This window comes from Streptomyces sp. NPDC048521 (assembly GCF_043199855.1).
In the GTDB taxonomy this organism is placed as follows: domain Bacteria; phylum Actinomycetota; class Actinomycetes; order Streptomycetales; family Streptomycetaceae; genus Streptomyces.
The window spans coordinates 1-115,343 of record NZ_JBICWR010000011.1; the positions used below are offsets into that span (position 1 = coordinate 1).

The 115,343-nt window shown below is 70.7% G+C and carries 85 protein-coding genes and 7 pseudogenes (1 of these 92 running past the window's edge); 49 read left to right on the forward strand and 43 right to left on the reverse strand.

Translation table 11 applies throughout. From position 1 onward, the window contains the following. Window positions 1–444 precede the first annotated feature (444 nt). Both ACGFRF_RS24495 and ACGFRF_RS24500 read left to right on the forward strand, forming a co-directional pair. Window positions 445–1,071, forward strand: a complete 627-nt coding sequence (locus ACGFRF_RS24495) for a hypothetical protein (RefSeq protein WP_393743266.1) — start codon at window positions 445–447, stop codon at window positions 1,069–1,071. Window positions 1,072–1,108: 37 nt separating this feature from the next. After that, complete coding sequence (locus ACGFRF_RS24500) at window positions 1,109–3,772, forward strand: Helicase associated domain protein (RefSeq protein ID WP_393743268.1); 2,664 nt, start codon at window positions 1,109–1,111, stop codon at window positions 3,770–3,772. Between the two features lie 87 nt (window positions 3,773–3,859). On the opposite strand, the gene ACGFRF_RS24505 is transcribed toward ACGFRF_RS24500, so the two are convergent. The 3 genes from ACGFRF_RS24505 to ACGFRF_RS24515 form a co-directional block, all read right to left on the reverse strand. Continuing rightward, window positions 3,860–4,924 (reverse strand): hypothetical protein, encoded by a 1,065-nt coding sequence (locus ACGFRF_RS24505; protein WP_393743270.1) that lies wholly within the window; start codon window positions 4,922–4,924, stop codon window positions 3,860–3,862. 431 nt (window positions 4,925–5,355) lie between these two features. Then, window positions 5,356–5,658, reverse strand: a complete 303-nt coding sequence (locus ACGFRF_RS24510) for a helix-turn-helix domain-containing protein (protein ID WP_393743272.1) — start codon at window positions 5,656–5,658, stop codon at window positions 5,356–5,358. 84 nt (window positions 5,659–5,742) lie between these two features. Beyond that, the gene (locus ACGFRF_RS24515; RefSeq protein ID WP_393743694.1) at window positions 5,743–6,009 is read right to left on the reverse strand and encodes a tyrosine-type recombinase/integrase; all 267 of its coding nucleotides are present in this window, start codon (window positions 6,007–6,009) and stop codon (window positions 5,743–5,745) included. Between ACGFRF_RS24515 and ACGFRF_RS24520 the strand changes: the two genes are divergently transcribed. Then, the gene (locus tag ACGFRF_RS24520) at window positions 5,963–6,256 is read left to right on the forward strand and encodes a hypothetical protein (RefSeq protein WP_393743274.1); all 294 of its coding nucleotides are present in this window, start codon (window positions 5,963–5,965) and stop codon (window positions 6,254–6,256) included. The two genes, ACGFRF_RS24515 and ACGFRF_RS24520, sit on opposite strands and share 47 nt — an antisense overlap. A 455-nt stretch (window positions 6,257–6,711) precedes the next feature. After that, a complete protein-coding gene (locus ACGFRF_RS24525) occupies window positions 6,712–6,942 on the forward strand; it encodes a hypothetical protein (protein WP_393743276.1) in 231 nt (76 codons plus the stop codon). A 51-nt stretch (window positions 6,943–6,993) separates the two neighbouring features. Here the strand turns inward: ACGFRF_RS24525 and ACGFRF_RS24530 are convergent, their stop codons facing one another. Next, a complete protein-coding gene (locus ACGFRF_RS24530; RefSeq protein WP_393743278.1) occupies window positions 6,994–7,650 on the reverse strand; it encodes a hypothetical protein in 657 nt (218 codons plus the stop codon). A 527-nt stretch (window positions 7,651–8,177) separates the two neighbouring features. Here ACGFRF_RS24530 and ACGFRF_RS24535 point away from each other — a divergent pair. Then, complete coding sequence (locus ACGFRF_RS24535) at window positions 8,178–8,627, forward strand: hypothetical protein (RefSeq protein ID WP_393743280.1); 450 nt, start codon at window positions 8,178–8,180, stop codon at window positions 8,625–8,627. A gap of 136 nt (window positions 8,628–8,763) precedes the next feature. Here the strand turns inward: ACGFRF_RS24535 and ACGFRF_RS24540 are convergent. Next, window positions 8,764–9,606, reverse strand: a pseudogene (locus tag ACGFRF_RS24540) (IS5 family transposase); the annotation flags it as partial. A gap of 270 nt (window positions 9,607–9,876) precedes the next feature. On the opposite strand from ACGFRF_RS24540, the gene ACGFRF_RS24545 reads away from it, so the two are divergent. Continuing rightward, on the forward strand, window positions 9,877–11,322 hold the full coding sequence (locus tag ACGFRF_RS24545; protein WP_393743282.1) for an NF041680 family putative transposase: 1,446 nt from the start codon (window positions 9,877–9,879) through the stop codon (window positions 11,320–11,322). A 14-nt stretch (window positions 11,323–11,336) separates the two neighbouring features. Here the strand turns inward: ACGFRF_RS24545 and ACGFRF_RS24550 are convergent. From ACGFRF_RS24550 to ACGFRF_RS24565, 4 genes and pseudogenes are all read right to left on the reverse strand, one after another. Next, window positions 11,337–12,134 (reverse strand): annotated as a pseudogene (locus ACGFRF_RS24550) (IS701 family transposase); the annotation flags it as partial. 270 nt (window positions 12,135–12,404) lie between these two features. Continuing rightward, window positions 12,405–12,914 carry an Imm1 family immunity protein gene (locus ACGFRF_RS24555; protein WP_393743696.1) on the reverse strand — a complete coding sequence of 170 codons (510 nt, stop codon included), beginning with the start codon at window positions 12,912–12,914 and terminating at the stop codon, window positions 12,405–12,407. 1 nt (window position 12,915) lies between these two features. After that, the gene (locus ACGFRF_RS24560) at window positions 12,916–19,446 is read right to left on the reverse strand and encodes a DddA-like double-stranded DNA deaminase toxin (protein ID WP_393743284.1); all 6,531 of its coding nucleotides are present in this window, start codon (window positions 19,444–19,446) and stop codon (window positions 12,916–12,918) included. Between the two features lie 163 nt (window positions 19,447–19,609). Then, window positions 19,610–23,195: pseudogene (locus tag ACGFRF_RS24565) on the reverse strand (LamG-like jellyroll fold domain-containing protein). Window positions 23,196–24,015: 820 nt separating this feature from the next. On the opposite strand from ACGFRF_RS24565, the pseudogene ACGFRF_RS24570 reads away from it, so the two are divergent. Next, window positions 24,016–24,178 (forward strand): annotated as a pseudogene (locus ACGFRF_RS24570) (IS701 family transposase); the annotation flags it as partial. 219 nt (window positions 24,179–24,397) lie between these two features. Continuing rightward, window positions 24,398–24,448, forward strand: a pseudogene (locus tag ACGFRF_RS24575) (hypothetical protein); the annotation flags it as partial. Window positions 24,449–24,495: 47 nt separating this feature from the next. Here ACGFRF_RS24575 and ACGFRF_RS24580 read toward each other — a convergent pair. Continuing rightward, window positions 24,496–24,969: pseudogene (locus ACGFRF_RS24580) on the reverse strand (IS110 family transposase); the annotation flags it as partial. Between the two features lie 161 nt (window positions 24,970–25,130). Between ACGFRF_RS24580 and ACGFRF_RS24585 the strand changes: the two are divergent. Next, complete coding sequence (locus ACGFRF_RS24585) at window positions 25,131–25,724, forward strand: IS5 family transposase (RefSeq protein WP_393743697.1); 594 nt, start codon at window positions 25,131–25,133, stop codon at window positions 25,722–25,724. Between the two features lie 25 nt (window positions 25,725–25,749). Here ACGFRF_RS24585 and ACGFRF_RS24590 read toward each other — a convergent pair whose 3' ends face one another. Then, complete coding sequence (locus ACGFRF_RS24590; protein WP_393743286.1) at window positions 25,750–26,802, reverse strand: aldo/keto reductase; 1,053 nt, start codon at window positions 26,800–26,802, stop codon at window positions 25,750–25,752. Between the two features lie 104 nt (window positions 26,803–26,906). On the opposite strand from ACGFRF_RS24590, the gene ACGFRF_RS24595 reads away from it, so the two are divergent. After that, window positions 26,907–27,536 (forward strand): TetR/AcrR family transcriptional regulator C-terminal ligand-binding domain-containing protein, encoded by a 630-nt coding sequence (locus tag ACGFRF_RS24595; RefSeq protein WP_393743288.1) that lies wholly within the window; start codon window positions 26,907–26,909, stop codon window positions 27,534–27,536. Window positions 27,537–27,930: 394 nt separating this feature from the next. Beyond that, window positions 27,931–28,651, forward strand: a pseudogene (locus tag ACGFRF_RS24600) (IS6 family transposase). Here ACGFRF_RS24600 and ACGFRF_RS24605 read toward each other — a convergent pair. Both ACGFRF_RS24605 and ACGFRF_RS24610 read right to left on the reverse strand, forming a co-directional pair. Further along, on the reverse strand, window positions 28,617–28,892 hold the full coding sequence (locus ACGFRF_RS24605; protein WP_393743699.1) for an undecaprenyl diphosphate synthase family protein: 276 nt from the start codon (window positions 28,890–28,892) through the stop codon (window positions 28,617–28,619). The pseudogene ACGFRF_RS24600 and the gene ACGFRF_RS24605 overlap by 35 nt on opposite strands. Further along, the gene (locus tag ACGFRF_RS24610) at window positions 28,882–30,093 is read right to left on the reverse strand and encodes an MFS transporter (protein ID WP_393743290.1); all 1,212 of its coding nucleotides are present in this window, start codon (window positions 30,091–30,093) and stop codon (window positions 28,882–28,884) included. Before ACGFRF_RS24610 ends, ACGFRF_RS24605 begins: the two co-directional genes overlap by 11 nt. A 649-nt stretch (window positions 30,094–30,742) precedes the next feature. On the opposite strand from ACGFRF_RS24610, the gene ACGFRF_RS24615 reads away from it, so the two are divergent. From ACGFRF_RS24615 to ACGFRF_RS24625, 3 genes are all read left to right on the forward strand, one after another. Then, window positions 30,743–31,414, forward strand: a complete 672-nt coding sequence (locus tag ACGFRF_RS24615) for a class I SAM-dependent DNA methyltransferase (RefSeq protein ID WP_393743292.1) — start codon at window positions 30,743–30,745, stop codon at window positions 31,412–31,414. Window positions 31,415–31,595: 181 nt separating this feature from the next. After that, the gene (locus ACGFRF_RS24620) at window positions 31,596–32,276 is read left to right on the forward strand and encodes an MATE family efflux transporter (RefSeq protein ID WP_393743294.1); all 681 of its coding nucleotides are present in this window, start codon (window positions 31,596–31,598) and stop codon (window positions 32,274–32,276) included. 357 nt (window positions 32,277–32,633) lie between these two features. Then, the gene (locus ACGFRF_RS24625) at window positions 32,634–33,377 is read left to right on the forward strand and encodes a TetR/AcrR family transcriptional regulator (RefSeq protein ID WP_393743296.1); all 744 of its coding nucleotides are present in this window, start codon (window positions 32,634–32,636) and stop codon (window positions 33,375–33,377) included. Window positions 33,378–33,473: 96 nt separating this feature from the next. Here ACGFRF_RS24625 and ACGFRF_RS24630 read toward each other — a convergent pair whose 3' ends face one another. The 3 genes from ACGFRF_RS24630 to ACGFRF_RS24640 form a co-directional block, all read right to left on the reverse strand. Then, entirely contained in the window at window positions 33,474–34,259 is a 786-nt protein-coding gene (locus ACGFRF_RS24630; protein WP_393743298.1) for an ABC transporter permease, read from the reverse strand. Beyond that, window positions 34,256–35,254 carry an ATP-binding cassette domain-containing protein gene (locus tag ACGFRF_RS24635; RefSeq protein ID WP_393743300.1) on the reverse strand — a complete coding sequence of 333 codons (999 nt, stop codon included), beginning with the start codon at window positions 35,252–35,254 and terminating at the stop codon, window positions 34,256–34,258. Before ACGFRF_RS24635 ends, ACGFRF_RS24630 begins: the two co-directional genes overlap by 4 nt. A 445-nt stretch (window positions 35,255–35,699) precedes the next feature. Next, window positions 35,700–36,551 carry a helix-turn-helix domain-containing protein gene (locus tag ACGFRF_RS24640; protein ID WP_393743302.1) on the reverse strand — a complete coding sequence of 284 codons (852 nt, stop codon included), beginning with the start codon at window positions 36,549–36,551 and terminating at the stop codon, window positions 35,700–35,702. A gap of 95 nt (window positions 36,552–36,646) precedes the next feature. Here ACGFRF_RS24640 and ACGFRF_RS24645 point away from each other — a divergent pair, with 95 nt between their 5' ends. Both ACGFRF_RS24645 and ACGFRF_RS24650 read left to right on the forward strand, forming a co-directional pair. Further along, window positions 36,647–38,083, forward strand: coding sequence for an amidase (locus ACGFRF_RS24645; RefSeq protein WP_393743304.1), 1,437 nt, complete (start codon window positions 36,647–36,649; stop codon window positions 38,081–38,083). Between the two features lie 642 nt (window positions 38,084–38,725). Then, window positions 38,726–42,898: a carboxypeptidase regulatory-like domain-containing protein gene (locus ACGFRF_RS24650; RefSeq protein WP_393743306.1), complete on the forward strand. Its 4,173-nt coding sequence runs from the start codon at window positions 38,726–38,728 to the stop codon at window positions 42,896–42,898. Between the two features lie 193 nt (window positions 42,899–43,091). On the opposite strand, the gene ACGFRF_RS24655 is transcribed toward ACGFRF_RS24650, so the two are convergent. Continuing rightward, window positions 43,092–44,183 carry a helix-turn-helix domain-containing protein gene (locus tag ACGFRF_RS24655; protein ID WP_393743308.1) on the reverse strand — a complete coding sequence of 364 codons (1,092 nt, stop codon included), beginning with the start codon at window positions 44,181–44,183 and terminating at the stop codon, window positions 43,092–43,094. Window positions 44,184–44,701: 518 nt separating this feature from the next. Between ACGFRF_RS24655 and ACGFRF_RS24660 the strand changes: the two genes are divergently transcribed. Both ACGFRF_RS24660 and ACGFRF_RS24665 read left to right on the forward strand, forming a co-directional pair. Continuing rightward, on the forward strand, window positions 44,702–46,045 hold the full coding sequence (locus ACGFRF_RS24660; protein ID WP_393743310.1) for a peptidase S8: 1,344 nt from the start codon (window positions 44,702–44,704) through the stop codon (window positions 46,043–46,045). Window positions 46,046–46,107: 62 nt separating this feature from the next. Next, window positions 46,108–46,611, forward strand: coding sequence for a hypothetical protein (locus ACGFRF_RS24665; RefSeq protein WP_393743312.1), 504 nt, complete (start codon window positions 46,108–46,110; stop codon window positions 46,609–46,611). Between the two features lie 366 nt (window positions 46,612–46,977). Here the strand turns inward: ACGFRF_RS24665 and ACGFRF_RS24670 are convergent, their stop codons facing one another. Next, complete coding sequence (locus ACGFRF_RS24670; RefSeq protein ID WP_393743313.1) at window positions 46,978–47,265, reverse strand: WhiB family transcriptional regulator; 288 nt, start codon at window positions 47,263–47,265, stop codon at window positions 46,978–46,980. A gap of 436 nt (window positions 47,266–47,701) precedes the next feature. Between ACGFRF_RS24670 and ACGFRF_RS24675 the strand changes: the two genes are divergently transcribed. Beyond that, window positions 47,702–49,855, forward strand: coding sequence for a hypothetical protein (locus ACGFRF_RS24675; RefSeq protein ID WP_393743314.1), 2,154 nt, complete (start codon window positions 47,702–47,704; stop codon window positions 49,853–49,855). Between the two features lie 106 nt (window positions 49,856–49,961). On the opposite strand, the gene ACGFRF_RS24680 is transcribed toward ACGFRF_RS24675, so the two are convergent. From ACGFRF_RS24680 to ACGFRF_RS24695, 4 genes are all read right to left on the reverse strand, one after another. Beyond that, window positions 49,962–51,890: an N-acetylmuramoyl-L-alanine amidase gene (locus ACGFRF_RS24680; RefSeq protein ID WP_393743315.1), complete on the reverse strand. Its 1,929-nt coding sequence runs from the start codon at window positions 51,888–51,890 to the stop codon at window positions 49,962–49,964. A gap of 209 nt (window positions 51,891–52,099) precedes the next feature. Then, window positions 52,100–53,095: an ABC transporter permease gene (locus tag ACGFRF_RS24685; RefSeq protein ID WP_393743316.1), complete on the reverse strand. Its 996-nt coding sequence runs from the start codon at window positions 53,093–53,095 to the stop codon at window positions 52,100–52,102. Next, the gene (locus ACGFRF_RS24690; RefSeq protein ID WP_393743317.1) at window positions 53,092–54,015 is read right to left on the reverse strand and encodes an ABC transporter ATP-binding protein; all 924 of its coding nucleotides are present in this window, start codon (window positions 54,013–54,015) and stop codon (window positions 53,092–53,094) included. The genes ACGFRF_RS24685 and ACGFRF_RS24690 overlap by 4 nt, the downstream gene beginning before the upstream one ends. Beyond that, on the reverse strand, window positions 54,012–54,227 hold the full coding sequence (locus ACGFRF_RS24695) for a hypothetical protein (protein ID WP_393743318.1): 216 nt from the start codon (window positions 54,225–54,227) through the stop codon (window positions 54,012–54,014). The genes ACGFRF_RS24690 and ACGFRF_RS24695 overlap by 4 nt, the downstream gene beginning before the upstream one ends. Window positions 54,228–54,733: 506 nt before the next feature. On the opposite strand from ACGFRF_RS24695, the gene ACGFRF_RS24700 reads away from it, so the two are divergent. Then, on the forward strand, window positions 54,734–55,903 hold the full coding sequence (locus ACGFRF_RS24700; protein WP_393743319.1) for a sensor histidine kinase: 1,170 nt from the start codon (window positions 54,734–54,736) through the stop codon (window positions 55,901–55,903). Next, window positions 55,891–56,568: a response regulator gene (locus tag ACGFRF_RS24705; RefSeq protein ID WP_393743320.1), complete on the forward strand. Its 678-nt coding sequence runs from the start codon at window positions 55,891–55,893 to the stop codon at window positions 56,566–56,568. The genes ACGFRF_RS24700 and ACGFRF_RS24705 overlap by 13 nt, the downstream gene beginning before the upstream one ends. 402 nt (window positions 56,569–56,970) lie before the next feature. On the opposite strand, the gene ACGFRF_RS24710 is transcribed toward ACGFRF_RS24705, so the two are convergent. Further along, window positions 56,971–57,486, reverse strand: coding sequence for a TSUP family transporter (locus ACGFRF_RS24710; RefSeq protein ID WP_393743321.1), 516 nt, complete (start codon window positions 57,484–57,486; stop codon window positions 56,971–56,973). Window positions 57,487–57,881: 395 nt separating this feature from the next. Between ACGFRF_RS24710 and ACGFRF_RS24715 the strand changes: the two genes are divergently transcribed. The 4 genes from ACGFRF_RS24715 to ACGFRF_RS24730 all read left to right on the forward strand — a co-directional run bounded on the left by ACGFRF_RS24715 (window position 57,882) and on the right by ACGFRF_RS24730 (window position 62,042). Then, window positions 57,882–58,781 carry a hypothetical protein gene (locus ACGFRF_RS24715; protein ID WP_393743323.1) on the forward strand — a complete coding sequence of 300 codons (900 nt, stop codon included), beginning with the start codon at window positions 57,882–57,884 and terminating at the stop codon, window positions 58,779–58,781. Further along, window positions 58,733–59,077: an ArsR family transcriptional regulator gene (locus ACGFRF_RS24720; RefSeq protein ID WP_393743701.1), complete on the forward strand. Its 345-nt coding sequence runs from the start codon at window positions 58,733–58,735 to the stop codon at window positions 59,075–59,077. Before ACGFRF_RS24715 ends, ACGFRF_RS24720 begins: the two co-directional genes overlap by 49 nt. 841 nt (window positions 59,078–59,918) lie before the next feature. After that, the gene (locus ACGFRF_RS24725) at window positions 59,919–61,148 is read left to right on the forward strand and encodes an epoxide hydrolase family protein (protein ID WP_393743325.1); all 1,230 of its coding nucleotides are present in this window, start codon (window positions 59,919–59,921) and stop codon (window positions 61,146–61,148) included. A 450-nt stretch (window positions 61,149–61,598) separates the two neighbouring features. Beyond that, a complete protein-coding gene (locus tag ACGFRF_RS24730; RefSeq protein WP_393743327.1) occupies window positions 61,599–62,042 on the forward strand; it encodes a nuclear transport factor 2 family protein in 444 nt (147 codons plus the stop codon). A 103-nt stretch (window positions 62,043–62,145) separates the two neighbouring features. Here the strand turns inward: ACGFRF_RS24730 and ACGFRF_RS24735 are convergent, their stop codons facing one another. Further along, window positions 62,146–62,838 carry an SsgA family sporulation/cell division regulator gene (locus ACGFRF_RS24735; RefSeq protein WP_393743329.1) on the reverse strand — a complete coding sequence of 231 codons (693 nt, stop codon included), beginning with the start codon at window positions 62,836–62,838 and terminating at the stop codon, window positions 62,146–62,148. 213 nt (window positions 62,839–63,051) lie between these two features. Here ACGFRF_RS24735 and ACGFRF_RS24740 point away from each other — a divergent pair, with 213 nt between their 5' ends. The 3 genes from ACGFRF_RS24740 (at window position 63,052) to ACGFRF_RS24750 (ending at window position 65,610) form a co-directional block, all read left to right on the forward strand. Then, window positions 63,052–63,510 carry a nuclear transport factor 2 family protein gene (locus ACGFRF_RS24740; RefSeq protein ID WP_393743331.1) on the forward strand — a complete coding sequence of 153 codons (459 nt, stop codon included), beginning with the start codon at window positions 63,052–63,054 and terminating at the stop codon, window positions 63,508–63,510. Between the two features lie 54 nt (window positions 63,511–63,564). Beyond that, window positions 63,565–64,797 carry an epoxide hydrolase family protein gene (locus tag ACGFRF_RS24745; RefSeq protein ID WP_393743333.1) on the forward strand — a complete coding sequence of 411 codons (1,233 nt, stop codon included), beginning with the start codon at window positions 63,565–63,567 and terminating at the stop codon, window positions 64,795–64,797. 210 nt (window positions 64,798–65,007) lie between these two features. Next, window positions 65,008–65,610, forward strand: a complete 603-nt coding sequence (locus ACGFRF_RS24750; RefSeq protein ID WP_393743335.1) for a TetR/AcrR family transcriptional regulator — start codon at window positions 65,008–65,010, stop codon at window positions 65,608–65,610. A 478-nt stretch (window positions 65,611–66,088) separates the two neighbouring features. Here the strand turns inward: ACGFRF_RS24750 and ACGFRF_RS24755 are convergent, their stop codons facing one another. Continuing rightward, window positions 66,089–66,724, reverse strand: coding sequence for a TetR/AcrR family transcriptional regulator (locus ACGFRF_RS24755; protein ID WP_393743337.1), 636 nt, complete (start codon window positions 66,722–66,724; stop codon window positions 66,089–66,091). Window positions 66,725–66,975: 251 nt separating this feature from the next. Next, a complete protein-coding gene (locus ACGFRF_RS24760; protein WP_393743339.1) occupies window positions 66,976–67,911 on the reverse strand; it encodes an SDR family NAD(P)-dependent oxidoreductase in 936 nt (311 codons plus the stop codon). Window positions 67,912–68,327: 416 nt separating this feature from the next. Between ACGFRF_RS24760 and ACGFRF_RS24765 the strand changes: the two genes are divergently transcribed. The 7 genes from ACGFRF_RS24765 to ilvC all read left to right on the forward strand — a co-directional run bounded on the left by ACGFRF_RS24765 (window position 68,328) and on the right by ilvC (window position 77,913). Then, on the forward strand, window positions 68,328–71,081 hold the full coding sequence (locus ACGFRF_RS24765; protein ID WP_393743703.1) for an AAA family ATPase: 2,754 nt from the start codon (window positions 68,328–68,330) through the stop codon (window positions 71,079–71,081). Window positions 71,082–71,555: 474 nt separating this feature from the next. After that, the gene (locus tag ACGFRF_RS24770) at window positions 71,556–72,623 is read left to right on the forward strand and encodes an alpha/beta fold hydrolase (protein ID WP_393743341.1); all 1,068 of its coding nucleotides are present in this window, start codon (window positions 71,556–71,558) and stop codon (window positions 72,621–72,623) included. A gap of 95 nt (window positions 72,624–72,718) precedes the next feature. Further along, window positions 72,719–73,477, forward strand: coding sequence for a creatininase family protein (locus ACGFRF_RS24775; RefSeq protein ID WP_393743343.1), 759 nt, complete (start codon window positions 72,719–72,721; stop codon window positions 73,475–73,477). Window positions 73,478–73,907: 430 nt separating this feature from the next. Next, window positions 73,908–74,768, forward strand: coding sequence for an alpha/beta fold hydrolase (locus ACGFRF_RS24780; protein WP_393743345.1), 861 nt, complete (start codon window positions 73,908–73,910; stop codon window positions 74,766–74,768). Between the two features lie 181 nt (window positions 74,769–74,949). After that, a complete protein-coding gene (locus ACGFRF_RS24785; RefSeq protein ID WP_393743347.1) occupies window positions 74,950–75,828 on the forward strand; it encodes a helix-turn-helix domain-containing protein in 879 nt (292 codons plus the stop codon). A 72-nt stretch (window positions 75,829–75,900) separates the two neighbouring features. Further along, window positions 75,901–76,758 (forward strand): alpha/beta fold hydrolase, encoded by an 858-nt coding sequence (locus tag ACGFRF_RS24790; RefSeq protein WP_393743349.1) that lies wholly within the window; start codon window positions 75,901–75,903, stop codon window positions 76,756–76,758. Window positions 76,759–76,914: 156 nt separating this feature from the next. Continuing rightward, window positions 76,915–77,913: a ketol-acid reductoisomerase gene (ilvC, locus tag ACGFRF_RS24795; RefSeq protein ID WP_393743351.1), complete on the forward strand. Its 999-nt coding sequence runs from the start codon at window positions 76,915–76,917 to the stop codon at window positions 77,911–77,913. Window positions 77,914–77,939: 26 nt separating this feature from the next. Here ilvC and ACGFRF_RS24800 read toward each other — a convergent pair whose 3' ends face one another. Further along, the gene (locus tag ACGFRF_RS24800; protein ID WP_393743353.1) at window positions 77,940–78,248 is read right to left on the reverse strand and encodes a hypothetical protein; all 309 of its coding nucleotides are present in this window, start codon (window positions 78,246–78,248) and stop codon (window positions 77,940–77,942) included. A 367-nt stretch (window positions 78,249–78,615) separates the two neighbouring features. Continuing rightward, window positions 78,616–78,999 carry a hypothetical protein gene (locus tag ACGFRF_RS24805; RefSeq protein ID WP_393743354.1) on the reverse strand — a complete coding sequence of 128 codons (384 nt, stop codon included), beginning with the start codon at window positions 78,997–78,999 and terminating at the stop codon, window positions 78,616–78,618. 286 nt (window positions 79,000–79,285) lie between these two features. Between ACGFRF_RS24805 and ACGFRF_RS24810 the strand changes: the two genes are divergently transcribed. Both ACGFRF_RS24810 and ACGFRF_RS24815 read left to right on the forward strand, forming a co-directional pair. After that, on the forward strand, window positions 79,286–79,876 hold the full coding sequence (locus ACGFRF_RS24810) for a TetR/AcrR family transcriptional regulator (protein ID WP_393743356.1): 591 nt from the start codon (window positions 79,286–79,288) through the stop codon (window positions 79,874–79,876). Continuing rightward, window positions 79,873–80,586 carry a hypothetical protein gene (locus ACGFRF_RS24815; protein ID WP_393743357.1) on the forward strand — a complete coding sequence of 238 codons (714 nt, stop codon included), beginning with the start codon at window positions 79,873–79,875 and terminating at the stop codon, window positions 80,584–80,586. The genes ACGFRF_RS24810 and ACGFRF_RS24815 overlap by 4 nt, the downstream gene beginning before the upstream one ends. 52 nt (window positions 80,587–80,638) lie before the next feature. On the opposite strand, the gene ACGFRF_RS24820 is transcribed toward ACGFRF_RS24815, so the two are convergent. From ACGFRF_RS24820 to ACGFRF_RS24830, 3 genes are all read right to left on the reverse strand, one after another. After that, window positions 80,639–81,532 carry a Bax inhibitor-1/YccA family protein gene (locus ACGFRF_RS24820; protein ID WP_393743359.1) on the reverse strand — a complete coding sequence of 298 codons (894 nt, stop codon included), beginning with the start codon at window positions 81,530–81,532 and terminating at the stop codon, window positions 80,639–80,641. 172 nt (window positions 81,533–81,704) lie between these two features. Next, window positions 81,705–82,349, reverse strand: coding sequence for a peptide deformylase (locus ACGFRF_RS24825; RefSeq protein ID WP_393743361.1), 645 nt, complete (start codon window positions 82,347–82,349; stop codon window positions 81,705–81,707). 53 nt (window positions 82,350–82,402) lie between these two features. After that, a complete protein-coding gene (locus tag ACGFRF_RS24830) occupies window positions 82,403–83,203 on the reverse strand; it encodes a GNAT family N-acetyltransferase (RefSeq protein ID WP_393743363.1) in 801 nt (266 codons plus the stop codon). A gap of 309 nt (window positions 83,204–83,512) precedes the next feature. On the opposite strand from ACGFRF_RS24830, the gene ACGFRF_RS24835 reads away from it, so the two are divergent. After that, a complete protein-coding gene (locus tag ACGFRF_RS24835; protein ID WP_393743365.1) occupies window positions 83,513–84,463 on the forward strand; it encodes a 2-dehydropantoate 2-reductase in 951 nt (316 codons plus the stop codon). Window positions 84,464–84,601: 138 nt separating this feature from the next. On the opposite strand, the gene ACGFRF_RS24840 is transcribed toward ACGFRF_RS24835, so the two are convergent. Next, the gene (locus ACGFRF_RS24840) at window positions 84,602–85,996 is read right to left on the reverse strand and encodes an FAD-binding protein (RefSeq protein WP_393743367.1); all 1,395 of its coding nucleotides are present in this window, start codon (window positions 85,994–85,996) and stop codon (window positions 84,602–84,604) included. 400 nt (window positions 85,997–86,396) lie between these two features. Here ACGFRF_RS24840 and ACGFRF_RS24845 point away from each other — a divergent pair, with 400 nt between their 5' ends. The 3 genes from ACGFRF_RS24845 (at window position 86,397) to ACGFRF_RS24855 (ending at window position 91,710) form a co-directional block, all read left to right on the forward strand. Continuing rightward, window positions 86,397–87,911 carry a GMC family oxidoreductase gene (locus ACGFRF_RS24845; protein WP_393743369.1) on the forward strand — a complete coding sequence of 505 codons (1,515 nt, stop codon included), beginning with the start codon at window positions 86,397–86,399 and terminating at the stop codon, window positions 87,909–87,911. Window positions 87,912–88,267: 356 nt separating this feature from the next. Then, window positions 88,268–91,060, forward strand: a complete 2,793-nt coding sequence (locus ACGFRF_RS24850) for an AAA family ATPase (protein WP_393743371.1) — start codon at window positions 88,268–88,270, stop codon at window positions 91,058–91,060. Between the two features lie 161 nt (window positions 91,061–91,221). Continuing rightward, window positions 91,222–91,710, forward strand: coding sequence for an SRPBCC family protein (locus ACGFRF_RS24855; protein WP_393743373.1), 489 nt, complete (start codon window positions 91,222–91,224; stop codon window positions 91,708–91,710). Between the two features lie 218 nt (window positions 91,711–91,928). Here the strand turns inward: ACGFRF_RS24855 and ACGFRF_RS24860 are convergent, their stop codons facing one another. Then, window positions 91,929–93,482, reverse strand: a complete 1,554-nt coding sequence (locus ACGFRF_RS24860; RefSeq protein WP_393743375.1) for an MDR family MFS transporter — start codon at window positions 93,480–93,482, stop codon at window positions 91,929–91,931. A gap of 234 nt (window positions 93,483–93,716) precedes the next feature. Between ACGFRF_RS24860 and ACGFRF_RS24865 the strand changes: the two genes are divergently transcribed. Both ACGFRF_RS24865 and ACGFRF_RS24870 read left to right on the forward strand, forming a co-directional pair. Continuing rightward, window positions 93,717–94,205, forward strand: a complete 489-nt coding sequence (locus tag ACGFRF_RS24865; protein WP_393743705.1) for a TetR/AcrR family transcriptional regulator — start codon at window positions 93,717–93,719, stop codon at window positions 94,203–94,205. A 561-nt stretch (window positions 94,206–94,766) separates the two neighbouring features. After that, window positions 94,767–98,432 carry a S8 family serine peptidase gene (locus ACGFRF_RS24870; RefSeq protein WP_393743377.1) on the forward strand — a complete coding sequence of 1,222 codons (3,666 nt, stop codon included), beginning with the start codon at window positions 94,767–94,769 and terminating at the stop codon, window positions 98,430–98,432. Between the two features lie 272 nt (window positions 98,433–98,704). Here the strand turns inward: ACGFRF_RS24870 and ACGFRF_RS24875 are convergent, their stop codons facing one another. The 7 genes from ACGFRF_RS24875 to ACGFRF_RS24905 form a co-directional block, all read right to left on the reverse strand. Then, a complete protein-coding gene (locus tag ACGFRF_RS24875; RefSeq protein ID WP_393743379.1) occupies window positions 98,705–99,622 on the reverse strand; it encodes a TIGR03619 family F420-dependent LLM class oxidoreductase in 918 nt (305 codons plus the stop codon). 10 nt (window positions 99,623–99,632) lie between these two features. After that, entirely contained in the window at window positions 99,633–100,283 is a 651-nt protein-coding gene (locus tag ACGFRF_RS24880; RefSeq protein ID WP_393743381.1) for an HAD-IA family hydrolase, read from the reverse strand. Between the two features lie 356 nt (window positions 100,284–100,639). After that, window positions 100,640–101,476, reverse strand: a complete 837-nt coding sequence (locus tag ACGFRF_RS24885; protein WP_393743383.1) for a prephenate dehydratase — start codon at window positions 101,474–101,476, stop codon at window positions 100,640–100,642. Further along, window positions 101,473–102,411: a hypothetical protein gene (locus tag ACGFRF_RS24890; RefSeq protein ID WP_393743385.1), complete on the reverse strand. Its 939-nt coding sequence runs from the start codon at window positions 102,409–102,411 to the stop codon at window positions 101,473–101,475. The genes ACGFRF_RS24885 and ACGFRF_RS24890 overlap by 4 nt, the downstream gene beginning before the upstream one ends. Window positions 102,412–102,415: 4 nt before the next feature. After that, window positions 102,416–103,387, reverse strand: coding sequence for a 2-hydroxyacid dehydrogenase (locus ACGFRF_RS24895; protein WP_393743387.1), 972 nt, complete (start codon window positions 103,385–103,387; stop codon window positions 102,416–102,418). Between the two features lie 379 nt (window positions 103,388–103,766). Continuing rightward, entirely contained in the window at window positions 103,767–104,282 is a 516-nt protein-coding gene (locus ACGFRF_RS24900) for a flavin reductase family protein (RefSeq protein ID WP_393743389.1), read from the reverse strand. A gap of 84 nt (window positions 104,283–104,366) precedes the next feature. Further along, on the reverse strand, window positions 104,367–105,569 hold the full coding sequence (locus tag ACGFRF_RS24905) for an acyl-CoA dehydrogenase family protein (RefSeq protein ID WP_393743391.1): 1,203 nt from the start codon (window positions 105,567–105,569) through the stop codon (window positions 104,367–104,369). A 122-nt stretch (window positions 105,570–105,691) separates the two neighbouring features. Here ACGFRF_RS24905 and ACGFRF_RS24910 point away from each other — a divergent pair, with 122 nt between their 5' ends. After that, window positions 105,692–106,273 (forward strand): TetR/AcrR family transcriptional regulator, encoded by a 582-nt coding sequence (locus ACGFRF_RS24910; protein ID WP_393743393.1) that lies wholly within the window; start codon window positions 105,692–105,694, stop codon window positions 106,271–106,273. A gap of 13 nt (window positions 106,274–106,286) precedes the next feature. Here ACGFRF_RS24910 and ACGFRF_RS24915 read toward each other — a convergent pair whose 3' ends face one another. Continuing rightward, entirely contained in the window at window positions 106,287–106,730 is a 444-nt protein-coding gene (locus ACGFRF_RS24915) for a WhiB family transcriptional regulator (RefSeq protein WP_393743395.1), read from the reverse strand. Window positions 106,731–107,232: 502 nt separating this feature from the next. On the opposite strand from ACGFRF_RS24915, the gene ACGFRF_RS24920 reads away from it, so the two are divergent. Continuing rightward, window positions 107,233–109,980 carry a LuxR C-terminal-related transcriptional regulator gene (locus tag ACGFRF_RS24920; protein WP_393743707.1) on the forward strand — a complete coding sequence of 916 codons (2,748 nt, stop codon included), beginning with the start codon at window positions 107,233–107,235 and terminating at the stop codon, window positions 109,978–109,980. A gap of 9 nt (window positions 109,981–109,989) precedes the next feature. Here ACGFRF_RS24920 and ACGFRF_RS24925 read toward each other — a convergent pair whose 3' ends face one another. Beyond that, complete coding sequence (locus tag ACGFRF_RS24925; RefSeq protein ID WP_393743397.1) at window positions 109,990–110,796, reverse strand: alpha/beta hydrolase; 807 nt, start codon at window positions 110,794–110,796, stop codon at window positions 109,990–109,992. Between the two features lie 344 nt (window positions 110,797–111,140). Between ACGFRF_RS24925 and ACGFRF_RS24930 the strand changes: the two genes are divergently transcribed. Next, entirely contained in the window at window positions 111,141–111,611 is a 471-nt protein-coding gene (locus ACGFRF_RS24930; protein ID WP_393743399.1) for an SsgA family sporulation/cell division regulator, read from the forward strand. Window positions 111,612–111,713: 102 nt separating this feature from the next. Here ACGFRF_RS24930 and ACGFRF_RS24935 read toward each other — a convergent pair whose 3' ends face one another. Next, window positions 111,714–112,733, reverse strand: coding sequence for an SAM-dependent methyltransferase (locus ACGFRF_RS24935; RefSeq protein WP_393743401.1), 1,020 nt, complete (start codon window positions 112,731–112,733; stop codon window positions 111,714–111,716). 464 nt (window positions 112,734–113,197) lie between these two features. Between ACGFRF_RS24935 and ACGFRF_RS24940 the strand changes: the two genes are divergently transcribed. The 3 genes from ACGFRF_RS24940 to ACGFRF_RS24950 all read left to right on the forward strand — a co-directional run. Then, complete coding sequence (locus ACGFRF_RS24940) at window positions 113,198–113,884, forward strand: transglycosylase SLT domain-containing protein (protein WP_393743403.1); 687 nt, start codon at window positions 113,198–113,200, stop codon at window positions 113,882–113,884. Between the two features lie 141 nt (window positions 113,885–114,025). Then, window positions 114,026–114,991: an RNA polymerase sigma factor gene (locus ACGFRF_RS24945; protein ID WP_393743405.1), complete on the forward strand. Its 966-nt coding sequence runs from the start codon at window positions 114,026–114,028 to the stop codon at window positions 114,989–114,991. A gap of 122 nt (window positions 114,992–115,113) precedes the next feature. Further along, window positions 115,114–115,343, forward strand: partial view of an alpha/beta fold hydrolase gene (locus tag ACGFRF_RS24950; protein ID WP_393743407.1) — the start only. It continues 691 nt past the right edge of the window; 230 of the gene's 921 nt are visible here — the first part of the coding sequence; the start codon lies at window positions 115,114–115,116; its stop codon lies beyond the right edge, outside the window.

Sequence of the window (115,343 nt, forward strand, 5' to 3'; positions counted from 1 at the left end):
TGGCGCGCCGGCGCGGGGTGTGGGGGGGGGGGGGGCGCCCCCCCCCCCACACCCCCCCTGCTGCGCAGGGGGGGTGACGGTCCGTCCGCTGCGCTCCCGGACCGGCGGGACAGGGTCCCACTATCAGGCTTCCGCTTCACTCCAGCCTAGTCGGCGGGTCCGCTGCGCTCCCCCGCCTGACGGTCCTTCCGGCTGCGCCTCCAGAACCGTTGAGCCCGCTGACGCGGGCCGGACTGGCTACAAGGGGTGGGGGTCGCTCGTTCGTGTGGGTTCCAGTGTAGTGGGTGCATCAGACTGATGCAGCATGTACCGTTGGCGGAAACGCGGGACACCCCCAATCACCCGGGAACCTCCCCGGAATTCCGAGAGGAACGACCGCAGATGACCGGTCACCACGAATCTATCGGACCAGATCCCGCGCTGAGCAGCGATTCTGTGCGCCGGGTGACGCAGTACCAGACGGCAGGCGTGAACGCCCGGTTGAAGGTGTTCGCGCTCCTGGAGGCGCAGGGCGTGCCCGCGAGCGAGGCGGACGACCTGGTGGCCGCGCTGGAGGCCGGGGCGGTCGCCGGGGCGCAGTGCGAGGTGGTGGAGCTGGGCGGCATGGCGCCGGCCTCTCGGGGCGCGCTGTTCGCGGACGGCTGGGATGAGGGCGTGAGGACCGTGAGCGAGGCCCTGGTGGGCATCGCGGACCGGGAGTGGTCCCGGCGCGGCGGCCGGTCGGCGGGGGCCGCTGAACTGGCCGTACATATGGCGGACGTGAGGCAGCGTGAGCGGGCCGACCTGGTGAGGCTGGAGAGGTTCGTCCGGGAGAGCGTGCTGCCGCGCACTCATCCGCACACCACGGCGCGGCGCCGGGTGCTGGAGGCGCTGGGTGAGGCCGGCGGTCTGTGCACGGCCCGGACGCGGAACGCGGACGGGGACGTCGTGGTCTGCACGCTTGACGCCGGGCACTACGACCCGGACGACAAGCCGCCTTTCAAGGACGGACGGCCCGGCGGCTGGCACAAGGCGGATGCGTCGATCTGGAACGACTTGGGCGCGGCCTGCATTCCGCACGCGGCCCTCTGAAAGACCACAGGAATTGACCGCTCGGGGAGGCATGGAAATGTCAGCGATTCAGCTCAAGGAACACCAGGTCGATCAGCGCTCCGCGTTTCGCAGGTGGGTGGGATTCCCTGCAAGGTCATCTGTGCCCCCGCAGGGTGCCCGGGGCACGATCGTGTCAGCGACCGGATCGGGCAAGACGATCACGGCCGCCGCGTGCGCGCTGGAGTGCTTCCCAGGCGGCCGCATCCTCGTCACGGTGCCGACTCTGGACCTGCTCGTGCAGACCGCCCAGGCGTGGCGGGCCGTGGGCCACCGGGCCCCGATGGTCGCGGTGTGCTCACTGGAGAACGACCCAGTGCTGAACGAGCTGGGGGTGCGCACCACCACCAATCCCATTCAGCTCGCCCTCTGGGCAGGGTCGGGGCCGGTGGTCGTGTTTGCCACGTACGCCTCTCTCGTGGACCGCGAGGACATCGACGCACCGGAGGGCCAGCGGAAGGTTCGCGGGCCGCTGGAGGCGGCTCTGGCGGGCGGAGAGCGGCTCTACGGCCAGCAGATGGCCCCGTTCGACCTCGCCATCGTGGATGAGGCCCACGGAACCGCCGGTGATCTTGGTCGTCCATGGGCCGCGATCCACGACAACAGCCGCATCCCCGCCGACTTCCGGCTCTACCTCACCGCCACACCGCGCATCCTGGCGGCGCCCCAGCCACGCAGGGACGCGGAGGGCCAGGAGGCGGAGATCGCGACCATGGCCGACGACCCCGAGGGCACCTACGGCGCGTGGCTCGCCGAGCTCGGACTGTCGGAGGCGATCGAGCGAAAGATCCTCGCCGGATTCGAGATCGACGTGCTGGAGATCCGCGACCCCTCGCCGGTCCTCGGGGAGTCGGAGGAGGCGCGGCGGGGCCGGCGCCTGGCGCTGCTGCAGACGGCGCTCTTGGAGCACGCCGCCGCGTACAACCTCCGTACGGTCATGACGTTCCACCAGAAGGTTGAGGAGGCCGCCGCGTTCGCGGAGAAGCTGCCCGAGACGGCAGCCGAGCTGTACCTCAACGACGCCACCGACGACGACCTGGCAGCCACAGACAAGCTGCCGAAGTCCTCCATCGACGCGGAGTTCTACGAACTCGAGGCCGGCCGCCACGTCCCGCCGGACCGAGTGTGGTCGGCGTGGCTGTGTGGCGATCACCTCGTGTCCGAGCGGCGCGAGGTGCTCAGGCAGTTCGCCAACGGCATCGACGCGGCCGGGCGGCGGGTGCACCGCGCCTTCCTGGCCAGCTGCCGCGTTCTCGGGGAGGGCGTGGACATCACCGGCGAACGGGGAGTGGAGGCCGTCTGCTTCGCTGACACCCGCGGCTCCCAGGTGGAGATCGTGCAGAACATCGGCCGGGCGCTCCGGCTCAACCGCGACGGCTCCACCAAGGTCGCCAGGATCATCGTGCCCATCTTCCTGGAGCCGAACGAGGACCCCACGGACATGGTCGCCAGCGCCTCGTTCCGCCCTCTTGTGGCGGTTCTCCAGGGCCTGCGTTCGCATGACGAACGTCTGGTCGAACAGCTCGCTTCCCGCGCGCTCACGAGCGGGAAGCGCAAGGTTCACGTCCGGCGTGACGAGGACGGGCAGATTATCGGGGCCGGCGGCGCGGGCGACGGCGAGGACCAGGAGCACGACGACACGCAGGCCGCCGCCGAAGCCGCCCTGCTCCACTTCTCCAGCCCACGCGACGCCGCCACGATCGCGGCGTTCCTGCGCACCCGGGTCTACCGGCCGGAGTCCCTGGTGTGGCTGGAGGGCTACCAGGCCCTGCTCCGGTGGCGGAAGGAGAACGAGATCACCGGCCTCTACGCCGTGCCCTACGACGTCGAGGTGGAAGTCGGAGTCACGAAGGATTTTCCGCTGGGGCGCTGGGTCCACCAGCAGAGGAAGGCGCTGCGGGCAGGTGAACTGGAGGAGCGGCGCAAGACCCTGCTCGACTTGCCGGAAGCCGGGATGGTGTGGGAACCGGGCGAGGAAGCCTGGGAGAACAAGCTCGCCGCGCTCCGGTCCTACCGACGCGCCACCGGGCACCTCGCCCCCCGGCAGGACGCCGTGTGGGGCGAGGGCGAGACCATGGTGCCCATCGGACAGCACATCGCCAACCTCCGCCGCAAAGGCGGCCTCGGCAAGAACCCCGAGGGGGCCACCGCCCGCGCGCAGCAGCTGACGGAGATCGACCCGGACTGGAACTGCCCCTGGCCGCTCAACTGGCAGCGGCACTACCGCGTCCTCGCCGACCTGGTCGACGCCGACGGCGCCCTCCCGGCCATCGAACCCGGCGTGCTGTTCGAGTGCGATGACCTGGGCAAGTGGCTCCAGCGGCAGAAGAATCCGGGCACCTGGGCGCAGCTGTCGACCGAGCAGCAGGAGCGGCTGTCCCAGCTGGGCGTACAGCCGCTTGAGGCGCCGTCTCCCGCCCCGGCGGCCACGCCTACGGCTAAGGGCCCAAGCAAGGCGCAGCAGGCGTTCCAGCGCGGCGTTCAGGCCCTTGCGCAGTACATCGCCCGGGAGGGCCACCACCGCGTCCCCAGGGCCCACGCAGAAGAGATCGCGGTGGAGGGCGAGGCCGCCTCGGTGGTCGTCAAGCTGGGTGTATGGGTATCGAACACAAAATCGAGGCGAGACCGGCTCACGGCGGAGCAGCTGGACGCACTGCGGCAGTTGGGCATCGAGTGGGCGTGACGAAGAGTCCGGGACAGCGGAATCGAGTCTGGCCCGTCACACGGGTCTGGTGAGCTTTGGGTAGGGCCGGTAGTGAGCGACTCCCGCTTAGGACATCCCCAGGGAGACAGTGAGGATCTTGGCGTCGAGTTCGTCGGCGAGAGCAAGCAGACGTGTGGAGCGCAGAACTCGGGGCAGCAGGCCGGCGGGCGCGAGGCTGTCGCGGATATGGGCGGCGCCGGCAGGTCCGTGGTGTGTTCGGGTGAGCCTGGTGACGAGCAGGTGGCGATTGCCCGTACCGAGTCGGCGCCGGTGCTCCTGGCAGCGCTGCAGCGCCTTCCACGTCGCGCTGTCCAGTGGGAGATGCACTGATCTGCCGGGAAAGCGGACGCTGTGGCGGTCGGGGTCGATGTCGGCGTCGGTGAACCGGCGCAGCTCGGTGATGGTTGCTGCGTGGAGGAGAGCGGCGAGGCCGATGAAGGCCTCGTGCGGGTGGATGTCGTGGTTGGTGGCCCACCGTTCGTACAGGGTGCGCTGCCTGGCCGGGGTGAGGGTGGGTCCGTGAAATCCCCTCTGCTGGACGGCGGTGATCGGGTCCGTGGGGTTGTGGAGGATGGCCCTGGAGTAGTGGGCGTGAGCGAAGAACTGACGCATGCCCGCGAGGTGGGAGGCGCGGCGGGCTGGGGCCAGGGCAAGGAAGGACTCCAGGTCTGCGGTGGTGACGCTCGCCCAGGCCCTGTGTCCCTCAAGATGGAGGGCCAGGTCGCGGATGGTGTCCAGACGGATCTCAACGGTCTCCAGCCGGTTCGGGCGCAGCCCGAGCTGCTGGGCTCGCTCGCGCTGGAGCAGCAGGAAATCTGCGAAGGCGGCGGCCTGGGGGCGCAGTGGGCCGGGGACGGCCCCGATGCGGCGGGTGCGGCGGGCTGCTGCGCGCCGGTCGGCGAGGTCCGGTGGCGGGGCGAGGCGGCCGTGGGTGCGGAAGAAATCGGTGAGCGCTCCCACGAGTTCGGGTGCACTGCTGCGGGCGTGCGCGAGCAGCTCTCCGGGGTCGTCGGTCGCGACCGCGGTGATCAAACGTGCGGTGGCGGCGACGATGTCGGCCGCGTAGATGGGGCGGCGGTGATCTGCGAGGTGTGCGGCAAAGTCGCTCCACCAGGGTGGTACGGCAGGCATGCGCTCGGCCCAGCCGACCGCACGGGTGATGACGGTGTGCGGTGAGTGCTCGTAGCAGCATTTGCACAGGCCCTTGGCCCACTGGCCGCTGGCGCCACAGCGTTCACAGTATGCCGGGGGCGGTGCGGTGGCCGGATCGGTGCAGGCCCGGCAGCGCCGGGTCGCCGCGTCAAGGGTGCGCCGGCGCCCGCAGTGCCGGCACGGGCCCCGTGCCCGTCGACCCTCCGAGCGGTGCCGGCAGGCCGCGCACAGGTCCTGGGCGGATCGCCGTGGAGCGCCGCACAGGGCGCAGGTCCGTGAGCACCAGGCGCAGCGGCCGGTGTCGGGGCGCAGCCGTCGCAGGCGGTGGCAGGCCGGGCAGGTGTCCCTGGCCGTCCGGGGCACGGCAGCGGCAAAAGGCGCGGGTGGGTTCGCGGCGGGCTCGGGTGCGGTCACAGCGGTGGCAGTGATCGGTGGCGGGACGCGGGCTGCTGCTGCGGAGGCTGCCGGTCGGGGACCGGGTCGGGGCGCGGCGGAGGCATTGAGGATGCGGTGGATCCGGGCAGGGTCAGCAGGTCGCCGGGGGTGCAGTCGAGGGCGGCGCACAGTGCGGCCAGGGTGGACAGCTTCACCTGGGAAGGCTGTTTGGTGAAGAGGGCGGACACCGATGCCGCGGACAGTTCGAGACCGGCGCGCTCGGCCAGGAGACGGCGCAGTTCGGTGCCGGTCCAGATGCCGCGCTGTGCCGCGGTCATGCGCAGTCTCCACTCCGCCACCGGTGGCGGGGCGGGTGTCTCCACGGCACGCAGAGGAGGTGTTGTCACGAGGTATCCCGGAGGTCAGCCGGCCAGGCCGGTCAGGGCTCGGGACGTGGCGCGGCGCCAGGCATCCTCGACGAAGGTGAGGCAGGGCCGGACGTAGGCCATGGTGGAGGCGATGTGCTCGTGGCCGAGCAGTTGCTGGACGGTGATCAGGTCCATGCCCTGTTCGTAGTGGTGGGTGGCGCAGGCGCGGCGCAGGTCGTGCGGGGTGAACTGGTCACCTTCGATGCGGCCTTCGGTGTCCAGAAGGCGGGCCAGGCGGTCGCGTACGGTTTCCGGCTTCAGCGCCGCGCCGTGGGCGCTGCGCCCGTGGCAGCGGCTGGGCGACTGGGCGGCCGATCAGGTCCGCTTCACCGGGGCGTGGGTCCGGGGCGGTTTCGGCCGCCAGGCCGTCGTCGTCCTGGTCCACGCCGTCACCGCGCCGCGCACCAGCTGGCGCATCATGCGCACCCCCGCCACCGAGACCCGAACGCCGACGCCCGTACGCGATCCGGACTGGGTCGCCAACCGCAACAGAGGAGAGCACGAGTAGACGGAAAGTCGCCGACTCCCCTATAGGCAGTCGACCCACTAGACCCCCCTCGACAGCGCAAGGCCCGGACCAGGCGTCCGGGCCTTCGTCGTGCCCCGGGATCTTTCTCACCGGCCGCTGCTGTCCGGGTCCCAGCTTCCGGCCCTACGGGGTGAAAGAGCCGTGCCCGCCAGGACGAGACGCAAGCACCTGCGCCCTGTCACTGTCCCGCCCGCCATGTCGAACTCACGCCGGAGGCAGTACCGATGACCAGCCGCCAGACACCCGGGGCAACACCCACGCCGATCGCCGCTACGCTGAACACGCCACCCTGGGCCAGGGCTACGACCCCACAGGGACGCTCTCACGCAGAGAGCCGCAGGACCGCCGACCGCGAGGCGCTCACCACCCCCACGCGGACGACACCACCACAGGTGTCCGCTGTCCTCGATTCCTCTGCTCAAGGGAGCAGCATCATGACCCGGGACAACGTTCCCGCGCCCGTACAGCCGCCCGTCCCCGCGCCCGTCCCGCAGCAGCCCGCTGCCGGTGCCGGCCTGACCGCCGCGATAGCTCAGGGCGCCGCCCAGGGGGCCGCCCAGGGGGCCGCCCGGTCCATCACGGCCCGGCTGGTGGACAAGTTCCTCACCAACCCGCCCGACTGGCTCAGAACCCTGTGGCACGCGCTACCGAAGCCCTGGGAGTAGCCGCCCCGGCCGGGCAGGACGGACCTGCCCGGCCATGTCGCCGCTCGCGCGTCAGCCGCGGAAGCGGGAGAGCCAGGTGCCGCCGGCCTTCTGCTCGGGCACGGCCTGGTCGTGCTCCTGGTGCTCAGGCCCGGCCTGCTCGGCTTGGCGTTCGGCCGTGATGGCGCGCTGCTTGCAGTCGTCGCACAGGTGCGGGTGGGTCTCGCGCGGGGCGTCCCACCCGGCGGGCTCGATGGCCTTCCACCGTTCGTCGGTGAACCGGGTGCCGCAGCCGGCGCACACGGGACGGCGGGCCTCCCGCTCGGCCCGGTGCTCTGCGGCGATGCGGCGCAGCTCCTCCTTGTGCTCCCGCTGCCGGGCGGCGTACTCGGCCTGCTTGCGGGCGTCGTGGGCTTCGCGGCGCGGGTTGCCGATCGCCTCGATGAGCGTCTGGTTCTGCGGTCGGCCGAAGCGCCGGAAGACCGCTCCGGCCGGGCCGTGCTCCTGGAGCTGCTTCATGCCGGTGACGACGATGGGCAGCTTGCCGTCGTACATGTGGAAGCCCCCGTCGTACGCGGTGCCCTTCCAGTGCCGCTCGGTCAGCTCGGCCAGCTGCGCGATGACGGTGTTGGGGTTGCGCGGGCCGATCCGGTTGAAGACGAGCAGCAGCGGCGGGTGCGGCTGGTCGCCGTGGCGTCCGTCGGGAACCCACCAACGGGTGCGCCACATCGGCCGCTCTTTGCCGTCGACGTCCTTACCTTGCGCTGGCAGAACCGCATGTACTTGTCGATCTCCACGAACAGCAGCGGCACCCCGTCCTCGGGCGCGGTGATGACGATGTCCGCCTGGGCGCCGCCCTTGCCCGGGTTGGACCAGGTGCCCGTCGCGGGCAGCGCCACCTCGGTCGCGTAGGAGGCGATGGTGCCCAACCCGCCCGGCGCGTCGAAGGCGGCCTGCGCGGCGGCGCGAACGTCGGCCGGCTCCTTGGCGAGCTGGGCGAGGTCCGGCTTCGGGCGCAGCAGGGCGAGCACGGCTTCGTTGACCGTCATCGAGTGGGAGGCCCCGGTGCGGCCCGCGCCGCGGGCCGGGTTGCCCATCTCCCCTACCGGCCGCCCCAGCTCGCGCGCGGCGGCCTTCAGACGCCATCCGCTTTCCGAACGTGATCGTTTGGTTCGGGCTGGGTGGGCATGAACTCCGGCCGGCGGCGGGAGAGATGGGCGTGGTTCGTCCGTTCGTCTCGCTTGTGGAGGTGGCTGGTGCCGTCGGTGCTCGGTCTGCTGGAGGCCCGGGAGAAGAAGGTCCGGGAAGAGGTGGCACGGCTGCGGGAGGAGGCCGAGCGGGTGCAGGCCGCCCTCGGCGAGGCGGAACGGGCACTTCAGCGTCTGGCGGATGCCCGTGTGACGGTGGCCGAGGTACTGGCCGAGCCGCCCGTCTCGGTCACGGAGCCGGTGGTGAGTGCGGTGGCGGGGTCGGTGGTGCCCAGACGGACCGAGGGCATGACAGCGACGGTCCTGCCTCCGGACTACCAGCGGATCATGTCCGTGCTGGAGTCGGATGCGGCCCGGGAGGGTATGCGGTGCCAGCAGCTGGCCGTGGCCCTGGGTCTTCAGGCGGTTCCAGCGAAGGTCGAAGGGCTGCGGTCGAAGGCGAAACGCCTGGTGGAGCGGGGGTGGGCGCTCCAGGTGCGGCCAGGCGGCTGCTCATGAGCATGGTCATGGACCACAGCACCATGGCCTCGTGTATGGCGGGCAGTGTCTCGTAGTCGCGCACCAGGCGGCGCGATCGCATCAGCCAGCTCAGGGTGCGCTCCACCACCCACCTGCGCGGCAGCACCACGGCCTCGTGTATGGCGGGCAGTGTCTCGTAGTCGCGCACCAGGCGGCGCGATCGCATCAGCCAGCTCAGGGTGCGCTCCACCACCCACCGGCGCGGCAGCACCATGAACCCGCTGGTGTCGTCGGTGCGTTTGACGATCTCAAGGGTGAGCTGGAGCTTCTCGGCCGCCCAGTCGACGAGCCGACCCGCATAGCCGCCGTCCGCCCAGACGAGGCGGATGGAGAAGTACATGTTGCGCAGCCGCTCCAGCAAGGGCAGTGCGGCGTCGCGGTCCTGCACGCTCGCCGCACTCACCGCGACGGCCAGGACCAGGCCGAGGCAGTCCACCACCAGGTGCCGCTTGCGGCCGCCCACCCTTTTGCCGCCGTCCCACCCGGACGTCGAGCGCGGGATGTTCGTCGCCGCCCGCAGTGACTGTGAGTCCACGATGGCGGCCGTCGGGTCCGGCGAACGGCCCTCTTTCTGGCGGACCTTGTCGCGCAGCCGGTCGTGGAGCTCGGTGAGCAGGCCCGTCACCTGCCAGCGTCGGGCGAACGCATGCACCCGCCGGTACGGCGGGAAGTCACAGGGCAGGTTGACCCACTTGACGCCGTTGTCGACGACATAGCGGACTGCGTCAAGCATCACGCGGTGGCAATAGCCCTCCGGCCGCCCGCCCCGCCCCTGAAGCCACGCGGGGACCGGCAGCAGCGGCCGGATGACCTGCCATTCGGCCTCCGTAAGGTCGGAGCCGTAACACCGCACGCGGTCCGGCCCATCCGCCGCATTGCCGAACCTGTGCGCGAGACAGTCACACGCAGGAGACGACGCGTTGGACTCCACTGACACAAGCGCGACAGACTGCGACACAGGGCCTCCTGGTGCTGCTCGGTCGGGATCGCAACCCCGAGCTACCAGGAGGCCCTGCCGTTATGCCCCGACCACCGAGAGATCACCCGATCAGGAACCGTGTTCGACTGATCAAGCCTGCCCAGCGGTAAGCGGATGGCTTCTAAGCTTGGCGTTTAACCTTGCGGGTCACTCGTCCTGCTGACCTGCGGTTCTTCACGGGACAGCGGAGACGGCCGTTCTCCACGCTTCGAGATGTCGAGTAACGAAGCGAGAGAACGGCCGCTGCTCATGAGTCTGCCCGTCGGTGTGTCCGGAATCGAGGCGTTGGGTCTGTTGTCCCGCTTTCGGGTCGAGTTCTATGAGTGTCTGTACAAGCGGGCGGACGCGCTCTTCGAGCTCACCGACGCGGTGCTCTGCGCGGACGGGCCGGTGAAGACCCTGGTCGAGCTCTCCTTGGCGGTCGAGCACCGGCGCGGGCACGGTGCGCTGTACGCAGCCCTGGACCGTGGCTGGCTGGAGCCGACACGGTTGCGCCGCGCGCTGGCGGGCCTTCCGCTGCCGAAGGCGGCCGACGGGCGGATCGTGCTCGCCGTGGACGTGTCGCACTGGCTGCGACCCGATGCTCCCACCAGCGGCGACCGGCTCTTCTGTCATGTCTATGGACGCGGCGACCGCAGCTCGGACCAGTTGGTGCCCGGCTGGCCCTACTCCTTCGTCGCGGCCCTGGAGTCCGGCCGCACCTCCTGGGTCGCTCTTCTGGACGCGGTCCGCCTGGGCCCGGCCGACGACGCCACCACCGCCACGGTCGTCCAACTCCACGATGTGGTCCAGCGGTTGACGAGTGCAGGCCACTGGAGACCGGGTGATCCGGATATCCTGATTGTGATGGATTCCGGCTACGACGTCGCCTATCTGACCCACGCTCTCGCCGACCTCCCCGTCGTGCTGGTCGGGCGCCTACGCTCGGACCGGGTCATGCTCCGCGACCCCGGCCCCGCCCGGTCGGGTCCCCGGGGCGGACGTCCCCGCCGGCATGGCGGCGTCCTCACGTTCAAGAAGCCCGACAGCTGGCACGAGCCCAACGTCACGACCGCGACGGACACCACCCACTACGGCACGGCCACCGCCACGGCCTGGGACCGGATGCACCCCCGGCTTACCCACCGCGGCCCCTGGCTGGAGCACGCCAAGGAAGAACTCCCTGTCCGGCACGGCACGTTGATCCACCTGAAGGTCGAACGCCTGCCCGGCGACCGGGACCCGAAACCGGTCTGGCTGTGGTGCTCGGCCACCGCCGCCACCGGCGCGGATGTGGACCGCTGGTGGCAGTCGTTCCTTCGCAGATTCGACCTGGAACACACCTTCCGGCTCATGAAACAAACCCTGGGCTGGACCGCCCCGAAGATCCGCCACCCGGACAGCGCCGACCTGTGGACGTGGCTCATCATCGTCGTCCACACCCAGCTCCGCCTTGCCCGTCCGCTGGCCGAGGACCTCCGTCGCCCCTGGGAGCGGCCCGCCGAGCCCCGCCGTCTCACCCCCGCCCGGGTGCGGCGAGGGTTTCGCAACATCCGCCCGACCACCGCTCGCCCAGCGACGGCACCGAAACCGTCCAAGCCGGGCCCGGGACGCCCTCCCGGCTCGAAGAACAAGCAGCGGGCCACACGTCACGACGTCGGAAAGACGGTCAAACGCGCCGAGACGATCAAGGAACACCAAGGACGACGAGGATAAATCCCAAGCTAAGGTCCGTGACTGGTGGCCAGCGCGGCCACTGAGGAGGGCCTGTGCCGGTAGCGGGGCTGCGGCTTGCGGCCGTTTCCGGACCAGGCAGGTGCGGTGGGCTGCACGTCGTGCGGGTGGACGATCACGTCCGAACGGACCGCCACGACATAGCCGATGCCCCGCTCGTTCAGGCCGTGCCGGAAATCGGCGTTCTGCCCGTAGCCGGCGTCGGCCACCACCACCGGCGGCACCAGACCCCACCCGGCCAGCTCGTCGAGGGTGTCCAGGGCCAGACGCCATTTCTCCCGGTGCCCGACCTCTGCCGGCATCCCGGTCTTCTGCCGCCGTGGGGCATCGCGCGCCCACTCCTCGGGCACGAGCAGCCGCCACTGCAGCGGACAGGAGGCGGTATCGGAGACCGCGTGCACACTCACCGCGACCTGGCAGTTGGCCTGCTTGCCCAACGCCCCGCAGTACTGGCGCGTAACCGCCACCGACATCCGGCCGTCCTTGGGGAACGACACGTCATCGACCGCCCAGGCATCCGGGCCGATCTGCGGCACCATCCGCTGCGCGATCCGCCGCCGCACCGGCAGCGGATCCCAGGTCGACTGGTTCACGAACTGCTGCAGGTTCTGCTCGTTGCCGTCCGGCAGCCGCTCCGCCATCGGCTGGATCAACTTACGCCGCCCGTCCAGCATCAGCCCGCGCAGATAGCAGTCACCCTTCGCCCGCTGGTCCTTGCGCGGCACCGATGCGAACACATCAGCGACGAACAACGCCAGCTTCGCCCGAGCCAGGTTCACTTCACATGCATCCACACCCTGCACATGCCCCCAAACAGGACCGCGAGACAGACCTAACGGAGCCCTACTAGGACCCGGTGAACCACCCGCCGGATCATCGACAACAGGAGGGGGAATTCATGCCGGACCCGAAGGCCAGAGGCCCCATTGCAGAGCCATTGAAGACGGTAATGGGGGTGCACCCAGGGGTGCACCCCCGCCTATCGACCCGTCTGGTGACCGTGGGCACTTCGCTGACCTGCGGACGCACCAAGACCCGCCGCAGCGATGACCAACAGCTGCTGTTCAGCCGTGCTGCTCGATCCGCTCTCCGCGACTACTGCTGCGAACCCAGTGAACGCACCTTGGGCGATCCCCTGTTGCGGTTCCACAGAACTCTTCGACGGCTTTTCTGACTAGCGGGATCGGAATAGTACTCCGGGGGTCATGGAATTCCGGGATTGCGGGGTCCCGAACCACTCTCGGGTCGAAAGCAGGCGGATTTTCATTATCCGACACCCAAGTGTAATCCGAGATCCCGTCTTTAGCTCTCTCGGCTCGTTCAGCGTCAACGTACCAGATAAGTGCCCCATATCCGCTCGTCGGATTGGCCGCGACGTGTAGATAGTTGTCAGGCCACCAGTCAAACGTGTCATTCGTGTGTCGCGAATCGGCGAAGCTGAATATGGCGTCGTCGCCCGCACTGATCCAGTTGACGTCGGTTCTCTCACCTCGCATAGTACTCATGACCCGATCGATCACGGCTGAGATTTCCGGTTGCCCTTCGGCGTACAGATAATCACCCCGAAATGCCACATTAAGGATCAACCTTAGCCACTCCCTTGAAGATTCGCGGTTCGTCCATCCCAGGATAATGCACCGTCATGGTTGAGCCGCGCGGGAGGATCGCCTTGACTGCGATTTGACAACCGTGCGCACCGCCGCATATGTAGTCTTGGTTGATGTAAACATGTGCATCGGTAACACTATTGTCCCGCATCCAGGCGGCGAACTGCGTTTCAACGTGCGGCTCAGACCAGAACGCATCACTTGGACGCCTGAGGGGGCGGATGTTTGGAGATTTGTCGAGAATTTCATGAACCCTCTCTTGCAGAGCCCCAGATCCACTCGTAATGTCTCCACGAAGCACGTTCCCCTTGGGGTCGAATATTCTCCCCGTAGTCCGGCGCGCAGCCGCCAGCTCGGAGGCCGCCCGCGGCAGCCCGGCCTCAAGCCCTCCCCGCACGGGGAACAATTCGAAGGTCCCCGTTGCGGGCTGATCGCACATCGCAGGGCCGGGAGGGCAATTCCCGTATCTCAGCCTTTTCCAGGCTTCTGCGAAATCGCCCGATAGAAGAGCAGCGAGCGGACCCTTGGAAAAGTTGTACCGAAGATTATCCCAGAACGAAGGGATATCGGGTCCACCATTTCCAATGTTGTTTATAACGTCGGCAGGCCCTCGCTGAGCACCGCAGGTATAGATTGGCCAGCACGCGGAGTTTCCACTACTTGTACCCCCTGCACTGCTGGCATGCGATGTGCCAGCGCCTGCGCTGTTGGTATGCGATGTGCCGGTACCACCTAGACGTCCGTCTCCGTATTCTCGTCCGTGCTTCTGCTCCCAATGTTCGAGTGTCTCCGTGCCACCGCACACGCCGTCCTGCATACAGGCGGCCTCGCCCGTGGGGTCGCTGGAAGTGACGGGGGTGTTGTTGGCGTAGGCGTAGCCATTGAGTGACTGGTGCTGGTCGAGGGTCAGGAGGGGGTCGACACTGAGGAACTGGCCAGTATTCGGGTCGTATTCGCGGGCCCCGACGTGGGTGAGGCCGGTTGAATCGTCGGCGGGTTTGCCGAGGAAGGCCTTGTCGTCGGGCCAGGAGGTGGGCTTGGTGCCGCGGGGGGCGCCGAAGGGGGTGGTGTAGCGCTTGGTGATTGCGTAGGTGGTGGAGTCGAGGGCGATGCTGGAGGTGCCGTGGTGGTCGGCGGCCAGGAAGCTGAGCTTGGTTCCTGTGACGCCGGAGGTGGCGGTGCGGACGGCGATGGTCTGGCCGTTCGCCGTGTAGTAGCGGGTGCCCGAGAGGGTCTTGGTGGTGCCCTTGACGGTGAGGTGGAGTTCTGTGCCGGCGCCGAGGTAGAGGATGGTTTCGCCGTCTCCCTTGGCGCGGCGGATCAGTAGCTCGCCGTTGGCGTCGTAGAGGTAACCGGTCTCCTTCGTGCTCTCGGTGAGCTTGGTCAGGTCGCCTTCGGTGTTCCAGGTCAGCGTCTGCTGGGCCGTGGGGCCGGGGCGGGAGGTGGTGTTGCCGCTGTTGTCGTAGGTGTAGGTGCCGGTGCGGGCGCCTGCGATGGTGTCGAGGGTGTGCGGTTTGTTGTCCTTGCTGGTGTCGTTGTAGGTGTAGGTCGTGGACTTGTCGCCGGTGGTGGTGTGCTGGGTTTCGCTCTTGCGCTGGCCGGCGGTGGTGTAGGTGTACGACGTCCAGTAGGGTGCTGCGCCGTCGATGTTGGCGGTCGTCCGGCCGGACGTGGCGCAGTCTGCGGTCTTCGGAGTCCAGGCCTCCGTCATGCGGCGGTTGCCGTCGTAGGCGAAGCACTGATAGTCGGGCTTGGTCGTGCCGCCCTGGGTGGTGGCGTCGAAGATGGAGGTGACGTTGCCGGCGTCGTCCTGGGTGAATTTCAGCTCCTGCGGCATGTAGCCGTGTACGTCGTCGGTGACGTAGGAGCTTATGAGGCGGCGGGTGCCTGCCTCGTATGCGAAGTTGAGGTAGGCCTTCTTGGCGGTGGCCGTGCCGTCCTTGCCGAGGGCGAGCTGATTCAGGTCGCCCTGCGGGGAGAAGGAAGCGGCCTGCAGGTAGCCGGTGGTGCCGCCTGCGTAGATCTGCTGCCCCAGGGCGTTGAATTTGTAGGAGACACCTTCGGAGGGCAGGCCTCCGATAGCCGGGGCGGAGTACTGGCTGACTGAGCCGTCCAGATTGTAACCCGTGGTGAAGGACAGCTTGTTGGCTACATAGCCGTCTTTGACCAGGGGCTCGGTGTCGGACAGGAGCAGGTCGCTGCCGGTGACGTGGTACATCGCGTCGTAGCGGGTGACCTTTTCGGTGTACTCCCTGCCAGTCGTGATGGCGCCGCCGTCGTAGCGGGTGGCGGTGTCCAGCTGGCCCTTCTTCAACTGGTCGAAGCCCCAGGCGGCGAGCTTGTTGGCGTCGGACTTGTCCGCCTGCCACATGCCCGTCTTTCGGCCCAGCACGTCGTACTCGTACAGCAGCTTCTTCGACGCGTCGTCGTTGGGCGTGGTGCTGACGACCTGGTCGAGGTCGTTGTACTCCGTTGCACTCTCGCCCTTGTCCGGGTCTGTCGCGGTGACCTGGCGGCCGAAGAGGTCGTAGGTGTAGGACCACTTCGTCTGGTCGGGGCCGGTGATCGTCTCCTGCTGGCCGGCGGGGGTGTAGGTGTAGTCGGTCGTGGTGAAGTCGGTACCGGTCGGTGTCGGGCCCGCATACTCGCGGCGCTGAGTCATCTGCCCGAGGGCATTGGTCACCACAGCGGTCGCCTGGCCGCCGGCCGGGGCGGTGGTCGCGACGGTGTCACCGGTGTAAGTGGTGTCGGTCGTCCAGCGGGTGACGCCGTGGACCTTCGTCACCGCCCTCGTCAGCCGGCCCGCTCCGTCGTAAGTGGTATCCGTCTGGATCGGAGCCTGGCCGCCGGAGATCTCCTGCGGCGCGGAATTGGGCAGTGAGGATTCGTCCCAGATGTCGGCCTGCTGACTGACCGCGAGACCGCGCGCGTCGTACTCGGTCAGGGAGATGAGCCGGCCGCCCTGGGGGGTCGGTGACTGGACCTGGCGGGAGCGGAGCAGGGAGTCGTAGAACTCATAGCTGGTGTTGTAGCCGGAGCCGTTGCTGCTGAGACTTCCGGTGGAGACCCAGGACATTGCCGAACTGGTGACGTGGTAGTCGTACACGTAGTTCGGGGCCTTGCCCAGGAGTTTGAGTTGGTTGGGCAGCCAGAGTTTGGTGATGCGGCCGAGGCTGTCGTACTCGCTCTCGGTGACGTTGCTGTTCGGGTCGGTGACCTTCAGCGTCGCGCCGGTGGCGAAGTCCAGGTTCGTGGTGGTCGTGTACGTCTTGGCGTCCGCGACTGCCGTCGACGTCAGCGGGCCGCTGTCGGCTGGGGTGTAGGTGGTCGTGGAGACCGCGAGGTCGTTGGTGTCGGTGACGGTCTTGGGGCGTCCGAGGGTGTCGTAGGTGGTCTTGGACACCTTCTGCCAGACGGGGGTGTCGTCGGCGGCGTAGCCCTTGGCGCGTCCTGCCCAGGTGGTGTCGCCCTTGGTCGGCTTCTGGGACGCGGACCAGGTGGTGGCCGCGGTGTCGTCGTAGACCACGGCGGTGTCGGAGATGAGGTCGCCGGCGCGCGTTGCGTCGGTGGGCAGGTCGAGTGCCGAGTCCGCGGTGGCGCAGGTCGCGGCGACGGTCCGGGTGCGGGAGGCGAGGGAGTTGATGCCCGTGTCGTCGTTGCGGGCGTACCAGGTGCGGGTGCATTTCTCGTCGCCTGTGACCGCGTCGTCGCCCTGATCCTCGACGGTTTCCGGCATGCCGTAGTCGTCGTAGGTGGTCTTGACCGTGTGGATCCGGTCGTAGGGGGTGATTTTGCTGGTGATGTTGGTGCGGGTGTGGGTGGCGGCGGTGCGGACGTAGTACGCCTCGGTGTCCGCGTAGGACTTGTGCTGGGTTGCGGTTCTCTTCGACCAGGGGTCGTTGATGGTGCCGCCGACTTCGGTTGTGCCGTTGTAGGTGACGGACTCGCGGGTGAAGCCCGCGTACTGCTCGGCGTCCGTGATGGCGCTGGCCTTGATGCCGGCAACGGTTACGGTCTTGCGCTGGTCAGGGTCCGGGGTTTTGGCGTCGGTGCCGAGTACGCGGTCGCCGTTCATGCCGCGCAGGTAGATGGTGGTCTGTCTGCTCTGGGTTCCGGTGGAGATGCCGGTGAGGTGGGTGACCTGCTGGTAGCCGCGCCAGATGGACCAGGTGCGCTCCTTGGCGGGCGTCATCGGGTCCTCGTCGTAGTGCCATGCACCGCCGCCGGTGTACTGGTAGCTGTGCTGTACGGCTACGGAGCCGCCCTTGGGGTCGGTACTGGAGACAGAGGAGACCGGGTACTTCTGGAACCAGTCGAGCTTCGGGTCCTTCTCGCCGTTGGGCGACCAGTACACCGGGTAGCAGCGCTTGGTGTTCTCGTCGAGCTTGGGCTTGGTGCCGGCTGCGGTGCAGTCGGCTTCCATGTAGGTAACGATGGTCTGCGCGCCGGCCTCGGAGGTGACGGTCTTCAGGCGGGGCTTGTTCAGCGGCAGGATGTTGTCGGCCTGGCCGTCAACGCGGTTGGGCAGCATTATGGGGTCGAACTTGACCGGGTCGAGGGCCAGGTCGGTGCCGCGCTTGCCGGTGTGCTGGATCTCGTCCAGCCACAGGGACTGATCGGTGGAGTCACCGGTGTCACCGGGGTCGAGATAATGGTGCTTGAGCGACCAGACGTCCACCGGCTCGAAAGCGGGTGTGGCAGCAGCGGCGTTCCAGGCGGAGGTGGTGATGGCCGTCAGCCGCTTGCGGGTGAAGAAGGTGGGGCCGACGTTGCCGGTGCACTTGTCGCCGTCCTTGCAGATGGCGTCGAAGGGGACGTCCGGCCAGTTGTCGCGGGTGTCCTCGGTCAGTGAGTCGCATCCGGTGCCCGAGGCGAGGCAGCGTTCGTCGTAGGTGAAGACGACCTTGTCGGAGGCGGCCGGGGAGGCGGAGAAGAGGGCGCCGGCGCGCTGGCCGTAGCGGATCTCCTTCAGGTAGCCGCCGCGGACGTAGTCGGTGCCGGTGTTGTCGTCGCCGAGCTTGTCGTAGTTGTTGTGCTCGGCGGTGTACCAGTAGGAGGAGGCGTTGCCGTGGGTGTCCTCGACGTAGTCGAGGTTCCAGCGCCAGGCCTGGTTCTTGGCGCGTTCGGCGAAGGTGTCACCCGCGGTGTAGCCGGGTTCACCGGAGTCGTCGCCGAAGACGGGGACGGTCCAGACGGAGTTGGTGCGGTCGCCGGTGCCCGCGCCGTCGAGTTTGTTCAGGCCGAAGACGTACTTCGTGCCGTCGCCGGTGACGACCGTCCAGTACTCGCCCTGGCCGTCGAGGCCGGTCGTGCCCTCGTCGTCGTTGTCGGCGCCGGTGGAGTGGGTGACGGTGGAGGCGTCGTCGTCCTTGAGCCGCCACGTGCCCGTCTCGTCGTCCTTGACCAGTTCGGTGGCCTTGCCGTTGAGGACGAGGGAGGCGTTGTCGTACTTCCAGCACAGGTCGTACTTGCCGTCCTGGCCGTCGTCGTCGCAGGAGCCGTACTTGCGCTCGATGTAAGAGGAGGTCAGGTCGAAGCCGGTGCCGACCTGGCTGCCCTGGTTGTTGGAGTTGGCCGTCTGGCCGTCGACGGCACCCGAGTCGTAGGAGATGGCCAGGTCCGGCTGGGGGCCGGCCGCGGCCGGGGGAACCCTGAGGGGGTAGGACCAGGTGAATGAACCGGAGGAGCCGCCAGCCTCCCACGTCGAGGACGCGGACAGGGGCGTCGCCTTGTAGGTGCCCGCGCCGGACGTCGTACCCGCCGCGAGGGCCAGCAGCATCGGCTGCGCATCCGGTGCGAGGCTCACCGGGGCCGAGATGCTGTCCCTTTCACGGTTGTTCACCGCGTCCAAGGGGACGCGCTTGTGGCATTTCGCTGCGGCCGGGTCCTTCAGCGCGCAGTCGGGCAGGCGCGTGAGCTGGAGGCGTCCGGCCCAGTCACCGCCGTAGGCGGAGGCGAAGGCCGAGTAGTCGATGCCGAGCCGGGCCGTGCCGCCGGTGGCGGGACCTGTGAGTTTGAGGACCACTCCCCTGACGCCGAGGGTGGTCGCTGTCTTCTGGTCGAGGACCTCGACGCGGACAGAGCTGGCTGCCTTGCCCTTACCGGGGGCGGTGAGGGTCACCGGCAGGGAGCCGGGCGCGGCCGTGGCGATGCCTTTGTCCGGGAGGGTCAGCGTCGCTTTGCCGGCCTTTGGCCAGGTGACGGTCCGCTGCTGGTCGTGACGGGCCCTGGCGACTGCCGCCTGATCCGCCTGTTGCGCCTTCTTCACCTCGGCGGCCGCCTTCTTGTTCACCTTGGCGGTGAAGGGGCTGACCTTGGTGGCGTGCGGGGGTTTCAGGTGCGGGCGGCCCAATGGGTCGGTGTCCGCGGCGAAAACGACGGGGGTCAGCAGGCCGGGCAGGAGAGCCAGGCCGGTCGTTGCGGCGATGCGCCGGGACCAGCGGTGTCTGGGCCCGGCTCCGCGGCCCGCAGAGGACCGGGGTATGCCGTTGGGATTCATGACGGGTTCTTTCTACGCGGCGCCCGATCAGACAGGGATGGGCGCATGCCGTGGAAAACGGAAGAAGGCAGAGCGAAGAAGGAGAGAAGACGAGGCTGTGGGCAGGGCCGTCACGGGGCTGCCCGCACGTTGCGCGGGCGGCTCCCGTGACGATGCCGGTTTCTCAGCTGTCGGGGGTGTGCAGGACCTGGGATTGGATCTGGTCGTAGGTCATCGCTCCGGTCCAGATCCGCATGTCCTGCAGGCCGCCGGGCAGGTAGTTGCCCGTGGTGCCAGCAGTGGTGCCGCGCCCCAGGCTCAGCTCTCCGCTGCCCTGCTGCGGCGAGCTGAACGTGGTGGTGGTGTCCCCGGAGGCCTGTTCCAGTCCGCCCACGTACAAATGGAGCTTGCCGTAGCGGGTCTCGGTGTTGGCCTCGTCGGACGGGTCCGTCCACTCCCAGGGTTCCTGCGCGTCGAAGACACCGGTGAGCTGCACCCATGTGTCCGTCTCGGCCAAGTCGCTGGCGGGAACTGTCGCGCTCTGCGTGACCTTCCCGGTGGAGTCGACCGCGGTGCGGGTGAACTTCCACTGGTAGGCGTTGTCGGCGAGTTTCACCGCCCAAAGTGCCCAGGAGGAGTCGGTGCCCATCCTTTGGGCGGCTACCTGTGCCCGGTAGCCGACTGGCTTTGCGGTGAGCGCCTCGGTGTTCAGGCGGACCGTCGCGGAGAGCGTGAAGGAGCCGGTTTCGTCGACCACCGGGCCCGTGGAGGAGGCGTACTGGGTCGCGCCGTCCAGGAGGAGGGCGTGCTCATCCTCGTTCAGGGTTGTTCCGCTGGGCGACAGCTTCATCGACGGCACAGGATAGGGCGTACCCTCGGGGATCTCGCTGCCCGTGGCTGAGGTGGCGTCCCACTGCGCCACCAGTTCGTTGGCCGGTACTCCGTCCTGATCGATCCGGGCATCGGCGGCTACTTCCTCCGGCCCGAGTGCCCGCTGCCACACGTTGATCTCATCCAGGCGGCCGCGGAAGAACTGCCCGTAAACGGCGCCGCCGCCCAGGACGCGGCCGAACTGGAGGCCGCCGGAAGAGACCCACGGCTCGTAGGCCGTCGACAGGGAGTTGAGCACCACCGGCTGGCCCTGCGGGCGCCCATTGACGTACAGCTGGATGGTGTCGTTCGTCTTGTCGGTGTCCCGCTGGGTGTCGAAGACGGCGGCCAGGTGCGTCCACACCTTCAACGGCGGGTCGGTGGCGTCGGCGAGCGAGCGCAGGTACACCGCTCCGGTGTCGACGTCGGCTGCGGTGCGGTTGAACACCCATTTCTTGTATGCCGACGAGTAGTACAGCGAGAACGCCGAGTTGTTTGTGCCCGGAGCGGACATCACTACGTGGTTCTGGGAGGCGTCCGTGAGGTACACCCAGGCTGAGATGGTGAAGGAGTCCTTGGTGTTCACGGCCGGGGCGGCGGTGGCCGCGTAGGCCTGCTGCTTGGCCGGGTCGGTGCTGTCCAGCCAGAGCGAGTAGTCCGTGTCACCGCGGCGGGCGAGCGAGGACCAGCCGGCGCCGTCCGTGTAGAGGGTGGCGTCGTGGCGGGTGCCCTCGGCGGCGGTGTCCTTGGCGACGGTGACGCCCGAGCTGGGTGCGGCGTCGTCGAAGTGCCAGGTGCCCGTCGGGCCTTGGGCCGGGGCGACCTTGAAGGTGAACTCGGCAGGTGTGCCCCAGCGATTGTTTACGTCTTTGGCCTCCACCGACAGCACTTGGGTGCCTGCGAGGGGCGGGGTGACGTCGGTGACGGTGACGGTGGAGCCGCTGACGGTCTTGGTCTGCTGGGCCGTGCTGGTCAGCAGCCGCCAGCGGTAGCCCGTGATGTCGGTGTCGGCGGTGTTGGGCTTGAAGGTGAAGCGGCCGGGCTCACCCGGACCGCCGGCGGGGTTGCACAGGTTGGCGGTGCACTCGGTGTACGGGGTGCCCGCCGTGATAGACGGGGCCTTCGGCGCGGTCGAATCGATCTTGAAGTAGCACCAGGAACTGTAGGACGACCACAGGTCGCCGCTCTTGCCGTCATACGACCAGTGCGACTGCGTGCGTGCCTTGTACCGGTACAGGCCCCCCTCGGCCCGGGGGCTCATGCGCAGCTTCTCCAGCGTCCCGTCGGGATGCCAGCCGGTGTCGGGCGCATGCCCGGTCCACACCTGATGCCAGGCCGCGTCGTCACCGCGCTCGACCACGTACTCGGCCTGCAGGGAGCCTTCCTCATCACCCGCGTGTGCTTCGACCAGTGTCTGGACACTGGCCTGCGCCATCGGGTCCACCCGCGTTACCGTCAGCGGGTCGGAGGAGGACTTGTTGCAGTACGCCGTCGTTCCGCTCCCAGGGATGACACCGACACTGGTGGGCACACCGGGCTTGTAGGCGAAAACCACCTGCAGCTCAGCGCTGTCGTCGAACCGCTTCCACGCCCGCGGGTCACTCTCGTCCTTGGCGCGCAGCTCCAGGGTGAGCCGGCTGAACTTGCCGTCCGCGAACGAGCGGACCGTGCTCGTCAGGTTCTCGTCCGTCTCGGCGGGGTTGTCGTTGAACTCGATCCACGAGTCTGGCTGGTCCGGGCTGCACAGATCTCCCCTGCCGGCGGAGACGTAGCGGTCGCCCATCCAGTCCAGCTGCTTGGGGCCGGGCCAGACGGTGCCTTCGGAGATGTTGTCGGTGCGCACCAGGTCCACCCAGTGCGGATCGCAGTTGAACGACCACGTCTCACGGGCCCGCAAGGTGGCGTCCAGGACCTGCTTGCCGGCCAGCTTCGTCGGGGCAAACTCGAAATACATGCGGTGTAGCCGCCGCCGCAGTAGTAGCCGTCCGCGGTGCCGCACTTGCCGACGCCCTTGTCGCCGTCGAACATCCAGAACTTGTCGCCATCAGAAGACAGCTTGGTGCGCTCGGAGACGCCCAGGCCGACCGACGGGTCGATGAAGACGGGGTACACGGTGTCCTCGCCGCGCAGCAGATCAAGGTCGGGATGCACGGCGATGGAGCCGTCATCGACCTTCACCGGCAGCACCGCGGTAGCGTCGCCGTCCCCCGGCTGCGACGGATCGTCATCCACCTCACCGTCCGCAGGGCTGGTGGAGTCGGTGCGCATCAGCTGGGTCTGGGGGCCCGGTGCGCTGTCGCCGGCCGAATCCCACATCTGCCCCGCAGGACCGCGGAAGACAGCGTTGCCATCCTCGTCGATCGCACGCAGGCCGCCCCCGACACCCGGCACCACGGACAGGCCATCCCCCGACGCGGTGAGCCTCACCTGTTCCAGAGCCGGGTTCTGCGCCGCCTGGGCGGTCTTGACGACCAGCACCTCCCGGTAACCCTCAGCGGTCGCCGTCAACTGCAGATCCACACCGTCGAACACGTTCGCATAGGTGGCGGTCGCCCCGTCAGCGTCGGCTCCGGCAGCGCACCGCTCCAGCCCATCGTGACCGATCGTCCGTCCTTGCCCAGACGGATCATGTCCGCCCCCGCACCGCCACCGGAGAACGACAGATCCACCACCGCGCCCTTCGGAGCAACCCGCCCGTCGGTACGCCGCTCCAGCACCGGATCAACCGCGCCCCAGCTGCCGTCTTCCTCCTTCACCCGCTGGGGAGTCGTGGACTGCGTCAGCGTGAAAGAACCGTCCGGGTTCGCCCGCGTCGTGGAGTACTCGCCACGCTCCGACGTCACCTCGACCTGCTCACCCGAGGCCTGCGCCTGGGCAGAGGCCGTCGCCTCATCGACCACCCCGGTCCCCGCAGCGGCGCTCGCCGCGCGCGACGAGGACGCGGAGGCCGGCAGCACGGGCAGCGCCGACAGGACCAGCGAAGCCGCCACTCCCCCCAGCAACAGCCCGCCACGCAATCTTCGTTTCCTCCTCAAAAGCCCCACAGGCCCTCCCCACTTACCCACGTATCCCACCCCCGGCACACGATCCACAAAGATCCGCAAAGTAAATGCACCGCCACGTTGAGCAGTCAACCAACCGTGCCCCAGGGCGCGAAAGGTTGGCCGAATAGCATCTGACCTGCATAGACGGCTATGACGCGGTTAGCCGGGGATCGAATCGGGGCGCACCTCCACAGGTTGATCCAGACCAGCCACAGACCCCCTACACATCGATAAACACCCAAAGAAACACTCCGCCACACCGGCCGCGCCGGTGCCACCGGCGCCCGACCAGAGCATCGAGGCCCCACCCCGCCCAGTCCCATGCCCTGCGCGTCAGCGGAGCCCATCAGGCCCGCTGATCCAGGTTTCACAGCGCACAACTCAAACGTCATCGCCTGTCATCGCCTGTCATCGCCGAGCCTGCGTAGACGGACATGGCCGAAAACATACGGCTGATAGCCCCTCCAGCCTCAGGTCGCGATCCCGCCTCGGCAGCCGCTACCGCAGTCGCGCCACACGCGGCATGTAACACTCACGAGCCATCCACGAGATCCCGGCAAGGCCGACGGCCCACCTGCCGTACCAGTCCGCTGAATAGCGGTCACCGCATGACGCAGACGCTTCTGCCCCTGATGACCGAGGCCGCGACACTGTCCATCGCCGGAACCGAGCTCCGGGCCTGGACCACTTCGAAGGCCGCACCTGGCGCGGCTGGCGCTACCACGTCACCCTCGTGACCGCCGCCCAGGCCTTCCTCACCCTGCGACGGCTCGACCCAAAAGGCCCCGATGCCGGCCTGACCCTCGACCAGCTCCTGGAGGCACTCCAGGACCTGCTGAGGTGCTGGACCGGCACCTGCACCACCTGCGGCCGACCCGTCACCACCAGTAGAACCAGACCCAGAACGAACCTAACGAAGCACTACTAGAGTCCGTCTTCAAAGATCAATGGGTGGCGGTGGCGGATCATGGCGAGGTGAAACGCCGTCATGAACTCACTGATCAGGAGTGGGAGTTCTCGCTCCGCTGATACCGCGGGCTGCGACGGGCCGGCCGCGGGTGCCGGACCGGCAGGTCATCAACGGGATGGTCTACAAGATCCGGACCGGGATCTCCTGGCCTGACCTGCCCGAACGCTACGGCCCCTGGCAGACCACGCGCAGACGGTTCTTGATGCGGGTGACCTCGCCAGCCAGGTCGTCGTCGAAGCCCACGAGCATGTTCAGCTCGGCGACGGTTTCGTCGTCCGGGGCCAGGTCGCGGAGGGTGTGGGGCATGGTGCGGGCGGCATCGGCGATGATCGCCGCATCGCGGGCATCGGTCTTCGACTCGCCCGGGTAGAGGTCGGCGATGCGCCGCATCGTCAGCCCCGGCAGATAGGCAACTCGGCAGCCCGCATCGCGGGCCACTGCCAGTGGGAGAGCACCCATCGAGGCCGGCTGGTCCACCACGACCAGCACGTTGCCGTGCTTGGCCTGCAGCTTCTCGAACAGTTCACGCAGCCGCGATTCACTATTTGGCATCGGCTTGTCGAACACCTTCTTGCCCGCCGGAGTCAGCGCAGTGCCGTGATGTTCGCCCTTGCCGACGTCCAGACCGAGGTAGACGTCGATCTCACCGTCGTGGTTCATACCCCTCCCCAGCAGCCTCTTTCCCGGTCTCGCGCGCGGCATCAGCGTGCCGGCATCCACGTTACGAAGGCCTGCTCATCCATGGTGCGGATGTGAGCGGTCATGCCCCTGATCAGCGGTCTGCCAATGCCTCCCCGCCCGGTGACACCACCTTTTCGATCATGTCGACGAGGGGACCAAGTCATACCGGGCCCGGAGACCGGAGCCCCAATGGCGGGGCCGCGGAAAAGGTAACGGGGATCCACCGGCCGGACGAACCGGACGATCACGCCCTCGGCCGATCCCGAGGAGGACTGACCACCAAACTCCACCTCGCCTGCGACGGTCGCGGGCGGCCTCTCGCGATCCTGGTGACACCTGGCCAACGCCACGACAGCATCTGCGCACGCCCCCTCCTGGAACGCATCCGGGTCCCGCGCATGGGCCCGGGCCGACCACGCTGCAGGCCCGACCAAGTCATCGCGGACAAGGCCTACAGCTCCCGAGGTTTCCGCGCCTACCTGCGCCGACGCGGCATCGCGCAAACGATCCCGGAGAAGACCGACCAGCAGCGACACAGGCACAACCGCGGCCGCCGCGGCGGGCGACCACCGGTGTTCGACCGGCAGATCTACCGCCAGCGCAACATCGTTGAGCGCTGCTTCAACCGGCTCAAGCAATTCCGCGGTATCGCAACCCGATACGAAAAGACCGCCACCTCCTACGAAGCGGCGGTCACGCTCGCGTCATTCCTACTCTGGGCAAGATCCGTTTGAAGACGGACCCTAGTTGACGCCGGTCTCATGCAGCAGGCGGAGACGAGACAACTGGTGGGTTGAGGCGGGCGAAGCCTTCCTGGCGCTGGTAAGGGAAGTACGGGTAGGGCGCTGTCTTGCCGCTCGCCGCATCGAGTTTCGCCATCTGGTCGGGCGTGAGCGTCCAGCCGATGGCACCGAGGTTCTGGCGAAGCTGCTCCTCGTCGCGAGCGCCGATGATGACAGAGGAGACGGTCGGTCGCTGCAGCAGCCAGTTGATGGCGATCTGCGGAATGCTTTTGCCGGTCTCCTGCGCAATCTCGTCGAGGGCGTCGACCACGCGGTAGAGGTGTTCGTCTTCGACCGGCGGTCCGTAGTCCGCGGTGTGGTGCAGTCGGCTGTTGGCTGGTAGCGGCTGGCCGCGGCGGACTTTGCCGGTGAGCCGTCCCCAGCCGAGCGGGCTCCAGACGAGGGCTCCGAGGCCCTGATCGAGCCCGAGGGGCATCAGCTCCCATTCGTAGTCGCGGCCGATGAGGGAGTAGTAGACCTGATGTGCGACATAGCGCGGGTGGCCGTATCTCTCCGCGATCGCGAGGGACTTCATCGCCTGCCAGCCGGAGAAGTTGGAGATGCCGAGATAGCGGACCTTCCCTGCTCGTACGAGATCGTCGAGTGTGGACAGGACTTCCTCGATAGGCGTGCCGGCGTCAAAGGCGTGCAGCTGGAACAGATCGATGTAGTCGGTGCCGAGTCGGCGCAGGGCGTCCTCGCATGCGGTGATCAGACGCGAACGGGAGGAGCCCGCATCGCCTGGGCCGTCACCCATCGGCAGGCTGGTCTTGGTGGACACGATCACCTGGTCCCTGCGGCCTTTGATCGCTTCGCCCAGCACCTCCTCGGAGGCCCCACTGGAATAGACGTCGGCGGTGTCGAACATCGTGATCCCGGCGTCGAGGCAGATGTCCACGAGACGGCGTGCTTCGTGCGCATCGGTGTTGCCCCAGGCGCCAAACAGCGGTCCTTGGCCGCCGAAGGTGCCGGCGCCGAAGCTCAGTGCGGGGACCCTGAGTCCGGATGTGCCCAGCCGCCTGTATTCCATGGCTGTCCTCTCTCGTCGCCCGACCTAACTAATGGGCTTGGAGTTCCGTTAGTGTGGGCCTCAACGTAGCAGGTGTGTGCGATTAACGAAACAGGAGTCCCGTTATGGGGGTTGAGGGTGCGGATCCGGGGACCGTCCGTCCTGGAGGGCGCACGGCGCGGGTGCGGGCGTCGGTGCTGCAAGCGGCTGGGGACGCCTTGGCGGAGCATGGCTTTGCCCACCTGGACCTCGCCGACATCGCGCGCCGTGCCGAGGTGGGCAAGACCACCGTCTACCGCCGCTGGGGAACAGTGACCAGCCTGGTGACCGACCTGCTGATGGACATGGCCGAGCAGTCACTGCCACGGACCGAGACCGGCTCGCTGCTCGGCGACCTCAAGGCCAATGCCCGGCTCGTGCAGCGCACCTTGGCCGACCCGCGGCAGGGGGCTCTGTTCAAGGCAGTGATCGCGGCCGCCACCTGTGAGGCGAAGACGGCCGAGGCCCTGCATCGCTTCTACGACATCCGCATCAAGGAGTGGGCGCCCTGCGTCCAGCAGGCCATCGACCGGGGCGAGGTGCCCGAGGGCACCGATGTCCGCGAGGTGATCCGTGCTGTCTCCGCCCCGCTCTACTACCGCCTGTTGACCACCGGCGACCCCCTCGACGAAGCCGCCGCAGACCAGGCTGCCGAGGCCGCCGCGGCTGCGGCGCGTGCGGGAGCGTACCTGCCGGGCGACGAAGGTCGTGCGTGACCGGCTTCCCGCATCCGTCGCTGAGCGCGGGTCACCGCGCGTGATCTCCGGGGGCATAGCCTTTCCAGGTTCCTCCGGCCTCGGCTGCGAGTTGGGCGGTCGTGTCGTCGTGGTAGCCAAGCATCCGGGCGACTACGGGGGCGGGGGCCTGGAGGACGAGGTGGCGGATCGCCGACGTGCGTCCTCGCTGGGTGGGGAAGCCCAGGTTACGGAGGCGGATTCGAGGGTGTCCGGGGTCATGGGCCGTCCGGCCCGGCGGCGAAGAGCCATCGGGCGCCCGGATTGGTTGCGGTCATGGTGTTCGGCCGCTGGCCCAGGTAGTCCAGCAGGCACTGTCACGTTGGCTGACCGGGTGGGATGATCTTCGGGTTGATCACGCTGGGAAGGATCGTCCGTGGGGAGTGCGTCGCCGTCGTACAAGGGGCATCGCTACCGGGTCGAGGTCATCTCCCACTGCGTGTGGCTGTACTTCCGCTTTCCGCTGTCGCTCCGCGAGGTGGAGGAGCTGATGCTCCAGCGCGGCGTTCATCGTCTCCTACGAAACGGTCCGCCGCTGGTGCGCCAAGTTCGGGCAGGCCTACGCGAACGGACTGCGTCGCCGCCGGCCTCGCCCGGGGGACACATGGCATCTGGACGAGGTCTTCGTCAGGATCAACGGCGAGCTGAAGTACCTGGGGCGGGCCGTCTACGTCGGCGGCAACGTCCTGGACATCCTGGTCCAGAACCGGCGGGACCAGGCCGCCGCCCGACGGTTCTTCCGCCGCCTGATGAAGAAGACGGGTGCGGTGCCGCGCGTCATCGTCACGGACAAGCTCCGCTCCTACGGCGCCGCGCACCGCGAGGTCATGCCCTCTGTGGAGCACCGCGCTCATAAAGGACTGAACAACCGGACCGAGAACAGCCACCAGCCCACCCGGCAGCGCGAACGCGCGATGAAGGGCTTCCGATCGACGGGCGCGGCACAGCGCTTCCTGTCCGCGTTCAGCGGCATTTCCCCGCACTTTCGGCCCCACCGTCACCTCATGAGCACACCCGACCACCGGGCCGAGATGACCATCCGCCTCGCCATCTGGGACCACATCACCGGCCCCAGGAGCCAGCCCACCACAGCCTGAGCACACGCCCGGACCAAGAAGCCACCAGGCCCCGACGCACCGTCAGACACCTAGGCACCCGACAACGTGACAACGCCTCGGTGAGCGTTCGCCACAGGTCACGTCGGTGGTTGTCGGGCCAGTAGCCGGGGGTGAAGTACAGCTTCGCGTAGGCAGCGTGCCAGGGAGGGAAGTTGGAGACTCGCTGCTCGTTGCCGGTGCGCCACAGCAGGTAAGGGTTCAGGTCGTCCTCATCTCCGATGCCTGGCGCGGCGCGCCCGGTTGCGGGTGCCGCGGGTGAAGGCGCAGGCCAGGCCGAGGCATTGCAGGGCGGCGCAGACGTTGATCGTCGTGTGCAGGGCGGTCGGGTCGATGACTGCCATGAGGATGCCGGCGACGGGGTAGGGCATGAGCAGGATCAGCACGGTGACGGACAGCGTGCTGCCGAACACCTCGGCGGGGATGAGGTGGGATCGCAGGGTGCGCAGTACGACGGTCAGCACACTGTCGCCTGCCATGAAGACGGCGATGAGGACGAGGTACGCCAGGTAGGAGTCCGTGTGCGCGATCAGGAAGCACGGCACGATGGTCACGAGAGCGGCGCAGCGGCCCACCCCCGGCAGTCCCCACCGGTCGATCGCGACGCGGCTGGTGGCGACCGCAAGCAGCGAAGCCGCGGCCGCGCAGGACCACACCGCGCCGACCGAGGCGCTGGACCGGCCGAGTTGCTGCACCACGATCACCGGGGTCGCCGCCTCCAGCAGACCGAGCGCCAGGTTGGACAACGCCAGCCCCGTCACCAGCCAGGCGAGTGCCGGCAGCGCACGCAGGGTCGCCCAGCCGGTGTGCCATCCTCCGGCGGCCGGCACCGTCGCTTCCGATACCGGCGCAGCCGGCTGCTGTATGCGCGGAGTGATGGCGGCCGACACCACCGACAAGCCACCGATCGCCGTGAGCATGCCGCCAGAGCCGTTCCACTGCAGGAGGAGGCCGCCTGCCGCGGGGCCGGCCAGGGCGGCTGCCTGATCGATGCCCAGCAGGACGCCCTGGACGCGGTGGGCTGCATCGCCGGCGTCCCTGCTGGCGACGGCGCCGACACTCTCGGCCGCGATGTAGCTGAACTGGGTCAGGCATCCCGCGCACGCCGCCAGGAGCATCACCAGCCCCGGGGCGGTTCTGTCGTCCGCCGCCGCCAAGGCGGGCACGGCGAGGGCGACGACGAGAGCCCGCGCCGTGGCGGCCAGCCGGAAGACCCGTGTGGAACCGAAACGGTCGACGGCCAGGCCGGCCAGAGCGAACGTGCACAGCCGCGGCGTCCACGCCATGACGAAGGCGATCCCGGTCAGCGACGACGAGTTGGTCGTGCCCAGGACCAACAAGGGGATGCCATAGGTAGCCATGGACGAGGCGAAAGCATCCGTGAGGCGCGGCAGATAGACACCGCGGACCCGACCGTAGGTCACGGTGCGGGCATGCCGGGGTCCGGCGGACCGGACTTTCCTGGGTATCAAAGGGACGTGCTGTTTCTGTGAATCGTAGCGGCCGTCATATGAGCGACCCGGGCGAGAAGAGGCGCAAGTGCCCACGAAGCAGGCAGGTCTGAGTGAACTCCGTTCATCCGAGTGCGAGGTCGGCCGAATGTCGGACGGGGGCACGGGGCGGGGCCGCACTCGGACGAGTGGAGCGGGCGCCCGGCGCCGGACAGTCCACGACGGGCGAGCGGACCCGTCATCTACCATCAGCGTGATGACAGCCCCGGATGTTACGCCCGGGTAAACCGAGGTCGCGCGTGCCGAGTCAAGCGCCAGGACGACCACGGCATCCACCGTGCCGGGTGCTCGCCGCTGTCCCCGGTGGTCGGCCTCCGAGCGCGGTGTGTCAGGATGCGCCCGGACCCTCAGGGTCGTCCTCGAGCTGCTGGACGGCGAGGGCGGCGATGACGACCGGGGCGCGGACGCGGTCCAGGCGGGTGCGGGAGCGGCCGGTCACCGGCTCGTCGCCCCGGTGATGGCGACCAGGGCCGCGACCGTTTCCCAGCCGTGGTGCCCGAGAGGGAAGGCGCCTTCTGCCAACTCGAGGCGGCCTACGGATGCTGTTGAGTAACCTGCGGCCGTGGGAAAGGCACTGAACACTGATGGCTGGCTGGACGACACGCGGGCGTCCTACGACACCGTGGCTGACAGTTACGCCGACCTGACGCGTCACCTCTTGGACGAGACGCCCGAGGAGCGCGATGTCCTGGCGTTGTTCGCCGACATGGTGCGTGCCCGGGGTGGGGGCCAAGTTGCCGACGTGGGATGCGGGACGGGGAGGATCACGGCTCACTTGCATCAGCTGGGCGTGGACGCATTCGGGATCGACCTGTCACCCGGGATGATCGAGGTGGCCCGGCGCGATCACCCTGGACTCCGGTTCGATACCGGCTCCATGACGGATCTTGACCTCGCCGACGGCTCGGTCACCGGCCTGATCGCCTGGTATTCGCTGATCCACGTCCCCGACGACGAGATCAGGTCGGTCTTCGCCCACTTCCAGCGCGTGCTTCAGCCCGGCGGACCTCTACTACTCAGCTTCCATGTCGGTGACGAGGCGCAGTTGAAGACCCAGGGCTATGGCGGGCACCCGATGAAGGTCTACGTCCATCGCCGGCAGCACGCCCAACTGATGACGTGGCTCGACGATGCCGGCTTCGTCGTCGAGTCGCACAAGACTCTCACCTCGGCCGAGAGCAAGCTCGGCGGGATCATTCTCGCTCACCGCCGCGCCATCGCCCCAGAGGAGTGAGCCCGTCTCCACGAGCAGCCACCCGACGTCCGATCACCGCCCCGCCCTGGTCCTCACGTTGCTTGTGCGGGCGACGATCCGGTCGAACGCAGTAATGCCCGGGAAGACGGCGGAACTCCTGCGTTCCTGCCGGACGTCCAGCTGCGCGATCTTCTCCTCGGTCGCAGCAAGGCTGACTTACGTGAGCGCACTGCCGAACCATGTGGCACCCGCGCGTCTCGTGGCCGTCGCCACCCAGGAACTCGTGGAGCATCTCGACCCGGTACTCGCGGTGGAAACCATATTGACCTTCGCGGCGGCCAGGATCGGGACGGACAGTGCCGCGGTGCACGGCATCGGCATCTCTTTGGTCAACCTCATCTTCACGGCTACGGTGGCGGTCGGCCAGGCCACCATCCCTCTGATCTCCGACTACGCGACGAAGCACGACAGCGTGCATATCCGGCGCGGCATTCGGGCGGGGACGGGGCTGGCACTGGTCGTCGTAGGGTTGATCGCGGCAGCGGTGATCGCCCTCAGTCCGTGGGTCGTTCCGCTGTTCACCCAGGATGTCGATGTACGGCCACAGATCACCGACCTTCTGCCGCTGGTGCCGGCCGTGGTCGTCACCGACGCGCTGCAGGCAGTCGTCGGCTTCGGCCTCATCGGTCTCAAGCGCACCGTGCCGAGTTTCTTGTCGACCTTCATCTGCTACGGAAGCCTGGCCGCTGTCGCCGCTCCGGTAGCCACAGCCGGAGGGCTTGCCGCTCTGTGGACGGCTCTCGCCCTTGCCAACCTCCTCCAGGCAGTGGGCAAGGCCTACTCCTTCCACCGACACAGCGCATTCACCGAGAACCGCGAACACGCACCGGCCGCCACGTGAGAGAGGCACCGGCCGGTAGTGCGCTCCCTCCTACTGACCTTCGAAGTGTGGAGTCGGTGAAACTGACGATCGGTGATCCCCCGGGTCTTCTGCCTGGACCAACTGTCGCGCCCTCATCCAGGCCGCTCACCAGCGACGCGGCGGTCCCACTCGCCTGCGACTGCGACGTGCAGCCGGTTTCGCAGTGCTGGGTGGGGTTGGCCCGGGTCCGGGCTGGTCCCGTCGGCATGGAGCGGTGTCGGCGGTGCTCCCGGGGTGCCGGGCCGCGGCTGGAGGGGTGCGCGGGCGGTGACCGTGCCGTTGTGGGCGCAGGCTCGGGATGTAATCGGGGACGCTGTACGCGGTTACCATCGGCGCATGAGCGATCCGAATCCGATCATCTGGTTGCGGCGGGAAAGAGGGGCGCGCGGGCCGGCTCCGGCGTACAGCCGTGAGCGCATCGCCGAGGTGGCGATCGCGGTGGCGGACGGTGAGGGCATCGAGGCGGTGACGATGCGGCGCATCGCCAAGGAGCTGGGCACCGGCGCGATGACGCTCTACCGGTATCTGCCGAACAAGGAAGACCTGTACGCCGTGGTGATCGACCAGGCCCTCGGCTTCGAGGGGCAGGAGCCGACCGGGGACGCCCGTGCGGATCTGGCCGCGTTCGCCCGCCGGTACCGGGAGACGTTGCGCCGGCACCCCTGGCTTGCGCACGCCATGGCCGGCAGGCCGATCATGGGCCCCAACATGCTCCGTGCCAACGAGCGCGACCTCGCCCTCGTCGACGGCCGCGGACTGAGCATCGACGACATGGTCCACGTCGTGAACCTGATTCGACACTGGGTCACGGGTGCAAGCCAGGCCGAGACGGCAGAGCGGGAAGCGGCCTTGCGCTCCGGGGAGGATCGCACAGCCTGGCAGGAGCGGATGGGTCCGTACGTGACCGAACTGCTGGCCACCGGCCGCTTCCCGTACCTGGAGCGGTTGGTACGCGAGGCGCGGCACGGCGGCCATGACGAGCAGTTCGAGGCCGGCCTCGCCATCTTGCTGGACGGCGTCATGGCACGTTTCCCGGCCCTGTCCGGACCCCCGGGGAGCGAACCGCCGGAGCGCTCCTGAGAACGGACGCCGCAGTGCCCGCGCCGCGCGCGAACTACGGGAGTCACGGCACCGGTCCGGGCAGGCCGCGTAGATGAACCGCTCCGAGGCGCGGGTTCACAGGCCGGCTCGGGTGAAGCGCCGTACCGAGAGCGGGACGAAGACCACGAGGAGCACCGCGGCCCACAGCAGGGTCGCGGTCAGCGGGTGGGTGAGCGGCCAGGAGCCGTCCGCGGCAGGCACCCCGGGGTTGCCGAACAGCTTCCGGCACGCGGCGACCGCGGCGCTGATCGGGTTCCATTCGCAGATCGCCCGCAGCCAGGCGGGCATGCCGTCCGTCGGCACGAACGCGTTGGACAGCATGCTGAGGGGCAGCGTGAGGGGCGACAGGGAGTCGGCCGTCTGCTCCGACGGCAGCAGCAGCCCGAGATACGTACCGACCCAGGACATGGTGTAGCGGAAGAGGAGCAGGACACCGACCGCGGCCACGGCGCGGCCGAGGCCGTCGTGCACGCGCCAGCCGATGGCCAGCCCGCAGGCCAGCAGGATGACCAGTCCGAACAGTCCCGTGACGGCGTCCGCGCCCGTCTGGCCGAGAGGCACCGCCGTGCGGGAGGTGGGCATCGAGCGCAGCCGGTCGGTCACCCCGCGGCTCTGGTCGGCGGCGACGTCCACCATCGCCGAGGACAGCGCGAACATGCTGGTCATCACGAACAGGCCGGGCATGAGGTACTCGCGGTAGTTGCCGCCGCCCGGTACCTGGATGGCGCTGCCGAAGACGTAGCCGAAGAGGACGACCATGACCGCGGGCATCACCAACATCGCGACGAGGGTGCCGGGCTGATGCCGCAGTTGGAGGAGCTTGCGCTCGACCAGGGTGAGAGTGTCCGCCAGGACGATCACGCTGCCGCCTCCTGCTGCTCGCGCCGCTTGGGCTGTTCGTCGGTCCGCCGCCCCGCGGGCTCCTGCGCGGGGCGGCCGGTGAGAGTGAGGAATACGTCGTCGAGGCTGGGCCTGCGGATTCCGACGTCCTGAATGGCCACCCCCGCCGCGTCGAGTTCGCGTACGACCTGCGGCACCGACGGTGCCTTGCCGTGCACGCCCGTGACGATGCGCAGCTCCTCGGCCCGCGGCTGTCCTCCGGTCATCCGCTCGAGGATGGCGCCGGCCTCCGCGAGGTCGTCCTCGCTGCCCACCTCGACGTCGATGTGACTGCCGATCCGGGCCTTGAGCTGGGCCGGGGAGCCCTCGGCGATCACCTGCCCGCGGTCGATCACGGCCACGGCCGAGGCGAGTTGGTCGGCCTCCTCGAGGTACTGGGTGGTGAGCAGCACGGTCGTGCCGGCCGCGACCAGCTCGCGCACGACGGCCCAGATCTCCAGGCGGCTGCGCGGGTCCAGTCCGGTGGTGGGCTCGTCCAGGAAGAGGACGGACGGCGCGCGCAGCAGGCTGGCGATCAGGTCGATGCGTCGCCGCATGCCGCCGGAGTAGGTGCTGACCTGCCGGTCGGCTGCCTCCGTGAGCTCGAACCGCTCCAGCAGCTCGTCGGCGCGCCGCCGGGCGTCGCGTCGGCCCAGCCGGGCCAGTCGGCCGAAGACCCGCAGGTTCTCGCGGCCCGTCAGCTTCTCGTCCAAGGCCGCGTGCTGCCCGGCGAGCCCGATGGCTTCGCGGACCTTGCCGGGGTGTTCTCCCACGTCGAAGCCGGCGACGGTGGCCCTTCCGGCCGTGGGGCGGGTCAGCGTGCTGAGGATCCGGACGGTGGTGCTCTTGCCCGCGCCGTTCGGACCCAGCAGCCCGTAGACGGTGCCGGGCGGCACGGCCAGGTCCAGGCCGGCCAATGCTTCGAAGTCACCGAAGCGTTTTCGCAGGCCCTGGGCCGACACGATGGGTGAGTCCACGTCTCCTCCACTTCACCAATAAGCGAGTACGTCGTACGCGGTTTTACTGTACGTAAGCGAGTACGGTGTACGCAACTGGTTCAGCGGGGCGTGCGGCTCTCTTCGCCGTTCGACGCTGTCGACGCCAACTGCCCAGGGTGGGACGGCCGTTTCCCGAGCGGTGCGCGTCTGCGCAGGGCGGGCGGCGATCTGGCTCTTCTCAGGCTGCGGACCCGGCTTCGTGCGGCAGCTGCCGATCGGGACTGCATCCGTCGCATGCCCGTCACCTTGGGGGCCCGCAGCACCCGCTACGAGGAACTCCGGGCCGCACGAGCCGCCGACCGCCGACTGAGAGCCCGCACGAGCCGCCGACCGCCGACTGAGCAGCCGAGGGAGAGCATGTCCGGGTCGGCGACGCCGGCTGGTCTTGCCGCGGGCCTGCGGCCCGCCGGGCGCGGAGCGCGGGTCAGGGCTTGGACAGGTACGCGGGGGCGGCCCAGGCGACGTCGTCGACCGCGAGCCACGGCGCGGCCGCGACGGCCCTCGGTGTCGCGCCCGTGAGGGCCATGACCTCCCGATGGAGGTGGGACTGGTCGACGTAGCCGATGTCCGCCGCCACCCGTGCGGCACTGTGCCCCGCGGCCAGGCGATGGGCCGCCCGGTCGAAACGTACGAGCTGCGCGGCACGCTTGGGTGTGAGACCGATCTGGGCCCGGAACCTGGACCACAGACGCTTACGGCTCCAGCCGACCTCGGCCGCCAGCCGCTCGACCCGGACCGCTCCCAGGCTGGCCACTGTCCGGCGCCACACGAAGGCGACCTCGGGCTCGACCGCTCGGCCTGCCTCGTGACGTCGGACCACCGCGGCCTCCGCTATCGCGAACCGGTCCTCCCACGACCGGGCAGCGCGCAGTCGCTCGTGGATGCGGACGGCGTCGCGGCCCAAGAGGTCGTCGAGGGAGACCACCGTGGCGCCCGGCTCCGCAAGGGCGCCGAGCACCGCGTGCGCGACCGGCGGCGACAGCCGCACCTGCAGGCACTCGATGTCCCGGCCCCGCCCTCGAACACCGCCGGACGCGAGCCCGACCACGACGCTACCGCTCTGTCGCCGACCGCTGACGTCGTCGACGACGAGCGATCCGTCGCCGAGGTCGACGGCCACGGTGACGGCGGGATACGGAACCACGCCCAGGTCGACGACGCCGGTCGTACGCGCTCGGAATCCGGCCATGGCGACCCCCGGCAGCCGGCCGGGCCGCGACGGAGTGGCGATGTCCCACACCGACGCGGCGTCGCGGGCCGGTTCGGCAGTACGCATGGCGCCAAGCTACGCGACATTCGTACAAGAAGCGACGTCCCAGGTGCGACGACACTGACGGCTCCGGCCAGACCCCACACCGGAGAGGACCGTCCATGACGCACTCGATCGACCCGTTCACGCCGGCCGTCGAACTCGCCGCGGCCATCCGTCGCAAGGAGGTGAGTCCACTCGAGGTGGCCGACTGCTTCCTCGAACGGATGGATGCGCTCGACCCCCGACTGAACGCCTTCTGCCACCGGGCCGACGACGACGTCCGCAAAGCTGCGGCGGCCGCGTCGGACGCCGTGGCGCGGGCCGCGTCGGCCGAGGACCTTCCGCCGTTCCACGGCGTACCGCTGCCGGTCAAGGATCTGGTGGACGTGGCCGGTTGGCCCACCACTCATGGGTCCGCCGGCGCCGGGAAGGCACCGGCCGACGCGTCGGATCCGATCGTGCGACGGTTCGTGGACGCGGGCTTCGTCCTGCTCGGCAAGACCACCACCTCCGAGTTCGGCAGCCTGCCCTTCACCGAGAGCGACGCCCTGGGCGTCTCCCGCAACCCCTGGGACCCGGACCGTACGCCCGGCGGGTCATCGAGCGGAGCCGGCGCTGCCGTCGCCGCCGGGATGGCACCCATCGCCCACGCCGAGGACGGCGGCGGGTCGATACGCATTCCCGCGTCGTGCAACGGCCTCGTCGGGCTCAAACCCACCCGCGGCCTGATCACCAACGCCGTCGTGGAGGTGGAGGGTCTCGGCACCAGCGGTGTGCTCACCCGCTCGGTGGCGGACACCGCGGCGGCCCTGGACGTGCTGGCGCGTCATGATCCGGCCGCGTGGTGGTCGCCCCCTACGCCGCCCACGTCCTTCACCGGTGCGTTGAAGACGGACATGCCGACCGGGTTGCGGATCGGTGCGCTCATCGACTCCCCGATCGACGGGATACGTGTGCACCCGGCGTGCATCGCGGCCGTCGACGCCGCTCTCCGGACGCTCGAATCGGCCGGCCATCACCTCGTCGACACGCCCCTTCCGCTGCCGCCGACCGACGAGCTGGTCGCGGCGTTCACGACCCTGTGGAACGTCGGCGGCGCTGGAACGACGCTCGCGGAGCCGGACCGTGTCGAGCCGCACAATCGGGCCCTGCGTGAGGCGGCGGCAGCGATCGACTCGTGGGCGTTCACAGAAAAGGTGAGAACGGCCCAGCAGTTGTCGAGGCGCATGGTCGAAGGCTTCCTCGCCGGCTTCGATCTCCTCGTCACGCCGACGATGGCCTGCCTCCCGCCGCTCGTGGGAGCCTGGCGGGCGGGCACCCACGACGATCCCCTCAAAGCACTGGTGAACAGTTACCCGATGGGTGTGTTCACGTCGGTTTTCAACGTGACCGGCCAGCCGGCGGTCTCCCTGCCGCTCCACCACGACGAGAGCACAGGCCTGCCCGTCGGCATCCAGATCGTGGCAGCGCCATGGCGAGAAGACCTCCTGCTCCAGGTGTCGCGCACCCTCGAACTCGCACACCCCTGGACCGGCCGCCGCCCGCCCGTCAGCTGAGTCCGGGCAACCCGCCGCAGACGGACGGGCGGTGAACACAGCCACGGCACCCGCCCCGGTTCGTTCGGTCCACTGCTGGACTGGTCCCTCCGCGTAGGCCGGCCTGAAGGTCAGCGAGGCGCGGAGGGTCCTGCTCGGTCGCCTCCGCGAGCACGGCCGCCACGGGGTCCGGTCGGTCGGGATGGGGACGCGGCCGGTGGGCGGCGAAGGGAGATCCGACGCCCGGCATGCCAGCAGACCCACTCGGCAGCCGGTGCGCGCGAACGTGCAGCTGCACACGCCAGTTCGTCCGGCTGCCCGGAGCCGGCCGAGACCGGCTGTCGGTGCCGTGTGAGAGAACCGGCTCAGGCCCTGACGGCCGTCGTCAGGCACCGGTACCCGGTCATGACGGGGGCGTAAATATGACACGGCGTCAAGACGCCAACGTGGCGCCATTGACCACCCCGCCGGGCCGGGCGATCTTTTGTGGCACTGCGGGACGCACCCTCTCTGACAACGATGTCCGGTCGGTCCCTGCCGCCTGTCACCTGCCTGCATCGGAGCTGCCCTGTGCGCATACCTCCCCTCGCACGACCCGACCGCGGTCGCGCGAGACCCGGCCCTCGCACCGCCCGGCCGCCCGCCACGCGATGGCGCCGTGCCGTGGGCACCGTCGCGGCGGCGCTGCTGACCGCCCTCACCGTCCAACTGCCCTCGCCCGTCGCGGCCGTCGCCGCGTCCGGGGCCGGGAAGCCGGCGACCGAGGCCCTGTGCGGCACCCCGAAGCCGGGGCAGTTCGGCTGCTTCGGCGTCCGCCGTACCGACGTCGCCAAGAGGCGGGCCCAGTCCGACGGTCCGGCGACGCCCGACGGGTACGGCCCCGCCGACCTGCGCTCCGCCTACGACCTGCCCGCGGACGGCGGCGCCGGGACCACCATCGCGATCGTCGACGCGTACGACAACCCCCGCGCCGAACAGGACCTCGCCGTCTACCGCGCGCAGTACGGCCTGCCGGCCTGCACCACCGACAACGGCTGCTTCCGCAAGGTCGACCAGCGCGGCGGCACCGAGTACCCCGCGCCCGACGACGGCTGGGCCGGCGAGATGTCCCTCGATCTCGACATGGTGTCCGCGGTGGCGCCGAAGGCGCACATCCTGCTCGTCGAGGCCGACAGCACCTACACGGACGACCTCGGCAGTGCCGTCAACACCGCGGTCGCGCTGGGCGCCCGCTACGTGTCCAACTCCTACGGCTCCTACTCCGAGGACGAGAGCGCCCAGGCCCTGGACAAGGCCTACTTCGACCACCCTGGCACGGCGGTGGTGTTCAGCTCCGGCGACAACGGCTACGGGGTGAGCTACCCGGCCTCCTCGCCGTACGTGACCTCGGTCGGCGGGACCTCGCTCACCAGGGCTCCGGCAACCGCCCGCGGGTGGTCCGAGAAGGTGTGGAACACCGTCACCACCTCCGCCTCGGGCGAGCAGCACTGGGGTGCCACCGGCTCGGGCTGTTCCCAGGTCGAGCCCCGGCCCGCGTTCCAGCCGGAGACGGGCTGCGCGGGCCGCTCGGTGGCGGACGTCAGCGCGGTCGCCGACCCCGAGACCGGGGTCGCGGTCTACAACAGCTTCTCCGACGCCGGGTGGAACGTCTACGGCGGCACCAGCGCCTCCGCGCCGATCATCGCCGGCGTGTACGCCCTGGCCGGCACCCCCGTCGAGGGCACCCACCCCGCCTCCTACCCGTACCAGACGCCCGGCGCGCTCCACGACGTCACCGAAGGCGACAACGCCAGCTGCCCCGACTCCGGTCTGTGCGGCTTCGGTACGACGCCCCGGTGCGAGCCCGCGGCCAGCTGCGCCGCCGGGCCCGGCTACGACGGCCCGACCGGGCTGGGCACCCCCGACGGCCTGGCCGCGTTCCGGCCGGGCCCGCACGGCACCGTCTCCGGCACGGTCACCGACCGGGCCACCGGCAAGGCGCTCGCGGGAGCCGCCGTACGACTGGGTGCCTACCACGCCTCGACCGGCGGTGACGGCACCTGGTCGCTCGTCGTTCCGACGGGCTCCTACCCGTTGACCGTGAGCGCTTTCGGTTACGCCGACAAGGACTTCGGGCAGGTCGAGGTCGCCGACGGCGCGCAGGTTCGGACCGACGCCGCGCTGACCACCGTTCCCACCCAGACCGTCTCGGGCACGGTCCGTGACGGCGGCGGGCACGGCTGGGGCGTGTACGCCCGGTTGACCGTCGACGGTGTGCCCGGCACCGCCTTCACCGACCCCGCCACCGGCCACTACTCGGTCCGCCTGCCGCGCGGTGCGACGTACACCCTGCGCGCCACCGCCCTCTACCCCGGCTACCGGCCCGCCACCTCGACGGTCGCGCTCGGCACCACCGCCAGGACCGTCGACCTGGACCTGCCGCTGACCGGCACCGGCACGCTGCCGCCCGGCTACACGGTCACCTACCACGGCGGCGGCCTGCAGTCCTTCGACAAGGCCGCGACCCCCGACGGCTGGAACGTGGTCGATCACACCGCCGCCGGCGGCTGGGAGTTCGGCGACTTGCTCAACCGCGGCAACCAGACCGGCGGCGCGGGCCGCTTCGCGGAGGTGGACGACTACGCCCTCGGCTGGGGCCCGGTCGACACCGAACTGATCAGCCCCGCCTACGACTTCACCGCGCAGACCGAACCGAAGCTGGAGTTCGACACCGCACTGCCGGGCACCTTCCGGCTCAACGACCCCACCGCCGACGTGGACGTGAGTACCGACGACGGCCGCACCTGGGCGAACGTCTGGCACATGACGGACGTCGTCAACGGCCCCTCGCACGAGACGGTGGCGCTGACGGCGTACGCGGGCAAGCCGTCCGTGCGGGTCCGCTTCCACTACACCGGCTCGCTGACCGGCTTCTGGCAACTGGACAACGTGGCCCTCGGCACCCGCTCGCTGGACACCGTGCCCGGCGGACTGCTGACCGGTCGGGTGACCGACGCCAACACGCGGGCCGGCGTCCTCGGCGCCACCGTGACCGCCCGCGCCGTACCCGGCGACAGCGGCCGCAGCATCGCCTCGCCCGGCGACCCCGCCGTGGGCGACGGGCTGTACTGGGCCTTCTCCTCCCGCACCGGACGGCAGCAGTTCACCGCGGACCTCGCCGGCTTCGGCTATCCGCCGGTCACCTCGACGGTGAGGGTCAAGGCCGACGCCGTGACCACGGCCGATTTCCGGCTGCGTCCCTCCCGGCTGGAGGCCAGGCCCTCCGCCCTCGGCGTCACCGTGCCCTGGGGCGGCAGGAAGAGCGTCACCGTGAAACTGCGCAACACCGGAGGCGCGCCCGCCACACTCTCCCTCGGGGAACAGAGCGTCGCGGGCGGTACGGCCGCTTCCGCGGCGGGAGCCCCGAGGCTGCGCACCGCGACGAAGGCCGGTCCGCTGGACCTCCCCCGGGCCGCGGTGAAGGCGGCCTCCGGCACTCCCACCGACCAGGCCTGGAAACCGGTCACGGACCTCCCGCAGGGGGCGAGCGGAGCCATCGCGGCCACCCACGACGGCATCCTCTACACCGGCCTCGGCCAGACCCCCGACGGCCAGTTGACCAACTCCCTGCGCTCCTACGACCCGGCCGCGGCCACCTGGAGGAACCTCGCCCCCGCCGTCGCCAAGCGGTACGGAGCGGCGGCCGGATTCATCCGGGGCAAGCTGTACGTGACGGGCGGCAAGGACGCCGCCGGGCGGCCCATCCCCGGCGGCGAGGTCTACGACCCGGCGACCGACTCCTGGTCGGCGATCGCCGACGCGCCCACCGCGTTCGGCAGCCCCGGCGCGGCGGTCGTCGGCGACAAGCTCTACCTGGTCGGCGGCTGCGCGCAGTTCTTCTGCGGCAGCGGCGACGTGCAGGTGTACGACCCGGCGACCGACTCCTGGTCACACGGCCCCGCCTACCCGACGCCGACCTCCTGGACGACGTGCGGCACCGCCGACGGGACGCTGTACTGCGCGGGCGGCGTCCACCAGACCGACGGCGGGCTGCCGCGGGCGACCGCGGTCGGCTACGCCCTGGACGTGGCCAAGGGCCGCTGGACCCCGATCGCCGATCCGCCGGCCGACGTCTGGGGTGCCGCGGGCACCGCTGCGGCGGGGCGGCTGCTCATGGCCGGCGGCGTGCTGGTCTCGTCGGGCGCCGCGACCAACGAGGCCTATTCCTACGACCCCTCCACCGACGCCTGGACCACGTTGCCGAACCTCCCGCAGCCGCTGTACGCGGCGGCCTCAGCGCCGGGCTGGTACGTCGTGGGCGGGCAGAGCCCGGACCGTGTGCCCCAGTCCGCCGCGCAGGTGCTGCCGGGCTGGGACAGGCCGCATGGCGACGTGCCGTGGCTGGACGCGACGGCGAGCGCGCGGACCGTCGCCCCTGGGCGGACGGTGCGGCTGACCGTCACCGCCGACGCCACGGCGATGGGGCCTTCGGACGCCGGGGTGCACCAGGCACGCCTGGTCGTCGACAGCGACGGCCCGTACGGCTCGGTCACCGTGCCCGTCACCCTCACCGTGGTGCCGCCGCACGGCGCGCTCCGGCTCACCGGCACGGTCACCGGAAGCAGGGCGGACCGCGCGGCGGTGCCGCTGGCCGGGGCCACGGTCCGCGTCACGGCCGACGGCGGGGTGCACACCCTGCGCACAGCGGTGGACGGCCACTACGAGGTGTGGCTGCCGGACGCGCACGGTGCCGTCGGCCTCGTGGTGAGCGCCGAGGGCTACCGGCCGCAGCGGCGCACCGTACACCCGGACGGCGCGGGCGAGTTCACGGCCGACGTCAACCTCGCCGAGCGGTAACCCGGGGCTCCGCGGGGCCTACGGCATGGCGGTGGGCCGGGGCTCCGCGGGGTTTACAGCACGGCGGTAAGCCGGGGGCTCCATGGGGTCGGCAGGACGGTAGTCCGGAGGGCTCCGTGGGACCGGTCGCGCGGCGGGATCCTGCGGGCACCCTCACGCGACGGGCGTCGGCCCAGCGCGGGCGCCGGACGGGTCAGGAACCGGCGGAGGCAGCGGCCGTCGTCCCGGAGTCCGGCCCATCTGCCCCGGGGTCAACGGAGGCCACGGCCGTCTCCCCCGACGCCGGCCCGCCGGCCCCGGGATCGTCCGGCGTCCACCAGCCGCGCTGTGCCGCGAGCACGCCCGCCTGGAACCTGCTGGCCGCGCCGAGCCGTCCCAGCAGGGCGTGGACCCGCCGCTGCACCGTACGGTGCCCGAGGCCCAGATGGCGGGCGATGGCCTCGTCGGACAACCCCAGGCCCAGCAGGGACACGATGCGCCGTTCCTCCTCGTTGACGAAGGCGTCCGGCCCGTCCTGGGCGGCACGGCCGGGCACGAAGGGCTGCGCCTGCTGCCACAGGGTCTCGAAGAGCACGCTGAGCGCGTCGAGCAGGGACGAGGGGTGCACCAGGATGCAGGTGTCCAGGACCTGAGGAGTCGACACCAGGGGGATGAGGCCTGCCTGGTCGTCGGCGAGCAGCAGCTTCATCGGCGCCCGTGGCACGACGCGCACCTCCTCTCCGGCGGCGGCATCTCGCTCGATCCGGCCCACCACCCCGGGCAGGCGCAGCGCGTCCCTGCCGTGGATGAAGCGGCTGCGGATCTGGTTCCCGTCGATGTTGACGACGGAGTTGACCCGGCCGCCGTGCCCGGCCTCCGCGTAGGGCGGGGCGTCGATGCCCCGGATCTCCCGTTCGGCCCGCCGGAACAACTGCTCCCCGCAGCGCGCCACGCCCTCCGCACCGGAGATCACCTCGATGAGCGACGTCGACGTCCGCCCGCCTCTGGCCCGCTGATGACGTTCGCCCAGGCGTTGCGCGAGGGCTCGGACGCGCCGAATGTCACGCTCCCGCGCCAGGAGGAGCACTTCCACCGCGTGCTCCGGAGGGAGGGCGGTGTACCGCGCGGGACGGCCGGGGACGCGGGCGATCAGACCGCCGTCCTCCAGCCGGACCAGGATGTTCTCCAGATCGAAGCGTTCCGTACGGGTCCGCTCCGCCAGCTCCGTCACGGTGAGCGGGCGGCTGTCGACGAGAACGAGATAGGCGGCCTCGGCCCGCTCGTCCAGACCCAGGACTTCGAGCACCGCACACCCCCAACCACCGAGCGAGAGCATCGTTTCCCGGCCACCGCCCCAAGGGCCGCTCTCCAGAGGCAGAAGCGTAACGGCTCGGACCTGCACGGCCTGCCCGGCACCGCGGCCGGGTCGTTCGTCCCGCGTTCGGTCACAGCAGCGCCGTAGCCGTGGCCTCCGTCTGCGCGACGTCCTGCCTCCGCCGGCCACCGCTTCCTGCGTACTGCTCACCGTTCCCGGACCCGACCGCGCGAACAGTCCCACGGCGCCCAAATCACCGGCCTGCCCAGCCTCTCTGACTGAGCATCAGAAAAACTGACGGTCATCCGACGAACTTTTCGGCTCGGGCGTGTGATCCAACCGGGTTGATGCATCGCATCACGGTCGCTCCGGTATCCGCGCAGCGGAGGCCGAGGCGGCCGCGGGTAGCGTCCGCGCCCAACACGCGGGACGCAGAAGGGATTCGTGTATCTGTGCATGGGACAAGAGGGAGACGGCCGACCACACGCGCCACGGCCGGCGGGGGCCGGGTGGCCGGCGGACTGACGGTCGTGGCCGCGGTGTGCGCCCTGGTGGTCGGAGTCCTGGCCTCCCCGCACGCCGTGGCCGACTCGCCCACGGGCCGTGAGGTCGCCCGGTCGGCTGCCGTCGCCGACAACGGTGAGCCGGTGGTGCGGTTGCGGCAGGAGGTGAGGTCCGGGTCGTTGCTGGCCGGGCACGGCGTGCGCGCCGTCTGCCCGCGGTGCGCGGCCCAGGTCGTCACCGAGAAGACCGGCAGCACCACCCCGTTGCGCGCGTCCGCGCCCGCGGGCTACGGTCCGGCCGACCTGGCCACGGCGTACCACCTGCCCGCGACGTCGAAGAGCACGGCGACCATCGCGATCATCGACGCGGGTGTGGACCCCACCCTCGCCTCCGATCTGGCCACGTACCGCTCCACTTTCGGTCTGCCTGCGTGCGACACGGCGTCCGGCTGCCTGACGCTGAAGGACTACACCGGCGGCGAACAGCCGGCGCCGCAGAAGAGTGGCGCCGGAGCGGCCCTCGAGGAAGCGCTCGCCCTCGAGACGGCCCTCGACCTCGACGCGGCCTCCGCCGCGTGCCCCACCTGCCACCTGATGGAGATCTCCGTGCCCTGGCAGGACGGCGAGGACGACAACGATGTCTCCACCGGCGACTTCGCCCAGGCGGTGAACACCGCGGTGGCCGGCGGCGCCTCGGCGGTCAGCATCAGTTACGGCTACACCGCGGATGTGACCAACACGAGCGGTGTCGTCCTGAAGGCGCTCACGCACAAGGGCGTCGCGATCACCGCCTCCACCGGGGACGCGGGCTTCAACGGCGGCATCCACCAGTTGTGGCCGTCCAACCTGCCCTCGGTGGTCGCCGTGGGTGGCGTCACCTTGCCCGCCACCGGCCCGGCGACGGCCTGGTGGGGCGCCGGCAGCGGCTGCGAGACCCGCTTCGCCGCGGCCACTGGGCAGCCCGCCTCGGCCACCGCCGCGTGCGGTCACCACCGGGCCGCCGCCGACGTGTCCGCGGACGCCGACCCGGCGACCGGCCTGGCCGTCTACGACACCTACGCGCCGAGCAGCGGCGAGCCCAACGACTGGACGATCGTGGGCGGCACGAGTGCCTCCGCTCCGTACCTCGCGGGCCTGTACGCCCGTGCCGGCCACCTGGCCTCCGTGCAGGGCCCCAACACCCTCTACAAGGCCCCGCCGTCCGACCTCACGGACATCACCAGCGGCAACAACGAGGACTACCGCCAGTGCGCCGAGTACCCCGGGACCGGTGAATCGCTGTGCAACGCAACCGCCGGCTGGGACGGGCTGACCGGAATCGGCATGCCCCACGGCCTCGGCGCGTTCTGATCCGCTTCTTCCCCCGACGACAAGAGAGAGGACCCGTCCCCATGCGGCGAAGGACTCGGGCAATGGCGGTCGTGGCGGCGCTGTCCGCCACGCTCCTGACCGGCTCGGCGATGGCGAGCGCCAGCACGACCAAGGCGTCGCCCCCGCCCTGCACCACCAACAACGTCTCGTTCTACTTCGGTGGTTACTCCTACGGACTCAGCCATCGCAGCTTCGACCTGACGCTGCTCGCACACGACGGCATCACCTGCAGCCTCAGCGACACCCCGCTGATCACTTTCAGCTCTCCACCGGACGAGACCGCGAAGGTCCCCGTGACCGTCAACGGCCGCGGCGGCACGCTCGTGCTGCGCTCCGACTCGCCGCTGCACGCGACCGTCGCCTACTCGATCCCCGACACGCAGGAGGACAAGGTGGAGGTCAACGGCCTCAAGCTCGCCATGCCCGACGGGAGCAGCCGCGCGACGAGTTTCCTCTTCCCCGGCACCACCGACATCTACAAGGGCGGAATTCTTGTCACGTCCTGGGAGACCGGTATCGGCCTGGGCCAGGAAGAGGGGCTCTGAGCGCTGCCTGCGGGCATCTGACGCCGTGCTAGCTGCCCCGGCGGCACAGGGGGCCTGGAGTCGTACGGTTCTGCGCGCCGAGCCGAGCCGTACGACGCTCGGGCGCGGTACCGGCTCATCCCCGCGTTCCGCGTCGACGGCCTTGCGTCGTTCGCCCTCGGCTGCCGCTGACCGCCGCGAGCGACGGCCCGAACGTCTCGCGCGCTTCCCGGGTTTCGGCGATTTCAGTCCCTTGGGCCCCTGGAACGAGCGCTCCGGGTGAGTCCCCGGTGCGGCAGAGCGCCGTCGGCTCGGGACGACGAGGAGCACGTGCTGCCCGTCGTCGCGGGCCGAACGGGCTACCGGGGTCAGGTGCGGATGCGCGGCTCAGGCGTTCGCGAGAGCCGACCGGATCGCGGTGCGGGCGGCGGCGCGGTGGAGCAGTCGGCGGTCGGCCTCGCTCGTCCCTCCCCATATCCCGTGCGTCTCGCGGCTCTCCATCGCCCACCGTCGGCAGGGTTCGACGACGGGACACCGGCGGCAGACGGCCTTGGCCTCCTCGATCTGCAGCAAGGACGGGCCGGTCTCACCGATGGGGAAGAAGAGTTCGGGATCCTCGCCACCGCACGCACTTCTCGCTTGCCAGTCGGCGCCTGCGAGGGGATCGCGGTACATCGGTCCTCCAGGAAGGTTGGTTGAGACACCCGTCAGGGCGAACACCGCGGGCGTGCCGACAGCCAAAGGTATCTGCCGGGTGAGTCCGATGTCCCCCGTTTTAGGCATACATGTTTCATTGCATGGGTGATGGCAGGATATACCGATACATGTGGGCGGTCGCGGTATCGCCGAGGGCGTTGCAGACCCGTGTTCGTGCGTCGCTACTGGGTGAGGGCGACTTCGCCGGTGCAGGGGGACGGTGCGGGCGAAACCGGACCACGTCGCGGGAGCTGGCCCACGTGCTCGAGGATCTTGGCCGCGCTCCGCCTGGCCGGGCGATGGCGCGCAGTTCGTCCGGACCTTCAAGAAACCTCCACGGCCGACCGGCCTCGCCGGCCACTAGGGTGGCGGGGACCCTGCACCCCCATCCTCGGTAGTGACAGGAGCAGGACTGATGACCGGCTACGTGATGGCTGCCACCGATGCCGGCGGCGAGCGGCTCGGGGAACGTACCGTCTCCACGGCGCCCACCCTCGGTGAGGCCGCCGCATACGGCACCAGTTACCGGACGAACTATGTGTCGGTCCGGCATGGCCACGACGACATCACCCTCTACGGGGCGGACGCCACCGGCACCTGGTCGGTCCTCGTCGCCCATGCCCCCGCCGTCGTCGTCGTGGAGACACGCCGCCGGCACGATGCCCTGGGCCGGCCGGAGCCGGCCTGGGACGACGGCCCTCAGGTCGGCTACGAATACGCCACCGCTCCCGACCACGACTGCGTGTGGACCGCCATCGACGTGAACGGCGCACCGTTCGGCGAGCGCGTCGGCTCCACGCTGCCCACGCTCGCCGAGGCCGCCGAACTCGGCGATCTCCACGAGGCGGACTACGTCGTAGCCGGCCGGGACGACGGCGGCGTGGTCACGCTCTACGGGCGGGACGCCGGCGGTTCCTGGTCGGTGATCGCGGCCGATGTGGATGTCGAGACGGCCGAGGAGGTGTGCCTCTGGTTCGACCTCACGCAGCACTACCGGGGCCGGTCGTCGGTCGGCACCGCCCCCAGCGGCCGGGCCGGCCACCCTCTCGACCACGTCTCCACGCCCGAGGGCGGGCGGATGGCCCCACAGCGGGCGGTCTCACTGGTCGTGGAGCGCATCCGCACACGCCAACTGGACTACCCCACGCAGGGGCTGGCGGCGGACCGCTTCGAAGGGGGCTGGAGCGTGTACGCGCCGGTGGAGGTCGACGAAAGCGATCCGATGGCGTTCCTGGACATGCCGGTGGGCCGGTCGGTGTTCCTGGTGAGCGACTTCGGACGGGTCAAGGAGGTGTCGAGTGCGATACCTCCGCGGCAGGCGGAGGAGATGTTCACCGCCGAAGAGGCGTACGTTCGCCGCAGGTCCGCGGAGGAACGGTTCATGGACGGCCTCAGGGACGAGGTGATGCGGCTCGACTCCGCGTCGGAAGGCTCCGCGGGCATCAGCTCGTTCACCATCGACTCCCCCGCCGAGGAAGTCGTCGCGGCCAGGGCGTCCCGGCTGCTCGGCCCGATCGCGCAGCAGTTGGCCCTGCTCGGCCCGCCGGGCTGGGACCGCTTCACGGCGGCCTTCTCCTTCACGGTCTCCGGGGAGGTCGCCCAGGTGCGGTTCTGGTGCGGGAACAGGAGCACCGATGTCCGGGTTCCCGAGCAGACAGCCGTGCTGGTCCGCCGGCAGCGACACCTCGCCGCGGGGATGCCGGCCGGGCCGTGGTGGCGCCTGCTGCTGACCGTCAGCCACAGCGCCGGAACGGACGCACGGATCACCACGGAGTACGACTACGGCGACCGGCCCTTCCCCGACGACCATCTACTGGCCCCCGAACGCTACCGCGATGACCTGGCCGCCTACCCGCGCGCCCACACACCGGCGTGGCTCTCAGCACACATCGCCGGCGAGGCGAGCTCCGGGAACCGCACGGCACCGCGGACCACCGGTGGGACGACGCGGCCGTCCGAGCCCCGGCAGGACCGGACGGTGCGGTCGGCGCAGCCCCGCCCGGTTCCAATCCTGGATACCCAGGTCCGCCGGAAACGTCTCTACGCCGATCCACAGCTGATCAGCTTCGGCAAGCACTCGCTCGCGCTCGATCAGGTGGAGTGGGTCAGTTATACGGCGACCCACACCGCCACCAAGCGCTTCCTGTACCCGACGACCCACGACAGCAGGTGGGACTTCGTGGTGGGCAGGTACCCGTACTACGGCGGGCCCAGGGTCCATGTGCACTTCTACCAGGCGGGCCGCCGAGCCGAGCAGCCTGAGGAGTGGGCCTTTCTGGTCAACCTGGCCAGGCAGTACCTGGAGCCCCGGTTGCTCACCGATCTGGTGGCACGGGTTCGCCGTGGTGAGACCGTCACGGTCGGCGGCAGCGTGCAGGTGAGCCAGGGCGGCATCGAGTGTGCGAAGCCCCGGCTCTCGCTGCCCTGGACGTCGATCAGCGCTCCGCAACTGCACAACGGCTTGATCCACGTGTTTCAGCCGGGCGTCGGGAAGCCGGTGTTGACCGTACCTCTGAGTCACCCCAACGCGATGTTGATCCCGGACCTGTTCGCCGCACTCACGTCATGACGGCCGAGCACGTCATCGACCGTCGTCGGTGGCACGTCGTGGGTATGCGAAGGCCTCCGCACGATGGTGGCCCGTCGGGTCCATCGTGCGGAGGCCTTCGGTGGGGTCAGTCCTCCCAGTGGTGGACCGCGTTGGTCGCGGTGACGTCACCGGCGTAGACGAGTGCCACGCGGTGGTTGTACTGGATGGTGTACATCTTCTTGCCGCCGATGACGACCGCCCCGCTGGAGGGGAAGTAGTCGTCGGTGGCGGCGGGTTCGGTGGTGGCGACGTAGGCCTGGCCCGCCGGGATGGAGTACATGTTCAGCGGTGCCTGCGTGGAGGCGCCCAGACCTGCCGGGTACTCCGTCTTGTCCGGGTAGCTCGATCCGTAGAGCGACACCGCGGTGGCACCCGCGGGCTGGATGATCTTCACCCCGTAACTGATCTTCGTGTTGGCGCCGCCGGGGTTGTAGAACCACACCTTGGAGCCGCTGTACCAGATCGCGGTCCAGTCGCCCTGTACGTCCGCGACGACGAACTGCTGCCCGGACTGGGCCGTGCTGCCCCAGTCGTTGACCCGGTCGGTGCCGGGCGCGGTGCCGTGGATCGCCTGGTCGCCGAAGAGCGGAGCCGTCTCGCTCGGAGCGGTGCGCAGGTAGACGAAGTTCGTCTGCTGCTGCTCCTCGGTGCAGGCGGTCGTCTGCCCGGTCGGGTCGTCGGAGGGACACACCTGCATGGTCTGCCGGTTCTCGGCGAAGGGCGGGGCGATCGTCACGACCGAGCCCGTCTGGGGAACGCCGGACAGACCGCTCAGCGGCGCGCCCAGCAGCCGCATGAAGTGGGCCCAGTCCCAGGCGTAGCCCGGGTCCCAGTGCATGCCGGCGACCAGGGACGAGTTGGGTCCGGCAACGTTGTCATGGCCGATGATGTGCTGCCGGTCCAGGGGGATGTTGAACCGTGCGGCCAGGTACTGCACCAGGGCTGCCGTGGCCTCGTACTGGGCCTCGGTGTACCAGGCCGCGCCGTGCACGGCGTAGCCCTCGTGCTCGATGCCTATCGAGTGCAGGTTGGTGGAGTAGTTGCCCGCGTGGAAGGCGATGTCCTTGGTGGGCACCATCTGGGTGACGGCGCCGTCGGAGGACATCACGTAGTGCGTCGCGGTCGGGTTCGTGGGGTTGGCCAGGCCCTGGACACCGGCGTCGTAGGTGGTCTCCAGGTCGTGGATGACGATGGTGTCGATCCTGATGCCGTTGGCGGGCCGGTTGGAGACCTGGCGGCCGGCGGGGGAGCCGGCGACGAAGGTGCAGCGGACGGCGGGCGGGCATTCGATGTCGGTGGTGGCGGCCGCCTTCAGTTTCAGGGCGCCGATCTGCGAGCGTGCGGGGGCGGCGGTGGGGTCCGCTGCCAGCCGGACGCGCTGGCCGTCCCGCGTCTGGGTGGTGGCGCCGCTGCGGATGGTGTCGAAGACGCGGTCGGCGAAGCTCACCGCGCCCTGCTTCTGCTTCGACTGGCTGTAGCGGGCCACGGCGCCGTACCACTGGGAGGCGTCCGCGGGTGTGGTGCCGACCAGCTTCTTCTCGTACGAGGCGAGCAGCGCGGCACCGCCGCGGATGTTCGCCTCGTCGTCCTCGCGCAGTTCCCGCGTGGACAGTCCGGTCAGCTTCGCCGCCGTCTGGAGGGTGTGCAGGGCGGGATCCGCGGCGAGGGACTTCAGGTCGGCGCGGCCCGCGGCGCCGGCGCCACCGCCGGCCAGCATGCCGGGGGTGACGTCCGTGAGGTGCATGACCCCGTAGCCGCCGTCCGTGCTGACCTGTGTGCCGTGCGAGTCCCAGCGCGACTCCTGATAGGCGAGGGCGAACAGGACGCTGGGCGGGATGTGGTACTCGGCGGCGGCGGACTGGAGCGCCTGCTGCCGGTACGCGGGGATGCTGTTCGAGGGACCGTTCGAGGTATCGGCCAGCGCCGTGACCGGCGACATGAGCAGACCGCTCGCGGTCAGCACAGTCGCGGCGATCGCGACGGGCGTGCCGACCGCCCTCTTTCGCTTGTGCAAGGCAAGAATCCTTAGGAACTGGGAAACATGTGGCGAAACGCGTACCTCAGGACGGTGATACGTGCCGTGGAGGCAGCAGTTCGGTGCGCCGCTGACTATAGGAGGTCCGCGAAGCGGATGAAGTCCCGGGCGGGGGGTGGACGTTGACACCCTAAGCCCCGCGGGGAGGCGGCATCCTGGCCGGGTTCGGAATCCGACCGAGCTGCGCGTCAGGCCAGTTGCCTGCGTACTCGCCAGACGCACAGCGCGGCCAGCACGCCCGCGAGCAGCAGACACAACCCGGTCTCTGCCCACTGGAGCGGCCACAGCTGCGACGCGGGGTGGAACTCGGCCCAGTGGCCGGTGCGCCCATGGCCGGCCATGCAGGCGTTGTAGTCGGAGGCCGAGTAACAGCTCATCACGTCCCCGGCCCGGGCACCGGAGGGCGTGAGCGGGCCGTCGGCCACGACCCAGGCGCTGTCGGGTGCGGGCGGCACGGTGGTGTGCTGGGCGTTCGCCGAGACGGTCGGCAGCAGGTGGCCGCGTATCCGGTCCAGGCCGGCCAGCACGCCCGCGCCGACGGCCAACGTGGCGCCCATCGCCGCCAGGGTGCGCCGCAGCAGCAGCCCGAAGGTCACGCCGAGCAGGAGCATCAGCACGGACTGGCCGACCACCACGGGGCCGATGCCGTTGAACGGGTACCACTCGTACCAGGGGAACTGCCCGCCCATCACTTCGGCGGCCGGATGCCACCACCAGGTCATGGCCAGCGCCACCGTGCCGCTGACGACGACGGTCATCGCGACGGGCACGGCGAGCTTCGCCACGAACCAGCGCACCCGGGTGACCGACTGGGAGCAGACCGTCCGGTAGGTGCCGGACTCCAGTTCCTGCGCGAGCTGCGGGCCGCCGAGGAACAGGCCGAACAGCAGGGGAAGGAACACCATCGCCTGCAAGGGGCGGCGCATCGGGAACTGGTACGCGGAGCCGAAGCTCAGGATCTTCTTGAAGCACTCCGTGGACGACGCCGGCTTGCCGCGGCACGCGGCCAGGTGCTGCTGGTCGACGGCCGCGACGATCTGCTGGTGCTTGACGGCGGTGTATCCCGCGATCAGCAGGGCGACCGCGAGGCCGATCCAGAACGCGGTGCGGTTCTGCCGCCACACCAGCCAGGTGAGTCCGCGCAGCCGAAGGGCGCGCGGGCGCGGGAGCACGGCGGCTGTCACGCGGTCACCTCCGGTACGCGCGCGTCGGCGGCGACGCTCGCGCTCGGCGTGATGAGCGCCGGGGCGTCGGCGGTGCGCAGATGGGCCAGCAACAGGTCCTCCAGTGTCGGGGAGACGATCTCCCAGTCGCCCGGGAGCGGCCCTTGCGGGCGGACGAGGGCTGTCAACCGGCCGCCGCTCGTGGTCCTTTCGAGGACGACGTGTCCGGCGAGTCGCTCCTGCCGGCCCTGGTCGGCGTCGGGCGCGCGCAGCACCCGGTGCGCGTCGCTGATCGCGTCGATCTCGCCGGCCAGCCGTACGGTTCCGTCGTTGACGAGCACGAGGTAGTCGCAGGCGCCTTCCAGTTCGGCGACCATGTGCGAGGACATCACCACGGTCGTGCCGTGCCGGGCGGCGTCGAGCATGAGTATCTCCGTCATCTGGCGCCGGACCAGCGGGTCGAGGTCGGCCATCGGCTCGTCGAGCAGCAGCAGCCGGGGGCGCTTGCCGAGGGCGAGGGCGAAGGCGACGCGGGTGCGCTGGCCGCCGGAGAGGGTGCCGACCTTGGCGGTCAGCGGCACGTCGCCCTCGGCGAGGATGCCCTCGGCGCGTGCCTGGTCCCACGAGGGGTTGAGTTCGCGCCCCATCCGCAGGGTCTCGTCGACGCGGAGGTTCTTGTAGAGGGCCTTGTCCTGGCTGAGGAAGGCGGTGTGCTGTCGGGCGGTGCGGCTTCCCGGGGCCTCGCCGAACAGGCGGATCGTTCCGGTGGTCGGTCGGAGCAGGTCGGCGGCGAGCGAGAGCAGCGTGGTCTTGCCCGCGCCGTTGGGGCCGACCAGCGCGCAGATCCGCCCGGCGGGCAGCCGGAACGAGCAGTCCCGCAGCGCCCAGCCGCGCCGGTACCGGCGTCCCAGGCCCACCGCCTCCAGAGCGTGTGCGGTCATCGGGCGTGCCTCCGGCGGACGACCGCCGGCGCCGCGACGCCGAGCACGAGGAGGGCCGCCTGGCCGAGTTGCGGACCGTACGCACCGAGCCCGAGGCACAGCGAGACGTAGTGGGCATAGGCCCGTTCGGCCAGGGGCAGTCCGCCGACGAGGGCGAGCAGTCCGCCGGTGAGAATCAGCAGGTGGGTTTTGGTGAAGGTCAAGGTCTTCATGCCCCGAAACACTATGGATCCGGGTACGGCGGCACTTCGGCCGAAGGTCGGCGACGCGAGGTTTACGGCCCGACGTAAGTCGGGTCTTCCGGCGTGCCGGGCCTACCGAAGTAGGGGGGCCCGTGAAACGTCGTGCCGGGTCGGCACGGGACCCGGTGGGAAACCGGCTCCGGCGCCCACCGCGCCGGCGCCCGAAGGCAGCGAACGGCGGCCCGGCGACAGCGGATCCGGCGGCGGCACCGGTGGGTGAAGACCACGCAGGCCGTTGTGTTTCCCGACAGTCACTCGGGACGTGGCGGGATTGTCGCGCGTCGCGTGTTCCTCCGAACGGCGAGATATCGCCAGAATTTCCGCATCTTGAGAATGGTGACCTGAAGCTGATCAAGTGAGGTTGCGAGTCCGAAGCCGTATGCGTCCGTCCTCGAACTCATACTTTTGTATAGAGGACCCGGCAGGCAGCCCGCGGCCTTTGATGCGAGACAGGGCGGCGGCTTACCGTGGCGTCCGTGATCGATGTGAGACGGGCCGTGCACGAGCACCCACGGATCGCGGATGCGGGCGTGGTGGCCGCGGCCGCCGGACTGACGGTGGTCGTGCTGCGCGCCCAGCAGTCCGGCCTGTACCTGTACCCGCGGTTGTCCAGTGGTGCGGTCCTGGCCTCGATCCTGCCGTCCGACGGGCTGCTCCACGCCTGGGTTCCCCTGTCGGCCTGCTGCGCCGTGTATTGGCGCAGACGCCAACCGGTCCTGCTGGCGCTGACCCTGGTGGCGCTGGCGGTTGTCTGGCCGGTCGTCGTACCGCTGCTGATCGCGCTGTTCACCGTGGCCGCGACCTGCTCCGGCCGGACCACGCTGTGGGTCACCGGCGTGGCTCTGGTGCCCGTCGTGGGGTGCCTCCTCCTCCCCGGGTACGCGGGTCCCCTCGCCGTCGCCCCGACCGTGTCCGCCGTGGCCTTCGCGGGGGGAGCGGTCGGCTGGGGTCTGTACCTCGCGGGCGTGCGGGAGAGGGCGGCGCGTGCGGAGCGGGAGGCCGGGCTCCGTGCCGAGCAGGCCCGGCAGCACGCCCGGGAGGAGATCGCCCGGGAGATGCACGACGTACTGGCACACCGGCTGACCTTGCTGAGCGTGCACGCGGGCGCACTGGAATTCCACCCCACCGCCTCACCGGCCCACATCGCCGAAGCCGCCGGTGTGATCCGGCAGAGCGCGGGGCAGGCCCTGGAGGATCTCCAGGATGTGCTGCGTGTCCTGCGCACCCCCACCGTCACCGCCCACACCGAACCCCCCTCTCCCACGCTGGGTGACATGGACCGACTGATCGAGGAGTCGCGCGCCGCCGGCGCCGTCGTGCGGATGCGCCGGGACACAGAGGACCTGGCCACCATGGACCCGGCCACGAGCCGTGCCGCGTACCGCATCGTGCAGGAAGCCCTCACCAACCACCGCAAGCACGCGCCGCTCCACCCCCTGAGCCTGTCACTGACCGGCGGGGCGCGTGCCGGGCTGACCATCACGGCCGGCAACCCGGTGCAGGCGGGGCCCGGCGCGCGTCCCGGCGGGGCGGGCCAGGGCCTCATCGGGATGCACGAACGTGCCACCCTGGTCGGCGGCAGCATGTGCCGTACCCTCACCGACACCGACTTCTCCGTCGAGATCTGGCTGCCATGGACCAGGTGACCCGCGTTCTCGTCGTGGACGACGATCCTCTGGTGCGCTCCGGCCTGCGCCTGATGCTGTCCGGCGCGGGGGACATCGAGGTGGTCGCCGAGGCGGCGGACGGTGCGGAAGTCCTGCCGCTCGTCGACGAGCACCGCCCCGACCTGGTCCTCATGGACATCAGGATGCCGCAGCTGGACGGCCTGAAAGCCACCGCCGAACTCCGCCGCCGGCCCCGGCCGCCCGAGGTGCTGATCCTGACCACGTTCACCACCGACGGCTACGTCCTGGAGGCGCTGCGCGCGGGGGCGGCGGGCTACGTCCTCAAGCACACACCGCCCGCTCAGATCGTCGCCGCGGTGAGGAACGTCATGGCCGGTGAGCCGGTCCTGTCACCGGACGCCGTCAAACAGCTCATCGACGTGGTCGCCACCGCCGGCGACGAGGTCACCGCCTCGCGGCGCGACGACCGGGCCGAGGCGGTCCGGCTCCTCGACCTCCTGGGGAACCGGGAGCGGGAAGTGGCGCTCGCCGTGGCACAGGGCAGGACCAACGCCGAGATCGCGGCGTCGCTCTATATGAGCGTCCCCACGGTCAAGGCTCATGTGTCCCACATCCTGACCAAGCTCGATCTGAACAACCGGGTCCAGATCGCTCTGGTGGTGTACCGGGCGGGCATGCTCTGACACGGTCTCGCAGGCAACGCCCCGTCACAGGTCAGCTCATGAGGCGAGACGGGTCTGATCACGGGAGCCGTCAACGTGATGGCCGCGGCGATGTCGACGACGGTCACCCGCCCGTGGCCGCGCTCGCCGGCTGTTCGGCTTCACCCGGCCGCAGGCGATCGCCGCGCCCGGAGCGGTCGGCTACGTCGACGTACCGGGCGTGCCGCGGCCGGGTGTTGCCGTACCGGGTTCTGCGTCAGCCCTGGCTGCTCCCATGCCCTGGGAGACCAGCCGGCATCCGGCCGTCGCTGCCCACGGCCCCGCGTCCCAGCCGGTCACCGCCCCTCACCGGGTACGGCGTAGGCGGCCTCCGTACCCCGCCCACATGACCTGAGGCACAGACGCTGTCTACCGCCCTTGCGGTCAGCCGAGTTGCCACAGTCCCCGGACCAGGGTGGTCAGCCCTCCGGCCAGGGAGAGCAGCATCACGGCGTGCGCGAGCCGGGTCTGCGGCATCCGCCGGGCGAGGGTTTCTCCGGTGAGCGTGCCGGCCACCAGCCCGGCGCCCGTCAGCAGCCAGGCCGGCCCGGTGAGCGTCGGCAGGCCGTTGGCGGCCACCGAGAAGACGTTCAACACCACCCCGTAGAACAGGGCGTTGGGCACGAAGTGCCGCGCCGGCCAGTCGGCGTTCGCCGCGTACAGCGACAGCGCCGGACCGCCCACGCCGGCCGCCGCGTTCATGAACCCGCTCGCCCCGCCCGCGATCAGGGCGCCGCGTGACCCGCGCAGCGAGGCCGACCGGACCCCGGCCAGCACCAGCAGCACGGCCGCGCTGACCGTGGCCCCCAGCAGGGCCAGCAGCAGCGGCGCCGGCAACCGGGCCGCCGTCCAGGTCCCGAGCGGCACCGCGCAGACCGCCGACACGACCAGCAGGGTCATCGCGGGCAGGCGCACCTGTCGCCACGTACCGGCCAATCCGACCGCGCTGACACACCGGCCGCGCAGTTGACGAGCGCGACCCCCTCGGCCGGGCCCAGCAGCAACGCCAGTGCGGGCACCGACACCAGCGCGAATCCCATCCCGGTCGTACGCTGCACCAGCGCGCCGACCGCGACCACACCGCCCAGCGCCGCGGTGGCGACGGCGCTCAACGGACCTGCCCGGGGCCTGCGGTGGGAAAGCGGAACCGTGCGGCGGGCACGAGTGGTATGCCGCGCGTGGCGGTCGGCGGTGCGGGGCGCGGGCGCATGCGCGGGCCAACGGGGCGGGCAGTGGTCATGCGGCGATCCCAGCATCCTGCGCGCCCGGCGTGAAATCCTTTAGCATCCGGCTTCATGGTGCGGTTCCGCCTCCGCCTCGACGACCTGTCCTCGGCGTGCTTCGCCTGCTCGCCGCTGCAGGAGACCGTGCTGAGCCTGCGCATGTGGACCCATCCCGGCCACTACCCCGGGCAACTCCCGTGGTTCCGCCGCGTCTGCAAGGCCATCCCCGGTCTCGATCCCGCGCAGGTCCGGCTGCTGCGTTCCCTGATCGCCTCCAACCGCTGGCTGCCGGACTTCCTCACCCCGCGCCCCGCCGGCCCCTGGCCGGACATCCGCGACGAACTCACCGCCCTGCGCGCCACCCCGCCCGACCGCGTCCCCCTCGATCTGGAACGCGCCTACCTCCCGCACGACCGTGCTGTCCCCGAGCCCCTGCGGCACGGTCTCCAGGTCCCCGAGCGCCTGCTCGCCGAGATCGCCGATGCCCTGGAGAACTACTGGTCCTCCTGCCTGGCGCCTGCCTGGTGGCCGAGAGCCCGCGCCGTCCTCGAGGCGGACATCGCCCACCGCGCCCGCAGGCTCGCCACCGGCGGAGCCGACGCCGCCTTCGCCGACATCGACCAGCGGCTGCGCTGGGACGCCGGTACCCTCACCATCGCCTGCGAGCGCCCCCGCGGGGCCCCGGCGGACGGAGTCGCGATCAGCGGCAGGGGATTGGTCCTCGTACCCACCCTTTCGCACAGGGAGCCATCACCGCCATCGACCCCGAGCAGTCGCCGCTGGTCATCTATCCGGCGCGCGGGCACGGGACCATGGCGTACGACCGCACGCCCCCGCCCGCCCACCGGGCGCTGGAACGCCTGCTCGGCCGCCCGCGGGCCCGGCTCCTTCTCCTCCTCGACCAGCCCGTCTCCACCACGGACCTGGCCCGCCGCCTCGATGTCACCCCCTCGGCCGTCAGCCAGCACCTGAGCGTCCTGCGCGACGCCCGGCTCACCGAGCGCATGCGCCAGGCCGGAGCGTCCTCTACAGCCGCACCCCCCTCGGCGACACCCTCTGCGCCACCACCGACGACTGATTACCGCTCCCACCGGCAACGACGTCCGGCAGCGGGCTCTCGGCACGGGTCGCGGCCTCCTCCGCGCGCAGGTCGTGGGGCCCGGCATCCCGGGGAGGGACGGCACTCGGATGTTCCGGCTGCTGTGGCCACTGCCGGTGCGCCGCCAGTCTCTCCGGAGCAGCCCCGACGACTTGTGAGCAGCCAGTGATCGAGACCTGTACAACGTCCGGTTGCGGCCTGCGGACGGCGGCCCCACCCCACTGACCGAGGAGGAGGAGCGGCGCGCGCGGGCGGTGTTGTTCAGCCCTCTCGGCAACGCCATCGCCGAACGGGGCTGGGTCCGGTTCCCCGCGTACTCGCCGGAGGAACGCCGCCGACTGGTCGACATCGCGCACCCTCTCAGTGCTCACTGGGGCCGGCAGGTGTTCGTCGAGGCCGAGGATCAGTGCGCCATGCGGCTCTATCTCGCCGGGCACGGATCACAGCTGGCTAATCTGTTGTGCTCCGCTGGTTGGTATCGCTCTACTCCACCATCGTCCGCGTCCACCAGCGCGCCGCCGGGGCGTCTCCTCGGCGAGCGGAGGGCAGCAAGCACCCGAAGCTTCTCCCCAGCGCCCTCGACGGCGGCCGCCTCGGCGGGGCGGACCGGCACCAGACCGACCCACGGCCTCGGTACGGCAGGTTCTCCGGCCACTCCCCCCATCCGCAGGGCCGGCCGGAGTCTTCTGCTGCCCAACCCGCCGGCCGAAGGGGTACGTTTCTCCAACTCGCACAGTCACCATCTTGACCAGTGATGGCATCGTGCGGACACAGTGGGCGGGAAGCCGCGAAATGCAGCAAGCCGCCCGCAAAGATCGCGTGTCTGCTACGGACTTGCCGCCTGGACGCGCCCCCGCGCGACGCAGGCCGTCGCCCGAAGCGCGACCAGTCCGAGCATTGAACTTGCCGGTCCACTTTTCCCGTGGCACGATGTTATGGACCACGAGGTCCACAGTTCGGGTCGCGCCGCCCCGCGCATGCACACACCATCGCTGCAGAAAGCAGACATCATGAGCGCCAACCCCTCGGGCAAGCCCCTTCCCCGGTTCACCGTCCAGGTCGAGCAAGAGGTCCTCGACGATCTGAAGGCACGGCTGAAGGCTACGCGCTTCGCGCCCGACCTGGAGAACGACGACGAGCGTTACGGTCTCAGTACCGCCTACCTCAAACCCCTGGTGGAGTACTGGGCCGACGGCTTCGACTGGCGCGCCGCCGAGGCGAAGCTCAACTCCTACAACCAGCACCGCATCGACGTCGGCGGTACCCCGGTCCACTTCATCCACGAGCGCGGCAAGGGCCCGGCCCCCGTTCCGCTACTCCTCATGCACGGATGGCCGTGGACCCACCATCACTGGCACAAGGTCATCAAGCCGCTCACCGACCCCGCCGCGTTCGGCGGCGATCCCGCGGACGCCTTCGACGTCGTCATCGCCTCCCTGCCCGGTTTCGGCTTCTCCACACCGCTGACCAACCCCAGGGAGAATTACGCGGACATGGCGGACCGGTTCCACACCCTGATGACAGAGGTGCTCGGATACGAGAAGTACGGGATCGGCGCGGCGGACTACGGTGCCCTGGTCGGCGCGCGGGCGGGTCACAAGTACGCCGACTCGCTGTACGGCGTCCATCTCGGCAACGAGATGCCTCCCGCACTGTTCCAGGGTGACCGGTTCTGGGACCTGTCGGGCGGCCGGCAGACCGAGGACCTTCCGCCGGCGGAACGAGCCAGGCTGCTGCGGTTCCACAAGATCTACGTCTCGCACGTGGCGGCCCACCTGCTCGACGGGCAGACGGTCACCCACGGGTTCAACGACTCCCCCGTCGGGATGCTGGCCTGGATCCTCAAGCGCTGGAAGACCTGGAGCGACCGCAAGGGCGACTTCGCCGTGAACTGGCCGGTCGACGACATCCTGACCTTCGCCACCATCTTCTGGGTCAACGAGGCCATCGGATCCTCCATCCGCGCTTACAAGAACGCGAGCCTGTACCCGCCCCAGCCGGTCAACGACAAGACGCCCTACGTGCAGGCCCCGGCCAGCTTCACGTTTCTGCTGGGCGATTCCTCGCCCGGCGCGGAGACGGCGGAGGAGCGCATCCGCCTCTTCGAGAACGGCGGCGCCCGGTTCTACGCGGACATCCGCGACGTGAACGTGCATGAGAAGGGCGGTCACTTCGGCCCGTACGAAAACCCCGAGGCGTGGATCGACGACCTGCGGACCTCGTTCCGCAAGCTGCGCTGAAGCCACCTGCGGTGACACGAGTGCCTCCTGGGTGCGGATGCCTGTGCGCCCGGACCCGTGGAGGCGCTCACGCCCGTACCGCAAGATTGGACTTGACGGTCCGATCGCAGGCCGGGACGAACGCCGACATCCGCACCATCGGCGGCGCGGTCGGTGCGACCGTCGTAGCAACCGTTCTCTCGTCCTCCAGCGGGGCCGACGGATACCCGAGCGACTCCACGGGGGCCGACGGATACCGAGCGAAGGCGGCTGGGTGGCCGTCTTCCTCCTCCCGGCCGGTGCCGCGGTCGCCGGCCTGTTGTCCCGCGCGCTGATTCCGGCAACCCGTCGCACGGCGTCCCATCAGCTCAGTCAGCCCGCCCCGCTCGGTCAGCCCGCACCGCGCGGTCGACCAGGCACGACACCCCACCTACCTCAGTTGGCACACACAGCAGAGCAGGAGTCACACATATGACCGTCCCGGCACACTCCGACCTCGATCAGATCCGGGAGCTGAAGGCCCGCTACGCGCGCTACGCCGACACCAAGCAGTGGGACAAGGTGGCGGGTCTGTTCACCGCCGACGCCGTCATGCGCTTCCGCGACGTCGGCGGTGAGCTGATCAACGAGGTCACCGCCGCCGAGTTCGCGCGGACCATCGGCGGGCGCGTGGGCGCCGGTCAGCCCGTCCACCACCTGTTCTCGCACGAGGTGACATTCAGCTCGGACACCACAGCCGCGGGTCTGTGGGCCATGGAGGACCTCATCTTCCACGACCGCGCGACCAACCCGGACGCCCCCTTCTCCTTCATGCACGGCTTCGGCCACTACCACGACACCTACCGCAAGGTCGGCGGCACGTGGTACATCTCCGGCAGTGAACTCACCCGGCTGCGGATGGAGATCGTGCCCTGATCCGGACGTCTCCGGCCCATGAGGAACTCCGCGGAACGCCCCGAGAGACCAGAGCCACGGCCCTGGCCCGGGGCTCGGCGGCCTTCGCAGAGCGCAGGGGCGGTCAGCGGACCCGCCGCACGGTACCAACCGGTCTGCGTGAGCCCTGTTGGCGACTGGTCGGCGTGCACACCGACGCCTCGCTGCTGCGGCGTCCGTCTCCCGCAGCAGCGATACGGCTTCGTCGCACGTGGCGATTGCCCGTACGCACTCGCCGTTCATCGTCAGGCACCGGCCCACGTCCGTGAGCACCCGTAGGGGCAGTTGGGCGCACAGGCGACGGATCGCGCCCGGACTTCCAGGAGCAGCCGGGCCGCCTCCCCCTCCTCGCCCCGGCATGGGCCGGCCTGCGCGTCTGCCCCGCCACTCTCCCCAAACACCCCCGGTACAGCAGCTCACGGCCGATGTGCCAGGTCACACCCTGGCCACACCATGGAGTGAGGGTCACGCGCACCACCATCGGCGACGCTGCGTCGAACCGGAACCCGGCGTCAACGGGCCGCCGTGGCACGCCGTCCAGCACACCCCGGACGTCCAGGCGGAGAACCGACCCGCCTCCGAACGTCGCCTGCCCTGCCCGGACACCGGTCTGTCCGCTCCGTGTGCCGGTCGCGGCCGGGCCGGCACACCTACAGGCCGACACACCTACAGCCGTGTCGGGCGAACTGCCGCGATGCAGCGGTGGCGACGGTACCGGCACCGGCGTCCCCGCCCACCGCCGACGGGGGACGAGAACGACATGCACGCGACAGGTCACGAGCTTGCCCTCGCCTCACCACGCCCCCATGCGACGTGTCCCGCATCACGCACTCTGGACTTGCAAGTCCAGTTTTCGCGCTGCATGATGAATGGACTGGAAAGTCCAAATGGGCGAAGCGCCGGTTCCAACGGAGTCCCTGTCGGCCGGCGTACGCCTCGCCTCCGTACTCGGCGAGGTACCCGTAGTCATGGGAAAGGCGAGAGGTCGATCATGGAAACTCTGGAGCGTCTGCGCGTCATCGAGGACGTGCGCCGGCTGATGGCCCGCTACGTCCGCTACGCCGACCACCAGCGCTGGGACGACCTGGCCGCGCTCTTCACGCAGGACGGCACCTTCACCCCTCACAAGGTCGACGGATCGGTATGGCTGCGCATGAACGGCCAGGACGAGATCAAGGCGACCGTCGGCTCCAGCGGCGGCCCCGGCGTCACCCTGGTCCACCACCTCTTCTCCGACGAGATCGACGTCGACTCCCCGACCAGCGCGCACGGCGTGTTCGCCATGGAGGACATCGTCACCCGCCCCGAGGGCGCCGAACTCTCCGACACCGTCCCCTTCCGCGTCATGCACGGCTTCGGCCACTACCACGGCCACTTCGTCAACGAAGACGGCCAGTGGCGCATCAAGGAACTCAAGCAGACCCGGACCCGCCTCGACTTCTCCGACTGACCCGCACGCACATCTCCCGCCCACCACGCTCCCCATCGAGAAGGCAGCACAGCCGTGAGCAACGACAGCCGCACCCAGCTGGAACCGTACAAGATCGACATCTCCCAGGACGTCCTGGACGACCTCAAGGAGCGTCTGGAGAAGACCCGCTTCTTCGAGGACCTCGACAATGAGACCGAGTACTACGGTCTGAGCACGGACTACCTCAAGCCCCTGGTGGAGTACTGGGCGAACGGCTTCGACTGGCGGGCCCAGGAGAAGCGCCTGAACACCTACAACCAGCACCGCGTCGAGATCGACGGCACCCCCGTCCACTTCGTCATCGAGCGCGGCAAGGGCCCCGATCCCATCCCCCTGATGGTCTCTCCCGGCTGGCCGTGGCCCGGCGAGTTCAGCTACGGGCTCATCCCCCTGCTCACGGACCCCGCCGCACACGGTGGCGACCCCAACCTGTCCTTCGACGTCGTCATCCCGGACCTGCCGGGCTTCGCCTTCTCCACTCCCGCCAAGGGCGACCTGAACTACTGGAAGATCGCCGACATCCTCGACAAGCTGATGACCGACGTCCTCGGCTACGAGAAGTACGCCGCTGCCGGCTCCGACTACGGCGCCCTGGTCACCAGCCAGCTCGGCCACAAGCACGCCGACCACATCATCGGCCTCCACTACGGCCACGACATGCCCCCCGGGCAGTTCGCCAACGAGCGTTTCTGGGACCTCACCGACGGCGCCAAGACCCCCGAGGACGCCTCACCCGAGTGGCGCGCGGGCTGGCAGAACTTCATCGACACGTACGTCTCGCACGTGGCGGCTCACATGCTCGACGCCTCGACGCTCACCCACGGCCTCAACGACTCCCCCATCGGCATGCTGGCCTGGCTCCTCAAGCGCTGGAAGAAGTGGAGCGACAAGCGCGGCGACTTCGAGGAGAACTTCCCGCGCGACTTCATCCTCACCCAGGCCACCATCTTCTGGGCCACGCAGTCCATCGGCAGCTCCATCCGCATGTACCGCAACGCCGTGCGCTACCCGTGGGTCCCGTCCCACGACCGACAGCCCGTCGTCGAGCCCCCGGCCGGCTTCACCCTCCTGCTCGGTGACGCCTACCCGCCGGCCATCAACACGGTCGAGGACCGCATCGCCGCCTTTGAGAACGGTCCCACCCGCAGCTCCTTCAACGTGGTCAACGTCAACGCCCACATGAAGGGCGGCCACTTCGTCCACTACGAGAACCCGGAGGCCTTCGCGACCGACCTCCGCGAGACCTTCCGCCGGATCCTCCGCTGACCCACACGCACCAGGTCCGCTCCCGCGAAGCCGGGCAGGGGACCTGGTGCCGTCGTTCGCGGGCGTCCTGGCCCGGCCGGTCACTCTCTCAACCGCGCCCGCGTCGCACCGAGCGTCCGAGCCCCGGTGCGCACCGAGACCAGCGGAAAGGCGCTGTGACCCGACCCGACCAACGTGGACCAGTAGGTCCATTCGTGGGATGATGGAGGGATGAACAAGGGACTCACCGCGAAGGGCAGGGCGACCCGGCAGCGCATCGTGGTCGCCGCGGCGCATCTGACCAGACAGAAGGGAGCCGCCGAGACGACGCTCGACGACGTCCGGGCGGCCACCGCGACCAGCAAGAGCCAGCTCTTCCACTACTTCCCCGACGGCCGGGCGGACATCCTCACGGCCGTGGCCGAGTACGAGGCCGAGCAGGTCCTCGAGGTCCAGCAGCCCTTCCTCGGCAACCTGACCACCTGGGACGCCTGGCAGAAATGGCGCCAGGCGGTACTCGACCACTACACCGAACTCGGCCGGCAATGCCCCCTGGGCAGCCTCACCACCGAACTCGGCAAATCCTCCCCCCAGGCCGGCGCCATCGTCACCACCCTCTTCGACGGATGGGAGGAAGCCCTTCTGAAAGGCGTCCGGGCCACCACACCCGGCGCGTCCCCCGAGGCAGCCCGCGACCACGCACGCAGCATCCTCGCCGCCGTCCAGGGCGGCGTCATCATGCTCCAGGCCACCGGCCGCACCGAGTACCTCGAAGCGGCCCTCACCGCCGCCATCGAACCCCTGCGCCCCACCACCGGCACCGCCGGCGACTGACGGCTCCGCCGCCCTCGCGACCGGCCAGTCACCCGGCAGCCGTGCCGACGGGCCGCCACAGGCGGGGCGGCGGCAGTCGCTCCAGGGAACCGGCGTGCCGAGTCAGGCGGTGGTCTGCGCAGTCGTAGAGCGCGTGCGCAGGGTCGGACAACGACTCTGCGTGCAGCGGACCGATGGACCGCTGCGCTCGCCGCGCTGAGCCGGAAGGACACGGCGCAGATTCCGTCGGTGCGCGCGGTGGGCAGGGGCGTGGAACCGGCACCGTCAGAGAAGGCGACCGAGATTTCCGGTCCCTTCGGTCCCTACCCGTAGGACGTGGCTCAGAGATTCGTTCGCGGGCCCCGACTCGCGCTGGGCCCGGTGGCCTCTGGTCGCACTGCCCGCCGCGATGCTCGTCCTCTTCCAGGTTCGGCGCGTGGCCTGTTCCCGGCCGTGCACAAGGCGGGCGTCAGGCGCCGATGAGCGGACGGCGGGCCGCCTAGGTTCCGCCGGGGCGTCGGTAGGCGCCGTACCACCAGATGCGGTCGAGTTCGCGGGCGAGGGCCGCGTCACCGCTGCCCTCGTCGACCGCGATGTGGTGGGCGATGGCCTGGTTGCCGCCCCAGACGATGATCCGGCTCGCGGCGACGGCGTCGAGGCCGGCCGGCGTCGAACCGACGGTCTGTTCGGACAGCAGGGTCCGCAGCACCGCCTCGTCGAGGGCTTCGAGGTCGGCGGTGTGGGAGTCGCCGATGGCCGGGTCGTAGGACGCCGCCTCGCGGACCGCGGTGAGCACTCCACGATGGGCGCGGTGGATGGCGATCACTTCCTCGAAGAACCGGGCGGGCCGGTGGGCCCCGCCCTCCTCGGCGGCGGGGTCCCATTGCCGTGCCAGCGTCAGCAGTGACTCCCGCAGTTCGCCGGTGAGCCGCACCAGGACGTCCGACTTACCGGTGAAGTGAGCGTAGAAGGTGGCCCGGGAGACACCCGCCTCCTCGATGATGCGCTGGACGCTGATCTCGGAGAAGGGCTCGCCGGCGTCGAGCAGCCGCTCCAGGGTGGCCATCACCTGCGCCCGGGTCGCGGCCGACCGCGCGGCGTGGTGGCCGGCCTGGCGCCGGGTCACGGGTCTCATCGGGCGCCTTTCGTCATTGGGAGGTCGACGGGCCCGGAGTGGCTCCCGGCACCCTCCTGGGAGGACGGGGGCAGGCCGCGGTCGTCGCCGCGGACCACGGAACCGGTCGGCCAGGACTCCCAGCCTGCCCGGCGCACCGGCTCGGCGGCGCAGATCTCCCTCCGCGGCAGCCGAGGAAGATCTGCGCCGCTCGTTGTCGTCGACCTCGCTCCTCTGCGGGTTCGTGCGGTCCCGCCGAAGCTGTCCCGGGGTCAGCTCACCACGGGAAGGGCGAGGTCCCACAGCCGGTCCGCGGCAGCGGGGTCGACCGACCACCTGGCCACGCCGACCATGGGCTCGGGGCCCCCGTCCACGATCTCCGATTCCTGGTTGTCCTCGAAGTACCGCCCGCTCGCACCGTCGAGGAGCGGCGACGCGGCCAGCAGCACCGTGGTGGCAGCGCCCTGGGCCGGGGTCTTGTAGTAGTCGGGCGTGACAAGGTTGCCGTCCGCGTCCATGGCGCCGAAGGCCTGCATGGTCGCCTGGTCGAGGTGGCGTGTCAGGTTGGTGTGGATGAACCCCGGCGCGCAGGAGTTGGCGGTGATGCCGTGTTCGGCCCACCGGCGGCCGATGCCGACGGCGAGCAGCACGTCGGCGGTCTTCGACTGCGCGTAGGCGACGAACGGGTCGTAGGGGCGTCGCTCGAACTGCGGGTCCTCGAAGTCGAACCCGGTCCGCAGCTGGGCGCCGGAGCTGACCAGGACCACCCGCGGCTTCTCGGCCTGCTCGAGCGCCGTGCGCAGGCCGACGGCCAGGGCGAAGTGGCCGAGGTAGTTGATGGCGAGCTGCATCTCCCAGCCCTGTGCGGTGACCTGCCGGGTCGGGAGCATCATCACGCCGGCGTTGGCGACGAGGGCGTCGAGCGGACCGCTCCAGGCGTCGCAGAAGGCCCGGACGGATGCCAGGTCGGCGAGGTCGAGCGCGACGGCCCGCGTCCCCGGGAACTCCTTCACCAGCGGCTCGGCCGCGGCAGGGTCACGGGTGGCGACGGTGACCTCGGCTCCGGCCCCGGCGAGCGCGCGCACCGTCTCGGCACCGAGACCGGAGGACCCTCCCGTGACGATCATCCGGCGACCGCTCAGGTCGACTCCGTCGAGCACCTCCTGGGCGGTGGCACGCGGGCCGAAGGGGGTGGCGATCAACGTCATGGCTGTTCCTGCCTCAGCGAAGTGAAGGGGGCGACTCCGGCCGGTGGCGTCCGTCGTCGACGGTGCCGCCGAGTCGTCATAAGACCAACCATACAACGTGTATGGACTGTCTGTCGGTCCGGGCGGCACACTTTCATGGTGCCGCCGGAGGTCCGGTCTTGTGCAAGACGCGTTTCTTCGCTGACACGTGTACCCGCACCCAGAACTCACGGTGCAACTGTCGTCCCACCGCTGCTAAATCACCCTGCACAGTCGCTCGCACCACCCCCGTGACACTCGCTCCCACGAGCCTCGGCTACGTATTTCCGTTCTCTTCGCCGCGAGAGCGCGACTCCGCACACATAGGCTCGGAGGGTGAACGCACGAGGCGGGTCCGGTGGGAAAGGGAGTGGGGCGCCGTGGAGTCGCTCGTAACGATGACCGGCCGGGACGACGAACTGCGGCAGCTGTCCGCGTTCATGACGGCCGGGGAAGGGCAGGCCCTCGTCCTGAGAGGGGAGACGGGGGTGGGCAAGAGCGCGTTGCTCGACCATGTCGCCCGGCTGGGATCGGGGGCGGGCCACGAAGTGATCCGGGCCGCGGGGGTCGAGGCGGAGTCCGGGCTGCCGTTCGCGGGCCTGCACCAGCTGGTCCACCCCCTGCTTCCCTCCGTCGACGGCCTGGACGAGGTGCACCGCGCCGTGTTCGGCACCGTCTTCGGGCGTAGTGGCGGAAAGCCACCGTCCGTCATGTCGCTCGGCATCGCCGTCCTCGACCTGCTGTCCCTGGCCTCCTCGGCGAAGCCGCTGCTGCTGCTCCTCGACGACGGCCAGTGGCTGGACGCCTCCAGCGTCGCGGTGATCGGGTTCGTGGGGCGCCGGCTCACCGGCAGCTCGGTGAAGCTCGTCGTCGGCCTGCGCTCGGACGTGGCGTCGGGTTTCGACACCGCCGCCCTGCCCGAACTGACGGTCAGGCCCCTCCCCGACGAGGCCGCGCGCCGACTGCTCGACCTGCGCCGCCCGGGCCTGGACACACACGTCCGCCGTCTGGTGCTGGACCAGGCCCGGGGCAACCCACTGGCCCTGCTCGAACTCTCCGCCCACATCCACGGCGACCGCACGGGAGGTGGGGCCGCGCAGCTCCTCGGCTCACCCGAGGCCTCGGTGCCGCTGCCGGTGCCCCGGCGTCTGCAACATGTGTACGGCACCCGGATCAAAGGCCTCGGCGACGACGTCCGTCAGGAGCTGCTGCGCGGCGCTCTCGACGGTGTCGGAGCGACGCCGGGAACCGTGCCCGCGCTCGGATCGAGGCGCTACCGCATGCGCGACGCCGAAGAGGCGTTGGCCGCAGGCCTGTTGAGCATCGACCCGGTCAGCGGCGACTTCGTCTTCCGGCACCCGCTGGTGCGTACCACCGTGGTCCAGACGGCGACGCCCAATGAGCGCCGGGCCGCCCACGCGGCCCTCGCGCGTGTGCACCGCGACGACGTCGAGAGGAGCGCCACGCACCTGGCGGCCGCGGCGGTCGACCCGGACGAGGAGGTGGCGGCCGCGCTGGAGGCGGCGGCCGACTCCGCGACCCGGCGCGGCAGCGCCGTGGCCGCCGTGGCCTGGCTGACCCGGGCCGCGGAGCTGAGCGAGAACCGCGAGGACCGGTCCCGCAGACTCGGTGACGCGGCCTTCGCCGCCGGACACGCCGGGCTCTTCGAACAGGCGCAGCGCATCATCCGCTCCGATCACGCGGCGGGCGCGGACGAGTCCCCCGCATCCGTGGTCACATCGGCCTATCTGGCGTTCTTCGAGGACGGGAACGTACGGCACTCGCACCGCCAGGTGGTGACGGCGATCACAAGCCTGCGCGAGCGGGAGCCGGGCAAGGCGTCCGACGTGCTGACCCGGCTGGTGAACCTGCTGCTCGCGATCGACCAGTACGCGGGCGACCCCGCCCAGTGGGAGGAGACCCGCGCATTGCTCGGCGCACTGGGCGATCCGGTTCCCGCGCGCTCGCTGATCTACCGGGACGCGTGGGGCGACGTGGTCCGGCACGGTGCCGGTGTGGCGGAGCGGGTGGAGCGTGAGTTCACCGATCTGTCGGCCATGGAGCCCTGGGACATCACCCGCCTGTCGGTCGCCGCCTACCACGTGGACACCCTCAGCCAGTACCGGCCGCACCTGCAGCGCACAGTCGACCGCGAGGCCGAGACGGGCTTCGTCCGCAACAGCATGACCATGCTGCACCTGATCATGCTCGACCAGATGGCGGTCGGCGAGTGGGACGAGGCCGAGCGGACCGGACAGCGCGACCTGGAGCTGACGTCGTCCCATGGATACGCGTTGCTCGCCCATCACACCCGGGCGTATCTCGGGCTGCTGGCCGCGATGCGCGGAGAGGTCGAACGTGCCCGGGAACTCCAGGCCGCGGTCGACGCCTGGGCCCGCCCCCGCGGCGTCGGTTTCCTCACCCAGATCACCGACGCCATCGGCACCGCCGCCGCCCTCAGCGAAGGCGACTACGAAGCCGCCTACCTCCACGCCATCGGCATCACACCCCCCGGCACCTTCACCCCCTACGCCCACCAGGCCTCCCGCACCCTCCTCGACCTCGTCGAAGCGGCCCTGCACACCGGCCGCTCCGAACAAGCCCGCACCCACGCCCTCGCCGCCCGCGACGCACACCTGCCCGACATCTCCCCCCGCCTCGCCCTGATCACCCACGGCGCCCTCGCCATGACCGCCACCGACCCCACCGAAGCCGACGAGAACTACCACCGCGCCGAAACCCACCCCGCCGCCGCCACCTTCCCCTACGAACTCGCCCGCATCCGCCTCGCCCACGGCATCCACCTCCGCCACACCCAGGGCTCCAGGAGCGCCCGTCAGCTCCTCGTCCAGGCCGCGGAGACGTTCGAACGGCTCGGCGCACCCACCTGGACCGAACGGGCACGGGCGGAACTCAGGGCGTCGGGACTGGCCACCCGCGTGACCTCCGCGCAGCTCGCCGGGCTGACCTGGCAGGAGCGCCGGATCGCCGATCTCGCCGCCAACGGTCTGACCAACAAGGAGATCGGCGCACAGATGCACCTGTCGCCGCGCACGGTCAGCTCCCACCTCTACAGGGTCTTCCCCAAACTGGGCATCACCTCACGCGCCGCCCTGCGCGACGCCCTGGGCAGGCTGGAGGAGGACACCTGAGGTGAGGGATCGTGCCGCCGAACGATGGCCGCGGGTGTCGCCTCAGTCGAATGACTTAAACCCCCGGGTTCCGGGCCGCGGACGAGGTGGCGGCCGTCACGGCGGGGGCAGGCGGCGGCCGGGCCCGCCACCTGCGCCGCCGTGGCGGGACGCCGGGCGGCACGAGCGGGGCGCCGGGCGCCACGGGAGGCACGTCGAACGCCCCAACCCGTCATCGCATCCGACCGTCATGTGACTGATGTGTCCGGTTTCGCCACAGACGAGAGTATGTGCCGCCGGTCCGGCCACGGAGAGGAGAGGGTCTCCATCTCCTGCTCGACCATCGGAAACGAGCTTGCGTCACCAGTTTGACAGGTGACGGGCCGTGTGCGAGGGTCATCGCGCCAACAGTCGCGGTGATCCCGTGCCGCCGATGTGAGCGCAGGTTCTCCGGGCACGGGCGGGTCATCGAACACGCACGACGGAGGGTTTCAGATGATCAACAGGCGTACTTTCAGCAAGGCCGTCGGCCTGGGCACCGGCGCGGCCGCCATCTCCCTGTCCGGCCTGCAGAACCAGGCGTCTGCCGCCGCCGCCTCCCACCGGACGAGCGGCGGGCCCACTCCCACCGTGCCCACCATCACCCCGGGCACGCACACCACTTTCCCCACGCTGAAGCAGGTCAAGGCGGGCGTCCTCGACATCGGTTACGCCGAGGCCGGCCCCGCCCACGGCCCGGTGGTCATCCTTCTGCACGGCTGGCCCTACGACATCCACAGCTACGTCGACGTCGCCCCGCTCCTCGCCGACCTGGGCTACCGCGTCATCGTTCCCTACCTGCGCGGCCACGGCAGCACCCGCTTCCTGTCCAGCCGCACTCCCCGCAACGCCGAGCAGTCCGCGATCGCCCTCGACATCATCGCCCTGATGGACGCGCTCAAGATCCACCGGGCGGTCTTCGCCGGCTTCGACTGGGGCTCGCGCACCGCCGACATCATCGCCGCCCTGTGGCCCGAGCGCGTCAAGGCCCTGGTGTCCACCAGCGGTTACGTCATCACCAACGTCAAGGCGCAGCTGGTGCCCGCCGCCCCGGCCGTCGAGCACAACTGGTGGTACCAGTGGTACTTCGCCACCGACCGCGGCAAGCAGGCCATGGAGAACCTCGAGGAGCGCATCGCGCTGTGCCGCTACGTGTGGACCCTCGTCTCCCCGAACTGGAACTTCTCCGACGCCACCTTCGACCGCACCGCCCAGGCCTTCCACAACCCCGACTACGCCGCCATCGTGCTCTACAACTACCGCTGGCGCATCGGCCTCATCGAGGGCGAGCCCCGGTACGACCGCTACGAGAAGCTGCTCGCCGCCCAGCCCCCCATCCACGTGCCCACCATCACCCTGGACCCGGCCCTGGACCCCTTCACCCCGCCCGGCGACGGCGCCGCCTACCGCGACCACTTCACGGGCAGGTACGAGCACCGCACCATCGCGAACATCGGCCACAACCTGCCGCAGGAAGCGCCCACCATCTTCGCCCAGGCAGTTGTCGACGCCGACCGTCTCTGAGCCCGCGCGCGACGCCGGCCACCTCTTAGGCCCACGCCCGACACCGACCCGGCAACCCGCACCCCCACGCCGGTCACTCCCAGGAGGAGTCATAGATGAGCGAAGTCCAGTGGAACCGTCTGACCGCCGCGCAGCTGCGTGCCCTCGCGGCACAGGACGCTGTGGTGCTGCTGCCCGTGGGGGCCACCGAGCAGCACGGCCCTCACCTGCCCACTGGCGTGGACGACTTCCTGGCCGCGGAGGTGTGCCGGAGAGCGGCGCTGCTGGCGTCCGAGCACACCGGTGTGGTGGTGACGCCCTCGATCCCGACGGGGCTGTCGGAGCACCACATGGCATTCGGCGGCACCATCACGCTCACTCTGCCCACCCTGCACGCGCTGCTGCGTGACGTCTGCCGCTCCGTGATCCGGGCGGGCTTCTCCCGCATCCTGATCGTCAACGGGCACGGCGGGAACATGACCGCCCTCAACGCCCTCACGACCGAACTGACCGCCGAGCTGGCGACGCCGATCGCGTTCGCCAGCTACTTCGGCGCAGGACGGGAGGTGGTGCGGGACACCCTGGAGACCCAGGACGGGCTCATGCACGCGTGTGAGGGGGAGACGTCCATGATGATGGCCGCCTACCCCGAGCTGATCCGCAGCGAACACCTGGCCGAGGCGCACGGGCCGCACATCACCCTGCCCGCGGAGTCCACCGAGCCGGTGTACATGGCCGTCTCCTTCGACCGGATCACGAAGTCCGGGGTCGCGGGTGACGCCCGGGTGGCGAGCCCGCGGAAGGGCGAGACGATGCTCTCCGGCTGCGCGAGGGCTCTGGCCGACATCGTCCTGCGGGATCCGTGGGCGCAGTAGAGCACCCCCACACGGACGGAACAACGCGGACGGTGTGGGGCTGCGTAGGTCGGCGCGGCGCGGGTGACGCGCGGGACGCGGCGCGGCGCGGGTAACCGCGCGGCACGGCGCGGCGCGGACGGCGCGACGAACCGGGTACGGGCGGCACTGTCGCGGGGCCGGCCGGTGCACCGGTCACCGCTGCCGAACCACTCTGGCCAGTGACACATGTGCGTCTGGCCACGGGTATGCGGCCGGGCAGGGCGTCGCCCTGCCCGGCCGCTTCGGCATTCAGGACACCCGTGCCCGGCAGCGCCGATTCGAGCAGGACGCAACGTCGTCACCGGCTTGACAGGTGACGCGGAGCATGAAAGATTCATCACCAGTCAGGGCGGTGACGCAACCGGCGAGGCCGGGCCGCCCATTACCGAAACACCGAGAGGGGTCAGTCGTGGTGAGCATCAAGGGTGGACGCAAGCGAGCGATGACGACGGTGGTCTCGACGCTCACGGCGGGTCTCGCGCTCGGCGCGTTCGCCCTGAGCGGCACCGCCGACGGCGCGACCAGGAGCACCGAGGCAGTCACAGCCGGCCGACACGTCAAGCCGACCATCGTCCTGGAACACGGCGCCTTCGCCGACGGCTCCAGCTGGAACGGCGTCATCACCGACCTGCGTGCCGACGGCTACCCCGTCGTCGCCGCCGCCAACCCGCTGCGCGGCCCCGCCTCCGACGCCGCGGCCCTGCGCACGGTCCTCGACCACATCAAGGGCCCCAAGATCGTCGTCGGCCACTCCTACGGCGGCAACGTCATCAGCGAGGCCGCAACCGACGACCCCGAGGTCAAGGCCCTCGTCTACGTGGCCGCCTTCCTCCCGGCCCCCGGGGAGAGCGCCCTGGAACTGACCAACAAGTACCCGGGCTCCACCCTCCCCGACGCCCTCGACCCCGTCACCTACAAGCAGGCCGACGGCACCACCGCCACCGACCTGTACATCCAGCAGGACAAGTTCCGTCACCAGTTCGCCGCCGACGTCCCCACCGGCAAGGCCGCCCTGATGGCCGCCGAACAGCGCCCGATCGCGCAGGCCGCCCTGGAGGAGAAGGCCACCACCGCCGCCTGGAAGACGAAGCCCAGCTGGGACATCATCACCACCCAGGACCTCAACATCCCGGCCGCCGTCCAGCGCTTCATGGCCAAGCGCGCCCACGCCCACACCACCGAGGTGGCCGCCTCCCACTCCGTCGCCGTCTCCCACCCGCACCTCGTCGCGGACGTCATCGAGCGGGCCGCCCGCGCCACCGTCCGCTGACCCCCGCGGCACCGGACCGCCCGAACAGATTCCCGCAGCCCAGTACCGCCAGGAAAGGCGGTGCTGGGCGCGGCTGCACAGTGGGGCGTGACGCGGGGGACGAGACACACCCGGACCTGGTGCGGCGGACAGACCATCCGCGGCGTCATCGAGTTCGACCCACTCCGTGAGAATGGATGACATGGACCCACATTCCGACTCCCGTCGGCTGGGGAACTTTCTCAGGGCCCGTCGGGCGCAGCTGACGCCGCAGGAGTGCGGGCTGCCCGAGACGGACTCCGCCCGCAGGGTCGCCGGGCTGCGCCGCGAGGAGGTCGCCCAGCTCGCCGCGATCAGCGTGGACTACTACACCCGCCTCGAACAGGGCCGCGTCCGGGCCTCCGCCCCCGTGCTCGCCACCCTGGTCCGCGCCCTGCGCCTCGACGACGACCAGCAGAGGTACCTCTACGAACTCGCCGGCCGCAACGACGACCGCCCACGCCGCCGTAGACCCGCCCAACCCGTACGACCGCCCATGCGCCGCCTGCTCGACCAGCTCACCCACACCCCCGCACTCGTCCTCGGCAAACGCCTCGACATCCTGGCCTGGAACCCGGCCGCCGTGGCCCTCTACACCGACTTCGCCGCACTCCCGCCGGCCCGCCGCAACTACATCCACCTGCTGTTCACCGACCCCGCCGTCCGGGCCCTGCACCAGGACTGGAACCACGACGCCCGCGACGCGGTGGCCGCCCTGCGCATGGAGGCCGCCGCCGACCCCGACGACCCCGAACTCGCCCGCCTCGTCGGCGAACTGTCCGTCCAGGACACGGACTTCCGCACCTGGTGGGCCGAACACCGCGTCAACAGCGCGAGCTACGGCACCAAGCACTACCACCACCCCCTGGTCGGCGACCTCACCCTCGACTGCGACACCTGGGCCAGCCCCGATGACTCAGGACAACGCCTGATCGTGCTGACCGCCGAACCCGGCAGCCCCTCCCACGACGCCCTGCGCATCCTCACCTCCTGGACCACAGCGCGGACGGAGCCGAACCCGGCGCGGGGCAGAACTCCCTAGGTGTGCTGTCCCGGGTGAACCCGCGTGCCGTCCCCTCTCGTGCTCGTAGCGGAAGGGTGAGAAGGGGGACACATGCTCGCGTACGACATCCGGGGCAGCGGGCCCGGTCTGGTACTCCTGCACGGCATCGGAAGCACCGCGGCCGAGACCTGGGGAACACTGGTCGACAGCCTCGCGGCCACGCACACCGTCGTGCTTCCCGACCTCCCGGGATCGGGACGCAGCCCCCTGCCAGGTGGTCAGCTGGGGGCGAACGCCGTGGCCGACCAGGTCGTGGCCACAGCGTTGACGGCAGGACTGAGCGACTTCGTGATCGCGGGGACCTCGCTCGGCGCGACCGTGGCCGTCAAGGTCGCCGCCCGCCATCCGGACCGGATCCGTGGACTGTTCACCCTCGCCGGCTTCGCCCGCCCCCGCACCAGGCTGTGGCTCGGTCTGGAGATGTGGGCGGCGTTGCACGCCCGTCACGACGAGCAGCTGAACGCCCTGCTGACCTCGCTGTTCTTCTCCGAGGAGTATCTGGCCCTCCTCACCACGGACAGGGCCCGGCAGCTGACCGCCGCATTCGCCGCGTCCGCTCCCGGCACCGCCCAGCAGATCGCCCTCGCCCTGAGCATCGACGTCCGCGGCGACCTTCCCGCGGTCGCCGCCCCCGCCCTGGTGGTGGCGAGCCCCGGTGACCGGCTGGTGGCCCCGGAGCACTCGCTGGAACTGGTGGAAGGCATACCCGGCGCGCGACTGGCCGCGGTCAAGGGCGGGCACGCGGCGACCATCGAGGAGCCGGGACGGACGCTGGAGATCCTCACCGGCTTCCTCCGTGACATCCGCCGGCACCACCGCGAAGTCTCCCCCACCGCCGCCGTCGTACGGCCGGCCGTCCGCGGCGTACCCCTCGTGCGGACCATCCTGTGTCAGCGCCGCCCGTCCTGAACGCCGGAGCCGGTCACATTTGTGTGAGACGTGTGAGAACCGTCCCGACGACTGAGACATACGTGTTTAGCCGTGGTGTGTATGACAACGTTGCCTTCGACTCGGGTCCCACCCGCGGTCCGTACCAATGTCGCTTCCGACGAGGAGATTTCCCCCATGGCCGAGCTGTTCTACGACGCTGACGCCGACCTGTCCATCATCCAGGGCCGCAAGGTCGCGGTCATCGGCTACGGCAGCCAGGGCCACGCCCACGCGCTGTCGCTGCGTGACTCCGGTGTCGATGTCCGTGTCGGTCTGCACGAGGGCTCGAAGTCCAAGGCCAAGGCCGAGGAGCAGGGTCTGCGCGTGGTGAGCCCGGCCGAGGCCGCCGCCGAGGCCGACGTCATCATGATCCTCGTCCCGGACCCGATCCAGGGCCAGGTGTACGAGGAGCACATCGCCCCCAACCTGAAGGACGGCGACGCACTGTTCTTCGGCCACGGCCTGAACATCCGCTACGGCTTCATCAAGCCCCCGGCCGGCGTCGACGTGTGCATGGTCGCGCCGAAGGGCCCGGGCCACCTGGTGCGCCGTCAGTACGAGGAGGGACGTGGCGTGCCCTGTCTCGTCGCCGTCGAGCAGGACCCCTCAGGTGGTGCCCTGGCGCTGGCGCTGTCGTACGCCAAGGCGATCGGCGGCACCCGCGCCGGCGTCATCAGGACGACGTTCACCGAGGAGACCGAGACGGACCTGTTCGGCGAGCAGGCGGTGCTGTGCGGTGGCACGACCGCGCTGGTGAAGGCCGGTTTCGAGACGCTGACCGAGGCCGGTTACCAGCCGGAGATCGCCTACTTCGAGTGCCTGCACGAGCTGAAGCTGATCGTGGACCTCATGTACGAGGGCGGCCTGGAGAAGATGCGCTGGTCCATCTCGGAGACCGCCGAGTGGGGCGACTACGTCACCGGCCCGCGCATCGTCACCGACGCCACCAAGGCCGAGATGAAGCAGATCCTCGCCGAGATCCAGGACGGCTCCTTCGCCAGGAACTGGATGGACGAGTACCACGGCGGCCTGAAGAGGTACGACGAGTACAAGCAGCAGGACTCCGAGCACCTGCTGGAGACCACCGGCAAGCAGCTGCGCAAGCTCATGAGCTGGGTGAACGAGGAGGCGTAGGCCTCCCCCGCACGCCCCTCCGCCCGTCAGTCGGCCAGACGGTCCAGGAGCACGGTCGCGAGGCGGAGCGCGGCGTGCAGCTCCGTCACCTCGGCGACGGTGGGACGGACGATGTTCGACCACTCACCGCGCAGGCCCGGCCAGACCGCGAGCAGAACCTGGGCCCCCGCGAGGCCCAGCTGGGCCGTGACGTCCGTCCGGTCCTCGCCCGCGGGCGTCCAGGACAGCAGGACGCGGCCCTGCGGGACGCGGGACGGTCCGCTCAGCGGCATCCACGTGGCCATGAGCCTGCCGTCCACCGGCGTCACGATCGCGCCCCGGACGTCGGCCGGCATGGGCTCGCGCGTCAGCGTGGACAGTTCGACGGTTCGACGGGTCTCCGAGCCCCGCACCAGGGTGAGAACGGGGCCGCCCGCGCGGGCGCTCCTCGACCGCCGCCCGGACGACGACGGCCTGACCGGCGAACGATCACAGCAGGGTCGGCCGCACCTGTGGTACCTCGTCATGTGATCTCCCCCTTCGGGCCCGATGTGCGCTTCGTGGCGTTCAGTCTTCCGGAGGCCGAGTGCCGTACACATCCGTCATCTGACTGCCCCGGGACAGGGCGCACGCCGGCCGCGACGGCCGGTGCGACCGGTTCGAGCGCTCTCGGCGCCTGGGTATCGGCCGCCCCGGCCAGGGGGAGTCTCGTCGCCGGCGCCGTCAGAGCCGGTCACCGTCCGCGGGTACGTCCTGTGCCACCCGCTCCAGCAGGCGGGCGCCGGCGGACAGCGCGGGTTCGGCGTCCGGCGACGGGTGTGCGATCACCGCGCACAACTGGGCGAGGAGCCGGGCCAGCCGGCCGCCGCCGGCGTACGCCAGGGCGACGCTGCCCTCCCAGAGGGTCTCGCGCAGACGGGCCGGGGTGAACTGCCCGTCCCCGGCGCAGGCCACGAGCAGGCGGGACGCCAGGGTGCGTTCCAGCGCCCCCGGGGCCCACCTGCCCTCGTCGAGGTCCTCGGCGAGGGCGGCGGTCAGCTCGTCGAGCCGCTCCACCGCCGACGTGTGCCGCAGGACGGCGACAGGAGCGACTGCGTCATGGGACATGGGTATCGATGGCCTTCTGCTCGGTGCGGGTGATGTGTGTCCGTCCCGCTCGCCGGGCGACGCGCCCGCGCGGGTCTGCGCGGCGCGACGGCGGCGGCGGAGTGTAGATTTTCATCAGGATACGTGTCTCGCAGGTGTTCGCGGCACCGGCTCGACGAGTGCCAGGTTCTCCCCGCTCGGAGTGTCGCGAAACCCCAGCCATGTGTGCGGCACGTCATCACGCTGCCCAGCGGGCGTTGCCAGAGCCCGCCCGACGGCATCACCACGGAGAGAGACCGGAGCATCGATGAGAGCGGACGCACGCGACAACCGGCTGCGCATCCTCGAGGCGGCGACGGAGGCGCTCGCCGCCCCGGGCGACACTTCCTTGAAGTCCATCGCGCGCAGAGCGGGGGTGGGCCAGGGGACGCTCTATCGCCACTTCCCGACCCGCGAGTCCCTGATGCTGCAGGTGTACGGAGCGGAGGTGGACGAGCTGGTCGCCGCCGTGCCCGCGCTCCTGACGACCCTGAGCCCGCCGCACGCGCTGCGGGTGTGGCTGGAACGCCTGCTGAGTCTCGGGCGGAGCACACCGGAGTTCGCGGAGGCGATGAGGGGAGCCACCGCCGCGATGACCGAGCAGTGCCGTGAGCCGTACCGGCCTCTGCTCGAGGCCCTGACGGCGCTGGTGCGCGCCAACGAGGCCGCCGGAACCATCCTGCCCGGAACGACGGCCGACGACGTGCTCGTGCTGCTGGGTCCCATGTGGCACGTCGGCCCGCAGGACGAGGACAGCACGCGGGCCGTACGGCTGTTCGGCGTGCTCATACAGGGGCTGTGTCCTTCGTCCGCCGTGCAGGACGCCAGGGACCCCGGCGAGACACGGCACAGGGCGTGAACCTCCCCGGGCGTCGTCTCGCGCACGGCAGGCTGCATCTGCTGCTCACCCTCGACTCGCTGGTCGTCGTGCTCATTTCCGTCAACAGGAAGGCCCGCGGCACACTCGCGTTCGTCGCGGACAACCAGTTCCTGCGCTGGGTCGAGATCGACAACATGGTGCTCGGCCTGTGCACCGTCCTGCTGTACTACCTGGTCGCCGCTCACCTGGTGCGCGACGGGCGGCCGCGGCGAAGCGGGGGCCTGCTCGCCCTCGGTGCCCTGTTCACGGCCGGCGCGTATCTGTACGCCCTGAGCTTCGGCGACCACGAGGTCACCAACTACCTGCACGGGCGGTTCTGTTCCGAGAGCCTGCCCTCGATCTGCCGTGTCGTCGCCTTCAACGACGACGTGTTCTCCGACGCCGTCTTCCTCGCCGGGTTCACGTTGCTGAACACCACGGTCATGCTGGCCCAGTTCCTCTTCCCGACCGATCGTGCGCCGCGTCCCTGGGACAACGTCCTGATCACCGTGAACGCGCTGTTCATCGGCGCGGGCATCACCGCCAACCTGGCCTTCGAGAAGGCCGGGTTCGATCCGTTCGTGGTCGGCGTGACAGCGGTGTTCGCGCTGGTCCTGCTGTGGCTCTCGCCCCGGCAGCCGGTCCTTCGCTACTACGGCATCGCGTACAGCGTCGGGCTGCTGGCCACGGTTGTGATCAAGACCGTGTGACCGCCGGCCGCCGGGTGGGCCGCAAAGGTGCCCGACGCCGTCCACCACGCGGTCAGTACAGTTCCTCGGCCGGGAAGAGGGTGAGCAGCCGCACGGTCTCCACGTACAGCCACACCAGGGTCAGGGTGAGCCCGAAGGCGGCCGGCCAGGACTGGTCATGGGACGTGCCGTACGTGATGCCGTCCTCGACCTTCCGGAAGTGCAGGGGCAGGAAGGACATCCCGAGGGCGACGCCCACGACTCCCATGACGATGCCGAGGCCGAGGGGACGCAGGCCCAGGCCGTCCGCACCCATGAGGGGGAAGAGGATCCAGTCCGCCAGGCCGAGGAGGCCCAGTCCGAGCAGCGCGGCGCCGGCGACACCGTAGGACCGGCGGTTCACCCGCATCCAGTGCAGTGCGCGGGCGAGGAGGGCTGCGGCGGAGGCCGCCATCGTCCCGAGCACCATCTGCACGAGGACACCCTGTGACAGGTGGCTGGAGGCGGTCATCGAGAACTCGCCGAGGAAGACGCCCTGGAACGCCGCGAACGTCAGGGTCAGGGACGCGGACGGCAGGTTCCTGCGGCGCTGGATCACCACCAGCGCCGCGGCGAGCAGTCCGGCGCCGGCGGCGACGCCGTACGACGTGGCCGTACCGAGCGCGGCGAGCGGCAGCAGGGTCCACGACAGCACGGCCGTGAGGGCCGTGACCGCCAGCGCCGCCGCCGCACGGGGCAGGACGCCGTCCATCGTCATCAGGTCGCCGACGAGGACGGGCAGCGGAGCGGCCTCGTCGGCGTGAGCCTGATCCCAGTCGTTGCCCGCCCCGATCCGGTCCCGTGCGAGGGCGATCCCGGCCCGCGGGTCCCTGACCGCCGTCTTCTGTCCGCCCCGCCGTTCGAACTGCGGCCGGGAGAGTATCGGATTGCTGCTCGTCAGCGAAAGCTGTTGCTCGACCGGTGTCACGCCAGGTCCTCTTCTCCGTGTCGGACGTACCGCTCCCGCGGTCGTGTGTGATCCCGGGGTGCCGACGGGCTCGCCGGAGTGTCGGCCGGCTTCAGCCTGTCGCAGGGGACAAACCGTGCGCATCAGTCACTTGACGGTGGAAAGGGAGGGTTGCCCGGCCCGCGACCGGCAGTCACGGCATCTCGAATCCCAGCGTGTGCGCGGCCGCCTCGGGGGTGGGCTGCGACCAGTACCGCGCGACGGCCTCGTTGGTGGACAGCGACCGCGACTCGGCCACGTCCAGGTAGAGCGTGCCGCCCAGGTGGTCGGTCTCGTGCTGCACGATGCGCGCCGGCCAGCCGGTGAACACCTCGTCGATCGCGTGACCGCGCTCGTCCTGCCCGCGCAGCCGCACCCGGGCGTGGCGGGCGACCACCGCCTGCCAGCCCGGCACGCTCAGGCACCCCTCGAAGAACGCGGCCCTGGCCTCGCCCTCGGGCTCGTAGGAGGGGTTGACCAGCACCCGGAAGGGCAGGGGGGTGCGTCCCCGCACCTCGAACACCTCCTGCGGCCCGCGTGCCCGGTCCTCCACCACCGCGATGCTCAGCGGGATCCCCACCTGCGGCGCGGCCAGTCCCACGCCCGGGGCCGCGTGCATCGTCTCGCGCAGCGCGGCCACGAAACGCTCGAGCAGCGCGTCGTCGAGCTGGCCGTCGTACGGCTCGGCGACGCCGCGCAGTACGGGATCACCGGCGGCGACGATGGGCAACGGGCCGCCGGCCGCCAGCAGTTCCTCGACGCGCTCGGGCAGTGACATGTGTGTGGTGGTAGCAGTCATGGGATCAGCTTGCCAGTCACTCCGGGGCAGGTGTGAACCACATGTGTCTCAAATCAGTCTGCCAGCGCGTAGAAGCGCATCGGGGAGTTCGGCTCGAAACCGATCCTCGGGTACACCGGTGCCCCGGCGACGGTCGCGTGCAGGGTGGCCCGGGTCAGCCCGGTGGCGCGCGCACCCTCGTACAGTGCCTTGCGGGTCACCGCCTCGCCGTACCCCCGGCGTTGCCGGTCCGGTTCCGTGGCGACGAGCACCACGAACAGGCGGCCCTGCGCCTCGACGGTCGCGGCGCACGCGACCGGGACGCCGTCCCGCAGCGCCAGGTAGGCGTACACCTCCCGCTTCCACAGGGTGGAGCCCGCCAGCCCGTCGCGGCCGTCCTCCAGATCGAAGCCGTAGGCACGCGAGTTGATGTCCGCGTAGGCCCGCAGCTGTTCGTCGGTGGTCACCCGCTGGAAGGTGAGGTCCGGGTGGTGGGGCTCGGGGATGGGCAGCAGGTCGCCGGCCATGCCGGTGCCGGGGAAGGCGTGGGCCAGGCCGGCGCGTTGCGCCGCCTCCTCCAGCGCCGCGCGCGCGTCGTCCGCGAGCAGGTCCTCGAAGAGCCACAGGAAGCCCGGCCGCTGTTTCGACCGCATGATGTCCGCCGCCTGGCCCAGGCGCTTGTCCAGGAGTGCCGCGTCCGCCCCGACCTCGTTCAGGGTGATCGCGTTCCAGAAGGCGAACCGGCAGTCGGCCCAGCGGACGGCGAGACCCGGCAGGTCCCGTACATCCGCTTCCGCGTCCCGGTCGAGCACCATGGCGCGCCAGACCGTGGAGAGCTGTTCCACCGATTCGACCGCAGCCGCGAGATCCCTCACCGCAACCCCCTCACCTCGTCGTGTGTGCGTACGTCCTACCCCGTCCCCATGGTTCTCACCGGACAGTCCCGGGCTTCCGTTCGGTCCCGCCCCCACCGCGTCACCGGACGGAAGCCCGGCGCCGTCCCCCCCGCCCCGACCGGCGGCGGGGACCTGCCGTCCTCCACACGGATGCGGGGCCGCCGCCGGTTCACTCCACGAGGCAAACCCGAATCAAAGACATCTGAAAACCTACATCGGGGATACTCACATGTATGAACTGAGAAGGGTGATCAATGCGTATTGATACTGCGATAGGAGGAGAGAACCATGACAGTGGCAGATGAGAGCAACGCCCGGCAGTCCGTGGCGGTGATCGGCGCGGGAGCGGTCGGTGGCGTGTTCGCGGCGGCGCTGCACCGGGCCGGACACGATGTGGCGCTGTGTGTGCGGACCCCGTTCGACGAGCTGGTGCTGGAGACCCCGGACGGCGAGGAACACATGTCCGTGCGGGTGGTCACCGACCCCGAGGAGGTGAAACCGGTGGACTGGGTCCTGCTCGCGGTGAAGTCGTTCGACACCACCGGCACGGCCCGCTGGCTCGCCTCTCTGTGTGACCAGGACACCACCGTCGTGGTCCTCCAGAACGGCGTCGACCAGACCGGGGCCGTACACGCTCTGGTCCCGCAGTCGACCGTGCTGCCGTCGCTGGTGTACATCCAGGCCGAGCGGCAGGCTCCGGGGCGCATCCGGCACGGTTACGGCAACGGTCTCGACGTCCCGGCCGGGCCCGGGACCGAACGGCTGATCCGGCTGTTCCGGGGCAGCGGGATGGAGATCCGGCCGCGGCAGGACCTGCTGACGGCCGCGTGGCGCAAGCTGATGCTCAACGCCGCGGTGAACCCGCTCACAGCGCTCACCCTGCGCCGCATGGAAGTGCTGGGGGACAGCATGATCCTCGAACTGGCCGAGGGCCTGATGCGCGAGACGCAGGCGGTGGCCGAGGCGGTCGGGGCCCACCTCACCGAGGCCGACGTGCGAGAGACGCTGGCGTTCATGAGCGAGTTCAGCGAGGGAAACGGTACGTCGATGCTGTACGACCGGCTCGCGGGCAACGCGCTGGAATGGGAGGCGCTCAACGGGGCGGTGGTCCGGCATGCGGAGGCCCACGGGATCGACGTGCCGCTGAACCGGGCCGTGACGGCGCTGCTGCGTGCGCTCGCCCCGCTGGACGCGGTGACCGGGCCCGGGGATTCCAGGGACACGCACCTCGCCGCCTGAGCGCACGCACCTGGCCGCCTGAGCGCACGCACCTGGCGGCCTGAGCACACGCGGCCGGGTGAACACCCCCCGTCACCGGCCTCCGGTTCGCTCACCGGAGCGCTCGGCGACGGGCGCGCGTCTTTCGGGCCCGCCGGATCAGGCGGGTGTGATGTTGTGGTTGAACCGGAAGACGTTGGCCGGGTCGTAGCGCTTCTTCACCGCGGCGAGCCGGTCGAACCGTTCCGCACCGTACACCGCGCGCATCCCGTCGGTGTCGGTCGCCTCGTCCGGTGACAGGAAGTTCACCATGTTCCGCTGCGCCGCCCAGGGCGCGAGCCCGTCCACCACCCGCGCCAAATCGGCCCGCAGCGTGTCCGCCTGGTCCGGGGCGCCCACCGCGAACGCGAAGACGACGTACGGGAGACCGCGGCTCGACACCGCGTTGGGCACCGCCGGTTCACGGTCGAACGCCCCGCCGAGCGCCCGGATCTCGACGTTCGCGAGGGTGCATCCCGACTGCGGGCCCGTCAGTTCCACGAAGGCCTGCGCCGTCTTCTCGGAGAACTCCTCCAGGCAGACGCTGCGATCGAAGTACGGCATGGGGTCCACGGGGTCCATGTGGATCTCCCCGATCGCGGTGAAGGGCTTCTCCTCCACCAGGTCGAGCAGCGCCGGCGCGCACGCCCGCAGCGGAGCGATCAGTTCGGCGCCGTCGGCCGCCGACCCGAGGTAGCCGAGGCGCAGGTGCACCACGAAGGCGCCGCGCAACGGCTCGGGCAGCACCGGGACATCGGGCAGCCGCTGGACACCTATGGAGGAGGTCATGTCCTCCCCGACGCCCGGCAGCCAGGCCTGCCAGGCCTCCAGCACCTGGGCCAGGTGCTCACCCGCGAAGTAGATGCCGCCGCCGTAGAAGCGCGAGACCGGGAACGCCTGGAACTCCATCTCGGTCACCACGCCGAAGTTGCCCTTGCCGCCGAGCACCGCCCAGAACAGCTCGGGTTCGCTCTGCGGGGTCACCCGGCGCAGTTCTCCGTCCGCCGTGACCATGGTCAGCGACCGCACATGGTCGGCGGCGTACCCCAGCGACCGTCCCAGCAGCGGGCTCTGGCCGCCGCCCAGCGTGTAGCCGACGACGCCGACGTCCGGGGCCGAGCCCACGATCGGGGCCAGGCCGAACTTGGCGGTGTGCGGCAGAACGTCACTCCACCGCACACCCGCCTCGACCCGCACGGTCTGCGCCTGCGCGTCGACGAAGACGCCCTGCATCCGCTGCGTCGTGATCAGCAGCCCGCCCTCGGCCGGCGAGACCATCTGATGGGCCGAGGTCTTCACCGCGACCGGCAGCCCGTGCCGCGCGGCGAACCGGACCGCCGTACGGACGTCCTGCTCGTCGGTGGCGCCGACCACCACAGCCGGGCGAAGGCCGCAGAACAGGTTGAACGTGGCGCACTCCGCGTCGTACCCGTCCGCTCCCGGCTCCAGCACCGGACCTTGGACGGAGCGCCGCAGAGCCGCCATGTCCTCGGGCCGAAGGTCCACACTCGTCACACCGGACTTTTCCGCACTCACCTGATCACAACCTCACTCGCACATGCGGCACGTCCCCGCGACGCCGCGTCCTTCGTGCGACACGCACAGGACGGGCAGCAGGCAGCGGGCAACGGACCCTGTCACCATCTGAACGAGCCGGATGTGCTCCCGCGTTCACATCGGGCGGTGCACGTACACATGGCTGGAACCAAATGGTCCGTCGATGTGAAAGAGACATGGCAGCGAAATACGTGTGCCGCCTATGGAACGTCCGTCCCGCTCGGTAAGTATGACCGGTTCCCTTCGTCGAGCGTCCGGGTCCGCGCCCCGTTTCGGCGATACATGTGTTTACGGGTTATTCATGCCTATCAGTGATACGTTAATCGCGGATCGCTGATTCAGCCAGAACGGACCCACCATGTCTTCACAGAAACCCGCCTATGACGTCGTCATCGTCGGCGGCGGAACGGCCGGCTGCGTGCTCGCCGCACGTCTGACCCAGGACCCGGAGCTCCGCGTGCTGTTGCTGGAGGCGGGGCCGGCCAGGCTTCCGGACGCCGTGGCCCATCCGCCGGCCTGGCCCTCGCTCGCCGCCTCGGAGGCGGGCTGGGGCGACACGACCGTGGTCCAGCAGGCCTCCGGTGCCCCCGTGATGCTGCCGCGCGGCCGGGGCCTGGGCGGTTCGTCCGCCATCAACGCCATGGTCTTCGCCCGCGGCCACCGCACCGGCTACGACAGCTGGAGCGAGCACGGCGCCAAGGGCTGGACCTTCGACGACCTGCTCCCCTACTTCCAGCGCACCGAGACCGCCCTCAGCGCGGCCCCCGGCCGCGGCACCTCCGGCCCGCTCACCGTGGCACCGGCCCAGCAGCCCAACGAGGTCCTGCTCGCCTGCCTCGACGGCGCCCTGGAAACCGGACACCGCCGCGCCTACGACATCAGCGGTGGCCTGGAGGAGGGCTTCGCCCCCGTCGACCTCAACATCGTCGGCGGACGCCGGCAGAGCGCCGCCGACGCCTACCTCACCCCGGCACTGAACCGCCCCAACCTCCACGTGATCACCGAGGCCACGGCACACCGGCTGCTCTTCGACAAACACCGCTGTGTCGGAGTGGAGTACGGCGCCCAGGGACGCACGCACACCGCGCGAGCGACCGGAGAGGTGGTGCTGACGGCGGGGACCATCGGATCGGCGCTGATCCTCCAGCGGTCCGGCGTCGGTGCGGAGAACGAGCTGCGGCGGGCCGGGGTCGAGGTTTTCCACGCGCTGCCCGGCGTGGGGCACAACCTGCACGACCACCCGCGGGCCAACCTCGTCTACCGGGCCCAGCGACAGGTGCCCTCCGCACGCAACAACCACGGCGAGATCCTGGGACTGCTGCGCAGCACCCCCGACGCCGAGGGTCCCGACGTGCAGATCGTCTTCATCGACATCCCGCTGCCCAACCCGGTCACCCCGGTGCACAACGGCTTCACCATCGGCATCTCGCCGATGCGGCCGGCGAGTCGCGGCACCCTGCGGATCACCTCGGCCGATCCGTACGCACCGCCGGCGATCGACCCCCGCTACTTCACCGAGGAGGCGGACGTGCGGGCCGTGCTGTCGGGCATCAGGACGGCCCGCAGGATCGCCTGGTCCTCCGCGCTCGCCGCGTGGGGGATCGAGGAGGTCAGTCCGGGGCTGGCCGCGGTGGACGAGGAGTCCATCGCCGACCACGCGCGCCGGTACTTCAGCTCGTACTGCCACCCCGTGGGCACCTGCATGATGGGCGAGGACGACGTGGCCGTCGTCGACTCCTCGCTGCGCGTGCACGGGCTGGACGGCCTGCGGGTCGCCGACGCCTCCGTCATCCCCTCCATCCCCTCCAGCAACATCAACGCCACCGTCTACGCGATCGCCGAGCGCGCCGCCGACCTGCTGCGCCGCTCCTGATCCGTGGCGACGCACGGAACCGTGGCACAGCGCACCGGAACCGTGGCACGACGCACCGGAATCGTGGACGCACGGAACGGCCCGCACCCGTTCCGGCCACGGCGCGTCACCCGGCACCCGCCACCCACAGCCTCACGGGCTCCCGCTATTACGCCGTAATAAGTACAGCTCCGCCGGGGAGCGGCCCCGCGCCGGCCCGCGAGGCGAGCCGGCGAACGGCAACGTAAAGGCAATGGCCGATTATGGACGTCCTTTACACTGCAGTGATTGCATGGGCCGAACGGAGCCGGGTGCAGGCACAGCCAGGTCGGCACAGAACACCGGGCTTCCATACGTCGGCCGTTGGAGGCAGCCCGATGAATGAACTGGATCCGACCGTCTGCCCGGCCTCGACACGGCTGGTCGGACGCGACGCGGACCTCTCGTTCATCCAGTCCTTCTTCAGCAACTCCGAGGTCCAGGGAGCGGCTCTGCTGCTCTCGGGCGAGGCCGGGGTGGGCAAGAGCGCCGTGCTCGACGCGGTGGCGAAGGGCGCCGTGCACAACGGCGTCCGGGTCTTGCGCGCGGCCGGCGTGCAGTTCGAGGCGGACATCAGCTACGCGGGTCTCAACCAGCTCCTCGTACCCCTCTTCGACGACTTCGACATCCTGGACAACCCGCACCGCGACGCCCTGCGGGTCGCTGTCGGCATCGGCAGCGGACCGGTTCCCGACCGCCTCCTGACCTCGACCGCGGTGCTGCTGCTGTTGCGGCTGATCTCCACCGAGACGCCACTGCTGATCGTCGTCGACGACCTGCCGTGGCTGGACCGGGCGACCAACGCCGTCCTCGGTTTCGTGGCCCGGCGGCTCGTCGGCAGCCGTATCGGCTTCCTCGCGGCCTCTCGTGAGGGATCCGACAGCTTCTTCGAGTCGAGCGGCCTGACCGAGCACCGGCTCAAGCCGCTGGACGACGCGTCGTCGGCCGAGTTGCTCGCCCTGGCGCACCCCGATGTCGCCCCCGCCGTACGGCGCCGCATCGCCGCCGAGGCACGCGGCAACCCGCTGGCGCTGGTGGAACTGCCGGTGGCGCTCTCCACCGAGCAGCGCGCGACCCTGGCGGCGGTGCCCAGCGTGCTGCCCCTGACCGAGCGTCTGCAGACCATGTTCGCCTCGCGCGTGGCCGCGCTGCCCGACCGCAGCCGGGAACTTCTGCTGATCGCCGCCCTCGACGGCACCGGCGACCTGGCCGCGATCGAGGCCGCCGCGGCCGGCCGGGCGGGCGTCGACGACCTCGCCCCCGCCGAACGCGACCGGCTGGTGACGATCTCGGCGGACAACCGGCGGCTGTCCTTCCGGCACCCGCTGATCGGCTCCGCGGTGGTGGAGCTGGCGACGGCCTCGGAACGCAGGAGAGCCCATCAGGCGCTCGCCGGCGTACTGGGCGATCAGCTGGAGCGACGCGCCTGGCACCTGGGAGAGGCGGCCGTGGGCCCGGACGAGACCGTCGCGGCCCTGCTGGAGGAGGCCGCGCGCCGCCGGCTGCGGCGCGGGGACGCCCTCGGCGCGGTGACGGCGCTGACCCGGGCCGCCGGCCTGAGCCCCACCGCGGCCGACGAGAGCCGCCGGCTGGCCGAGGCGGCCTACGTCGGCGTGGACTCCAGTGGGGAACTGGAGGACGCCTCACGACTGCTCGCCGGGGCCCGGCTGGTCCATCCCGGCACCGGGCAGCAATCGCTGCACGCGGCGGCCGCGGCCGCGTTCCTGCTGATCAACAGGGACGGCGACATCGACACCGCGTACCGCCTGCTGATCGGGGCGATCGAGTCCGGGGACCACGGCTGGGACGCCTCGGACGCCGGTCTCGTCGAAGCCCTGCACCTCCTGGTGCTGCTGTGCTGGTACGGCGGTGCCCCGGAGCTGTGGCGCCCGCTGTTCGCGTTCATGGACCGGCTGACCCCCGAACCGCCCGAGCTGCTCTGGGTCATCTCCCAGACCTTCGCCGACCCGGCGCGCACCGGTCCCCCGGCTCTGCCCCGCCTGGCGGAGCTGATCGCCACCGTGGGGGACGATGCCACCCGCGTGGTGCGTGTCGGCACCGCCTCGGTCTTCCCCGACCGGCTCGGGGACTTCCGGTGGGCGACGCGCCGGCTGATCGAGCAGGGCCGCGCCGGCACCGCGCCCGTCCGCCGGCATCTGGGCGCGCTGATGCACCTGGGCCTGGACTACTACCACCTGGGCCGCTGGGACGACGCCGCACAACTGGCCGCCGAGGGGCTCACCCTGTGCACCAACCACGACTACCGCTTCTTCGCGTGGTACTTCCAGTACGTGCGCGCGGTCGTGGCCGCGGCGCAGGGCGACGCGGAGACCGCCGCGACGCTGACCGAGGAGATCGTCCGGTGGGCGACGCCCCGCGGGGCCCACGGCGCACGGTTCTTCGCCTGCCACGCCCGAGCGCTGGCCGCCCTCGGCACCGGCGACTACGAGACCGCCTACCAGCACGCCTGCGCGCTCAGCCCGCCCGGGACCGTGGCCCCCTACGTGCCGATCGCCATGTGGGGCACGATGGACCTGGTCGAGGCGGCCGTACGGACCGGCCGGGAGGAGGAGGCCGCAGCCCACACGGCGGCGATGCGCGCGTCCGCGATGGCCGAGCTGTCGCCCCGGCTGGAGCTGCTGGTCCTGGCCTGCGAGGCGCTGACCGCTGCCGGCGAGGAGTCCGTCGCCCTGTTCGAGGGGGCGCTGTCCCTGCCCGGACCGGAACGCTGGCCCTTCGACGCCGCACGGGTGCGTCTCTTCCACGGTGAACGCCTCCGGCGCCTGCGTGCCACCGCGGAGGCCAGGGAACAGCTGACCCAGGCGCTGGAGGTCTTCCAGCGCCTGGGTGCCAAGCCCTGGGCGGCCCGCACGGCGGCCGAGCTGCGCGCGAGCGGCCTGTCCGCGCCGACCGCCACCAGGCAGGCGCCCGTGGCGCTGACCGCGCAGGAGCTGCAGATCGCCACGCTCGCGGCGACGGGACTGACCAACAAGCAGATCGCCGAGCGGTTGTTCCTGTCCCATCGCACGATCGGCACGCATCTCTACCAGATCTATCCCAAACTGGGCATCACTTCGCGGGCCGCGCTGAGAGACGCGCTCTCCGGCCTCGACCTCGATCGGGACGAGTGACGCGCGTCGGCGAAAGCTGACGATGGGCCGTCCGCTCAGTCATTTGACGTATGCCGGGCTGCGGGCACCCGCGCACAGTGGAGGCCGGAACGGCCTGCTCGGGCTGTCCTGCCACGGTGGCCGCACCCGAAAGCCGCCGGGCGACGTGAGAGGGGAACCGGATGCTCGATGCCTCGGACAGCCATCCGGACATCCACTGGCCGTCGGGCTTCTCGCCCGACCAGGCCCACAGCTTCTGCCAGGCGCAGGCCGTGGTGCACGCCCCACCCGCCACGGCGTTCGCCCTGCTCGCCGACGTCACGCGGTGGCCGGGCTGGGTTCCGGGCATCACCGAGGCGCGGACCGGGCCGCTCCCCCGGACCTTCGAGGTGCTGTTCCACGAGCAGCGGTTCGAGATCTTCGTGGGAGAGCACGAGCCGCCCCGCCGGCTCGGCTGGTCGGGGGTCGGCGCGGGTGTGCAGTTGTACCAGGCCTGGCTGTTCACGGCCGTCGCGGGCGGCACCCATGTGGTGACCGCGAACGTCGTCCGCGGTCCCGCCGCCCAGTCCCTGAACGCGTTGTCCCCCATGTGGGCGCAGCGCCTGAACACCCTGTGGATCGCACAGCTCAAGAGACTCTCCGAAAGCGCCCCGCACGAGAGCGACGCGTAGCGGCACCACCGAAGCGGCTGCGGGCGTCTGGAGCGCCGAGGCTCGACACCAACGAGCGGCCGCGAGCGTCCGAAGCACCGACGGTCGGTGTTACCGAGCGGCTACGAACGTTCGGAGCACCAACGGTGGACACCACCCAACGGCTGCGCACGTCCGGGTACGCCGACGGCCGGCACCCGGTGCGGGCGTCGGCCGGTCGTGGCGCGCAGTGCGGTGGTTCAGGCGGCCGGGACGGTGTCCTTGGCGGCCGGGTCGGGGGTGGCGGCGGGGTCGGGGGTGGCAGGGGTGGTGTCCCCGGACTTCCGGGCGGGCCGTAGGAAGACGGCGAGGAGGATGCCGACGGCCAGGGTGGGCGCGATCCAGAGGTAGCCGGTGGCCGTGGCGTGGGCGAAGGCGTCCAGCGCGGTGTCGCGCAGTGCGCCGGGAAGCCGGCCGATGGTGTCGGGGCGGGCGGCGTCGAAGCCGGCCGTGGTCGGCAGGGTGCGGGTGCGGTCGGCGAAGCCCGTGTTGAGCAGGGTGCCGAAGACGGCGACGCCGAAGGCCGCGCCGATGGAGCGGGAGAAGGTGACCACGGCGCTGGCGGCGCCGAGGTCGGCGGCGGGCACGCTGTTCTGCACGGTGGTCAGCACGACCATGGGCACCATGCCGATGCCGACTCCGGTGATCAGGAAGTAGACGCTCAGCACCAGGGTGCTGGTCCCCGCCCCGATGGTACCCAGCAGGAGCAGTCCGGCGAGGTTGGCGACCAGACCGGCGAGCAGGATCACCCGGAGCCGCTCGACGTGCGCGGCCCAGCGTCCGGCCAGGGACTGGCTGATGACCAGGCCGGCGACCAACGGCAGCATGTAGATGCCGGAGAGCGTGGCCGAGACACCGTGGACGATCTGCAGGTAGGTCGGCAGGTAGACCAGGACGGCGAACATCGCGGCGTTGGCGAAGAACCCGATCAGCGAGGAGAAGACCACGGTCCGGGAGCCGAGCATGGCCGGCGGCAGGACCGGGGCGGCGGCGCGGCGCTCGACGGGCACCAGCAGCGCCGCCAGTGCGACGGTGGCGACGATCAGGCCGATGATGGCCGGCGAACCCCAGCCCCAGCGCTCACCGAACGAGGTGATCAGGACCAGGCCGGTGGCGATCGCGGCCAGGACGGTGGCGCCGAGGTAGTCGATGCGGGCCTTGGTTCCCCTGGTGGCGGCGGGCAGCGCCCGGGCGGCGATGGCGAGGGCGACGATGCCGATGGGCAGGTTGATCAGGAAGGCCCAGCGCCAGGAGAGCTGGTCGGTGAAGATGCCGCCCAGCAGCGGGCCGACGATGCTGGCGACGCCGTAGACGGAACCGAACATGCCCTGGTACCGGCCGCGTTCGCTCGGCGCGACGATGTCACCGACCAGGGCGAAGGTCAGCACGATCATGCCGCCGCCGCCGATGCCCTGGAGCACGCGGGCGCCGATCAGCTCGGGCAGGTTCTGCGCGAGGCCGCAGGCCACCGACGCGATCAGGAAGATCGTGGTCGAGGCCAGGTAGAGGCGCTTGCGGCCGAACATGTCGCCGAGCTTGCCCCACAGCGGCGTCACCGCCGTCGATGCGAGGAGGTAGGCGGCGCTGACCCAGGCGATGTCGTCGAACCCGTTCAGGTCCTCCGCTATCCGGGGCAGCGCCGTGGAGACGATCGTCTGGTCCAGCGCTGCCAGGAGGACCGCGAGGATCAGCGCGCTCATGGCGGCGGCCACCCCACCCGCCCGGGGTGACGAGGGCTGTTGTGACGTCGGCATCGAAGGTGCCTTTCTGGAGTGGCGGGCGGGCGCACCGACCCTCGACCAGAGCAAGAGCCTCAACACGTCCGCACTACCGTGCTTATCTGTCACTTCAATGTAGCACTTACTTGGCGCAACTTCACACACCAGTGGCTGTAGCCGTCTCAGGCTCCACATTTCCTGGCTAGAATCGGTGCGGTGAGAGCCGACGCAGCACGCAACCTGGAAGCCGTACTGACCACCGGAGCGCGCATGCTCGCCGCCGACCCCGGCGCGAGCATCGCGAGCATCGCCGCCGAGGCGGGCGTCGACCGGCGCACCGTCTACCGGCGGTTCGCCTCCCGCGAGGAACTCCTCGCCGCCATCTACGAATCCCGCCTCACGGCGATCGAGCGGGCCATCGAGGACGCCCGGCTGCGCGAGGCCCCCGTCGCCGTCGCACTGCACCGCTACGTCGAGAACATCATCGCCGTCAACCGCACCTGGCCCGTCGACCTCACCCGCATGCTCGCCGACGACACCGTCCGCGCACGCCGCGAGGCGTCCGTCCGCGAGGTCGACGCCTTTCTCGCACGCGCCACCGACGAAGGCCTGCTACGCCCCGGTCTCCCGCAGGGGTGGGCGAGCGCGCTGCTGCCCCAGCTCATGCACCTGGTGTCCCGGCAGATGCCCGAGCTGAGTCCCGGACAGGCGGCGGACGTCGTCGTCGACACCCTGCTGAACGGCCTCGGGGCCTCCTGACACGCCGACGGGCCCCCGGGAACACACGTGTCCATGTGTTCCCGGGGGCCCGTCGGCCACGGTGACGGCGGTGCCATCGTCCGCCGCCGCTCATCTCATTCCACGGCCTGCCGATCCGTGTCCGTGCCGGAGGCGTCCTGTCTCTCCTCGTCCCGGGGACGCCGGGCAGCGGCCGGCGAGGGCAGGGGCACGGTTCCGGGGAGGCGGACGCGGCGGAGCCGGGACGTCTCGTTCTTGGAGGCGGGGCGCTTCAAGGCTTCTCCCATCGATGCGTTCGACATGCCGTGACCCCGGCGCGCGCGGCGCCGACGGGTCGGACGGGTGGGTGTTCTGAGAAACCAGCGACGGCGCGCACACATTCCGGGCCGTGCCGAGTCCGCGCGGACCTGCCGGACCGGGACGTGTCCACATGACGTCACGGCACAACCGCGCCAGGGCGAAGACGACATGCGCGCAGGCCCGCCGTCGCATGATTCCGGCATCCCGTACCCCGTCCGACGAAGGGACCCTCTCGTGTCGCCTCTGCCTTGGCGCAGACGCGGGTGGACGACTGTGTGCACCGTGTTCGCGGTGCTGGCGGCGTCGCCCGCACCGGCCTTCCCGGCCGCCGAACCGTCCTCCGCCCCACCGCCCACCGCTTCCGCAACCCCGGCGACGGTCCCGCCCGACGCACCCAGGGTGACCCTGGTGACGGGCGACACGGTCACCGTCGTCACTGCCGCCGACGGCACACAGAGCCACCTGGTGCGGGATCCGGAGGGCCACTACACCGGTTTCGAGACCCACCGCAGCGGACGCAACACCTACGTCTATCCCCGCGAGGCGCTGCCGTACGTCGCCGCCGGCCTGCTCGACCGTGAACTGTTCGATGTCACCCGGCTGTTGGCGGACGGCTACGACGACGCGCACCGCGACCGGCTGCCACTGATCGTCACCTACACCGACACGGCCCGGCGCTCCGGCCGCCAGGTGCCGCCGCCGGGCGCCCGCACGACGCGCCCGCTGGACAGCATCGGGGGCGCGGCACTCGCCGTGGACCGTTCGGCGGCGTTCTGGACGTCGGTCACCGACGGCGCCTCCGCGCGGGACGCGGGCCAACGGCCCCGGCTCCAGGGCGGCATCGCCAAGATCTGGCTGGACGGCAAGGTGAAGGCCGATCTCGCCGACAGCACCGCGCAGGTGGGGGCACCGCGGGTGTGGGCCTCGGGCGACACCGGCGAGGGCGTGGACGTCGCGGTCCTCGACACCGGCGTGGACGCCGGACACCCCGACCTGGCCGGACGGATCGCCGCCACCGCGGACTTCGTGCCCGGTGAGTCCGTGACCGACGGAAACGGCCACGGCACGCACGTGGCCTCCACCGTCGCCGGGACCGGTGCCGCGTCCGACGGCCGGGAGAAGGGCGTCGCACCGGGCGCGCGGCTGCACATCGGCAAGGTGCTCTCCGACGACGGCACCGGCCAGGACTCCTGGCTGCTGGCCGGCATGGAGTGGGCGGCCCGCGACCAGCACGCGAAGATCATCAGCATGAGCCTGGGCGGCCCGTCCACCGACGGCTCCGATCCGCTGAGCATGGCGGTGGACCGGCTCAGCGAGGAGACCGGGGCGCTGTTCACGGTGGCCGCGGGCAACTCCGGCCCCGACGGCTACACCGTGGGCACCCCCGGCGTGGCCGGTGCCGCCCTGACCGTGGGCGCCGTCGACGGCTCCGACACGCTCGCGGACTTCTCCAGCCGTGGCCCGCGTCCCGGCGACCGGGGCGTCAAGCCGGACCTCACCGCCCCCGGCGTGGACATCCTCGCGGCGCGTTCCCAGTACGCGCCGGAAGGCTCGGGCCCGTACCAGACCCTGAGCGGCACCTCGATGGCGACGCCGCACGTCGCCGGGGCCGCCGCCCTGCTGGCCGCGAAGCACCCGGACTTCAGTGGCCGTCAGCTCAAGGACGCCCTCGTCAGCACGACCGAGGCGACGCCCCGGTACACCCCCTTCGAGGCAGGTGCCGGCCGTGTGGACGTCGCCGCCACCACGACGGCGACCGTCTTCGCCTCCGGCGGCACCGACTTCGGCTTCCACGCGTGGCCGGTCCCGGCCGGCACGACCGCCGAGCGGAAGGTGACGTACACCAACACCGCCGGCTCCCCGGTCGCCCTGCGTCTGACGGCCGACGGTCCGTTCACCGTCGCCGCCGACCGGCTGTCCGTCCCCGCGCACGGCACCACCTCGGTCACCGTGACCGCGCACTACGACCAGGTCCCCGCCGACCGGGCGACGGCCGCCTTCCTGACGGCGACCGACGACTCGGGTACCGTCCGGGCCCGTACGTCCCTGAGCGCGGCCAAGGAGGGCGAGCGCCACCGGCTGACGCTGAAGGCGAAGGACCGAGACGGCCGGCCGGTCGGCGGCACGGTCATCCTCACCGCGAAGAAGCTGTGGCTGCCCCTGGTGCTGGACGACTCCGGCACCCTGGACCTGCGGCTGCCGCCGGGTTCCTACACCGCGTGGCTGGACACGCCCCTCGAGGGCGCCCACGGTCCGCACTCGGTCGGGCAGGGCCTGCTGGCCGTCACCGACATCGACCTCGGACAGGACCGCACGGCGGTCTTCGACGGCACCAAGGCCCGCCAGGTCCGGGCCGTGACGCCGGATCCGAGCACGCCCGACGACTCCCGCGTAAACCTCTACCGCGGTTTCGCCGCCGACGACTGGTCCTCGTCCTCCCGCTGGACCGACGCCTCCTACGACAGCGTCTGGGCCCTGCCCACCGGACGCCAGGTGGCGGAAGGGGAGTTCGTGTTCGGTACGCGGTGGCGGCTGCGGCAGCCGGCTCTGACGGTGGCCTCCGGCGACGGCGCCTTCGACGATCTGCGCGTCGCGCAGGGAGCGGCCCCGCTGCCCGCAGGGCGCCACCGCCTCGACACGGTCTTCGCCGGCGACGGCGCGGCCACCGCGTACAGCTCCGCGGACGTCCGGGGGAAGGCCGTCGTCGTGCGCCGCGACGACACGGTGCCCGTGCCGGAGCAGGCCGCTGCGGCGGCCGCCGCGGGCGCCCGGCTGCTCCTGGTCGTGAACGACGGCGACGGCCGCCTGCAACCGTGGGAGGACTCCCCCTGGCTGCCGGCGGATCCACCCCCACTGACCGTCGCCACCCTCACCCACGACGAGGGTGAACGGCTCATCGCCCGGACGTCCGGCCCCGCCCGTACCCGGCTCGCCATCACCTCCCACCCCGTCACCGAGTACGTATACGACCTCACCCACGACTACCGGGGCGCCGTCCCCGCCGACCTCGTCCAACGGGCCGACCGGCGCGAACTCGCCCGTGTCGACGTCTCGTTCCGCAACTACCGTGCCGGGCGGGCGCTGGAGAGCCGCGACGACGTCACACCGGCCGGCGGCAGCGCCCTGAACCCCTCGGACGCCCCGGCCCGGGGCGAGCGCACGGACTGGGTGACCGCGGGCGAACCGTGGGCGGACCGGGCGCAGATCCCGAGCGAGCAGCAGCAGTACGCCCCGGCGGTCACCTACCGCGCCCGGTCCGCGGCCCGGGTCAGCTGGTTCGGGCCGGTCCAGCGGCCCCGGCTCATCGACGGCAACGCACCGGTCCGCCAGGACGACAGGCTGTTCGTGTCCGTCCCCGGCTGGGGGGACTCGGGAACCGACCATCTGGGCGGCACGTACGGCAACTTCGACGTCGACAACCAGGTGCGGCTCTATCAGGGAGACACGCTCCTGCGTGAGATGGGCCGCTACCAGCTCACCATGACCGTGTCCGGACTGAGCCCGGCCCCGCTCCCCTACCGTCTGGTCTCGGAGAACTCCCGGGACGCCTGGGCCGCCCCCTACTCCACCGTCACCCGGACCGAGTGGGGATTCACCTCCCGGGCGGGAGCGGCCCGTGAACAGGCCCAACTGCCCCTGATCCAACTCGACTACGGGGTCGCCACCGACGCCTCCGGGCGGACCGGGCGGCACGCCGGCCTGACGGTGACCGCCTCGCACCTGCCGGGGTCCACCGGCACCGCCACCATCGACACGGTGGGCCTGGACGTCTCGTACGACGACGGGGTCACCTGGCACCGTGCGGTGCTGCGGCACTCGGGCACGGGGTGGCGGACACGGCTCGACGCCCCTCCTGCCGCCGGGTTCGTGAGCCTGCGCGTGAACGCCCGGGACGTCCGCGGCAACAGCGTGCGGCAGAGCATCGTACGGGCCTTCGGCCTCAAGTAACGGCACCGGGGCGGCCGGCCCGGCCGCCCCGGCACCCGCTCACGCGTACAGCGTGTCGACGCTCGTCCGCCAGGAGGCCGGTGAACTCCGGCCGGTTGCGCGGCAGCAGGGCGACCGTGTCGCCGGGACCCACGCCTCGCACAGACTGGCAGATCCGCCCATGGGGTGCTGCGTGCCCGAGGTCATCGCATCCTCCTCGCGGCAGGTCCCCCGGCCTGCCCGCGCTCCCAGGACGGACTGGCCTCCTGGGCGGGTTCACGCGCGGTGCGCGGTCAGCCCGCGCGGACCCCTTCGAGGAAGCGGCCGGCCAGGTCGACGCGTTCCGCGAGGGCGGTGTGCGTCTGCCCGAAGTCGATGAACAGTTCGTGCACCCCCGCCTCGGCCGCGGCCCGCGCGTAGTCGATGTACTGGTCCAGCGTGCCCGCCCAGGGCATCTGCTCCGGGCCGGTCCTCGTGTCGGTCAGCTCGAGGTTGACGCGCAGCGCGATGTGCAGGGTGGACGGGTCGCGTTCTGCCTCCACCGCCTCCTTGAGAACGGTGTCCCACATGCCCATGAGGTGCGCGAGCGGCATCGCGGCGGGCAGCCAGCCGTCGAGCCTGCGCCCGATCCGCCGCAGGCCCCTGGGGGTGAACGCCGCGAGCAGTACAGGGGGTTTGGGCCGCTGGCGCGGCTTGAGCCCCACCACGGTCTCCGGGATGGTGAACAGCGGTCCCTGGTGGGCGAAGACGTCGTCGGTCCAGTACCCCTCCAGGACGTCCAGCGTCTCGTCGAGCCGCTCGCCCCGGCCCTTCCACGGTACGGAGACCGCGGTGTACTCGTCGGGCATCCAGCCGAAGCCGAGGCCCACGGCGAGCCGTCCCTGGCTGAGGACGTCGAGGGTGGTCAGCGACCGGGCCAGCATGAGCGGCGGCTGCCACAGGCCGTTCAGCGTGCTCGTGCCCAGGCGGACGCGGCTCGTGTGGGACGCGGCGAAGGTGAGCGCCACCAGGGGGTCCATGTGGTTCTCGTAGACGCGCGGCATCTGGCCGCCGCGGCTCGGGTAGGGGGCGCTCGGGACCTGGGGGGCGAGGACTCGGTCGCCCGTCCAGAGGGAGTCGTATCCCATCTCCTCCGCGGTGCGGCAGACGCGGAGAATGCCTTCCGGCGTGGCGTCGGGACCGAAGGTGGGAAGGGCCAGGCCTAGTCGCATGCGTGTCTCCTCATGAGGTCGTCCGCTCGGGGTGCGCGCCCGTCAGCGCGACGCCGAGCAGGTGTTCCAGGGCGGCGACCGTCCGTGCGGGCTCCACCGCGTGGACGGTGGTGAAGCCGAGTTCGGCGGCGGGGGGCAGGTGCTGCTCGGTGTCGTCGACGAAGACGCACTCCTCGGCCGTCAGGCCGAGTTGATCGAGCACGAGGCGGAAGATCTCCCGCTCCGGCTTGCGCGTCCCGTGGAGTTCGGACAGCACCACGGCGTCGTAGAGTTCGTCCACCTCGTATCCGTCGTACAGGTTCCACGGGGTCAGGCCGACGGAGTTCGACAGGATGCCCACCTTCACCCCGGCCCGACGCGCGGCGGCGGCCGCGGCGATCACCGAGGGCTCGGGGCGCAGGTCGGCGAAGATGCGGCCCATCAGGTTGTCCGGCGCGATACCGAGCAGCCGTCCGGCCGCTTCGTTCCACTGGGTCTGGGTGAGCGTGCCGCGCTCCAGCTCCTCGGTGAGCCGGATCCCCTCGGGATTCAGGTAGAGGCCGGTGAGCAGCGTCCCCTCCGCCAGTCCCGCCCGCTGTTCGAAGGCGAGCGCGGCGGGCAGCAGAGGTGTCGTCAGCACACCACCGAAGTCGAGGACGAGGCCCTTGCGGTGCTGAGTCATGCCCACACCTTAGAAGGCCGCCCGGTCCCGGTTTTCCACCAGGTCGCCATGTTTGTCGTCGGTGGGCACATGTGTGGACGTCACGGCTAGGCGGCCGGGACACAACGCGTGCGTCCACCGGCCAAGTGTGTCGACCGTCGCACCGGGTGCCGAGGGCGGCGCTGTGGCTGCGCATCCGCGTCTCGTGTGAACCCTGTGGTGGGCCGCTGCGTTGTCCGGGTGAGGGGTTCTTCGCCGCCCCGGCGACGGCGGCGGAGGCCCCGGCCCTCCGGCGGACCGGCCACGACGGTCGCGGCCGGCGGCCCGTGCGGTCAGGAACACTGCCCTCCCTGACCGCTCGGGTCACCTGTGCCGGTTCAGCCCTTCAGCCGGTGCGGATGCGCGGGGTACACGCCCAGGATGCGGACTTCGGAGGAGAAGAACCGCAGTTCGTGCAGGGCGAGGGCGACGCGCTCGTCGTCGGGGTGGCCCTCGATCTCGACGTAGAAGCGGCTGGCGTTGAGGCCCGCGCCCATCTGGTAGCTCTCGATCTTGGTGAGGTTCACGCCGCTGCTGGCGAACCCGCCGAGTGCCTTGTACAGCGCACTGGGGATGTTGCGCACGCAGAAGAACAGGCTCGTCATCGTCGGCTCCCCCGTAACCGGGGCAGTGGCGGCGTCCCGGGACAGCACGACGAACCGCGTGGTGTTGTCCGGGTCGTCCTCGACGCCGGAGCGCAGCACGTCCAGGCCGTGGAGCCCGGCCGCGGCGGGCGGGGCGAGCGCCGCGTGCCGCGGGTCGCCCAGCTCGGCCACCTCGCGTGCCGCCCCGGCCGTGTCGTCGCTGACGAGGGTGCGCCAGCCGCCCTCCCGCAGCAGCTTGCGGCACTGGCCCAGGGCATGGACGTGGCTGCGTACGCACTCCACCTGGTCCAGGGTCGCGCCGGGCACCCCCATCAGGTCGAAGCGGATGGCGAGGAAGTACTCGGCGACGATGAACAGTCCCGACTCGGGCAGCAGATGGTGGACGTCCGCGACGCGTCCGGCCGCGGAGTTGTCCACCGGGATCACGGCGACGTCGGCGGCGCCGAGTGTCACCGCGTCCAGGGCCTGCTCGAAGCTCGTACAGGGCAGTTCAGCGCTTTCGGGGTACAGGGCACGCGCGGCAGTCGCGGAGTTGGACCCAGGTTCACCCTGATATGTGACGGTTGTCACCGTGTTGCACCTTTCCAGGAGGTCCCGTCGTCGGGCGGCAGAAGCTGCGTCGCGTACCGCACCTGCTGAAGTATCGGTGCACCGGCTTCCATCAGCTGCACCAGGGGGTGCTCACCGGCGTACCCGCACGACGCCAGTGCGTGGTCGAACGCCGCCGCGACCACCTGGTGGACGGCGTTCCCGGCCCGCTGCACGCGCGCGGCGAGCCGCTCCTCGGCGGACGACGGCAGGCCCAGCCGCGCGGAGGGCGCGCCGTGCAGGGTCGCCGCCAGGCTCAGGCGCTCGTCGTGCAGCACGGCGGCCAGTTCGGCGGCCACGGCGGCGGACGGCACCGGTCCACGGGCCGCGCCGGACGCCGTGTCCGGGGCGGCCAGTGTGCCGGTCATGCGCCGGGCCGCTCCCAGGGCCTGGGCCGCGACAGCCGTCCACACGAAGGGCGCGTCCCCGGCGCGCAGCGGGGTGGCCGCCGCGTGCGTGACGAACCCTGTGGGCACGTGTACGTCCTCCAGCCGGAACGCCGGTCCGGGCACGTCGGCGTCGCCCGTGACGGCGCGGACCGCACCCCGCAGCGCCTTGGAGGGCACCGCGAACAGATCCGGGCCGCCGGGCGTTGCCGTGACCGGCCGGGACGGCCGTTCGCCGACGGTGAGCGGCAGCGCCAGCCACGGTCCGGTTCCGTCGTGCACCGGCAGGTGCCACAGTCCGGACAGGGTGAAGCCGCCGCCGACGGCCGGCCGCGCCTCCGGCCTGTCCCGGTCGTCCTTGCCGGGTACGGCAGTGGTCAGCGGCGCGGCCCAGTTCCAGGCGGTGGTGAACGCCTGCCAGGCGGCGGACGGGTCGCCATGGGCACGCTCTTCGTAGAACGCGAACACCTGCGCGAGGCCGATGTCGGGTCCGAGCACCTGCAGATGGTCACCGTGCGTGGATGTCGTCATGGGCTCACGCAGCCTGTCCGACGTCTTCGGCCGCGGCCGTCGTCAGGACGACGTTGTGCAGTTCCTCGCCCCGTGCGTAGCGGCGCAGTTGCCGGCGCAGGAAGTCCTCGGTCATCGTCGGGAACGCGTCGGTGAAGGCCGCCACGTGGGGGGTGATCAGGGCGCCGGGCAGGTGCCACAGCGGATGGCCGGGCGGCAGCGGTTCCGGATCGGTGACGTCGAGCGCGACCCGGAGCCGGCCCGTGCGCACCTCCTGGACCAGCGCGCCGGTGTCCACCAGCTCTCCCCGGGCGGCGTTCACCAGCATGGCCCCGTCCTTCAGCAGCGCCAGCGCGTCCGCACCGAACATGCCGCGCGTCTGCTCGGTCAGCGGCGCGCACAGCACCACCGCGTCCGCCGTGGGCAGCAGCTCGGGCAGGTCCGCCACCCCGTGCACCCGTCCGGTCGGTGTGGTGCGCGCCGTCCGTGCCACGAGGACCGCCTCGCACCGGAACGCGCCGAGCCGGGCGGCGACGGCCGCGCCGACGGCGCCGTAGCCGATGACCAGGACGCGCTTGCCGACCAGCGTGGTGCGGAACTCGGGCCGCCACGTCCCCTCGGCCTGGCGGGCACCGAACACGTCGAGACCCCGGCACAGGGCCAGCAGCAGGGTGACCGCCAGTTCGGCGGTGGGCTCGCGATGCACGCCGCGCCCGGTGGCCAGCCGGGTTCCGGGCGGCATCGCGTCCAGCAGCGGCAGCATGTGGTCGTAGCCGGAGCTGAGCAGCTGGAGCACCTCCAGGTTGCGCATCCGCGGCAGCACAGGGCGCAGGACGCGGTCGGCGCCGGGGGCCGGTGGGCCGACGAGGAAGCGGACCTCGGCGGGGTCACCCGGCAACGGGCCGGAGCCGTCCCAGTACGCGTAGGTGAACTCGTCCGGCAGGCCGGGGATCAGGTTTCGGTGGTACGGGAGCCAGACGGTCGTGCCGTCCTTCATCGTGCATCAGCTTCTTCCCGCTCAGGTGCCGCGTGGGGCCGGCACCGACGTGCGGCCGTTCGTGAAGCGGTGGGTCCTTCTCGCCGGACCGCGTCCCCGCGGAACCTGTCCACGCGGCGGACTGTGTCCGGACCGCCTCGGTCGGCATATGGTCATTCCCTCACTTAAGTGGACGTGTGTGCCACGGAGGAGGTTCACGTGAGGCCGGCCACTGCGGTGTGTGTCCGGCCACACGGACGACATACGTGTCGATAGGTGACTGGTGCCCGGGAGCGGAGTCGCGGTGTCGGCGACTGCCCGCCGCCGCACCGCGCTCCGGCACAGAGCGGCGACGCCGACCGGTCACGGCGCGCTGCCCGGGTGGGCCGAGGCCGCCCGCTCACCGCGCGTGTGCCGACGGCACCGGCACCAGCTCGCGGTAGCGGCTGCGGTGGAAGACCAGCGGTTCCCGTGCGGGATCGGCGCCGAGCGCGACGACCCGGCCGACGACGAGGGTGTGGTCACCTCCGTCGTACTCGTTCCGCAGCTCGCACGAGATCCAGGCGCACGCGCCGTCCAGCAGCGGTGCCCCTCCCGGGCCCGGCGACCATCCGATCCCATGGAACCTGTCGGTCCCGGAGCGGGCGAACGCGGCGCTGACCTCGGCCTGGTCCGCGGCCAGGACATTGACCCCGAAGGTGCCCGTTTCGCGGATGAGGGGCCAGGTCCGCGACGTACGGGCCGGGGCGAAGGAGACGAGCAGGGGGTCGAGGGACAGGGAGACGAAGGACTGGCAGGTGAGGCCGAGCGGGCCGTGCGGCCCACGGGCCGTGATGACGGCGACGCCCGTCGCGAAGTGCCCGAGCACCTCGCGCACGGTGCCGTCGGCGGCCGCCGGAGCACTGAGGTCGCGCATGGTCTGTTCTCTACTTTCTCGTCCGCCGGGCGAGCATGTGCCCGCCCGGCGGACGTACGGACGGATGTGAGGCGCGGCCATGCCTCAGACCATGGGGCTGACCGGCCGCTCGTCGCCGGCCAGAGCACGGCCGTACATCTCCCGGGCGAGCCCGGTGTTGAGCGTGGGATGCCGGGTCGCGGTCTCCAGATCGCGCCAGTGCCGCTGAATGGTCTTGGTGAGCGAGAAGCTGCCGGCTCCGCTGACGGTCAGCAGTGCCTGCACCGCCTGGCGCAGGCAGGTGGAGGCGTGTCCCGCGTCCATGCGCACCCGCGCCCGTTCGACCAGCGTGGGAGTGACCCCGGTGGCGGCCGCCGTGCCGATGAACTCGGCGGAGCGCCTCAGGTGCAGATGGGCGGAGTCGATGAGGGTGGCCGCCTCGGCGAGCGCCGCCTGCACGCTGGGCGAGTCGGCGAGCCTGGCGTGCAGGGACATGGCCATCGGCTTTCCGCTCCCGACGGTCTCCAGGGTGAGCTGGAGGACCGCCCTCGCGATGCCCAGCAGCGGTCCCATGGACACGACCGTCATGGACCCGGGGGGAATCCGGTACAGCGGCTCCTCGGGCAGTCCCCGGCCCTGGACGACGTCGTCGAAGCGCCGGAGCCGGTGGTACGGGACGAACACTTCCTCGGCGATCAGGGTGTCACTGCCCGTGCCGCGCATGCCCGCCATGTCCCAGGTCTTCTCGATGGCGAGGTCGGAGACCGGCACGAGCGCCAGTCCGCGCGCGGACCCGGCGCCCGGCTCCTCCGGCATCGGGACGCCGAGCAGGGCCCAGTCGGCCTGGTGGCTGCCGGACGCCCAGGCCCAGGAGCCGGTGACGAGCAGCCCGCCCTCGACGGGCGCGGAGGTGACCCCCACGCTGCCGAAGACGCCGCACATGGGGACGTCGGGGCCGTCGCCCCACAGGTCCTGGCACGCCTGCTCTCCGAAGGAGGCCGCGATCTGCTGCGCCACGTACGAGACCATCACCACCCAGGCGCTCGACGGACAGGCCAGCGCCACTTCGGCCGACACTTCCAGGCTGTCGGCGGGCGCCAGCTCTTCACCGCCCCGGCGCTTCGGCACGCCGAGGCGGAACAGGCCGGCCTCCCGCAGCGCCCGCCCGGCCTCGGGCGTCAGCCGGCTGTCGCGCTCGGCCGCGTCCGCCGCGCGGCGCAGCACCGGGGCGATCTCATGGGCGGCCGCCATGAGTCGGCGGGTCGGATCGGTGAGCGTGGCACGCTCGCCGCTGGTCGATGCGGTCATCACCACTCCAGAGGCAACAGGATTCGGACCCTAGGGTCCGTTTGCATCTCCAGTATAACCGGACTCAGAGGTCCGGTTGCCTCGCGGTCCGTGGCGGCCGACGAGGAAGGCACAATGAACGGGTGAATTCGGTGCAGACGACTCCGCAGCAGAACCGGCAGGACGCCCCCCACAGGCGGGCCGACGCCCGGCGCAACCACGAGCGGGTCTTCGCCGCCGCGCTGGAGGTCTTCGAGGAGTTCGGGCTCCAGGGCACCGTGCCGCAGGTCGCCGAGCGCGCCGACGTGGGAAAGGCCACGGTGTACCGCAGCTACCCGACGAAGGAAGACCTGGTGGAAGCGGTCGTGAAGCATCGGCTGGAGGAACTGGACGACATCACCGCGCCCGCCCTGGCCGAGGTCGAGCCGGCACGTGCCTTCGACACCTACGTGATCCTGCTCTTCGAGAACCTCGCGCGGGACCGCCTGCTGTCCGAGGCGCTTGCGGCGGGGCGGTCGACGGCGGACACCGTTCCTCTGATCGACCGGCTGGCCGCCCTGATGGAAGAGGCGAAGACCGCCGGCCGGGTCCGCCCGGACGCGAACGCGCTGGACCTGCGCGTGGTGCTGTGCGGCATGTGCCTGCAGCTGATCAACCTCGCGGAGAGGGATCCGGCGCTGTGGCGCCGGTACGGGGAACTGACCCTTCAGGCGCTGCGGCCCTGAACCCGCCGCCGCCTCAGCGGTCGAGCCCCGCCGGCGCCGTGCCCGGCCGGCGCACACGTGCCTGCACGGGCCCGGACGGCGTCCGGTCGGCCGCCTGCGGACCGCGTCCCGACGCCGCGTCCTGGCGTGCCTGTGCCGACGCCGTTCTCCGACGCGTCCGGGCCGGCGCCGCCTCACGGCGTTCGCCGACCTGGGCCGCTTCGCGGGGCGGGCCAACTGTGCGGAAAACCTCCGCCCAGGACGTCACGGCTGGGCGGCTGCGCAGCAGCGCCCGGCGCTCCCGCTCGGTCATCGCGCCCCACACCCCGTATTCCTCGCGGTGGTCCAGGGCGTAGGCCAGGCAGTCGAGCCGGACCGTGCAGGCGACGCACACGGCCTTGGCCTGGTTCTGCGCGGCGCCTTCGGCGAACATCCGGTCCGGTTGCGTCCGGCACAGCCCTCGGTCGACCCAGTCCATGCCCCGCCTCGCTCCCCTGGCGTCCCGGCCGGGCCCGCCTGCTGCGTCCGTACACCCGTAAGTGAAAGATACGTATGACAGTAGCTCACATGTGTCGGAGCCGCCGCGCTTGGCGGGGCCATGCCGTACGTACCGGCCCGCGGGCCTGCGTGTCCGAACGTCCGCAAACCGCAGTCACGGCCGCACATCAAGAACATTTTCGGCCATACCAGGTGACGAACTTCCTGTAATGCATCTAGTCTCTTGACTCAAGGCGGCTCGCAGGGTGGCGGGCACGACGTGGGCACAACCACTGCTCAGGAGGCCGCACGGAATAGGTGAACACGCCATCCCGAGGCCCCGGAGGAGAGCCGCGGGAGGAACACCGCCACGGCGATGAGGAACGACGACGTACCCTCGCCCTGGCGCCTGGCGCGATCCGTGCGCATGAGCGCGGCAGCGTTCGGCCGGACCGGTTCAGCGGGGAAGGGAGTGGGGGACGGTGGAGTCCATCGACAGGACGATGGTCGGCCGCGAACGCGAGCAGGAGGTGCTGTCCGGCTTCGTGACGGCGTCCGGGGGCCAGGCTCTCGTCCTGCGGGGCGACACGGGTGTGGGCAAGAGCGCCCTGCTGGACCACGTCGCCGACCTCGCCGCCGACGAACAGCACCGAGTGATCAGGGCGGCCGGGGTGGAGGCCGAGTCGGAGCTGCCGTTCGCCGGCCTGCACCAGTTCCTGTACCCGCTGCTCTCCTACATCGACCGGTTGGACGACAGCCACCGAGGGATCTTCGACGTCGTCTTCGGCAGGAGCGAGGGACCGCCTCCCTCGGTCATGACCCTCGGCATCGCCGTCCTCGACCTGCTCTCGCTCGCGGCGTCGCACAGCTCCCTCCTGCTGGTGCTCGACGACGGCCAGTGGCTGGACGCCTCCAGCACCGAGGTGTGCGGGTTCGTGGGCCGCCGGCTCACCGGCAGCTCCGTGAAACTCGCCGTGGGCCTGCGCTCCGACGTGCCCTCGGGCTTCGACACGGCCGCCCTGCCCCAACTGCCGGTGACCACCCTCTCCGAGAAGGCCTCCGAGCAGCTCCTGGACATGCACCACCCCGGGCTGGATCCCGAGATCCGCCGTCTGGTCCTGGACGAGGCGCTCGGCAACCCGCTGGCGCTGCTGGAACTGCCGCCCCATGTGCTGCGCAACGGCCGGGCGGCCGGCGACCGGGAGGACCTGGTCGAATACACCGGCGTGCCGCTGCCCCTGCGCCTGCGGCACGTCTACGGCGCCCGCATCGAGGCGCTCGGTGACTCCGTACGCGCGGAACTGCTGCGTGGCGCCCTGGACGGCGTCGGAGCGGGCACGGCGGCCGGCCGTGCGCGCGGCACGCGCTACCGCATGATGGACGCCGACGAGGCCGCGGCCTGCGGCCTGCTGGACATCGAGCCGCTCAGCGGCGACTTCTTCTTCCGGCACCCCCTGGTGCGCTCGACGGTCGTCCAGATGGCGACCCCCAACGAGAGGCGCACTGCCCACGCGGTGCTCGCGCACGTGCACCGCGACGACGTGGAACGGCGTGCCATGCACCTGGCGGCCTCGACGGTCGACCCGGACGAGGAGGTGGCGGCCGCGCTGGAGGCGGCGGCCGACTCCGCCACCCGGCGGGGCGGCTCGCAGGCCGCCGTGGCCTGGCTGACCCGTGCCGCGGAGCTGAGCGAAGGCCGCGAGGAACGGTCCCGGCGACTGGGCAGCGCGGCGTTCATCGCCGGTCACGCCGGGCTGCTGCACCGGGCTCAGCAGCTGGTCCGCTCCGACACCGCGTCCGGGGGCAACGACTCTCCGGCCTCGGTGGTCGCGTCGGCCTATGGCGCGCTGTACGAGGACGGGGACGTGCGGTCCTCGCATCGCCAGGTCCTGGCGGCGATCGAGAGCATCCGCGACAGCGGTGTGACAGAGCCGAACGAGGTGCTCACCCGGCTGGTGAACCTGCTGCTCGCGATCGACCAGTACGCGAGCGACGAGACGTCGTGGGAACGGACGCACGAGCTTCTCGGCTCCCTGGGCGACCTGGTGTCACCCCTCTCCGGCATCTATCAGGACGCCTGGGGAGACGTGGTGCGTCGCGGCGCCGGTGTGCAGGAGCGGGTGGAGCGTGCCTTCGCCGGCCTCCGCGACCTCGAACCGTGGGACATCACCCGCCTGGGCGCCGCCGCCTACCACGTGGACACCCTCAGCCAGTACCGGCCGCACCTGCAGCGCATAGTCGACCGCGAGGTCGAGACGGGGGCTGTGTCGGTCAGCATGACCATGCTGCACCAGATCATGCTCGACCAGATGGCGGTCGGCGAGTGGGACGAGGCCGAGCGGACCGGACAGCGCTGCCTGGAACTGACCACCTCGCATGGGAATGCGCTGTTCGCTCATCACACGCGAGCGTATCTCGGGCTGCTGGCCGCGATGCGTGGAGAGGTCGAACGTGCCCGGGAACTCCAGGCCGCGGTCGACGCCTGGGCCCGCCCCCGCGGCGTCGGTTTCCTCACCCAGATCGCCGACGCCATCGGCACCGCCGCCGCCCTCAGCGAGGGCGACTACGAAGCCGCCTACCTCCACGCCATCGGCATCACACCCCCCGGCACCTTCACCCCCTACGCCCACCAGGCCTCCCGCACCCTCCTCGACCTCGTCGAAGCGGCCCTGCACACCGGCCGCTCCGAACAAGCCCGCACCCACGCCCTCGCCGCCCGCGACGCACACCTGCCCGACATCTCCCCCCGCCTCGCCCTGATCACCCACGGCGCCCTCGCCATGACCGCCACCGACCCCACCGAAGCCGACGAGAACTACCACCGCGCCGAAACCCACCCCGCCGCCGCCACCTTCCCCTACGAACTCGCCCGCATCCGCCTCGCCCACGGCATCCGCCTGCGTCACACCCAGGGAAGAAAGGCGGCGCGGCTGTCACTCACCCTGGCCGCGGAGACGTTCGAACGGCTCGGCGCACCCACCTGGGCCGAGCGGGCCCGGGCCGAGCTGCGTGCCGCCGGTGCGTCCACCCTCGCCTCCTCGGCACACCTCGCGACGCTGACGTGGCAGGAGCGCCGGATCGCGGATCTCGCCGCCGGCGGTCTGACCAACAAGGAGATCGGCGCGCGGATGCACCTGTCGCCGCGCACGGTCAGCTCCCACCTCTACAGGGTCTTCCCCAAACTGGGCATCACCTCACGCGCCGCCCTGCGCGACGCCCTGGGCAAGATGCCCGACAGCCAGGACGCGTGAGGCGACCTGTCAGCCCTCGGGAGGGTGGGCGCGGATGCCGCGCTCGTCCAGCCAGCCGAGCACGTAGTCGGCGACGGAGCGCCATCCGCTGTCGATGACGAGCGAGTGGGCCCGGTCCGCGAACTGCTTGAGGTCGGTCACCGCCGTGGTGTCGCCGTACTGCTTGTAGACGGCGCGGGTGGCCTCGTCCGGCACGAGCCTGTCCTCCTGCCCTGAGATCAGCAGGAGCGGGCCGCGTTCGGCGTTGGTCACGTCCGCCAGGGCGCGCGGGCTACGGGTCCCACCCGCGCAACCGAGGTCGGCGAGCAGGCGGCGGGGTGCCGGCACCACGTAGCGGTCGTAGAGCCGCTCGGACTCCTCCGCGTCGACCATGTTGGCGAAGACGTGGTGGAACTGCTCCTGTGACAGGGACACCAGCTGCTCGGCGGGGTCGTGCTGGGCGGGCGGCAACAGCCGGGCGGGGGACGCGGGCAGCACGATGTCGTTGATCGGGGCGGGGGCGATGGCCACGGCGGCAAGGCCGACGTCGGCGGCGATGAGGTGCTGCGCGATGAGCCCGCCGACCGCGTGTCCGACGATCACCGGCGCGGTATCGAACGAACGCACGATCGCGGCGTAGTGGTCGGTCAGCACCTCCAGACCGATACGGCCGAGCAGGTCCGGGGACTTGCGCATGTCCCGGGCGGCGGCCGCCTCCCCCGGCCACCCCGGCGCGAAGGCGAGGAACCCCCGGCTGGCGAAGCGCTCGGCCCACGACTCCCAGGAAAGCGCGTGCAACCACGCGCCGTGGATGAAGACGACGGGAGTACGTTTCACGGCTGGCTCCTCCGAGCATGACGACCATCCGGCACCGGCACACCGGCGACTGTTTCAGCATCGTTCAGGCGCGGGCCAGGGACGACAGTCGAATGACTTAATGTTGGCGAACCGCGGCGCGGGCGGGCCCGGAACAGCCCCTCAGAGGAGGGGCCAGGGCCCCGTGGAGGACGGCCCGGACAGGCACCCTCGAGACGGACAGCGGTCCGCCTGGCAGGCGTCCGGTCGCGGCGAGCACCGTCACGGCCGGTGGTGTTCGACGGTCAAGTTACTTATGTACGGCTGTCCCGCGACGGCGAGAGTAGGTCGGGCCAGCTTCTGCCACAGGGAAGGACCCACCCGACATGAGCGGCTACCAGCCAGGTGTACAGGCCAGCCGAACGGCACCGCACGGCCGTCCTCAGCTGACCTTGGACATCGAGCGCGTGCTGGACGTCTCCGCCCGGCAGGCGATCAGGGCCGAGTTCCGGTACGACCCGGAACTCCCCTTGGTCGTGTGCGTGGAATTCCTCGTCGAAGGCGGCCCGCGTGTCCTGTGGCGGATCGGGCGAGACCTCCTCCAGCAGGGGCTGTACTCGATGAGCGGCCTCGGTGACGTCCAGATCTGGCCGGTCAACCTGGAGGAGCGGGCCACCGCGCGGCTTCAGCTGGTCTCCCGTGACATGGCGGCGCTGTTCGAACTGCCCGTACCACCGCTCGCGGAGTGGCTGGAGCACACCTACGAGCTGGTACCCGCCGGTCACGAACTCGCCGGCGTCGACTGGGACGTCACCACCGCGGACCTGCTCCACGGCCCGACGGCGCAGTCCGACTGATCACGAGGGATGGTCCGCGAGCGGCTCGACACGTCACCGTCCTCGCTCCAGCCGCCCTCGGCGCCGCCCTCCTCCGTCACTCCACGTCCGGTCCACCGTGCCCTATCCGTCCGCTTCACGGAGCGCGGGACGCTCCGAGCTCCCGGGGCGGCGGGCGGCGACGAGGACGGGGCCGCCCGGGACCGTGGGGAAGGTCCTCGTCTCCTCCAGCCCGACGGCGGCGAGTTCCTCGCTCATGCGCGTGGTGTCGAAGGAGTTGCCGCCGCCGCGCACCGCGGTCCACCGGCCGACGGAGCGGCGCAGCGCGTCGTCGGCTGCGGGGTTGGTCCCCGCCACCAGCCACGCGCCCGGCACCAGGGCCGCGGCGAGGCGTGGGAGGGCGGCCCGCAGCTCCTCCTCCGGGAGGAACGGCGCGGGCAGCCAGACCAAGTCGTAGTGGTCCTTCCGCGACATCTCCGCCGCGTTCTCCCGGCGCAGGGACACCCGAGCGGCCACGGCCGGATCCGCTGCGGAAAGCTCCGTTCTCGCCAGGCCCAGCGCCCGCTCCAGAACGTCGATCCCCTCCACCTGTGCGGTGGAAAAGCTTTCGGCCAGTACCACGGCCAGCGCGCCGACGCCGGTGCCCACGTCGAGGACACGGCTGCCCTCCGCCCGCAGCCGCTCGGCGCACCCGGGCAGCTGGGGCACGACCTTCCCGGCGAGCGCACGGCCTGTCGCGGCGGAGGCCCGCCCCTGGCTGAGCAGTACCTCGTCGCTCTGCGCGCCCCAACCGGACTCGGTGTCCGCTGCCGCGTCGAAGGCGGCGGCGGACACGGCCTGACGCAGCGAGCTGAGCTTCGCCTCCACCGCGCTGCGTGCGGTCGGGGTGTCCGCCGGGGCGAGCGAGGGGTGGACGACGTACTCGTCGACACCCCTGCGGACCAGGCCGACGCTCTCCAGGACCGCCGTACGCCGCGGGTCTGCCCTGAGCACGTCCTCCAGGGGCTCCGACAGCGCCTGCCGCTGGGTGCTCACGACGGCCGCCATGGCCCACACGGCCGCCTCCAGAGTGGCCACCGGGTCCTCGCCGAGCGGCAGGACGCCGCCCATGGCGGGGCCGTCGAGTTCTGGCGGTACGGACACGGAAGCCTCCGGAGGAGCGCTGTTTCGACACACGTTTCACGCTTGTATACACACATGTTGCCACAGGCGGGAAACACGTGCCGCCCGGTCCAGGTGTGCCCGCTCCGATTTTTCTCGTCCGGCCGGTGAACCCGCCCGGGCTCCCACCCCGTTGCCCCAGAGGAAAGCTCCTGCGGTCAGTGTGTTCATTGGCTGGCCTGGCCGCAGGAAAGGAGCGGTCGTCCTTCTTCGCTTCCCCCGACGGAAGGACGGCCGCTCCACCCAAAGGGCGGGCCGAAGAGAGGAAACGGTTCAGATCGGGCGTGCGCGTGGCTGGCATCGACTGTGAACATCCACACCTTCTTCACCAGCACGTTGCGCTGCGTGCCGCGGCACGGCAGAGTGCTTCAACTGCCGTACTCCACAGGCGAGATAGGCCGCATGCGTCGCGGCTCGGCCTCACGGACGAACCGAAGGGAACACGCGTGAGCACGATTTCGGTCCGCGGATTAGCGGTGGCCACGGCCACCGCGGTCACCGCTGTCGGAAGCGTCGTCGGCATTGCCTCGGGCAGCGTCGCGGCACAGAACGACGACGCCGAGGCGACGGCAGCCGACACCACGCTCCTCGCGGACATACCCGCGGGTGAGCAGGCGCAGGTGCAGACGGCGTCCCTGACGCAGCAGGCCGACGCACAGGCCATCGCCGCGGACGCGAGCGCCAGGAAAGTCGCCGAGGAAGCGGCCCGCAAGGCCGCCGCCGAGACCGCGAGCACGAAGAAGGAGGCCGCCCAGAAGGCGGCCGAGGAAGCCAAGGAGCGCGCCGAGGCCAAGGCCGCCGCCAGCCGCGGCTCCGCCGACTTCCCCGTCCAGAGCTCCTACACCGTCGCGCAGATCCAGGCGATGGCGCGCCAGATGGTGGCGAGCGGCCAGTACCAGTGCGTCAGCAACATCGTGAACCACGAGTCCAGCTGGAACTACCGGGCGGTCAACACCTCCTCCGGCGCCTACGGCCTCTTCCAGGCACTGCCCGGCTCCAAGATGTCCTCCGCGGGCGCCGACTGGCAGACAAACCCGGCCACCCAGATCAAATGGGGCCTGAACTACATGAACACCGTCTACGGCAGCCCCTGCCGGGCCTGGTCGTTCTGGCAGGCCAACCACTGGTACTGAGACCCGTCGCACTCCCGCGGCCACGGCCACCTGCGCCTTGGGCGTCATCCCATCAGGCCCGCCCGGGAGGCTGCCGACACACGTGCACTTCGGAGAGTTAGTCTCGAAGAGGGACAGGTGTCACGGCGGGAAGGGCGAGGGATGAGCGGGATGCCGGGGGACACCGGCGCGGCGGAGGACACCGCACTGACGCTGGCCGCCCAGGCCGGCGACGTATCGGCGCTGGCCCTGCTGCTGGAGCGGCACCGGCCCGGAATGCGCGCGGTGGCGCTCAGCCTGCTCGGACCGGGGGCCGACGTGGACGACGTCATGCAGGAAACGGCGCTGGTGGCGCTGCGGCGGATCGTGGACGTCCGCGACCCGGAGGCCGTGGGACCCTGGCTGCGCATGGTCGTACGCAACAACTGCCGCAACCTGCTGCGCGCCGCCCGGCGTGTCGAGCCCGTGGAAGAGGTGCCGCTGCCGCCGGACGACGCCACACCCGAGCAGGTTCTGCAGAGCCACGCGCTGCGGGACTGGATCTGGGAGGCCGTCGAGGCGCTGTCGCCGACCCTGCGGCTGCCGGTCGTGCTGCGCTACTTCTCCACCGGGATCACCTCGTACCAGCAGATAGCCGAGGCCTGCGCGGTGCCCGTAGGCACCGTGCGCAGCCGGCTGAGCCAGGCACGCACCGCCCTGGCCCAGGCCCTGACCGCGACCGCGGCCACGGCGCACGAGGACGTGCTGCGGCGTACGGAGGCCAGCTGGCAGGAGGTGCACGCCACGCTCGAGGCCGCCGAGCGGGGCGAGTTCGGCACGGTGGTGAAGGACCGCTACTCCCCCGAGGTCGCGTTGCTGGCCGGAGGCCAACGGCTCGGCGGAGTCGACCTGCTGCTGGCCGGCATGGACGGCGACCTCTCCGCGGGCGTGCGCCAGCGCCCCCTGCATGTGGTGGCGGGCCGCTCTCTGGTCGTCTGGGAGATGGAACTGGTCAACCCACCGGACAACCCGGACCACTGCCCGCCCGCGGTCGCCTGGATCATGACGCTGGACGACGGCCGCTTCGACCGGGTCTCCCTCTACCACTCACCGCGGCCGCAGACCGTACCCCCGCCCGCCGCGGCCTGACGCCGCGTATCTCGCCCACCCCGAGCGGTATGGCGCAGGTCACATCCGGTCGATCGAACTTCTCGGCCTCCGGAGTGTCGTGTCGGTGTCAGAGACACGTGCACACCTCACGGAGGTATCCGATGAACAGGTCCCTTGTACAGGCCGACCCCCTCTCCCTCGGCACCCACATCTACGAGCTGGCCGGACTGGTGCAGCGCTACCACGTCCACGGCAACGGCCCGGTGTGCGTGGTCCACTCCGGCGGCCCCGGCATCCGCTGGGAGTACATGCGCACGCCCGCCCTGGAAAAGCACCTGACCATGGTGTACGTCGAGCCCATCGGCACCGCCGAGGACAGCCGTCTCCCCTC

Bases quoted from the DNA above. Each gene is read 5' to 3' on its own strand.
- ACGFRF_RS24545 (WP_393743282.1), top strand. From the start codon at position 9,877: ATGAGTCTGCCCGTCGGTGTGTCCGGAATCGAGGCGTTGGGTCTGTTG.
- ACGFRF_RS24710 (WP_393743321.1), bottom strand. From the start codon at position 57,486: ATGACCCTGCTGGTCGTGTCGGCGGTCTGCGCGGTGCCGCTCGGGACC.
- ACGFRF_RS24595 (WP_393743288.1), top strand. From the start codon at position 26,907: ATGGGGGTTGAGGGTGCGGATCCGGGGACCGTCCGTCCTGGAGGGCGC.
- ACGFRF_RS24875 (WP_393743379.1), bottom strand. From the start codon at position 99,622: ATGCGACTAGGCCTGGCCCTTCCCACCTTCGGTCCCGACGCCACGCCG.
- ACGFRF_RS24625 (WP_393743296.1), top strand. From the start codon at position 32,634: ATGAGCGATCCGAATCCGATCATCTGGTTGCGGCGGGAAAGAGGGGCG.
- ACGFRF_RS24895 (WP_393743387.1), bottom strand. From the start codon at position 103,387: ATGAAGGACGGCACGACCGTCTGGCTCCCGTACCACCGAAACCTGATC.
- ACGFRF_RS24740 (WP_393743331.1), top strand. From the start codon at position 63,052: ATGGAAACTCTGGAGCGTCTGCGCGTCATCGAGGACGTGCGCCGGCTG.
- ACGFRF_RS24665 (WP_393743312.1), top strand. From the start codon at position 46,108: ATGGCGGTCGTGGCGGCGCTGTCCGCCACGCTCCTGACCGGCTCGGCG.
- ACGFRF_RS24645 (WP_393743304.1), top strand. From the start codon at position 36,647: ATGACGCACTCGATCGACCCGTTCACGCCGGCCGTCGAACTCGCCGCG.
- ACGFRF_RS24855 (WP_393743373.1), top strand. From the start codon at position 91,222: ATGCTCGATGCCTCGGACAGCCATCCGGACATCCACTGGCCGTCGGGC.
- ACGFRF_RS24835 (WP_393743365.1), top strand. From the start codon at position 83,513: ATGACAGTGGCAGATGAGAGCAACGCCCGGCAGTCCGTGGCGGTGATC.
- ACGFRF_RS24750 (WP_393743335.1), top strand. From the start codon at position 65,008: ATGAACAAGGGACTCACCGCGAAGGGCAGGGCGACCCGGCAGCGCATC.
- ACGFRF_RS24690 (WP_393743317.1), bottom strand. From the start codon at position 54,015: ATGACCGCACACGCTCTGGAGGCGGTGGGCCTGGGACGCCGGTACCGG.
- ACGFRF_RS24530 (WP_393743278.1), bottom strand. From the start codon at position 7,650: ATGTGGCGCACCCGTTGGTGGGTTCCCGACGGACGCCACGGCGACCAG.
- ACGFRF_RS24765 (WP_393743703.1), top strand. From the start codon at position 68,328: ATGACCGGCCGGGACGACGAACTGCGGCAGCTGTCCGCGTTCATGACG.
- ACGFRF_RS24505 (WP_393743270.1), bottom strand. From the start codon at position 4,924: ATGCCTGCCGTACCACCCTGGTGGAGCGACTTTGCCGCACACCTCGCA.
- ACGFRF_RS24810 (WP_393743356.1), top strand. From the start codon at position 79,286: ATGAGAGCGGACGCACGCGACAACCGGCTGCGCATCCTCGAGGCGGCG.
- ACGFRF_RS24590 (WP_393743286.1), bottom strand. From the start codon at position 26,802: ATGGAATACAGGCGGCTGGGCACATCCGGACTCAGGGTCCCCGCACTG.
- ACGFRF_RS24755 (WP_393743337.1), bottom strand. From the start codon at position 66,724: ATGAGACCCGTGACCCGGCGCCAGGCCGGCCACCACGCCGCGCGGTCG.
- ACGFRF_RS24785 (WP_393743347.1), top strand. From the start codon at position 74,950: ATGGACCCACATTCCGACTCCCGTCGGCTGGGGAACTTTCTCAGGGCC.
- ACGFRF_RS24525 (WP_393743276.1), top strand. From the start codon at position 6,712: ATGACCCGGGACAACGTTCCCGCGCCCGTACAGCCGCCCGTCCCCGCG.
- ACGFRF_RS24825 (WP_393743361.1), bottom strand. From the start codon at position 82,349: ATGACTGCTACCACCACACACATGTCACTGCCCGAGCGCGTCGAGGAA.
- ACGFRF_RS24905 (WP_393743391.1), bottom strand. From the start codon at position 105,569: ATGACCGCATCGACCAGCGGCGAGCGTGCCACGCTCACCGATCCGACC.
- ACGFRF_RS24510 (WP_393743272.1), bottom strand. From the start codon at position 5,658: ATGACCGCGGCACAGCGCGGCATCTGGACCGGCACCGAACTGCGCCGT.
- ACGFRF_RS24850 (WP_393743371.1), top strand. From the start codon at position 88,268: ATGAATGAACTGGATCCGACCGTCTGCCCGGCCTCGACACGGCTGGTC.
- ACGFRF_RS24585 (WP_393743697.1), top strand. From the start codon at position 25,131: ATGTCGACGAGGGGACCAAGTCATACCGGGCCCGGAGACCGGAGCCCC.
- ACGFRF_RS24695 (WP_393743318.1), bottom strand. From the start codon at position 54,227: ATGAAGACCTTGACCTTCACCAAAACCCACCTGCTGATTCTCACCGGC.
- ACGFRF_RS24800 (WP_393743353.1), bottom strand. From the start codon at position 78,248: ATGCCGGCCGACGTCCGGGGCGCGATCGTGACGCCGGTGGACGGCAGG.
- ACGFRF_RS24930 (WP_393743399.1), top strand. From the start codon at position 111,141: ATGAGCGGCTACCAGCCAGGTGTACAGGCCAGCCGAACGGCACCGCAC.
- ACGFRF_RS24670 (WP_393743313.1), bottom strand. From the start codon at position 47,265: ATGTACCGCGATCCCCTCGCAGGCGCCGACTGGCAAGCGAGAAGTGCG.
- ACGFRF_RS24730 (WP_393743327.1), top strand. From the start codon at position 61,599: ATGACCGTCCCGGCACACTCCGACCTCGATCAGATCCGGGAGCTGAAG.
- ACGFRF_RS24560 (WP_393743284.1), bottom strand. From the start codon at position 19,446: ATGAATCCCAACGGCATACCCCGGTCCTCTGCGGGCCGCGGAGCCGGG.
- ACGFRF_RS24865 (WP_393743705.1), top strand. From the start codon at position 93,717: ATGCTCGCCGCCGACCCCGGCGCGAGCATCGCGAGCATCGCCGCCGAG.
- ACGFRF_RS24770 (WP_393743341.1), top strand. From the start codon at position 71,556: ATGATCAACAGGCGTACTTTCAGCAAGGCCGTCGGCCTGGGCACCGGC.
- ACGFRF_RS24890 (WP_393743385.1), bottom strand. From the start codon at position 102,411: ATGACGACATCCACGCACGGTGACCATCTGCAGGTGCTCGGACCCGAC.
- ACGFRF_RS24775 (WP_393743343.1), top strand. From the start codon at position 72,719: ATGAGCGAAGTCCAGTGGAACCGTCTGACCGCCGCGCAGCTGCGTGCC.
- ACGFRF_RS24920 (WP_393743707.1), top strand. From the start codon at position 107,233: ATGGTCGGCCGCGAACGCGAGCAGGAGGTGCTGTCCGGCTTCGTGACG.
- ACGFRF_RS24715 (WP_393743323.1), top strand. From the start codon at position 57,882: ATGGTGCGGTTCCGCCTCCGCCTCGACGACCTGTCCTCGGCGTGCTTC.
- ilvC (WP_393743351.1), top strand. From the start codon at position 76,915: ATGGCCGAGCTGTTCTACGACGCTGACGCCGACCTGTCCATCATCCAG.
- ACGFRF_RS24790 (WP_393743349.1), top strand. From the start codon at position 75,901: ATGCTCGCGTACGACATCCGGGGCAGCGGGCCCGGTCTGGTACTCCTG.
- ACGFRF_RS24725 (WP_393743325.1), top strand. From the start codon at position 59,919: ATGAGCGCCAACCCCTCGGGCAAGCCCCTTCCCCGGTTCACCGTCCAG.
- ACGFRF_RS24675 (WP_393743314.1), top strand. From the start codon at position 47,702: ATGACCGGCTACGTGATGGCTGCCACCGATGCCGGCGGCGAGCGGCTC.
- ACGFRF_RS24880 (WP_393743381.1), bottom strand. From the start codon at position 100,283: ATGACTCAGCACCGCAAGGGCCTCGTCCTCGACTTCGGTGGTGTGCTG.
- ACGFRF_RS24900 (WP_393743389.1), bottom strand. From the start codon at position 104,282: ATGCGCGACCTCAGTGCTCCGGCGGCCGCCGACGGCACCGTGCGCGAG.
- ACGFRF_RS24845 (WP_393743369.1), top strand. From the start codon at position 86,397: ATGTCTTCACAGAAACCCGCCTATGACGTCGTCATCGTCGGCGGCGGA.
- ACGFRF_RS24760 (WP_393743339.1), bottom strand. From the start codon at position 67,911: ATGACGTTGATCGCCACCCCCTTCGGCCCGCGTGCCACCGCCCAGGAG.
- ACGFRF_RS24860 (WP_393743375.1), bottom strand. From the start codon at position 93,482: ATGCCGACGTCACAACAGCCCTCGTCACCCCGGGCGGGTGGGGTGGCC.
- ACGFRF_RS24805 (WP_393743354.1), bottom strand. From the start codon at position 78,999: ATGTCCCATGACGCAGTCGCTCCTGTCGCCGTCCTGCGGCACACGTCG.
- ACGFRF_RS24500 (WP_393743268.1), top strand. From the start codon at position 1,109: ATGTCAGCGATTCAGCTCAAGGAACACCAGGTCGATCAGCGCTCCGCG.
- ACGFRF_RS24640 (WP_393743302.1), bottom strand. From the start codon at position 36,551: ATGCGTACTGCCGAACCGGCCCGCGACGCCGCGTCGGTGTGGGACATC.
- ACGFRF_RS24945 (WP_393743405.1), top strand. From the start codon at position 114,026: ATGAGCGGGATGCCGGGGGACACCGGCGCGGCGGAGGACACCGCACTG.
- ACGFRF_RS24915 (WP_393743395.1), bottom strand. From the start codon at position 106,730: ATGGACTGGGTCGACCGAGGGCTGTGCCGGACGCAACCGGACCGGATG.
- ACGFRF_RS24705 (WP_393743320.1), top strand. From the start codon at position 55,891: ATGGACCAGGTGACCCGCGTTCTCGTCGTGGACGACGATCCTCTGGTG.